At 56.7% G+C, this 115,343-nt stretch carries 97 protein-coding genes, 3 pseudogenes and 1 CRISPR repeat array (2 of these 101 cut by a window edge); of the genes and pseudogenes, 35 read left to right on the forward strand and 65 right to left on the reverse strand.

Annotated elements, in window-relative coordinates:
• The 12 genes from kdsB to AB8804_RS05095 all read right to left on the reverse strand — a co-directional run.
• Window positions 1-281 carry the beginning of a 3-deoxy-manno-octulosonate cytidylyltransferase gene (kdsB, locus tag AB8804_RS05040; protein WP_371183706.1) on the reverse strand. The gene continues 466 nt to the left of window position 1, outside the view, so the window shows 281 of its 747 coding nt (coding positions 1-281); the start codon lies at window positions 279-281; its stop codon lies off the left edge, out of view.
• On the reverse strand, window positions 278-460 hold the full coding sequence (gene ycaR / locus AB8804_RS05045; protein WP_151712522.1) for a protein YcaR: 183 nt from the start codon (window positions 458-460) through the stop codon (window positions 278-280). Before ycaR ends, kdsB begins: the two co-directional genes overlap by 4 nt.
• A 45-nt stretch (window positions 461-505) precedes the next feature.
• On the reverse strand, window positions 506-1,735 hold the full coding sequence (locus tag AB8804_RS05050) for a winged helix-turn-helix domain-containing protein (RefSeq protein WP_371183709.1): 1,230 nt from the start codon (window positions 1,733-1,735) through the stop codon (window positions 506-508).
• 44 nt (window positions 1,736-1,779) lie between these two features.
• Window positions 1,780-2,757: a tetraacyldisaccharide 4'-kinase gene (lpxK, locus tag AB8804_RS05055; RefSeq protein ID WP_371183712.1), complete on the reverse strand. Its 978-nt coding sequence runs from the start codon at window positions 2,755-2,757 to the stop codon at window positions 1,780-1,782.
• A complete protein-coding gene (gene msbA / locus AB8804_RS05060; protein ID WP_371183714.1) occupies window positions 2,754-4,502 on the reverse strand; it encodes a lipid A ABC transporter ATP-binding protein/permease MsbA in 1,749 nt (582 codons plus the stop codon). The genes lpxK and msbA overlap by 4 nt, the downstream gene beginning before the upstream one ends.
• A gap of 36 nt (window positions 4,503-4,538) precedes the next feature.
• Window positions 4,539-6,803 (reverse strand): ComEC family protein, encoded by a 2,265-nt coding sequence (locus AB8804_RS05065; protein WP_371183716.1) that lies wholly within the window; start codon window positions 6,801-6,803, stop codon window positions 4,539-4,541.
• 201 nt (window positions 6,804-7,004) lie between these two features.
• Entirely contained in the window at window positions 7,005-7,292 is a 288-nt protein-coding gene (gene ihfB, locus AB8804_RS05070) for an integration host factor subunit beta (protein ID WP_014069584.1), read from the reverse strand.
• Window positions 7,293-7,460: 168 nt separating this feature from the next.
• Window positions 7,461-9,134, reverse strand: a complete 1,674-nt coding sequence (rpsA, locus tag AB8804_RS05075; protein ID WP_371183719.1) for a 30S ribosomal protein S1 — start codon at window positions 9,132-9,134, stop codon at window positions 7,461-7,463.
• 112 nt (window positions 9,135-9,246) lie between these two features.
• Complete coding sequence (gene cmk / locus AB8804_RS05080) at window positions 9,247-9,930, reverse strand: (d)CMP kinase (protein WP_371183721.1); 684 nt, start codon at window positions 9,928-9,930, stop codon at window positions 9,247-9,249.
• 185 nt (window positions 9,931-10,115) lie between these two features.
• The gene (aroA, locus tag AB8804_RS05085) at window positions 10,116-11,399 is read right to left on the reverse strand and encodes a 3-phosphoshikimate 1-carboxyvinyltransferase (RefSeq protein WP_371183723.1); all 1,284 of its coding nucleotides are present in this window, start codon (window positions 11,397-11,399) and stop codon (window positions 10,116-10,118) included.
• Between the two features lie 69 nt (window positions 11,400-11,468).
• The gene (gene serC / locus AB8804_RS05090) at window positions 11,469-12,557 is read right to left on the reverse strand and encodes a 3-phosphoserine/phosphohydroxythreonine transaminase (protein WP_371183725.1); all 1,089 of its coding nucleotides are present in this window, start codon (window positions 12,555-12,557) and stop codon (window positions 11,469-11,471) included.
• Between the two features lie 162 nt (window positions 12,558-12,719).
• The gene (locus AB8804_RS05095) at window positions 12,720-13,412 is read right to left on the reverse strand and encodes a DUF421 domain-containing protein (protein ID WP_371183727.1); all 693 of its coding nucleotides are present in this window, start codon (window positions 13,410-13,412) and stop codon (window positions 12,720-12,722) included.
• 127 nt (window positions 13,413-13,539) lie between these two features.
• On the opposite strand from AB8804_RS05095, the gene ycaO reads away from it, so the two are divergent.
• The 4 genes from ycaO to pflA all read left to right on the forward strand — a co-directional run bounded on the left by ycaO (window position 13,540) and on the right by pflA (window position 19,841).
• The gene (gene ycaO, locus AB8804_RS05100; protein ID WP_371183729.1) at window positions 13,540-15,300 is read left to right on the forward strand and encodes a 30S ribosomal protein S12 methylthiotransferase accessory factor YcaO; all 1,761 of its coding nucleotides are present in this window, start codon (window positions 13,540-13,542) and stop codon (window positions 15,298-15,300) included.
• Between the two features lie 406 nt (window positions 15,301-15,706).
• Window positions 15,707-16,564 (forward strand): formate transporter FocA, encoded by an 858-nt coding sequence (gene focA, locus AB8804_RS05105; RefSeq protein ID WP_371183731.1) that lies wholly within the window; start codon window positions 15,707-15,709, stop codon window positions 16,562-16,564.
• Window positions 16,565-16,615: 51 nt separating this feature from the next.
• Entirely contained in the window at window positions 16,616-18,898 is a 2,283-nt protein-coding gene (pflB, locus tag AB8804_RS05110; RefSeq protein WP_006174442.1) for a formate C-acetyltransferase, read from the forward strand.
• A 202-nt stretch (window positions 18,899-19,100) separates the two neighbouring features.
• The gene (gene pflA, locus AB8804_RS05115) at window positions 19,101-19,841 is read left to right on the forward strand and encodes a pyruvate formate lyase 1-activating protein (protein ID WP_014883212.1); all 741 of its coding nucleotides are present in this window, start codon (window positions 19,101-19,103) and stop codon (window positions 19,839-19,841) included.
• Window positions 19,842-19,876: 35 nt separating this feature from the next.
• Here the strand turns inward: pflA and AB8804_RS05120 are convergent, their stop codons facing one another.
• The 9 genes from AB8804_RS05120 to lrp form a co-directional block, all read right to left on the reverse strand.
• Window positions 19,877-21,025 (reverse strand): MFS transporter, encoded by a 1,149-nt coding sequence (locus AB8804_RS05120; RefSeq protein ID WP_371183734.1) that lies wholly within the window; start codon window positions 21,023-21,025, stop codon window positions 19,877-19,879.
• A 275-nt stretch (window positions 21,026-21,300) separates the two neighbouring features.
• The gene (locus AB8804_RS05125) at window positions 21,301-22,164 is read right to left on the reverse strand and encodes a dimethyl sulfoxide reductase anchor subunit family protein (RefSeq protein WP_371183735.1); all 864 of its coding nucleotides are present in this window, start codon (window positions 22,162-22,164) and stop codon (window positions 21,301-21,303) included.
• A 1-nt stretch (window position 22,165) separates the two neighbouring features.
• Window positions 22,166-22,783, reverse strand: coding sequence for a DMSO/selenate family reductase complex B subunit (locus AB8804_RS05130; RefSeq protein ID WP_371183737.1), 618 nt, complete (start codon window positions 22,781-22,783; stop codon window positions 22,166-22,168).
• A 10-nt stretch (window positions 22,784-22,793) separates the two neighbouring features.
• On the reverse strand, window positions 22,794-25,235 hold the full coding sequence (gene dmsA / locus AB8804_RS05135; protein ID WP_371183739.1) for a dimethylsulfoxide reductase subunit A: 2,442 nt from the start codon (window positions 25,233-25,235) through the stop codon (window positions 22,794-22,796).
• A gap of 211 nt (window positions 25,236-25,446) precedes the next feature.
• On the reverse strand, window positions 25,447-26,739 hold the full coding sequence (gene serS / locus AB8804_RS05140; protein WP_371183741.1) for a serine--tRNA ligase: 1,293 nt from the start codon (window positions 26,737-26,739) through the stop codon (window positions 25,447-25,449).
• 91 nt (window positions 26,740-26,830) lie between these two features.
• Window positions 26,831-28,174, reverse strand: a complete 1,344-nt coding sequence (gene rarA, locus AB8804_RS05145; protein ID WP_371183744.1) for a replication-associated recombination protein RarA — start codon at window positions 28,172-28,174, stop codon at window positions 26,831-26,833.
• 9 nt (window positions 28,175-28,183) lie between these two features.
• Window positions 28,184-28,795 (reverse strand): outer membrane lipoprotein chaperone LolA, encoded by a 612-nt coding sequence (lolA, locus tag AB8804_RS05150; protein WP_297118753.1) that lies wholly within the window; start codon window positions 28,793-28,795, stop codon window positions 28,184-28,186.
• Window positions 28,796-28,924: 129 nt separating this feature from the next.
• Window positions 28,925-32,629 carry a DNA translocase FtsK gene (ftsK, locus tag AB8804_RS05155; protein WP_371183747.1) on the reverse strand — a complete coding sequence of 1,235 codons (3,705 nt, stop codon included), beginning with the start codon at window positions 32,627-32,629 and terminating at the stop codon, window positions 28,925-28,927.
• A gap of 135 nt (window positions 32,630-32,764) precedes the next feature.
• Window positions 32,765-33,259 carry a leucine-responsive transcriptional regulator Lrp gene (gene lrp / locus AB8804_RS05160; protein ID WP_002439523.1) on the reverse strand — a complete coding sequence of 165 codons (495 nt, stop codon included), beginning with the start codon at window positions 33,257-33,259 and terminating at the stop codon, window positions 32,765-32,767.
• Between the two features lie 543 nt (window positions 33,260-33,802).
• Here lrp and trxB point away from each other — a divergent pair.
• The 5 genes from trxB to infA all read left to right on the forward strand — a co-directional run bounded on the left by trxB (window position 33,803) and on the right by infA (window position 39,627).
• Entirely contained in the window at window positions 33,803-34,771 is a 969-nt protein-coding gene (gene trxB / locus AB8804_RS05165) for a thioredoxin-disulfide reductase (RefSeq protein ID WP_371183758.1), read from the forward strand.
• Window positions 34,772-34,885: 114 nt separating this feature from the next.
• Window positions 34,886-36,652 (forward strand): cysteine/glutathione ABC transporter permease/ATP-binding protein CydD, encoded by a 1,767-nt coding sequence (gene cydD, locus AB8804_RS05170; RefSeq protein ID WP_371183761.1) that lies wholly within the window; start codon window positions 34,886-34,888, stop codon window positions 36,650-36,652.
• Window positions 36,652-38,373: a cysteine/glutathione ABC transporter ATP-binding protein/permease CydC gene (cydC, locus tag AB8804_RS05175; protein WP_371183763.1), complete on the forward strand. Its 1,722-nt coding sequence runs from the start codon at window positions 36,652-36,654 to the stop codon at window positions 38,371-38,373. The genes cydD and cydC overlap by 1 nt, the downstream gene beginning before the upstream one ends.
• A gap of 46 nt (window positions 38,374-38,419) precedes the next feature.
• On the forward strand, window positions 38,420-39,124 hold the full coding sequence (aat, locus tag AB8804_RS05180; protein WP_371183765.1) for a leucyl/phenylalanyl-tRNA--protein transferase: 705 nt from the start codon (window positions 38,420-38,422) through the stop codon (window positions 39,122-39,124).
• Between the two features lie 284 nt (window positions 39,125-39,408).
• The gene (gene infA / locus AB8804_RS05185; RefSeq protein ID WP_002211347.1) at window positions 39,409-39,627 is read left to right on the forward strand and encodes a translation initiation factor IF-1; all 219 of its coding nucleotides are present in this window, start codon (window positions 39,409-39,411) and stop codon (window positions 39,625-39,627) included.
• Window positions 39,628-39,747: 120 nt separating this feature from the next.
• Here infA and cas6f read toward each other — a convergent pair whose 3' ends face one another.
• The 9 genes from cas6f to clpS all read right to left on the reverse strand — a co-directional run bounded on the left by cas6f (window position 39,748) and on the right by clpS (window position 52,184).
• Window positions 39,748-40,302 carry a type I-F CRISPR-associated endoribonuclease Cas6/Csy4 gene (gene cas6f, locus AB8804_RS05190; RefSeq protein ID WP_371183829.1) on the reverse strand — a complete coding sequence of 185 codons (555 nt, stop codon included), beginning with the start codon at window positions 40,300-40,302 and terminating at the stop codon, window positions 39,748-39,750.
• 9 nt (window positions 40,303-40,311) lie between these two features.
• Window positions 40,312-41,313: a type I-F CRISPR-associated protein Csy3 gene (gene csy3, locus AB8804_RS05195; RefSeq protein WP_371183832.1), complete on the reverse strand. Its 1,002-nt coding sequence runs from the start codon at window positions 41,311-41,313 to the stop codon at window positions 40,312-40,314.
• 16 nt (window positions 41,314-41,329) lie between these two features.
• Window positions 41,330-42,262 (reverse strand): type I-F CRISPR-associated protein Csy2, encoded by a 933-nt coding sequence (csy2, locus tag AB8804_RS05200; protein WP_371183834.1) that lies wholly within the window; start codon window positions 42,260-42,262, stop codon window positions 41,330-41,332.
• Window positions 42,259-43,566, reverse strand: coding sequence for a type I-F CRISPR-associated protein Csy1 (csy1, locus tag AB8804_RS05205; protein WP_371183836.1), 1,308 nt, complete (start codon window positions 43,564-43,566; stop codon window positions 42,259-42,261). The genes csy2 and csy1 overlap by 4 nt, the downstream gene beginning before the upstream one ends.
• 15 nt (window positions 43,567-43,581) lie before the next feature.
• Complete coding sequence (gene cas3f, locus AB8804_RS05210) at window positions 43,582-46,818, reverse strand: type I-F CRISPR-associated helicase Cas3f (RefSeq protein ID WP_371183838.1); 3,237 nt, start codon at window positions 46,816-46,818, stop codon at window positions 43,582-43,584.
• The gene (cas1f, locus tag AB8804_RS05215) at window positions 46,815-47,798 is read right to left on the reverse strand and encodes a type I-F CRISPR-associated endonuclease Cas1f (RefSeq protein ID WP_371183840.1); all 984 of its coding nucleotides are present in this window, start codon (window positions 47,796-47,798) and stop codon (window positions 46,815-46,817) included. The genes cas3f and cas1f overlap by 4 nt, the downstream gene beginning before the upstream one ends.
• Before the next feature lie 389 nt (window positions 47,799-48,187).
• A CRISPR array of direct repeats spans window positions 48,188-48,636; the repeat unit is 28 nt; unit sequence TTTCTAAGCTGCCTGTACGGCAGTGAAC.
• A 173-nt stretch (window positions 48,637-48,809) separates the two neighbouring features.
• Complete coding sequence (locus AB8804_RS05220) at window positions 48,810-49,244, reverse strand: hypothetical protein (protein WP_371183842.1); 435 nt, start codon at window positions 49,242-49,244, stop codon at window positions 48,810-48,812.
• Window positions 49,245-49,556: 312 nt separating this feature from the next.
• Window positions 49,557-51,836, reverse strand: a complete 2,280-nt coding sequence (gene clpA, locus AB8804_RS05225) for an ATP-dependent Clp protease ATP-binding subunit ClpA (protein ID WP_371183844.1) — start codon at window positions 51,834-51,836, stop codon at window positions 49,557-49,559.
• Between the two features lie 27 nt (window positions 51,837-51,863).
• Window positions 51,864-52,184 (reverse strand): ATP-dependent Clp protease adapter ClpS, encoded by a 321-nt coding sequence (gene clpS / locus AB8804_RS05230; protein WP_006174393.1) that lies wholly within the window; start codon window positions 52,182-52,184, stop codon window positions 51,864-51,866.
• Between the two features lie 267 nt (window positions 52,185-52,451).
• Between clpS and cspD the strand changes: the two genes are divergently transcribed.
• Window positions 52,452-52,685, forward strand: a complete 234-nt coding sequence (cspD, locus tag AB8804_RS05235; protein WP_371183849.1) for a cold shock-like protein CspD — start codon at window positions 52,452-52,454, stop codon at window positions 52,683-52,685.
• A gap of 70 nt (window positions 52,686-52,755) precedes the next feature.
• On the opposite strand, the gene macB is transcribed toward cspD, so the two are convergent.
• The 3 genes from macB to AB8804_RS05250 all read right to left on the reverse strand — a co-directional run bounded on the left by macB (window position 52,756) and on the right by AB8804_RS05250 (window position 57,543).
• Window positions 52,756-54,696 carry a macrolide ABC transporter ATP-binding protein/permease MacB gene (gene macB, locus AB8804_RS05240; RefSeq protein ID WP_371183852.1) on the reverse strand — a complete coding sequence of 647 codons (1,941 nt, stop codon included), beginning with the start codon at window positions 54,694-54,696 and terminating at the stop codon, window positions 52,756-52,758.
• A complete protein-coding gene (macA, locus tag AB8804_RS05245; RefSeq protein ID WP_371183854.1) occupies window positions 54,693-55,808 on the reverse strand; it encodes a macrolide transporter subunit MacA in 1,116 nt (371 codons plus the stop codon). Before macA ends, macB begins: the two co-directional genes overlap by 4 nt.
• A 76-nt stretch (window positions 55,809-55,884) precedes the next feature.
• On the reverse strand, window positions 55,885-57,543 hold the full coding sequence (locus tag AB8804_RS05250) for an ATP-dependent endonuclease (protein ID WP_371183857.1): 1,659 nt from the start codon (window positions 57,541-57,543) through the stop codon (window positions 55,885-55,887).
• Between the two features lie 374 nt (window positions 57,544-57,917).
• Between AB8804_RS05250 and aqpZ the strand changes: the two genes are divergently transcribed.
• The 8 genes from aqpZ (at window position 57,918) to AB8804_RS05290 (ending at window position 68,252) form a co-directional block, all read left to right on the forward strand.
• Window positions 57,918-58,613 carry an aquaporin Z gene (aqpZ, locus tag AB8804_RS05255; RefSeq protein WP_371183859.1) on the forward strand — a complete coding sequence of 232 codons (696 nt, stop codon included), beginning with the start codon at window positions 57,918-57,920 and terminating at the stop codon, window positions 58,611-58,613.
• Between the two features lie 177 nt (window positions 58,614-58,790).
• Complete coding sequence (locus AB8804_RS05260) at window positions 58,791-59,690, forward strand: lysine exporter LysO family protein (RefSeq protein ID WP_371183861.1); 900 nt, start codon at window positions 58,791-58,793, stop codon at window positions 59,688-59,690.
• A 144-nt stretch (window positions 59,691-59,834) separates the two neighbouring features.
• The gene (gene hcp, locus AB8804_RS05265) at window positions 59,835-61,487 is read left to right on the forward strand and encodes a hydroxylamine reductase (RefSeq protein WP_371183863.1); all 1,653 of its coding nucleotides are present in this window, start codon (window positions 59,835-59,837) and stop codon (window positions 61,485-61,487) included.
• A gap of 9 nt (window positions 61,488-61,496) precedes the next feature.
• On the forward strand, window positions 61,497-62,465 hold the full coding sequence (hcr, locus tag AB8804_RS05270) for an NADH oxidoreductase (RefSeq protein ID WP_371183865.1): 969 nt from the start codon (window positions 61,497-61,499) through the stop codon (window positions 62,463-62,465).
• Window positions 62,466-62,936: 471 nt separating this feature from the next.
• Window positions 62,937-64,655 (forward strand): ubiquinone-dependent pyruvate dehydrogenase, encoded by a 1,719-nt coding sequence (poxB, locus tag AB8804_RS05275; RefSeq protein ID WP_371183867.1) that lies wholly within the window; start codon window positions 62,937-62,939, stop codon window positions 64,653-64,655.
• 38 nt (window positions 64,656-64,693) lie between these two features.
• Entirely contained in the window at window positions 64,694-65,695 is a 1,002-nt protein-coding gene (ltaE, locus tag AB8804_RS05280) for a low-specificity L-threonine aldolase (RefSeq protein ID WP_371183870.1), read from the forward strand.
• Window positions 65,696-65,709: 14 nt separating this feature from the next.
• Window positions 65,710-67,137 (forward strand): DUF2867 domain-containing protein, encoded by a 1,428-nt coding sequence (locus AB8804_RS05285; RefSeq protein ID WP_371183872.1) that lies wholly within the window; start codon window positions 65,710-65,712, stop codon window positions 67,135-67,137.
• A gap of 101 nt (window positions 67,138-67,238) precedes the next feature.
• On the forward strand, window positions 67,239-68,252 hold the full coding sequence (locus tag AB8804_RS05290) for an NAD-dependent epimerase/dehydratase family protein (protein WP_371183875.1): 1,014 nt from the start codon (window positions 67,239-67,241) through the stop codon (window positions 68,250-68,252).
• Window positions 68,253-68,370: 118 nt separating this feature from the next.
• Here the strand turns inward: AB8804_RS05290 and AB8804_RS05295 are convergent, their stop codons facing one another.
• The 15 genes from AB8804_RS05295 to gspC all read right to left on the reverse strand — a co-directional run bounded on the left by AB8804_RS05295 (window position 68,371) and on the right by gspC (window position 84,707).
• Window positions 68,371-70,203 carry a glycoside hydrolase family 19 protein gene (locus tag AB8804_RS05295; protein WP_371183877.1) on the reverse strand — a complete coding sequence of 611 codons (1,833 nt, stop codon included), beginning with the start codon at window positions 70,201-70,203 and terminating at the stop codon, window positions 68,371-68,373.
• A gap of 139 nt (window positions 70,204-70,342) precedes the next feature.
• A complete protein-coding gene (iagB, locus tag AB8804_RS05300) occupies window positions 70,343-70,789 on the reverse strand; it encodes a type III secretion system invasion protein IagB (RefSeq protein WP_371183879.1) in 447 nt (148 codons plus the stop codon).
• A 134-nt stretch (window positions 70,790-70,923) separates the two neighbouring features.
• Window positions 70,924-73,668, reverse strand: a complete 2,745-nt coding sequence (locus AB8804_RS05305) for a glycosyl hydrolase family 18 protein (protein WP_371183881.1) — start codon at window positions 73,666-73,668, stop codon at window positions 70,924-70,926.
• Between the two features lie 256 nt (window positions 73,669-73,924).
• Complete coding sequence (locus tag AB8804_RS05310; protein ID WP_371183883.1) at window positions 73,925-74,722, reverse strand: A24 family peptidase; 798 nt, start codon at window positions 74,720-74,722, stop codon at window positions 73,925-73,927.
• Window positions 74,719-75,204: a type II secretion system protein GspM gene (gspM, locus tag AB8804_RS05315; protein WP_371183885.1), complete on the reverse strand. Its 486-nt coding sequence runs from the start codon at window positions 75,202-75,204 to the stop codon at window positions 74,719-74,721. The genes AB8804_RS05310 and gspM overlap by 4 nt, the downstream gene beginning before the upstream one ends.
• Window positions 75,201-76,340 carry a type II secretion system protein GspL gene (gene gspL, locus AB8804_RS05320; RefSeq protein WP_371183888.1) on the reverse strand — a complete coding sequence of 380 codons (1,140 nt, stop codon included), beginning with the start codon at window positions 76,338-76,340 and terminating at the stop codon, window positions 75,201-75,203. Before gspL ends, gspM begins: the two co-directional genes overlap by 4 nt.
• Window positions 76,341-76,355: 15 nt before the next feature.
• Window positions 76,356-77,366, reverse strand: coding sequence for a type II secretion system minor pseudopilin GspK (gene gspK / locus AB8804_RS05325; protein WP_371183890.1), 1,011 nt, complete (start codon window positions 77,364-77,366; stop codon window positions 76,356-76,358).
• Window positions 77,363-78,022 carry a type II secretion system minor pseudopilin GspJ gene (gene gspJ / locus AB8804_RS05330; protein WP_371183892.1) on the reverse strand — a complete coding sequence of 220 codons (660 nt, stop codon included), beginning with the start codon at window positions 78,020-78,022 and terminating at the stop codon, window positions 77,363-77,365. Before gspJ ends, gspK begins: the two co-directional genes overlap by 4 nt.
• Window positions 78,019-78,399: a type II secretion system minor pseudopilin GspI gene (gene gspI, locus AB8804_RS05335; protein WP_371183894.1), complete on the reverse strand. Its 381-nt coding sequence runs from the start codon at window positions 78,397-78,399 to the stop codon at window positions 78,019-78,021. Before gspI ends, gspJ begins: the two co-directional genes overlap by 4 nt.
• The gene (gspH, locus tag AB8804_RS05340; protein ID WP_371183896.1) at window positions 78,392-78,877 is read right to left on the reverse strand and encodes a type II secretion system minor pseudopilin GspH; all 486 of its coding nucleotides are present in this window, start codon (window positions 78,875-78,877) and stop codon (window positions 78,392-78,394) included. Before gspH ends, gspI begins: the two co-directional genes overlap by 8 nt.
• Window positions 78,877-79,326 carry a type II secretion system major pseudopilin GspG gene (gene gspG, locus AB8804_RS05345; protein WP_371183898.1) on the reverse strand — a complete coding sequence of 150 codons (450 nt, stop codon included), beginning with the start codon at window positions 79,324-79,326 and terminating at the stop codon, window positions 78,877-78,879. Before gspG ends, gspH begins: the two co-directional genes overlap by 1 nt.
• Window positions 79,327-79,329: 3 nt before the next feature.
• Window positions 79,330-80,538, reverse strand: coding sequence for a type II secretion system inner membrane protein GspF (gene gspF, locus AB8804_RS05350; protein ID WP_371183900.1), 1,209 nt, complete (start codon window positions 80,536-80,538; stop codon window positions 79,330-79,332).
• On the reverse strand, window positions 80,538-82,016 hold the full coding sequence (gspE, locus tag AB8804_RS05355; RefSeq protein WP_371183902.1) for a type II secretion system ATPase GspE: 1,479 nt from the start codon (window positions 82,014-82,016) through the stop codon (window positions 80,538-80,540). The genes gspF and gspE overlap by 1 nt, the downstream gene beginning before the upstream one ends.
• 14 nt (window positions 82,017-82,030) lie before the next feature.
• Complete coding sequence (gene gspD, locus AB8804_RS05360) at window positions 82,031-83,962, reverse strand: type II secretion system secretin GspD (RefSeq protein WP_371183905.1); 1,932 nt, start codon at window positions 83,960-83,962, stop codon at window positions 82,031-82,033.
• Window positions 83,963-83,975: 13 nt separating this feature from the next.
• Window positions 83,976-84,707 (reverse strand): type II secretion system protein GspC, encoded by a 732-nt coding sequence (gene gspC, locus AB8804_RS05365; protein WP_371184096.1) that lies wholly within the window; start codon window positions 84,705-84,707, stop codon window positions 83,976-83,978.
• Window positions 84,708-85,006: 299 nt separating this feature from the next.
• Here gspC and AB8804_RS05370 point away from each other — a divergent pair, with 299 nt between their 5' ends.
• On the forward strand, window positions 85,007-86,584 hold the full coding sequence (locus AB8804_RS05370; RefSeq protein WP_371183907.1) for a peptidoglycan-binding protein: 1,578 nt from the start codon (window positions 85,007-85,009) through the stop codon (window positions 86,582-86,584).
• Window positions 86,584-87,219, forward strand: coding sequence for a hypothetical protein (locus tag AB8804_RS05375; protein ID WP_371183909.1), 636 nt, complete (start codon window positions 86,584-86,586; stop codon window positions 87,217-87,219). Before AB8804_RS05370 ends, AB8804_RS05375 begins: the two co-directional genes overlap by 1 nt.
• On the opposite strand, the gene AB8804_RS05380 is transcribed toward AB8804_RS05375, so the two are convergent.
• The 3 genes from AB8804_RS05380 to AB8804_RS05390 form a co-directional block, all read right to left on the reverse strand.
• Entirely contained in the window at window positions 87,216-87,839 is a 624-nt protein-coding gene (locus AB8804_RS05380; protein WP_371183911.1) for a helix-turn-helix domain-containing protein, read from the reverse strand. The genes AB8804_RS05375 and AB8804_RS05380 overlap by 4 nt on opposite strands.
• Window positions 87,840-88,106: 267 nt before the next feature.
• Window positions 88,107-88,937 carry an N-acetylmuramoyl-L-alanine amidase gene (locus AB8804_RS05385; RefSeq protein ID WP_371183913.1) on the reverse strand — a complete coding sequence of 277 codons (831 nt, stop codon included), beginning with the start codon at window positions 88,935-88,937 and terminating at the stop codon, window positions 88,107-88,109.
• Complete coding sequence (locus tag AB8804_RS05390; RefSeq protein WP_006174327.1) at window positions 88,934-89,257, reverse strand: heavy metal-binding domain-containing protein; 324 nt, start codon at window positions 89,255-89,257, stop codon at window positions 88,934-88,936. Before AB8804_RS05390 ends, AB8804_RS05385 begins: the two co-directional genes overlap by 4 nt.
• Window positions 89,258-89,354: 97 nt before the next feature.
• Here AB8804_RS05390 and AB8804_RS05395 point away from each other — a divergent pair, with 97 nt between their 5' ends.
• The 6 genes from AB8804_RS05395 (at window position 89,355) to artJ (ending at window position 93,875) form a co-directional block, all read left to right on the forward strand.
• Window positions 89,355-89,870, forward strand: a complete 516-nt coding sequence (locus tag AB8804_RS05395) for a lipoprotein (RefSeq protein ID WP_371183918.1) — start codon at window positions 89,355-89,357, stop codon at window positions 89,868-89,870.
• 224 nt (window positions 89,871-90,094) lie between these two features.
• A complete protein-coding gene (gene artP / locus AB8804_RS05400; RefSeq protein WP_112012251.1) occupies window positions 90,095-90,823 on the forward strand; it encodes an arginine ABC transporter ATP-binding protein ArtP in 729 nt (242 codons plus the stop codon).
• A 20-nt stretch (window positions 90,824-90,843) separates the two neighbouring features.
• A complete protein-coding gene (gene artI / locus AB8804_RS05405; RefSeq protein WP_112012250.1) occupies window positions 90,844-91,575 on the forward strand; it encodes an arginine ABC transporter substrate-binding protein ArtI in 732 nt (243 codons plus the stop codon).
• A gap of 6 nt (window positions 91,576-91,581) precedes the next feature.
• Complete coding sequence (gene artQ, locus AB8804_RS05410; protein WP_371183921.1) at window positions 91,582-92,298, forward strand: arginine ABC transporter permease ArtQ; 717 nt, start codon at window positions 91,582-91,584, stop codon at window positions 92,296-92,298.
• The gene (gene artM / locus AB8804_RS05415; RefSeq protein WP_371183923.1) at window positions 92,298-92,966 is read left to right on the forward strand and encodes an arginine ABC transporter permease ArtM; all 669 of its coding nucleotides are present in this window, start codon (window positions 92,298-92,300) and stop codon (window positions 92,964-92,966) included. Before artQ ends, artM begins: the two co-directional genes overlap by 1 nt.
• A gap of 177 nt (window positions 92,967-93,143) precedes the next feature.
• The gene (gene artJ / locus AB8804_RS05420; protein ID WP_371183925.1) at window positions 93,144-93,875 is read left to right on the forward strand and encodes an arginine ABC transporter substrate-binding protein ArtJ; all 732 of its coding nucleotides are present in this window, start codon (window positions 93,144-93,146) and stop codon (window positions 93,873-93,875) included.
• Between the two features lie 90 nt (window positions 93,876-93,965).
• On the opposite strand, the gene AB8804_RS05425 is transcribed toward artJ, so the two are convergent.
• The 11 genes from AB8804_RS05425 to nfsA all read right to left on the reverse strand — a co-directional run bounded on the left by AB8804_RS05425 (window position 93,966) and on the right by nfsA (window position 104,682).
• Window positions 93,966-95,435 (reverse strand): sensor histidine kinase, encoded by a 1,470-nt coding sequence (locus tag AB8804_RS05425; RefSeq protein ID WP_371184097.1) that lies wholly within the window; start codon window positions 95,433-95,435, stop codon window positions 93,966-93,968.
• On the reverse strand, window positions 95,419-96,126 hold the full coding sequence (locus AB8804_RS05430; protein WP_371183928.1) for a response regulator transcription factor: 708 nt from the start codon (window positions 96,124-96,126) through the stop codon (window positions 95,419-95,421). The genes AB8804_RS05425 and AB8804_RS05430 overlap by 17 nt, the downstream gene beginning before the upstream one ends.
• 104 nt (window positions 96,127-96,230) lie before the next feature.
• Window positions 96,231-97,370, reverse strand: coding sequence for a 23S rRNA (uracil(747)-C(5))-methyltransferase RlmC (gene rlmC / locus AB8804_RS05435; protein ID WP_371183931.1), 1,140 nt, complete (start codon window positions 97,368-97,370; stop codon window positions 96,231-96,233).
• A 45-nt stretch (window positions 97,371-97,415) separates the two neighbouring features.
• A complete protein-coding gene (locus tag AB8804_RS05440) occupies window positions 97,416-97,922 on the reverse strand; it encodes a YbjO family protein (RefSeq protein WP_371183933.1) in 507 nt (168 codons plus the stop codon).
• 31 nt (window positions 97,923-97,953) lie between these two features.
• Window positions 97,954-98,799, reverse strand: a complete 846-nt coding sequence (potI, locus tag AB8804_RS05445; protein ID WP_112012243.1) for a putrescine ABC transporter permease PotI — start codon at window positions 98,797-98,799, stop codon at window positions 97,954-97,956.
• The gene (gene potH / locus AB8804_RS05450) at window positions 98,796-99,749 is read right to left on the reverse strand and encodes a putrescine ABC transporter permease PotH (protein WP_371183936.1); all 954 of its coding nucleotides are present in this window, start codon (window positions 99,747-99,749) and stop codon (window positions 98,796-98,798) included. The genes potI and potH overlap by 4 nt, the downstream gene beginning before the upstream one ends.
• Before the next feature lie 9 nt (window positions 99,750-99,758).
• The gene (potG, locus tag AB8804_RS05455; protein ID WP_371183938.1) at window positions 99,759-100,892 is read right to left on the reverse strand and encodes a putrescine ABC transporter ATP-binding subunit PotG; all 1,134 of its coding nucleotides are present in this window, start codon (window positions 100,890-100,892) and stop codon (window positions 99,759-99,761) included.
• Window positions 100,893-100,990: 98 nt separating this feature from the next.
• Window positions 100,991-102,103: a spermidine/putrescine ABC transporter substrate-binding protein PotF gene (gene potF / locus AB8804_RS05460; protein WP_112012240.1), complete on the reverse strand. Its 1,113-nt coding sequence runs from the start codon at window positions 102,101-102,103 to the stop codon at window positions 100,991-100,993.
• Window positions 102,104-102,453: 350 nt separating this feature from the next.
• Window positions 102,454-102,930 carry a YbjN domain-containing protein gene (locus tag AB8804_RS05465; RefSeq protein WP_371183941.1) on the reverse strand — a complete coding sequence of 159 codons (477 nt, stop codon included), beginning with the start codon at window positions 102,928-102,930 and terminating at the stop codon, window positions 102,454-102,456.
• 63 nt (window positions 102,931-102,993) lie between these two features.
• Window positions 102,994-103,896, reverse strand: a complete 903-nt coding sequence (gene rimK, locus AB8804_RS05470; protein WP_371183942.1) for a 30S ribosomal protein S6--L-glutamate ligase — start codon at window positions 103,894-103,896, stop codon at window positions 102,994-102,996.
• 63 nt (window positions 103,897-103,959) lie between these two features.
• The gene (gene nfsA, locus AB8804_RS05475; protein ID WP_371183944.1) at window positions 103,960-104,682 is read right to left on the reverse strand and encodes a nitroreductase NfsA; all 723 of its coding nucleotides are present in this window, start codon (window positions 104,680-104,682) and stop codon (window positions 103,960-103,962) included.
• A 185-nt stretch (window positions 104,683-104,867) separates the two neighbouring features.
• Between nfsA and AB8804_RS05480 the strand changes: the two genes are divergently transcribed.
• A complete protein-coding gene (locus AB8804_RS05480; protein ID WP_014069504.1) occupies window positions 104,868-105,137 on the forward strand; it encodes a GrxA family glutaredoxin in 270 nt (89 codons plus the stop codon).
• A gap of 42 nt (window positions 105,138-105,179) precedes the next feature.
• Here the strand turns inward: AB8804_RS05480 and ybjM are convergent, their stop codons facing one another.
• A complete protein-coding gene (gene ybjM / locus AB8804_RS05485; protein WP_371183947.1) occupies window positions 105,180-105,551 on the reverse strand; it encodes an inner membrane protein YbjM in 372 nt (123 codons plus the stop codon).
• A gap of 273 nt (window positions 105,552-105,824) precedes the next feature.
• Between ybjM and AB8804_RS05490 the strand changes: the two genes are divergently transcribed.
• Both AB8804_RS05490 and AB8804_RS05495 read left to right on the forward strand, forming a co-directional pair.
• Complete coding sequence (locus AB8804_RS05490; protein ID WP_371183949.1) at window positions 105,825-107,510, forward strand: aspartate:alanine antiporter; 1,686 nt, start codon at window positions 105,825-105,827, stop codon at window positions 107,508-107,510.
• A 189-nt stretch (window positions 107,511-107,699) separates the two neighbouring features.
• Window positions 107,700-108,470, forward strand: a pseudogene (locus AB8804_RS05495) (phage portal protein); the annotation flags it as partial.
• An 89-nt stretch (window positions 108,471-108,559) separates the two neighbouring features.
• Here AB8804_RS05495 and AB8804_RS05500 read toward each other — a convergent pair.
• Window positions 108,560-109,714 carry an RES family NAD+ phosphorylase gene (locus AB8804_RS05500; protein WP_371183951.1) on the reverse strand — a complete coding sequence of 385 codons (1,155 nt, stop codon included), beginning with the start codon at window positions 109,712-109,714 and terminating at the stop codon, window positions 108,560-108,562.
• Between the two features lie 608 nt (window positions 109,715-110,322).
• A pseudogene (locus AB8804_RS05505) lies at window positions 110,323-110,400 on the reverse strand (hypothetical protein); the annotation flags it as partial.
• Between the two features lie 169 nt (window positions 110,401-110,569).
• On the opposite strand from AB8804_RS05505, the gene AB8804_RS05510 reads away from it, so the two are divergent.
• The 6 genes and pseudogenes from AB8804_RS05510 to AB8804_RS05535 form a co-directional block, all read left to right on the forward strand.
• The gene (locus tag AB8804_RS05510; RefSeq protein WP_371183953.1) at window positions 110,570-110,881 is read left to right on the forward strand and encodes a helix-turn-helix transcriptional regulator; all 312 of its coding nucleotides are present in this window, start codon (window positions 110,570-110,572) and stop codon (window positions 110,879-110,881) included.
• Between the two features lie 296 nt (window positions 110,882-111,177).
• On the forward strand, window positions 111,178-113,166 hold the full coding sequence (locus AB8804_RS05515) for an AAA family ATPase (RefSeq protein WP_371183955.1): 1,989 nt from the start codon (window positions 111,178-111,180) through the stop codon (window positions 113,164-113,166).
• Between the two features lie 81 nt (window positions 113,167-113,247).
• A pseudogene (locus tag AB8804_RS05520) lies at window positions 113,248-114,272 on the forward strand (site-specific integrase).
• A 49-nt stretch (window positions 114,273-114,321) separates the two neighbouring features.
• Window positions 114,322-114,591 (forward strand): hypothetical protein, encoded by a 270-nt coding sequence (locus AB8804_RS05525; RefSeq protein ID WP_064358382.1) that lies wholly within the window; start codon window positions 114,322-114,324, stop codon window positions 114,589-114,591.
• Between the two features lie 231 nt (window positions 114,592-114,822).
• Window positions 114,823-115,143: a metalloregulator ArsR/SmtB family transcription factor gene (locus AB8804_RS05530; protein ID WP_371183958.1), complete on the forward strand. Its 321-nt coding sequence runs from the start codon at window positions 114,823-114,825 to the stop codon at window positions 115,141-115,143.
• 41 nt (window positions 115,144-115,184) lie between these two features.
• A protein-coding gene (locus AB8804_RS05535; protein WP_371183960.1) for an arsenic transporter crosses the window boundary here: on the forward strand, window positions 115,185-115,343 show its beginning. 1,131 nt of this gene lie beyond the right edge of the window; the window shows 159 of its 1,290 coding nt (coding positions 1-159); its start codon is at window positions 115,185-115,187; its stop codon lies beyond the right edge, outside the window.

The following is a 115,343-nucleotide window of genomic DNA, read 5'->3' on the forward strand; positions in this document are numbered from 1 at the left end:
ATGACCGTATCGTCGCTAAATCCGCATTTTTCGACGACCTCAGCCAGACGCTCCGTGCCGGACTGGTGATCGGCGCGGGTCATGCACACCTCACCGCCCGCCGCTTCCACCGCGCGCGCCACGTCCGGATGATCGGTGGCAACGATAACGCGATCGGCACCCGATTCGCGCGCGCGCTCAAGCACATGCACAATCATCGGCTTGCCGTTAATGTCCACCAGCGGCTTGCCCGGCAGGCGGGTAGACGCATAGCGCGCAGGAATAATGACGACAAAACTCATGGCTTGCTCTCTTCTGCGGCCAGGGAGCGGGCTTCGTTTTCCAGCAGGACCGGAATACCGTCGCGCAGCGGGAATGCCAGGCTGTCGAGCTTGCAAATCAGCTCCTGTTTGTCCTGGCTGTAGTAGAGTTTGCCGTTGCACACCGGGCAGGCAATAATTTCAAGTAAACGGTGATCCATAGTTCCTCCGTATGGGTAATCGCTAAAGCTTACCACATTCTTTTTTCAGGCAGTGCCTGTTTCCCAGCCACTCAGGCAGGTGGTGAATAGCCCTTCGGGCAGGCGCGACAGCGTGACCTCACGAGCCCCCTGCCAGCGTGCAAATTCGCTTATTGCGCTGAACAACCCTTTCTCCAGCGTCGCGGTCACTTTTACCCCCTCCTCAAGCCAGAGTGCGATAACTTCGAGCACGCCCGTTTTACGGTGCATCTTGGCATCCATGCGCCCAACGAGGCGGCCCTTATGCAGCAGAGGCAGGACAAAATAGCCGTACTGACGCTTTGGCGCAGGGGTATAGCACTCCAGCCGGTAGGTGAAATCAAATAGCTGTTCGGCGCGCTTTCTGTCCCAGACCACCGGGTCGAACGGCGATAGCACCGCACTGTGGGTAGCCTGAAGTTTTCCCGCTTCAGCCTGCGGCAGCAGTGGAAACAGATCCGCGTGCAGCCACATTTCACCCAACGTCTCCACCATCACGGGCATAGCCTTGTGCTCGCGCTGCCACGCGTCCAGCAGCGGCACGAGCGCAGGCTGCCGCAGGCGGTAGTAATCCGCCAGCCACTGCGGGCGAAAAATACCCAGACTCCGGGCGCTGTTCTCCAGCATGAGGGCTTCTGCCGCCGGCTGGGTCAGCAGGTGCAGCCGATCGTCCCAGTGCGGCATAACGCGATGCGTGAGGTCGTAGACGCGCTGAAAGTTACGCCGCTCGACCACCATCACCTTGCCAGAGGTAAATAAACCCTCAAGATGGCGCTTGTGCGGCTTCCATTCCCACCATCCGCTGCTCCCCTTTCGCGGATGCTCAAAGTCAGCGGAGCGCACCGGACCGTTTTCCTCAATGTGGGCGATAAGCTGGTCAATTTCAGCGGCGTGCTCGTGCATCCACTCCTGGCGATACTTCCAGCCCATCTTGTCCGGGGAGAGCATGCGGTGGCGAACAAGCGCGAAATCGCTGCGCGGGAGGAAGCAGGCTTCATGCGCCCAGTACTCCATGAGCTCGCCCTTGCTGAGCGCGTTATCCAGCCACTGCGGCGAGTAATCGCCCAGGCGGCTAAACAGCACCAGATAGGGGCTGCGAGCGACGATATTAATGGTGTCGATTTGCAGCAGCGACATGCGCTGGATGGTCGGGAGAATATCGGTGGGTTTTGCGCCTCTGCGGGGCTTTTGAAGCAGCCCCTGCGCAGCAAGGTGCAAATGACGTGCGGCCTGGAGAGAGAGTTGCGGTAAAGACATGCGTTTTCCTGTCAGTCAAAGCTCCGTCAGAACCGCATATGCCGTTAATGCACCAGCGCTATGAGTTCGTTGAGCAATTGTTCCGGCTGCTCGCCGCTGAGGTCAGCGTCAACCGGCAGATACCACCAGTGTGATTGTGCGAAGGCGCGACATTTTACCGCGTCTTTTTCGGTCATGATTAACGTCTGACCGGGTGCCGTAAATCCATTAACCTGTTCCGGCGTCAGCGCCTGATGATCGGCCAACGGAATGCGTTTTTCAAGGCTGGCACCGCACTGCTCAAGCGTCGTAAAGAAACGCGGTGGATGGCCTATTCCGGCCATCGCCACCAGGGACGGCAGCTGTGAAACCTCCCGACGCTCGCCGGTGACCAGGTTCACCGCTCGTCCCGGCCGCAGCAGCATGGCGATCTCGTTTGGCTTTGCCACGCCGCCGTTTACGATTACCGCATCAACGGTTTTCAGGCGTGACGCCCGCTCGCGCATCGGGCCGGCGGGTAACCACCAGCCGTTGCCAAAGCGGCGCACGCCGTCAATGACCACGATTTCTTTATCCCGCGCCAGCGCGTAATGCTGCAGGCCATCGTCAGTGATAATGATTTGCACGGCGTGTTCGGCCAAAAGCGCCTGAACGGCCTCGCTGCGTACCGGCGAGACCGCCACCGGCGCTCCCGTGCGCTGATAAATCAGCACCGGCTCGTCCCCGGCTTCGTCAGGGGTAGTTTGCGGGGTCAACAGCAGCGGATAGCGTGCCGCTTTGCCCCCGTAGCCACGGGACACCACGCCTGGGCGGATCCCCCGCTTCTGGAGCTGCTCGACCAGCCAGATGACAACCGGCGTTTTACCGTTGCCACCCGCCGTGAGGTTGCCCACTACCACCACGGGCACCGCCGCGCGCCAGGCGCGTTTCAGCCCCAGACGGTATAGCAGCCGAATGGCGCCACTCACCAGGCCATACAGCCAGGAGAGCGGCAGTAGCAGCAGCCACAGAGGAGACTCCCCTGCCCAGATGCGTGCAATCATTCGCCGAACTGCATCTTGTGAAGCTGAGCGTAGACGCCGCGGTGGGCCAGCAGGTCCGCGTGGCTTCCGCGTTCGACAATCACGCCATCTTCAACCACAACGATTTCATCCGCCTGCTCGATAGTGGACAGACGGTGCGCAATCACCAGCGACGTGCGGTTCTTTTGCAGCTCGTCCAGCGCGGACTGAATGGCGCGTTCGGATTCGGTATCCAGCGCCGAGGTGGCTTCATCAAGAATGAGAATTGGGCTATCGCGAAGCAGCGCGCGGGCAATGGCGATACGCTGGCGCTGGCCGCCGGAGAGCAGCACGCCGTTCTCGCCAATAACCGTATCCAGGCCGTTATCCATTTTGTTGATAAAGTCCATCGCGTAGGCCATGCGCGCGGCATTCTCGATCTGCTCGCGGCTGTACTCTTCCGTACGCGCGTAGGCGATGTTGTTGGCGACCGTATCGTTAAACAGGTGCACGTTCTGAGAGACCAGCGCAACCTGGTTACGCAGCGACTGCAGGGTGTACTCCCGCAGGTCGTGGCCATCCAGCAGAATTTCGCCTTCGTCGATATCGTAGAAACGCGTGATCAGGCTGGCAATCGTTGATTTACCGGAACCCGAGCGCCCCACCAGCGCAACGGTTTTACCCGCGGGAATGGCGAGGTCGATCTTGCGCAGCGCCGGCGCTTCGCGGCCCGGGTAGGTAAAGGTTACGTTGCGGAACTCAAGATCCCCTTTCGCACGCGTAATCTCGCGCTGGCCTTCGTCTTTCTCCTGCTCGGAGTCCAGAATGCTGAACAGCGTCTGGCACGCCGCCATCCCGCGCTGGAACTGCGCGTTGACGTTGGTCAGGGATTTCAGCGGACGCATAAGCGCAATCATCGATGAGAAGACGACGGTAATGGTACCCGCAGTGAGGGTTTCCATGACGCTCGGGAAGCTGGCGGCGTAGAGCACGAAAGCCAGCGCCAGAGAGGCAATCAGCTGGATGATCGGGTCGGAGATTGAAGACGCCGAAACCATCTTCATGCCCTGCAGGCGCATTTTGTTGCTGACCTTATCAAAGCGCGAGGTCTCAACCTCCTGGCCGCCGAAAATAAGCACTTCTTTGTGCCCTTTCAGCATCTGCTCGGCGCTGGTCGTCACCTGTCCCATCGTGTTCTGCATATTCTTACTGATATTGCGGAAACGTTTAGACACCACGCGGATCGCGATAGAGACAATTGGCGCTAACACGATAAGGATAATCGACAGCTGCCAGCTGTAGTAGAACATCATGATAAACAAGCCGATGATCGAGGCGCCTTCGCGCACCACGGTAATCAACGCGCTGGACGACGACGACGCGACCTGCTCTGAATCATAGGTAATGCGCGACAGCAGCGTCCCGGTGGACTGCTTGTCAAAGAACGCAACCGGCATGCCCATCATGTGGCTAAACAGCCGACGACGCATGGTCATGACCACTTTTCCCGACACCCAGGAGATGCAGTAGCTGGAGATATAGCTGGTGATACCGCGCAGGATCATCAGTCCAATAACCACCAGAGGCATCCAAAGCAGCACTGAGCGATCCGTTTTACCAAAACCGTCATCAAGTAACGGTTTAAGAAGCGATAACATAAACGTATCGCTGGCTGCGTTGAGGATTAACGCTACGCCCGCCACGATCAAGCCTGCTTTAAAAGGTGCAATCATCGGCCAGAGTCGGCGGAACGTTTGCCACGTGGAGAGATCTTTGTCGTTATGCATTCAAAAAACCAGCATTTGTTGAAATAGCCGCATATTCTACCCGTTATCGACGGGCGCGCCAAACCACTGATGATACCAACGCGGTAAAAATTGATCGCGTAAGCGGCGAATTTGCCAGCCCTGTCGCGAAAACGTCACCGAGATTTGCCCACTCTGTGGCGTATCGAACCATGCGTAGCCCTCCTTTTTATAGCGTTTCACGACGCGTGATGACGGAAATCGCCAGGCGTTATATCGCGCTGCGGAAGCCAGCGCCAGGCTACCGCCAGCGCGCTGAATCAGCGGCGGCGAAGAAGAGGTATTGCTGCCATGGTGCGGCACCTGGATAAGTGTAGACGTAAGATATTGCCAATGGTGGCTTAGCATCGCCCGTTCAGCCTGCGCTTCAATATCGCCGGTCAGTAGCACGCTGTGCCGCCCGTCGTCGACCTTTACCACGCATGAGCGGTTGTTCCCCTGCTGTCGATAATCCGCCGGAGGCCAGTGCACCGTGAATGTCAGGCCCTGCCACTCCCAGCGCTCGCCGCGAAAGCAGGGCTGATGCCCGGCTCTCTTCAGCGGGCTTTTAATCCATATCGCTGGCCAGGCGGCGCGCAGCGATGCCAGCCCGCCGATATGATCGGCATGTTCGTGACTCACGATGACCCCTTCCGGCGTTAAGCGATGCCAGCGCAGCCAGGGAATAATGATTTGCTGCGCGCTGTCCCCGCCCGGCCACGCAAGTCCCGTATCGTAAAGTATCGCCTGCCCGTTCCGCTCGATGACCATCGCAAGCCCCTGCCCCACGTCAAGCATGTGTAGCGTCCAGCTGTCATCCTTCTTCTCTCGCCAAAGCGGGAACAGGAGCACGGCGCTCAGCGCGAGACAAAGGGCAGGAACGGTATGCCATGAACGCAAACGCCATCCCATCACCAGCAGCCATGGCGCAACGGCGAGCAACTGCCAGCGCTCGTCTACGTTCATCCAGCCGTTTGGCAGCTGCTGCAAGAGCCAGAACAGAACGGCCAGAGATTTATCAGCCGCCCACCAGACTGCCAGTTCGAGGGTCACCAGTGGAAAAAGATGCAGCAGCATGCCGGCCAAAATCAGCGGCACCGAGATAAACGTCACCAGCGGGACCGCAAAGAGATTAGCCACCAGCGAAGAAAGGCTGATGCCATGAAAGAGAGAGACCTGCAGGGGCAACAGCAGGCACAGCATGCCCAGCTGTAAATGCAGCAGGTTTATCACCGGTTTTACGACTCGAGGTAAACGCCAGGCCGGGAGCGGTAGCCATTGATACCAGAATATCAGGGCGGCCACCGCGAAAGCGGAAAGCATCAGGCTTTGAGAGAGGATCGCCAGCGGATCGACGAACAGTATCGCCGCCACGCAGCATGACCAGACCTGCCAGGGAGACCACTGCCTGCCGCTCATCCTTAATAGCGCAAGCACGATAAGCCCAACCGCCGTGCGAAGCGCCGGGGGCTGTAACCCGGTCAGCCAGGCGTAAAAGAGGGCAAAAACGGTGCCGGCAATAAGCGGCAGCCGCCAGTCGATCCAACGACACGGAAGCAGAAACTGTAACCCTCGCGCAAGCAGCCACACGATGGATGCCGCAAGCGCGATATGCAGCCCTGATATCGCCATCAGATGGAGCGTTCCTGTTTCACGCATCAGTGTTTTTACGTCAGCTGAAACGGCCAGGCGCTCCCCCATCCCCAGCCCCAACATCACGCTCCCCCATGGGTAAGGCGAAAGCGTTGACGTCAGCGAGCTAAGGTACTGAGAGCGAAGGCTACAGGACGCATCGATGGCTTCTGCATGCGTAAAGCGCCCCGTCAGGGGCTGGTGCTGAGCCAGCGCTGCGCGCTGCGAATCGTAGCCGCCGTCGTTTAGCTGACCGTGTACGGCCCGCAGGCGCACCGTCATTGCCCAACGCTGCCCGGCGCAGGCTGGCTGCGGCAGGTAGTTGCCGTACAGGACGATCTCGGTTTTACCGAACCACGAAGCGTGGTCAAGGCTGACAATGCGTCCTTTGTGCGTGGTTGCGCCATCGGTCTCGGTGATGACCACCTCAACATGCTGCGGCCCTTTGGTAAGGTGCTCCGTTGGCCAGACCACCTCCCGCGCGGCCAGTATTCCCCAGGCGAAAAAAAGTAGACCCAGCTGCACATAGCGCAACCTGCGGAAGGGGAAAAATGTCAGCACAAAGGCGAGCGCAATCAGGGTCCATATCGTCGGCATATCAGGCAGAGACGGCAGCCACAGCAACGGGATAATGGACAAAATCAGACAAACGCTTACGGCAGCAATACTCATTAGACCTCCCTGTTTTGGGAAGTGTGAAGGTTGTGCCGTGAAATGTCAGAGTGAATAGAACGGTTTTACGAGAAGCGCTGGCAGAAATATAGCCGCTTACAGCAACGGACAATCTCAACTGCGAGATGGCTTCCAATACGGAACGCCGGACACAAAAAAAGCACCCGCAGGTGCTTTTCTTTTGGTAACCAAGTCAGAGACTCAGTTGCCGTAAATATTGGCGCGATCGCGCAGCTCTTTACCCGGCTTAAAGTGTGGAACGTATTTACCTTCCAGCTCGACTTTATCGCCAGTCTTCGGGTTACGCCCGGTGCGTGGAGCACGATAGTGCAAAGAAAAACTACCGAAACCGCGGATTTCAATGCGCTCGCCCTGGGCAAGAGTGGTGGCCATATGCTCCAGCATCTCTTTTACAGCATCTTCCACGGCTTTTGCCGGGACATGCGGCTGCTGACTGGCAAGTCTTTCAATCAATTCTGACTTGGTCATGATTCCTCCGGTTCCTTTCAAACCAATTAGCTTGATAGCTCATTAAACAAGGGCGGCCGTAGCCGCCCTTTGTTATTGATTACAGGACGAATCCTGCAATCTGTCAAGTCCGCTTCTTACCCTAATCACTGTAAATGCGTTACAGCTCAAAGGAAGCCAGAACTTGAATTACTCGCCTTTAGCTGCTTTGAAAGCTTCAGCCATTGCGTTGTTAGAGAAGTTTGCATCTTCCTGTTTGTTAACAGTTGCGATTGCATCTTTCTCATCAGCTTCGTCTTTAGCACGAACAGACAGGCTGATTGCGCGGTTCTTACGGTCAACACCGGTGAACTTCGCTTCAACGTCGTCGCCAACGCTCAGAACCAGAGTGGCATCTTCAACGCGGTCACGTGAAGCTTCGGAAGCGCGCAGGTAACCTTCAACGCCGTCAGCCAGTTCTACGGTTGCGCCTTTAGCGTCAACTGCAGTCACTTTACCGTTTACGATTGCGCCTTTCTTGTTCAGTGCAACCCAGTTGTTGAACGGATCTTCTGCGAGCTGTTTAACGCCCAGGGAGATACGCTCACGCTCTGCGTCAACCTGCAGAACAACTGCAGCGATTTCGTCGCCTTTTTTGTATTCACGAACTGCTTCTTCGCCTGCAACGTTCCAGGAGATGTCAGACAGGTGAACCAGGCCATCGATGCCGCCGTCCAGGCCGATGAAGATACCGAAGTCAGTGATAGACTTGATTTTACCTTCAACACGGTCGCCCTTGTTGTGGGTTTCCGCGAACTGCTGCCATGGGTTGTTTTTGCACTGCTTCAGGCCCAGGGAGATACGACGACGTTCTTCGTCGATATCCAGAACCATCACTTCCACTACATCACCAACGTTAACAACTTTGGATGGGTGGATGTTTTTGTTGGTCCAGTCCATTTCGGAAACGTGCACCAGACCTTCAACGCCTTCTTCGATTTCAACGAAGCAGCCGTAGTCAGTCAGGTTGGTAACGCGACCAGTCAGTTTAGTACCTTCTGGGTAACGCTTAGCGATAGCTACCCATGGATCTTCGCCCAGCTGTTTCAGGCCGAGGGATACACGAGTACGCTCGCGGTCGAACTTCAGCACTTTAACAGTGATTTCGTCGCCCACGTTCACGATTTCGCTTGGGTGCTTAACGCGTTTCCACGCCATGTCGGTGATGTGCAGCAGGCCATCAACGCCGCCCAGGTCAACGAATGCGCCGTAGTCAGTGAGGTTCTTAACGATACCTTTGACTTCCATGCCTTCCTGCAGGTTTTCCAGCAGCTGATCGCGTTCTGCGCTGTTTTCGGATTCGATAACGGCACGACGGGATACAACAACGTTGTTACGCTTCTGGTCCAGCTTGATTACTTTGAACTCAAGCTCTTTGCCTTCCAGGTGCAGGGTGTCACGAACTGGACGAACGTCTACCAGTGAACCTGGCAGGAACGCACGAATACCGTTCAGCTCAACAGTGAAGCCACCTTTAACTTTGCCGTTGATAACACCGACCACAGTTTCAGCTTCTTCGTAAGCTTTTTCCAGCGTGATCCAAGCTTCGTGACGCTTAGCTTTTTCACGGGACAGCAGGGTTTCGCCGAAGCCGTCTTCTACTGCGTCCAGCGCAACGTCAACTTCGTCACCGACCTGAATTTCCAGCTCGCCGGCTGCGTTTTTGAACTGCTCTGCAGGAATTGCAGATTCAGATTTCAGACCCGCATCAACCAGGACTACGTCTTTGTCGATAGAGACAACAACGCCACGAACGATGGAACCCGGACGGGTTTCGATTGTTTTTAAAGATTCTTCAAATAGTTGAGCAAAAGATTCAGTCATGTTTAATCTTCAGAGTTAGATTTAACGTCCACCTGGCTTCATGCCGGATGGGGTTGTTTCACATACCCGCTCACAATCCATTGCAGCGGGGGTACTACTAATTCTGTCGCGATTACGCGAGTGCCAATTTCTGGCGCGCATATTGTAGCGCTTTTTCAATCACTTGCTCAATAGTTAAACTGGTTGAATCCAGAACTAATGCATCTTCTGCAGGAACAAGTGGAGCGACGGCGCGGTTACGATCGCGGTCATCGCGCTCTTTTATCTCGGACAAAAGGCGATCAAAGTTAACACTAAACCCCTTTTCCTGCAACTGAAGCATACGTCGCTGCGCGCGTTCTTCCGAAGAGGCGTCGAGGAAAATTTTCACGGGTGCATCAGGGAAGACCACGGTACCCATATCACGCCCGTCGGCGATCAGTCCCGGCGCTTCGCGGAACGCGCGCTGGCGGCGTAAAAGCGCCTCGCGAACGCGCGGGAAGGCGGCGACCTGAGAGGCGGCATTAGCCACTTCCTGAGTGCGGATTTCACCGCTGACGTCTTCTCCTTCCAGAATCACTTCAAGGTTACCATCGGTTGAGACAAAACGTACATCCAGATGCGCAGCCAGCGGTACCAGCGCGTCTTCAGAGGCGACATCCACATGGTGATGCAGCGCTGCCAGAGCCAGCACGCGATAGATTGCTCCCGAATCTAAGAGATGCCATTGCAGTGCTTCTGCCATCGCTTTGCACAAGGTCCCTTTCCCTGCGCCACTTGGCCCATCAATGGTGATTACCGGGGCAACTGCCGTCATCGTTTTCTCCTTAATAAAGGCATACCGTTAACATGAACGCCGCGCATTATACGCGCCAACGGTCGCAACTGTTACCTTTGCGTGCAAAATACGGAATGAATGAAGCTGAGTGTAGAAGAAACGGGCGGAGGTCAACGTCAGGAAGCGTAAGGAAATGCCGCATCGGGCGATGCGGCAACGCGTTGTCAGGCCAGGGTGCTAATGCGCGCCAGCTGTTTGAAGTAGTCCGGGAAGGTTTTTGCCGTGCATTTCGGATCGAGGATCGTCACCGGCGTATCGGACAGCGCCACCAGCGAGAAGCACATCGCCATACGGTGGTCGTTATAGGTGCCGATTTCGGCAAACTGCAGTTTTGCCGGAGGCGTGATGCGAATGTAGTCTTCGCCCTCTTCCACTTCTGCACCCACTTTGCGCAGCTCGGTCGCCATCGCGAACAGGCGATCAGTTTCTTTTACCCGCCAGTTGTAGATGTTGCGCAGCGTGGTGGTGCCTTTGGCAAACAGCGCCGCTGTGGCAATGGTCATCGCCGCGTCCGGGATGTGGTTCATATCCATATCAACGGCGTTCAGGTCACCGCGCGTGCACGAGATGAAGTCCTCGCCCCAGGTCACCACCGCGCCCATTTTCTCCAGCACGTCCGCAAAGCGGATATCGCCCTGCACGCTGTTGCGGCCAATGCCGGTCACTTTTACAGTACCGCCTTTAATTGCGCCTGCCGCGAGGAAGTAGGATGCCGAAGAGGCATCACCTTCAACGAGATAATTGCCCGGAGACTGGTACTGCTGCGCGCCGCGCACCACGAAGCGCTGATAAGACTGGTTGTCCACCTCAACGCCAAACGTTTTCATCAGGTGCAGCGTGATATCAATGTACGGCTTAGAGACCAGATCGCCCTTGATGGCGATAACGGTATCCTGCGGAGCCAGCGGTGCCGTCATCAGCAGCGCGGTCAGGAACTGGCTGGAGACGCTGCCGTCAACCTCAACGCTGCCGCCGGTGAAGCCGCCGCGCAGGCGCAGCGGTGGATAATTTTCCTGCTCGAGATAGTCAATCTGCGCGCCGCCCTGACGCAGGGCGTCCACCAGATGGCCGATCGGCCGCTCTTTCATGCGCGGCTCGCCGGTCAGCACAACGTTGCTGGTGCCGAGACAGAGCGCCGCCGCCAGCGGGCGCATTGCCGTTCCGGCATTCCCCAGAAACAGCTCACGTTCTTCAGCCGAGCGCAGCGCGCCGCCGTTGCCGATCACTTCACAACGGGTGCGATCGTCAGACAGCGTGTAGTGAACGCCTAACGCTTTCAGCGCATTGAGCATATGGCGCACGTCATCGCTGTCCAGAAGATTGGTGAGGACGGTGGTGCCATTTGCCAGCGCAGCCAGCAGCAGCGCGCGGTTCGAGACGCTTTTTGAACCGGGCAGGTTGATGGTGCCGTCTACGCGCGCGATAGGGTGTAACGTCAGGGATTCCATGAAACTTAACTCTCAACTCGACATAATAAAAACCCCGCAGCAGAGCCGCGGGGGTGAAAAACGGCGAAATTAACCGTGACGACGTTCGAAGTCGACCATGAAGTCGGTTAGCGCCTTGACGCCTTCCAGCGGCATCGCGTTATAAATGGAGGCGCGCATGCCGCCCACCACGCGGTGGCCCTTCAGCGCGTGCAGGCCAGCGGCGAACGACTCTTCAAGGAACACCTTGTCCAGATTGCTGTCTGCCAGCTGGAACGGCACGTTCATGCGGGAGCGGTTAGCTTTTGCGACGTCGTTGCGGTAGAAGTCGCTCTTATCAATCACGCCGTACAGCAGCTCGGCTTTTTGCTGATTGATCTTGTCCATCTGCGCGACGCCGCCCTGTTGCTTCAGCCATTTGAAGACCAGGCCGGAGAGATACCAGGCAAACGTCGGCGGGGTGTTGAACATCGAGTCGTTGTCGTTCAGCACGCTAAAATCCAGGATCGACGGGCAGGATTGATGCGCCTTGCCCAGCAGATCTTCACGTACGATAACGATAGTCAGGCCTGCGGGGCCGATATTTTTCTGCGCGCCCGCGTAAATCGCGCCGTAACGGCTGACGTCCAGCGGCGCGGATAAGATGGTTGAGGAGAAATCCGCGGTCACAATCACGTCTTCGCCAAAGTTTGGCTCTTCGTGAATCGCAATGCCGTCAATAGTTTCGTTCGGACAGTAGTGGAGATACGCCGCGTCGCGGGAAAGCAGCCATTCACTCATCGGCTTCACGGCGCGCAGGCCGTCAACGGTCACTTTGGCATCAATAACGTTTGGCGTGCAGTATTTGTGCGCTTCTTTGACCGCGCTCGCCGCCCAGTAGCCCGCATCAACGTAGTCGGCGGTGGTTTTGTCGCCCAGCAGGTTTAGCGGAATACCCGAAAACTGACCGCGCCCGCCGCCGTGGCAGAACAATACTTTGTAGTTCGAGGGGATGTTCAGCAGATCGCGAAAATCCTTTTCTGCCTCTTCCGCCACCTGGATAAACTCTTTTCCTCGGTGGCTAATTTCCATTACCGACGTACCCAGACCGTTCCAGTCACACAGCTCCTGCTGAGCCTGTTTAAGCACGTCGGCCGGTAACATCGCCGGGCCTGAACTGAAATTAAAAACTTGAGCCATTTCCCCTCACCACGCTAAAAGCAATAAGTTATCACTGTGGCTATCGGTTTTATCATCCAGCGACACGCGCCGCAATGGCTAAAACGGATGGTCGGGAAAATGTGTCCCTCGTCACACAATACAATCTGCCACCGGTACGCGACAAAACCGACAAAAAGGCTGTCAGGCGAGCCGTTTGGCCCGGCTAACCTTCGTCCATTCCGGATTCGCGCAGCGAGGACACAATTGACGATCGCCAGCCTTCATGGGAACGACATGGCTACATCTTACACAGGCATACTCTTCATTTTCCGGCACCACGCGAAAGCGCTCCACCAGCATGTCGGGCAAAATGCAGAGGCCGGGCTTAACCTCGTCATCGGCATAGTAGTAGACGCTGATTTGTCCGTTCGTTTCCATAATGGCCAGCCGCACCTGCCCCAGCTGCTCGACGCTGTTAAGCCGCAGCTCCATGAAGAACTCGAACTCCGTCATGTTGGCACCTTTGACTTTCTCCCACGCCAGCTGCCCGTCTTCGACGATAACGACCGGCTTACCTTCAAGCAGATCCTCCAGCTTTTCACTCTTAGACATCAGCCACATCACCAGGCGATACAGCAGCGCCAGCGAAACGAAGACGATGAAAACGGGTACCATCGGCACGTCGTCATAAAAGGCAACGTCCCCTGCCGCGGAGCCCAGCGTCAGAATGATGAGAACTTCAAAAAGCGACATCTGGCGCACGCCGCGCCGCCCGGTGATTTTGAGAAACAGAAAAACCAGTACGAAGGTATATAAACTTCGTAGCGCGACTTCCCCTAAAAACTCGGGCGGAACTTTATCAAACGCCATCCGCTGGAGATCGAATGCTTTCATTTTTTTACGCCTTAACAGTAGGTTACCTGCCATAAGCATAGCTCAGGCATTTATTTTCGCCGAAGATAGCACCCGTCACGCAAAACCCGTATCATTGCGCGCTTTACGTACGATAAAAGTGAACGCCATGACTCAAACGTTTATCCCCGGCAAAGACGCCGCTCTGGAAGATTCCATCGCTCGCTTCCAGCAAAAACTGACCGACCTGGGCTTTAATATCGAAGAAGCCTCCTGGCTGAACCCGGTGCCTCACGTCTGGTCCGTGCATATTCGCGACAAAGAGTGCGCGCTGTGCTTTACCAACGGCAAAGGTGCAACCAAAAAAGCCGCGCTGGCCTCCGCGCTGGGTGAGTATTTTGAGCGTCTCTCCACCAACTATTTCTTCGCCGATTTCTGGCTGGGCGAAACTATCGCCAACGGCCCGTTCGTCCACTATCCCAATGAAAAATGGTTCCCGCTGAGCGAAGACGACGCGCTGCCAGAGGGCATTCTGGACGCTCGCCTGCGCGCGTTTTACGATCCGGAAAACGAGCTCACCGCCAGCATGCTGATCGACCTGCAGTCCGGTAATGAGGATCGCGGCATCTGCGCCCTGCCGTTCACCCGCCAGTCCGACGAACAGACGGTTTACATTCCGATGAACATCGTCGGTAACCTTTATGTGTCTAACGGCATGTCTGCCGGTAACACCCGCAACGAAGCGCGCGTTCAGGGGTTGTCTGAAGTTTTCGAACGTCATATCAAAAACCGCATTATTGCCGAGTCCATCAGCCTGCCTGAAATTCCAGCTGACGTGCTGGCGCGCTATCCGGGCGTGGTGGAATCCATCGCTAAGCTGGAAGCAGAAGGTTTCCCAATCTTCGCGTACGACGGTTCTCTGGGCGGCAAATATCCGGTTATCTGCGTGGTACTGTTTAACCCGGCTAACGGAACCTGCTTCGCCTCCTTCGGCGCTCACCCGGACTTTGGCGTAGCACTCGAGCGTACCGTCACCGAACTGCTTCAGGGCCGCAGCCTGAAGGATCTCGACGTGTTTACCCCGCCGACCTTTGACGATGAAGAAGTGGCCGAGCATACCAACCTCGAGACCCACTTCATTGATTCCAGCGGTTTGATCTCCTGGGATATGTTCAAGCAGGATGCGGACTACCCGTTTGTGGACTGGAGCTTTGCGGGCACCACGGAAGAAGAGTTCGCCACGCTGATGGCAATCTTCGACGCGGAAGATCAGGAAGTCTACATCGCAGACTATGAGCATCTGGGCGTTTACGCCTGCCGTATTATCGTGCCGGGCATGTCCGACATCTATCCAGCGGAAGATCTGTGGCTGGCGAACAACAGCATGGGCGCGCACCTGCGCGAAACGCTGCTGGCCCTGCCGGGCAGCGAATGGGAAAAAGAAGATTACCTGAACCTGATCGCCCAGCTGGATGAAGAAGGCCACGATGACTTTACCCGCGTGCGCGAGCTGCTGGGCCTGGCCACCGGGAAAGACAACGGCTGGTGCACCCTGCGCATCGGTGAACTTAAAGCGATGCTGGCGCTGGCGGGCGGCGATCTGGATCAGGCTCTGGCCTGGACGGAGTGGACGATGGAATTTAACCAGTCGGTCTTCTCGGCGGAACGCACCAATTACTATCGCTGCCTGCAGACTCTGCTGCTGCTCTCGCAGGAAGAAGATCGTCAGCCGCTGCAATACCTCAACGCCTTTGTGCGGATGTACGGTGCAGAGGCGGTTGAAGCGGCCAGCGCGGCGCTGAGCGGTGAAGAACCGTTCTACGGCCTGCAGGCGGTTGATAGCGATCTGACGGCGTTCCCTGCGCACCAGTCGCTGCTGAAAGCCTATGAGAAGCTGCAGAAAGCAAAAGCCGCTTACTGGTCAAAATAAGCGCACATAACATTACCAACAGTAGGCGAATTCTCTCGCCTGGGCTATATTACGGGGCAATTTCATTGCCCCTTTTTTATATTTTTTCAGCAATGACAATTGAATGTAATATTGAAGTTAAATTAAGGTAAATATAAACATACTTGCCTGTGCTTTACTGTTACTTTTTATGGTAAATACTCCATTTTAATTAACTGTTTTAAGGGAGGCTGAACGAAATAATTCAACTCTTTTCATAACTTTTAAAATTTATTTTTATTCGGATAATCAAAAACTTACTCCGCTTTTGCTGTAAAACCATACACATAGCGGGCCTATAAGCCAGGCGAGATATGATCTATATCAATTTCTCTTCTATAATGCTTTGTTAGTATCTCGTCGCCGACTTAATAAAGAGAGAGTTAGTGTGAAAGCTGACAACCCTTTTGATCTTTTACTCCCAGCTGCAATGGCCAAAGTGGCCGAAGAAGCGGGTGTCTATAAAGCAACGAAACATCCGATGACCACGTTCTTCCTGGCGATTACCGCTGGTGTGTTCATCTCCATTGCTTTTGTCTTCTACATCACCGCCACCACTGGCACAGCCGACATGCCTTTCGGCATCGCTAAGCTGATTGGTGGTATCTGCTTCTCACTGGGTTTGATTCTTTGCGTCATCTGCGGTGCTGACCTCTTTACCTCAACGGTATTGATTGTGGTCGCAAAAGCCAGCGGAAGAATCACCTGGGGCCAGCTGGCACGCAACTGGTTCAACGTCTACGTGGGTAACCTCGTTGGCTGTCTGCTCTTTGTTCTGTTGATGTGGCTCTCTGGCGAGTATATGACCGCCAACGGCGGCTGGGGGCTTAACGTCCTGCAAACCGCTGACCACAAAATGCACCATACGTTTATCGAAGCCGTTGCTCTCGGCATCCTCGCAAACCTGATGGTCTGCCTGGCGGTCTGGATGAGCTACTCGGGTCGTAGCCTGATGGACAAAGCCATGATTATGGTTCTGCCGGTTGCGATGTTTGTTGCCAGCGGCTTCGAGCACAGTATCGCGAATATGTTTATGATCCCAATGGGGATTGTTATCCGCAACTTTGCGAGCCCGGAGTTCTGGACTGCAGTTGGTTCAACCCCGGAAAGTTTCTCTCACCTGACTATCATGAATTTCATTACTGATAACCTGATCCCCGTCACTATCGGGAACATTATCGGTGGGGGTCTGTTAGTTGGGTTGACATACTGGGTCATTTACCTGCGTGGCGACAATCATCATTAATGGTTGTCTCAGGCAGTAAATAAAAAATCCACTTAAGAAGGTAGGTGTTACATGTCCGAGCTTAATGAAAAGTTAGCCACAGCCTGGGAAGGTTTTACTAAAGGTGACTGGCAGAATGAAGTCAACGTCCGTGACTTTATTCAGAAAAACTATACCCCGTATGAAGGTGACGAGTCCTTCCTGGCTGGCGCAACTGACGCAACCACCAAGCTGTGGGACAGCGTAATGGAAGGCGTTAAACTGGAAAACCGCACTCACGCGCCAGTTGATTTCGATACTTCCGTTGCTTCCACCATCACTTCTCACGATGCTGGCTACATCAACAAAGCCCTCGAGAAAATCGTTGGTCTGCAGACTGAAGCTCCACTGAAACGCGCAATCATTCCGTTCGGTGGCATCAAAATGGTTGAAGGTTCATGCAAAGCGTACAATCGCGAGCTGGACCCAATGCTGAAAAAAATCTTCACCGAATACCGCAAAACCCACAACCAGGGCGTATTCGATGTTTACACCAAAGACATTCTGAACTGCCGTAAATCTGGCGTTCTGACCGGTCTGCCAGATGCGTATGGCCGTGGCCGTATCATCGGTGACTACCGTCGCGTTGCGCTGTACGGTATCGACTTCCTGATGAAAGACAAGTACGCGCAGTTTGTTTCCCTGCAGTCCGATCTGGAAAACGGCGTAAACCTGGAAGCGACTATCCGTCTGCGTGAAGAGATTGCTGAACAGCACCGTGCGCTGGGTCAGATCAAAGAGATGGCGGCGAAATATGGCTGCGATATCTCTGGTCCGGCTACCAACGCTCAGGAAGCTATCCAGTGGACCTACTTCGGCTACCTGGCCGCTGTTAAGTCTCAGAACGGTGCAGCAATGTCCTTCGGTCGCGTATCCACCTTCCTGGATGCTTACATCGAACGTGATATCAAAGCAGGCAAAATCACCGAGCAAGACGCACAGGAAATGATTGACCACCTGGTCATGAAACTGCGTATGGTTCGCTTCCTGCGTACCCCAGAATACGATGAGCTGTTCTCCGGTGACCCAATCTGGGCAACTGAATCTATCGGCGGTATGGGCGTTGACGGCCGTACTCTGGTAACCAAAAACAGCTTCCGCTTCCTGAATACCCTGTACACCATGGGTCCTTCTCCGGAGCCGAACATCACCGTTCTGTGGTCTGAAAAACTGCCTCTGAACTTCAAGAAATTCGCCGCTAAAGTGTCCATCGACACCTCTTCTCTGCAGTACGAGAACGATGACCTGATGCGTCCGGACTTCAACAACGACGATTACGCTATCGCTTGCTGCGTAAGCCCAATGGTTGTTGGTAAACAAATGCAGTTCTTCGGTGCGCGTGCAAACCTGGCGAAAACCATGCTGTACGCTATCAACGGCGGCGTTGATGAAAAACTGAAAATGCAGGTTGGTCCTAAGTCTGAGCCAATCAAAGGCGACGTGCTGAACTATGACGAAGTCATGGAACGTATGGATCACTTCATGGACTGGCTGGCGAAACAGTACGTCACTGCGCTGAACGTTATCCACTACATGCACGACAAGTACAGCTACGAAGCCTCTCTGATGGCGCTGCACGACCGTGACGTTGTTCGCACCATGGCGTGTGGTATCGCAGGTCTGTCCGTTGCTGCTGACTCCCTGTCTGCAATCAAATATGCGAAAGTTAAACCCATTCGTGACGAAGACGGCCTGGCCGTAGACTTCGAAATCGAAGGCGAATATCCGCAGTTTGGTAACAACGATTCTCGCGTTGATGACATGGCGGTTGACCTGGTAGAACGTTTCATGAAGAAAATTCAGAAACTCACTACCTACCGTAACGCTATCCCGACTCAGTCTGTTCTGACCATCACCTCTAACGTTGTGTATGGTAAGAAAACTGGTAATACCCCAGACGGTCGTCGCGCTGGCGCGCCATTCGGACCAGGTGCTAACCCAATGCACGGTCGTGATCAGAAAGGTGCTGTTGCCTCTCTGACCTCCGTGGCTAAACTGCCGTTTGCTTACGCGAAAGATGGTATCTCCTATACCTTCTCCATCGTGCCAAACGCGCTGGGTAAAGACGACGAAGTGCGTAAAACTAACCTCGCGGGTCTGATGGATGGTTACTTCCACCACGAAGCGTCCATCGAAGGTGGTCAGCACCTGAACGTGAACGTAATGAACCGTGAAATGCTGCTTGATGCGATGGAACACCCTGAGAAATATCCTCAGCTGACCATCCGCGTATCTGGCTACGCAGTACGTTTTAACTCCCTGACTAAAGAACAGCAGCAGGACGTTATCACCCGTACTTTCACTCAGTCCATGTAAGTGGATTTGACTGAAATCACGCGTTAAAAAGCGTACAATAAAGGCTCCACGCAAGTGGGGCCTTTTTAGCACCTTCTCCTTTTCAGTCTCTTTTGGCCGCTATCTATACTCATTGGATAGCAGCCAAAACAGACTTAACACAGCCGGTTTGAGCTGTGCATACTCAGGTCCCGGACGGGCCGAATCTGGAGATATCACCGCAATGTCAACTATTGGTCGTATTCACTCCTTTGAATCCTGTGGCACCGTCGATGGCCCGGGCATTCGTTTCATCACCTTCTTCCAGGGCTGCCTGATGCGCTGCCTTTACTGTCACAACCGCGATACCTGGGACACCCACGGCGGCAAAGAAGTGACCGTTGAAGATTTAATGAAAGAAGTGGTGACCTATCGCCACTTTATGAACGCGTCCGGCGGCGGCGTGACCGCGTCCGGCGGTGAGGCCATTCTTCAGGCAGAGTTCGTGCGCGACTGGTTCCGCGCCTGCCGTAAAGAAGGCATTCACACCTGCCTCGATACCAACGGTTTTGTGCGTCGCTACGATCCGGTTATTGATGAACTTCTGGAAGTGACCGATCTGGTGATGCTCGATCTGAAACAGATGAACGATGAGATCCACCAGAACCTGGTTGGCGTCTCCAACCACCGCACGCTGGAGTTCGCGAAATACATTGCCGACAAAGGTATCAAAACCTGGATCCGCTACGTCGTCGTGCCGGGCTGGTCAGATGATGATGACTCTGCCCACCGCCTGGGCGAATTTACCCGTGATATGGGCAACGTCGAGAAAATAGAGCTTCTGCCCTACCACGAGCTGGGTAAACACAAATGGGTGGCGATGGGCGAAGAATATAAGCTTGATGGCGTTAAGCCGCCGAAGAAAGAGACCATGGAGCGCGTAAAAGGCATTCTTGAACAGTACGGTCACAAGGTGATGTACTAAAGAAAAATCCCGGCGATAAGGCCGGGATTTTTGTATCAGGCATGGGCAACCGGCGTTGGATGCTCGCCCGCTTTTCGCAGCAGCATCAGGAGATAAATAAACGCCACGCTGGCAATCATGATAAACAGCAGATTGTCTGAATAATTCTGCATCAGCATCGCGGTAAAGGTCGGACCTAACAGGCTGCCGATGGTGTAGCTCAGCAGCAGCGCCTGGTTCATCGCCACCAGCTGATGGTGTTCGACTTTCTCGCAGGCCCAGGCCATCGCAACCGGATAGAGCGTAAAGCCCGCCGCCCCCAGGATAAACAGCGCGGGTGCCATCGCGGCGTTACTGAGCATCGCCAGGCATCCCATGATCACCACAAAGACCTGCACGCGCAGCACCAGCAGACGACCAAAGCGATCGGCCAGGCGACCAATCGGCCACTGACCGACGATACCCGCACTCACCATCACCGCCATCCAGAAGCCAATACCGGAATCGCTGACGCCCTGATGGTTAAGATAAAGCGGCATCAGGCCGTAGAGTGAACCCAGCACGATGCCGGAAATGATGCAGCCATTTACGCCGAGGCGCGCCTGGCGCAGCCTGAGCATTGGCCAGACGTGCGTCGCTTCCTGATGCTCGCTGTTCTGGTTAACAATGCGGGTAAACAGCAGCGGCAGGATCGCTGCCAGCACCATGCCGGTGACCCACGGCAGGACGCTCATCAGATCGGTGGGTAATTTGCTGACCATCAGCTGGCCCAGCACGGTGCCGATGTAGTAGACCATCATGTAGGCCGCCAGCAGGCGACCGCGGTTGCGGGAGGTGCCGCTGCACATCAGCGCGCTTTCGACCACCACCCAGATCATCGCGCAGCCAACGCCCGCGATAAAGCGCCAGACCATCCAGCTCCAGAAGCCCACCATCAGACCCAGCCCGGCGCAACCCGCGGCGAAAATCAGGGATGCCAGATAATAGCTGCGGTTAAACCCGAAACGCTTAATCAGGCTTCCCGTGACCAAAGTCCCGAGCAGGTTTCCGGTAAAAAAGGATGAGCTAACCATACCCACCTGCCAGGTCGGTAAGTTTTCATGGGCGAGCCACAGCGGAACGAGCGTGTTTAACACCGCGATCGCCAGGGTCAGCAGAAGCAGGCCACAGAGCAAAAGAAGCACTGGCCGGGTATAGGTGGTCATGGATTAAAAACCGTGAGGAAGTTCAGATTTCGTGCGCATCATGCCACCGGCAAAAACAAAGTCAATCCACCGCTTCAGGCGGCTCGCACAATATGCGCCTCGTCGATTTAAAAAATTAATCCTGTTAATGCGCCCCCTGCCACCCATAATAATTATGTATCTGTTTTTATTATTTTATGGCGGAAATCACAGCCAGATGACAGTCGAAAAATTTCATGATTCAAAAAAAGAAAAGCCGGGCGTTAAGGCCCGGCTTTATATAGCAAAAATAGATATTAGCTGGCGATGGCCATGCCAACGGTCATATGCAGACCATAGAACACGCCGCGCCCGATCAGCTCACCGGCCAATACCAGCACAAACGCCAGCGACAGCAAAGGCAGCGCGGGCTGATAGCCCTTAAGCTGCGGCGCGATCCAGCACGCCAGCGCAGCCGCCAGAAGCACGACGCGCCAGGCCATCAGCGAACCGTAATCCGGCACCAGAGCGGAGGCCTGCTGAATGGAGCTGTGGATCGTAGCCAGCTCTGCGCCCTGCATCAGCGCAACAACAGCGCTAACGACCAGCGCCAGCAGCGATACCGCCGGAAGCAAACGCATTGCCCAGCCGTCCACTCCCGCCACGCGCAGCAGCAGGAAGCCGAGCAGCGGCCCGCCGATAAACATCGTCAGGAAGAAGCTCATCGGCGTCCAGACGCTGTACCAGGTTGGCACCGTATCGATGGTGTTATAAACCCGCACCATCATCCACACGAACACCACGCCCAGAACCATCGTGACGATAAGCCACAGGCTGCGCAATCCTGAAGGCAGCTTCTTCAGCGCAGCCAGCAGCCAGCCGAGACCGCCGACGGCGAAGAAGATCGCCCCGCTGGCAATCTCGTTGCTGAGCGACGAGGCCCCGACGCGGTTCAGCGAGTTAAACGCGCGCATCGGCGAGCCGAGGTGCAGCGTAGAGGCGATAAACCCAATTCCCATCAGCACCCACAGGCCAAACATGCTCAGCACCAGACGCTGCTGCTGGCTGGCGGAGAGGTTACCTTTTAACAGCGCCAGCGCGAGGACAATAAACCCGCCCGCCACGCACTGCCCAAAGACCGTGAAGATCATCAGCGGCCATTCATGCCATCCACTTCCCATCTCACACCTCCTTCGGGTTAGCCAGGTAGCCGGTGGTGTCACCCGTCGGACGGCTATTGGCGTTAGGTTTAATCACAATGCTTGGCTTCGTGAAGTGCGCGGACGGCAGCGGCGCAACCGCCGCCAGCTGGCCGTGCTTTTGACGCAGCTCTTCGATCGGGCCGAAGTCCAGCGCGCGCAGCGGGCAGGACTCCACGCAGATCGGCTTTTTGCCGTCGGCGACGCGGGTATGGCAGCCGTCGCACTTGGTCATATGGCCTTTGGCGGCGTTGTACTGCGGCGCGCCGTACGGGCAGGCCATGTGGCAGTAGCGGCAGCCGATGCAGACGTCCTCGTTTACCACCACAAAACCATCTTCACGCTTGTGCATCGCACCGCTCGGACAGACCTTGGTGCAGGCCGGGTCTTCGCAGTGGTTGCAGGCAATCGACAGGTAATAGGCAAACACGTTCTGCTGCCAGACGCCGTTGTCCTCCTGCCAGTCGCCGCCCGCGTATTCGTAGATACGGCGGAAGCTGACGTCCGGTGTGAGGTCTTTGTAATCCTTGCAGGCCAGCTCGCAGGTTTTGCACCCGGTGCAGCGGCTGGAATCAATAAAAAATCCATACTGGGTAGTCATTCGTTATTCCTCACGCCTTCTCAACCTGAACCAGGTTACTGTGGGACGGGTTGCCTTTCGCCAGCGGCGACGGGCGCTGCGTGGTCAACACGTTAATACAGCCCGCCTGATCGACCCGGTTTGCATCCGGGTTGTACCAGGCGCCCTCCCCAAGGGCAACAACCCCCGGCAGGATACGCGGCGTGACTTTCGCCTCGATGTGCACTTCCCCACGGCTGTTGAAGATGCGGATACGGTCACCGTTGGCGATCCCGCGCTTCTGCGCGTCTACCGGGTTGATCCACATCTCCTGGCGGCAGGCGGCCTTCAGTACGTCGACGTTGCCGTAGGTAGAGTGCGTGCGTGCCTTGTAGTGGAAGCCCGTCAGCTGAAGCGGATAGTCTTTGCTCTGCGGATCGTCGTAGTTTTCAAAGCCCGCGCTGTAGACCGGAAGCGGATCGATAACGTCACCTTTTTCCAGCTCCCACGTCGCCGCAATCTCTGCCAGCTGCGCCGAGTAGATTTCAATTTTGCCGGACGGCGTGGTCAGCGGGTTCGCAACCGGGTCCTCACGGAACGCTTTGTACGCCACGTGGTGCCCTTCCGGATCGCGCTGTTTGAACATCCCGGCCTTGCGGAATTCATCAAACGGCAGCAGCTCAGGAATCGCTTTGCGGGACTGTTCATACAGATGGCGCATCCAGCCTTCCTGGGTACGGCCTTCGGTGAACTTCTCCGCAACGCCCATCCGCTTCGCAATCTGCGTCGTCATCTCATAGATGGTTTTGCATTCGAAGCGCGGCTTGATTGCCTGGTCGGCAAAAATGACGTAGGACATGTTGCCGCAGGAGGCGTCCAGAGCGAAGTCCATCTGCTCTGAAGCGGTGCAGTCCGGCAGCAGGATATCGGCGTATTTGGCTGACGAGGTCATGTGGCAGTCAATCACGACGATCATCTCGCACTTCTTGTCGTCCTGGAGGATCTCATGGGTGCGGTTGATCTGTGAATGCTGGTTAATCAGGCAGTTCCCGGCATAGTTCCAGATCATCTTGATCGGCACGTCCAGCTTATCTTTACCGCGCACGCCGTCGCGGGTGGCGGTCATTTCCGGGCCGCGCTCGATGGCGTCGGTCCACATGAACATGGAGATGCTGGTCTGCACCGGGTTGTCCAGCGTCGGCATACGTTCGAACGGCAGAGAATACGAGCCTTCGCGCGCGCCCGAGTTGCCGCCGTGGATGCCCACGTTGCCGGTCAGGATCGCCAGCATGGAGATGGCGCGGGACACCAGCTCGCCGTTTGCGTGACGCTGCGGGCCCCAGCCCTGCGAGATGAACGCCGGTTTAGCGCCCGCAATCTCGCGCGCCAGCTTAACGATGCGCGCCTGCGGAATACCGGTAATGGCAGATGCCCATTCAGGCGTCTTGGCAATACCGTCACTGCCCTGCCCCAGAATATAAGCCTTGTAGTGCCCGTTGGCCGGAGCGCCTTCCGGCAGCGTTTTTTCGTCGTAGCCGACGCAGTATTTATCGAGGAAAGGCTGGTCGACGAGGTTTTCGTTAATCATCACCCACGCCAGCGCGGAGATCAGCGCCGCATCGGTTCCGGGACGAATCGGGATCCACTCGTCTTCGCGTCCTGCACCGGTATCGGTGTAGCGCGGATCGATGATGATCATTTTGGCGTTAGATTTTTCGCGAGCCTGCTCGACGTAATAGGTCACGCCGCCGCCGCTCATGCGCGTTTCGCCAGGGTTGTTGCCGAACAACACAACAAGCTGGCTGTTTTCGATATCGGACGGGCTGTTGCCGTCGGCCCAGCCGCCGTAGGTGTAGTTGAGCCCTGCCGCAATCTGCGCGGTGGAGTAATCACCGTAGTGATTCAGATAGCCGCCGCAGCAGTTCATCAGGCGAGCAATCAGGGTTTTTCCCGGCGGCCAGGAGCGGGTCAGCGTGCCGCCCAGCGTACCCGTACCGTAGTTCAGGTAGATAGACTCGTTGCCGTAGTCCTTAATCAGGCGCTGCATATTGCTGGCGATAATATCGTACGCCTCGTCCCAGCTGATGCGCTCGAACTTGCCTTCGCCGCGCTTGCCCACGCGCTTCATCGGATACTTCAGACGGTCCGGATTGTAGACGCGACGGCGCATGGAGCGCCCGCGCAGGCAGGCACGAACCTGATGTAACCCTTCGTAGTTATCGTCCCCGGTATTGTCGGTTTCAACGTACTTAATCTCACCGTCCACCACGTGCATACGCAGCGGGCAGCGGCTGCCGCAGTTAACGGTGCAGGCGCTCCAGACTACATTTTCAGCGGCCGTGGGGGCGATGGCCTCCGCAGCCGACGCCATGCGTGAAAAAGGCAATGAGAATGCGCTGCTGGCTACCGCCAGGCCGCCAATCGCGGTCGTTTTCACGAGCCCGCGACGGCTCACCTCAGCGGCCAGTAACGCATCAGGCGCGTTAATTTTCATATAGACTCACTTTGATTGCTCACAGAGAAATAATCAGACGGCGTACACCGCTATATAGTTATTTGTATAACGAATTGTTTCGTTCACAATATATCGTGCTAATTATGTGTAAAGGAGTATTACTACTTTGGAGGGAGGGGTTATTGCTTCGCATCAAATCCGGGGCATAAAAAAAGCGCCCGAAGGCGCTTTTTTAAGGTTAGGCAAAATCTCAACCGATATATTGCAGACCTTTCATATAAGGACGCAGCACTTCAGGGATTTCGATACGGCCGTCAGCCTGCTGATAGTTTTCCAGCACGGCAACCAGCGTACGGCCCACGGCCAGACCGGAACCGTTCAGGGTATGTACCAGACGGGTTTTCTTGTCAGACTTGCTGCGGCAGCGTGCCTGCATGCGGCGCGCCTGGAAATCCCAGACGTTTGAGCAAGAAGAAATTTCACGGTAAGTGTTCTGCGCAGGAACCCAGACTTCCAGGTCGAAGGTTTTGCAGGCACCAAAGCCCATGTCACCGGTACACAGCGCCATGCGGCGGTACGGCAGACCCAGCAGCTCCAGCACTTTTTCCGCGTGGCCGGTCATCTCTTCCAGCGCATCCATAGAGTCTTCCGGACGCACAATCTGAACCATTTCGACTTTATCGAACTGGTGCATGCGGATCAGGCCGCGGGTATCGCGACCGTACGATCCTGCTTCTGAACGGAAGCACGGAGAGTGCGCCGTCAGCTTGATTGGCAGTTCGTCTTCGTCGATGATTTCATCGCGCACGAGGTTGGTCAGCGGCACTTCCGCAGTTGGGATCAGCGCGTAGTTGCTGCTATCCGCTTCTTCGTCCAGCGGACGGGTATGGAACAGATCGCCTGCAAATTTAGGCAGCTGGCCCGTGCCGTACAGCGTATCGTGGTTCACCAGATACGGAACGTAGGTTTCGCTATAGCCGTGCTGCTCGGTGTGCAGGTCCAGCATGAACTGCGCCAGCGCGCGGTGCAGGTGCGCAATCTGACCTTTCATCACCACGAAGCGAGAACCGGTCAGCTTAACGGCGGCGGCAAAGTCCAGCCCGGCGTGCATTTCACCCAGCGTTACGTGATCGCGAACCTCGAAGTCGAACTCGCGAGGCGTGCCCCAGCGCTTCACTTCAACGTTGTCGTTTTCGTCTTTACCGACGGGTACGCTGTCATCAGGAATGTTCGGGATAGCCAGTGCAATATCGCGGATTTCAGCCTGAAGCACGTCCAGTTCCGCTTTAGCCTGATCCAGCTCTTCGCCAAGTTTGTTCACTTCCAGGCGTAATGGCTCGATATCTTCCCCGCGCGCTTTCGCCTGGCCAATGGATTTCGATCGAGAGTTACGCTCTGCCTGCAGATTTTCAGTTTGTACCTGCAGAACTTTACGACGCTCTTCAAGAGCGCGCAGCTTATCTACGTCCAGCTTATAGCCCCGGCGTGCCAGTTTTTCAGCGACTGCGTCTGGCTCGTTACGCAGCAGATTGGGATCGAGCATGCTTATCCTGTGCTTATCGAATTAAAAGAGGAAATGTGACCACAGCCTGCGGTCACAGGGATACTACGCCAACATTACCGCAACGATAGCGCTAACGGTAGCGTTTTATAGGGCTATTTTGATCCTGTCCGGTGAGCCAGGCGAGCTTTTCGCCAATCTTACCTTCAAGACCTCTGCTGGTGGGATGATAATAGCGCGTTTGTGCCATTTCCTGCGGGAAATACTCTTCCCCGGCGGCGTAGGCGTTGGGTTCGTCATGGGCATAGCGATACTCTTGCCCATAGCCCATCTCTTTCATCAGCTTGGTCGGCGCGTTGCGCAGATGAACCGGCACGTCGTAGTCCGGGCGTTCACGCGCGTCGGACATGGCCGCTTTGAACGCGGTATAGACAGCGTTACTTTTCGGCGCGCACGCCAGATAGACAATCGCCTGCGCAATCGCACGCTCGCCCTCGGCCGGGCCGACGCGGGTAAAGCAGTCCCATGCTGAAATCGCGACCTGCATGGCACGCGGATCGGCATTGCCCACATCTTCCGAAGCGATAGCCAGCAGGCGGCGCGCAACGTACAGCGGATCGCCTCCTGCCGTGATGATCCGGGCATACCAGTAGAGCGCCGCATCCGGCGCGCTGCCGCGCACGGACTTGTGCAGGGCCGAAATCAGATCGTAAAAACGGTCGCCCTTGTTATCAAACCGCGCGCTGCGCTCGCCCGCAATTTCGGTCAGCAGCTCGGGTTTCAGCACGCGCTTTCCGGCGTCGTCGACTTCGGCCATATCGGCCATCATCTCCAGCGTGTTGAGCGCCCGACGCGCGTCGCCGTTAACCAGTTCGGCAATCGCGCGGCGTGTGTCGTCCGGCAGCACGATATCCTGACCGCCGTAGCCGCGCGCTTTATCCTCCATCGCCTGGGTGAGCACCTTTTCGATGTCCTCGGTGGTCAGCGATTTCAGCAGGTAAACGCGCGCGCGGGAAAGCAGCGCCGAGTTCAGTTCAAAGGAGGGGTTTTCAGTGGTGGCACCGATGAAGAAAATCGTACCGTCTTCGATATGCGGCAGAAAAGCGTCCTGCTGGCTTTTGTTGAAGCGGTGAACTTCATCGACAAACAGGATGGTGCGGCGCCCCGCGTTACGGTTTTGCCGAGCGCGCTCAATGGCTTCGCGGATCTCTTTCACGCCAGACGTGACCGCAGAAATACGCTCGACGTCCGCATTGGCATAGCGGGCAATCACTTCCGCCAGGGTCGTTTTACCGGTGCCCGGCGGCCCCCAGAGGATCATCGAGTGCAGATGCCCGGCCTCAATGGCGCGCGGCAAAGGCTTACCCGCAGCCAGCAGGTGCTGCTGGCCGATATACTGCGCTAAATTTTCTGGCCGCATGCGGGCGGCCAGAGGTTGAAACGCGTTATCTGAAAAATCGAGCGAAAGGTTGCTCACTCACGCCTCTTACTTACGTTGGTCGTCCACCGTTACGCCCTGCGGCGGGGTAAAGGTGAATTTCGATGCGTCGACAGCGCCGTTTTGCTGGGACTTGAGCTGATAGCTGCTGCGCTGGTCGTCCTGCTCAACCGCACCGAACTGATTAATCGTACCGTTGCTGCTCACGTTAATGGTGAACTGCTTCAGGTTGCCGTTGCTGCCTTTTGGCGTCAGAACAAACTCATCGCCGTTTTGCTTGATGTTGTACTGCTGCCAGTCGCTCGTCTGGTTACGGGCAATCAACATAAACGGCGTATTGCTGGTGGCGTCTTTCAGCCAGGTCGCGGTCGCTTGCTCAACGAACGGGTTGAAGAACCACAGGGTTTTGCCGTCAGACACCAGAATGCTTTCATCCGGCTGGGTCATGTGCCAGTTAAACAGATTCGGACGTTTAACCCACAGATCCCCCTGTCCTTCCTGCACCGCATTGCCGCTGCCGTCCGTCACCTTTTGCGTGAAGCTGGCGTGGAAGCTGCTCACCTTATCCAGTCGGCTTTTAAGGTCGCTGGCGGCATCCGCCCAGACGCTGCTGGCAACAAAGCTGGTGAGTAATGCACAGGCGATTGCGATTTTTTTCATTGTTATTCCTTAAAATACGTCATCCCGATATGGGGGTTTCCGTGTTCTATTCTGGACCTGCCCGAAGGCAGGCGACAGAAGAAAATGCCTAATTTTTACTGATTTACCCTTCTTTGCAATACCGGGCAATCACTCAAACGGCGGCGGAGCCAGCACCTCACGGTTACCGTTATGCCCCTGCTCGCTCACGATACCCTGGGCTTCCATCTGCTCGATGATGCGCGCCGCGCGGTTGTAGCCAATGCGGAACTGGCGCTGCACGCCCGAGATAGAGGCTTTACGCTTCTCGGTCACGAAGTTAACCGCCTGGTCGAATAAAGGATCGAGCTCTTCTCCGCCGTCAAAACCACCGCCGCCGCCTTCACTTTCGGTATCGTTGGTGATACCGTCAACGTACTGCGGACGCCCGCGCGCCTTCCAGTCCTGGACCACCGCATGAACTTCCTCATCACGAACGAACGCGCCGTGCACGCGAACTGGCGACGTTGAGTTCGGGCCGGAATAGAGCATATCACCCATCCCCAGCAGCGATTCCGCGCCGCCCTGGTCGAGAATGGTGCGGGAGTCAATTTTGCTCGATACGGTAAACGCAATTCGCGTCGGGATGTTCGCCTTGATAAGACCGGTAATGACGTCCACCGACGGACGCTGCGTTGCCAGTACGAGGTGAATACCGGCCGCACGCGCTTTCTGCGCCAGACGGGCGATCAGCTCTTCCACTTTCTTACCGACGGTCATCATCAGGTCGGCAAATTCATCCACCAGCACCACGATGTAAGGCAGTTTTTCCAGCACCGGATGCTGGGCATCCATGCTGTCACCCGGCTTCCAGTACGGATCGGGGATTGGGCGGCCCATGCGCACGGCTTCGGCGATTTTCTCGTTATAACCGGCAAGGTTACGCACGCCCAGCGCCGACATCAGCTTGTAGCGACGCTCCATTTCGTTGACGCTCCAGCGCAGGGCGTTGGCCGCGTCCTTCATGTCGGTCACGACTTCCGTCAGCAGGTGTGGAATACCTTCGTAGACCGACAGCTCAAGCATTTTCGGGTCGATCATGATGAAGCGCACGTCTTCTGGCTGCGCTTTGTACAGCATGCTCAGGATCATGGCGTTTACGCCGACTGACTTACCGGAGCCGGTTGTACCGGCGACCAGCAGGTGCGGCATCTTCGCCAGATCGGCAACCACCGGATCGCCTGCGATATCTTTACCCAACACCACGGTCAGCGGAGACGGGTTGTCGCGGAACTTGGTGTTATCCAGCACTTCGCGCAGGTAAACCGTTTGGCGCTTCTTGTTCGGCAGCTCGAGGCCAACGTACGGCTTGCCAGGAATAACCTCTACCACACGCACGGCAACGGTCGACAATGAGCGCGCCAGATCGCGAGACAGGTTAGAAATACGCGCAGCTTTTACGCCAGGCGCAAGGTTCAGCTCAAAGCGGGTGATAACCGGGCCAGGCGAGTAGTTCACCACGTCCGCCTTGATGCGGAAATCAGCCAGACGCGCTTCAACCAGGCGCGCCATCTGTTCCAGCGCAAAGGTATCTACCGGCTCAACTTCAGACGGCGGAGGCGTAAGCAGGTCCAGCGACGGCAGCGGTGTGCTCGGGCGCTGGAGCGGACGGCTATCGCCGTTACGCATCAGCAGCGGGTGAATAAGGCTTTCCTGCTGCGGCGGCGCGGGCTGCTGGAACTGCGGCGGCTGTGGAGGCTGCTGCGGCTGCGCATACGTCTGCTGAGCGGGCTGCGGTGCATAGGCTTGCTGGGCAGGCTGCTGCGGCTGAGCGTAAGCCTGCGGCGCAGGTGCAGGCTGCTGGCGCACGGGCTCAGCCTCCGGCATTACGCTCGGCGTGAACAGCGGTTCGCTTGGGCCATCGTCCACCAGATCTTTCATCGGTGAAAATTCAAAATCCGACAGTGAGAACGGATTTGCGCCAGCGGGCTGTTCGCCGGAATAGCGCTGCTGCTGGGTTGCCGCAAACTGACGCGCGAGTTCTGCTTCTGCCGCATCGTCTTCATCTTCCTGAACCTGCGCGTCGTGCTGGTACTCTTCGCCATAGCGCTGATGCTGCTGAGCGGCGAACTGGCGCGCCAGCTCGTCCTGCTGCATTTCATCTGTATCGTCTTCGTATTCAGGCTCGCGCGCTTTTTCTTCCGCCATGCGCTGGGAAGGCAGCTTGATGCCGTAGGAGGCCAGCTCGCGGCGGGTTGGCACGCGAACGCGGTTTGGACGCGGCAGCTGAGGACCAATCCCCTCTTTCACCTGAGAACGTGGCGCTCCCCCTGCTGCGAGGCTAAAGACCGGCGCAGACGCGGCGGCTGCGGCCGTCGCCTGCTTCACGCCCTCGGCAACCGGCGCAACGGCAGGCGTTGGGTCAACGGAAGGAATAACAGCAGCAGGCGCGGGTGCAACCGGCTCCTGAACGGGTTCAGGCACGGGCTGATACCAGGCCGCAAGCTGCTCGCGCTCGCGGGCGCGTCGCTCTTCAACTTCTTCAAAGTAGTACATCGGTGGACGAGACGGCTTCACCTCTTCCACTGGCTCAGGCTCAACGACAGGCTGCGCCGGTTCTGGCTGTTGTTCAGGCACATATTCCTGATACGGCTGCGCGACCGGCTGCTGATAAGGCTCTGGCTCGTACACCGGTTCCGGCTGGTAGGGCTGCTGCCACTGTTCATGCTGGACAGGGGCATAACTTGCCGGTTCTGGTGCAATGGTCGGCTCCGGCGTATGCACGCCTGGCGCAGTTTGCCAGTCGACCTGCGGCTGCTGCACCACCGATTCCGGGGCAGGGACGGGCGCTGACGGTATGATGGCTTCAGCCGGGGCGGCATAAGCCTGCGCCGCGGTGGTCGCAGCCGCCGCTGCCGCTACGGGTTCAGCGACGGAGTGGCCGTTTAACAGCGGATCGTATTCATCGTAATCCCCCGGCATAGCGCGGTTGCCCGAGAACAGTACGTCATCAGGATCGACCGGCGCGCCTGCCGCGCGATATTCAACCTGCTCATCTTCATCCATGCGCTTGCCGGAGAAGAGTGCGGCGTCGGTTTTACGCCCAAGCGGGTTAGCAAATTTTTCAGCTACGCGTTTGCGACGCGCGAGCGCACCGCGCAAGATGCGCGCGCGACGCGATTCACGGTGCTCAACGGACGCATCGTCATCTTCATACTCATCCTCGTACTCTTCTTCGTCTACCCACGTGTCGTCCCGGCGGGTACGGTTGCTCGCAAACGTCAGGAGCGTGAGGATAAAACTGCCGATCTTTTCGGCAATACTGACCCATGACCAGCCGGTGAAAAGCGTCAGGCCCGCGGCCCAAATGCAGAGCAGCGCCAGGGTTCCGCCGCTGCTGTGCAGCATCGGCTGCAGTGCGGTGCTCAGCAGGCTGCCGATGACGCCACCGGAGGCAAAATACCAGATATCATCAGCGTTAATGGCCGCCAGCCCGCAGGAGGTCAGAATCAACGCCAGCGCGCCGATCAGGCGCAGCGAAACCGCGAAATAATCGATGTAGTCGTCATTCTGCCGATGGCGCCAGGCAAACCAGCATCCGCCGATGATGATGATCGGAAGGGTGTAGGCCATCACGCCAAAAATGAAAAAGAGAGTATCCGCAAGCCAGGCGCCGGGCATGCCGCCCAGATTATGGATAGGCTCATGCCATGCGGTTTGTGACCAGCTTGGATCGGAAGGGTTGAAACTGAGTAAGGCTGCCATCAGCCAGACGGCAAAAAGGGCAACAACGATCAGCAACGCCTCGAGGAGACGACGCCCGCTGCTTAGCTTAGATAATGTGACTTCTTTGTCTTCAGTGTATTCCTGGCTCAAGAAAGGCTCTCCAGGTATCAGGCATATCCTGCCTGTTTGCTAAAACGGACAACAGCGCCGGGTATCCCCGGCACTGTTGCTGTATGGATTAACAGGAGTGTAATCAAACTACACTGATTTTGCACCTGTTCCGTGTTAGCGCGTCTTAATTACCAGACGATTGCTCTGTTTGACCTCTTCCATCACCACGTAAGTACGGGTGTCATTTACGCCCGGCAGACGCAGCAAGGTTTCACCCAGCAGCTTACGATAGGCGGACATGTCCGGCACACGCGTTTTCAGAAGGTAGTCGAAATCGCCCGAAACCAAATGACACTCTTGAATTTCTTCAAGTTTCTGCACAGCGGAGTTAAATTGCTCAAACACATCCGGCGCACCACGATTCAGAGTAATCTCAACAAATACCAGAAGTGAGGCATCCAGATAATGCGGGTTCAGCAGAGCCGTATAGCCCTGAATAAAACCCTGTCTTTCCAGTCGGCGCACACGCTCGAGGCACGGCGTCGGGGAAAGTCCCACACGTTTTGAAAGCTCGACGTTGGAAATACGCCCATCCTTTTGCAATTCATTAAGAATGTTACGATCGATACGGTCGAGATCTTTGCCAGGGCGCTTCTTGCTATCTACCATTATTATTGTCTCTCTGTATTCCTTCCCTACTCCTGCCTGGACCCTGTGCACATCACTGTTCAGAGCCTGTCCCCGTCATTTTTCACATTGCCTGTTTATGTTTTAGACGCAATGCGGACTCGGGTTCTGTGGTAAGAAGACCGCTGCACTAAAGCCGTCACCGACATCACGAATGGCGTCTGTCCACGCCATGCGTAGATTTCATTGACACGGTAAAAATGCCATTTACGTGCATGCTTATGCGGCATGCGCGTAATGCGGTATTTTTTCTTCCTTGAATGTTTTCGCAAAAGCGCAGGGGATTGTCAAAGCAAAACATCGATTTTTAGTACAACATGCCGGATATTCATTACGGCCGGGGATTAATCCTCATTTTATTGCCTTATAAACGACCGGTTTCCAGTAGAAAGCGTTATGTTATAGCGCCTGATTCATCGACGCAGACTATTGCACACATTGATATCAAAATTGCTGTGCTCTTTTTTTACGCCCGCAAATTCCCTACAATCCTGCCAACTGTCTGCCAACAACAATGGGGATCTCATGGGCACGGCCAAACACAGTAAGCTGCTAATCCTTGGTTCTGGACCTGCGGGATATACCGCGGCGGTCTATGCTGCACGCGCTAACCTGCAACCGGTATTAATTACCGGCATGGAAAAAGGCGGTCAGCTGACCACCACCACCGAAGTGGAAAACTGGCCAGGCGACCCGAACGACCTGACCGGGCCGCTGCTGATGGAGCGTATGCACGAGCATGCGGCGAAGTTCGACACCGAAATTCTGTTCGATCACATTAATAAAGTGGACCTCCAGAATCGTCCGTTCCGCCTGACGGGCGACAGCGGCGAGTACACCTGCGACGCGCTGATTATTGCTACCGGCGCCTCTGCCCGCTATCTGGGCCTGCCTTCCGAAGAAGCGTTTAAAGGCCGCGGCGTCTCTGCGTGCGCCACCTGCGACGGATTCTTCTATCGCAACCAGAAGGTCGCGGTAATCGGCGGCGGCAATACCGCCGTGGAAGAAGCGTTGTACCTGGCGAACATCGCCTCTGAAGTGCACCTGATCCACCGCCGCGAGACCTTCCGCGCGGAGAAAATTCTGATCAAACGCCTGATGGATAAAGTGGCAAGCGGCAACATCGTGCTGCACACCAACCGCACCCTTGAAGAGGTCACGGGCGATCAGATGGGCGTCTCTGGCCTGCGCCTTCGCGATACCCAAAACACCGACAGCGTGGAAACGCTGGACGTCGCGGGCCTGTTCGTCGCCATTGGCCACAGCCCTAACACCGCCATCTTTGACGGCCAGCTTGATCTGGAAAACGGCTACATTAAGGTGCAGTCCGGCATTCACGGCAATGCGACCCAGACCAGCATCCCGGGCGTTTTCGCTGCGGGCGACGTCATGGACCATATCTACCGCCAGGCGATCACCTCTGCCGGTACCGGCTGCATGGCCGCGCTTGACGCGGAACGCTACCTCGACGGACTGGCCGAGCAAGGTAAATAATCTTTACAAGTCAGTAACAAACGTAAATAAAGGCGACGATAAGTCGCCTTTGTTGTCTCTGCGTTGTAACATTGCGCTGCCCAATTTCTAATAACGTCACCTGCAAAGTACGCAATGGAAAAGACCCGTCAACAAGAGCTAACACGCTGGCTTAAACAGCAAAGCGTTATTTCCCGCCGCTGGCTGAACATCTCCCGCCTTTTGGGGCTGATCGGCGGCCTGTTGATTGTTGCCCAGGCATGGCTGCTGGCCCGCATTCTTCACCTCATGATCATGGAGAACATTCCCCGCGAGGCGCTCCTGCTGCCGTTTGTCATCCTGGTGCTGGTCTTTATTTTGCGCGCCTGGGTGGTCTGGCTGCGCGAGCGGGTCGGCTTTCACGCCGGGCAGCATATCCGCTACGAGATACGCCGTAAGGTGCTCGACCGCCTTCAGGAGGCCGGTCCAGCCTGGATTCAGGGTAAACCCGCCGGAAGCTGGGCAACGCTGATCCTTGAACAAATCGACGACATGCACGACTACTACGCGCGCTATCTCCCGCAGATGGCGCTGGCGGCGTGCGTGCCGCTGCTCATTGTGATTACGATTTTCCCTGTCAACTGGGTCGCCGCGCTGATTTTGCTGAGCACCGCCCCCCTCATTCCGATGTTTATGGCGATGGTTGGCATGGGCGCGGCAGACGCTAACCGCCGAAACTTCCTGGCGCTGGGCCGCCTGAGCGGTCACTTCCTCGATCGCCTCCGCGGGATGGAAACGCTGCGTATTTTTGGCCGCGGTGAAGCAGAAACCGAAAACATCCGCCGCGCGTCGCAGGATTTCCGCCAGCGCACCATGGAAGTGCTGCGCCTGGCGTTTCTGTCGTCCGGCGTGCTCGAGTTTTTCACCTCGCTGTCCATCGCCCTGGTCGCGGTCTACTTCGGCTTTTCCTATCTGGGCGCGCTGGACTTCGGCCACTACGGTACGGCGGTGACGCTGTCTGCCGGTTTCCTGGCGCTGATCCTGGCTCCGGAGTTTTTCCAGCCGCTTCGCGATCTCGGCACCTTCTATCATGCTAAGGCCCAGGCCGTGGGCGCAGCCGATAGCCTGAAAACCTTTATGGAGACGCCGCTGGCGCATCCTGAACGCGGTGACGTTACGCTGAATGCAAATGACGCTGTCGCCATTGAGGCGCGTGATTTCTCGGTCCTGTCGCCGGAAGGAAAAGTGCTTGCCGGTCCGCTCAACTTTAGCCTGCCTGCCGGGCAGCGCGTGGTGGTGGTCGGCACCAGCGGGTCCGGCAAAAGCTCGCTGATGAATGCCCTCTCGGGCTTCATGGCCTACACCGGCTCCCTGCAGGTGAATCAGACGGAGCTGAGCGACCTCGATCCAGACGCCTGGCGCAGGCAGCTAAGCTGGGTGGGACAGAACCCGCAGCTTCCCGCGTCGACGCTTCGGGAAAACGTGCTTCTGGCGCGCCCGGACGCCAGCGATGACGAGCTCAGGTCGGTGCTTGACCGCGCCTGGGTCAGCGAGTTTCTGCCGCTGCTTCCACAGGGCGTCGATACCGTCGTCGGCGATCAGTCCGCCGGTTTATCCGTCGGCCAGGCGCAGCGCGTTGCGGTGGCTCGCGCCCTGCTCAACCCGTGTCAGCTGATGCTGCTGGATGAACCCGCGGCCAGCCTCGACGCGCACAGCGAGCGGCGCGTTATGGACGCGCTCAACGCGGCCTCGCGGCAGCAAACGACGCTGATGGTCTCCCACCAGCTGGAAGGACTTGCCGACTGGGATCGGATCTGGGTAATGGAAAACGGTCAAATCGTCGAGCAAGGCGACTATGCCTCGCTTGCTGCCGCGCAGGGGCCGTTTGCCGCCCTGCTGGCGAATCGTCAGGAGGATATCTGATGCGCGCTCTGTTACCGTATCTGGCGCTGTACAAGCGTCACAAGTGGATGCTAACGCTGGGGATTGTGCTCGCCATCGTGACCCTGCTGGCGAGCATCGGGCTGCTGACGCTTTCCGGCTGGTTCTTGTCCGCCTCTGCCGTCGCGGGCTTTGCGGGGCTGTACAGCTTTAACTATATGCTCCCCGCAGCGGGCGTGCGCGGCACCGCGATTACCCGCACCGCCGGGCGCTACTTCGAGCGTCTGGTCAGCCACGATGCAACCTTCCGCGTGCTGCAGCACCTGCGGATTTACACCTTCAGCAAGCTGCTCCCCCTCTCCCCTGCCGGGCTGGCGCGCTTTCGTCAGGGCGAATTGCTCAACCGCGTGGTGGCGGATGTCGACACGCTGGATCATCTTTACCTGCGGGTGATCTCCCCGCTGATGGGCGCGTTCGTGGTCATCGTCGTGGTTACGCTGGGGCTTTGCGCGCTGGATGTCACCCTCGCGCTAACGCTCGGCGGTATCATGCTGCTTACGCTTATCGCCCTGCCGCCGCTGTTTTATCGCGCAGGGAAATCTGCCGGAGAGAACCTGACTCGCCTTCGCGGAGAGTACCGGCAGCAGCTGACCTCGTGGCTTCAGGGCCAGGCCGAGCTGACCATCTTCGGCGCCAGCAGGCGCTATCGCGCTCAGATGGAAAACACCGAGCTGAACTGGCATGAAGCCCAGCGCCGCCAGTCTGAGCTAACCGCATTATCCCAGGCGCTGATGCTGCTGATCGGCGGCATTGCCGTCGTGGCTATGCTGTGGATGGCCTCCGGCGGCGTTGGCCGTCACGCCCAGCCGGGGCCGCTTATCGCCCTCTTCGTCTTCTGCGCGCTGGCCGCATTTGAAGCGCTGGCTCCCGTGACCGGCGCGTTTCAGCATCTGGGTCAGGTGATTGCCTCAGCCCTGCGCATTACGCAGATTGCGGAACAAGAGCCGGAAGTGACGTTTTCCGCTGCGCAAACGCCTGTACCGGAGCAGGTGGCGCTCACCCTGAGCGGGGTCACCTTCGCCTACGGTCCGCAGGCGCAGAACGCGCTGGAAGATATCGACCTCTCCGTAAGCGCTGGCCAGCGCGTCGCCATCCTGGGCCGCACCGGCTGCGGAAAATCAACGCTTCTGCAGCTGCTGACCCGCGCGTGGGACCCGCAGCGCGGCGAGATCCGCGTTAACGGAACGGCATTAGCCGATTTCAGCGAAGACGCGCTGCGCAAAACCGTCAGCGTCGTGCCGCAGCGCGTGCACCTTTTCAGCGCCACGCTGCGCGACAACCTGCTGCTGGCCGCGCCGGAGGCGTCTGACGACCAGCTTCGCGCGATGCTGGAACAGGTCGGCCTGCACAAGCTTCTGGAAGACGACGGATTAAACAGCTGGCTCGGGGAAGGCGGTCGTCAGCTTTCCGGCGGCGAGCTGCGCCGTCTGGCGATTGCCCGCGCGCTGCTGCATAACGGCCCGCTGATGCTGCTGGATGAGCCTACCGAAGGACTTGATGCCACCACCGAAAGCCAAATCCTTGAGCTGCTGGCGAGCGTGACGTCCGGGAAAACGGTGCTGATGGTCACCCACCGCCTGCGCGGCCTGGTGAATTTCGATCAAATAATTGTGATGGACAACGGGCACATTATTGAGCAAGGTAATCATTCTGAATTGATGGCAAAACAGGGCCGCTACTATCAGTTTAAACAGCGTCTGTAAGCTATATTTGAACCGATCCCAACTCGCGTAGTGGAGTTTCGCCGTCATGCGCCTGGTCCAGCTCTCTCGTCATAATATTGCGTTCCCCTCCCCTGAGGGGGCGCTTCGTGAGCCCAACGGGCTGCTGGCGCTGGGCGGCGATCTTAGCCCAGCGCGGCTATTAATGGCCTATCAGCACGGAATTTTCCCATGGTATTCCCCCGGCGATCCTATTTTATGGTGGTCACCCGATCCGCGCGCGGTGCTGTGGCCGACGGCGTTTCACCTCAGCCGCAGCATGAAGCGGTTTCATGCAAAATCGCCCTATCGCGTGACCCTCAACCATGCGTTTAGCCAGGTTATCGAAGGCTGCGCCAGCGACCGGCATGAAGGCACCTGGATCACCCGCGAGATCGTTATTGCCTACGAGCGTTTGCACGAGCTTGGCTATGCGCATTCGATAGAGGTATGGGATAAGCATGAGCTGGTGGGCGGCATGTATGGCGTAGCCCAGGGGACCTTGTTCTGCGGCGAATCGATGTTCTCCCGCGCCGTGAACGCGTCCAAAACCGCGCTGCTGGTGTTCTGCAAAGAGTTTTCCGAACGCGGCGGCCAGCTGCTGGATTGCCAGGTCCTGAATGAGCATACCGCGTCGCTCGGCGCCGTTGAAATTTCACGCCGCGGCTACATCGAGCATCTGGACCGCTATCGTCATGAGACGCTTGCGCACGATTTTTGGATCCCACGTACGCTCTTTATGCCCAAAGCCTAAATGTTTTCCGCACATTTTTTATGAGGGTGTTATAATTACGCCGCAGAGTAGCTTCTGCCTGTTGCCCCGCCGCCGTTTGGGACCCCCGCTTCAGATAACGTCCTGACGTTTATCCTGTCGTCTCCCCTTTACGAATGCGCTTCCTGTTCGGTTGTACCGTGACGCTTGGGCAATGCGCTGAAACTGTTTTGCTGCGTTTTAATCGCGCAATTCTTTACTTAATTGATGAATTTCGGCATTATCTTGCCGGTTCAAAACTTGGTAGTGATACCCCAGAGGATTAGATGGCCAAAGAAGACAATATTGAAATGCAGGGTACCGTACTTGATACGTTGCCTAACACCATGTTTCGCGTAGAGCTGGAAAACGGTCACGTGGTAACTGCGCACATCTCCGGTAAAATGCGCAAAAACTATATCCGCATTTTAACGGGCGACAAAGTGACTGTTGAACTGACCCCGTACGACCTGAGCAAAGGCCGCATTGTCTTCCGTAGTCGCTAATTGTTTTCGCCTGTAAAGGCAGATGAATATATAAAAAGGCCGGTTATCCCGGCCTTTTTTGTTATTTCCAGTTCCAGACTTTTTCCGGCGCAATTAATAAGCGTTTTCCAAATGCGCAGGTCAAAACCACGGCACGGTAGCCGTCGCGCTTAATCCATAGCTTGAAAACGTGCCCTCCACGGGTTCAGAAAGCGCGTCACCGTGGCGAATAAATAGCCGAAATGGCTGCCCGGTCGACAGGCTGCGCATATTGAGCCACGGTAAATCCGTGTGCTGTGCGTCCATTGCCGGCGCGCGAGCCTGCGCCTCCGCTTCGCTCAACCAGCCTTTTTTTACCGAACGCCGTAATAACCGCAGCGGGCTGCTCTTAACCTGGACGCGGCTGACGCTGCGCCAGCACTGAACGTTCGGAACCGCCAGCACCTTCGTGGAACCACAATAGTCGCTCAGCCCTTTTCGCCAGCTCGTTGCGTCCAGCTCCCTTAGCGCCTGCTCGCAGCCGTGAAGACGCAGGCATGCGCCGGGCTTGACGCCGTGAAGGGGAAAGCTGACGCCGATATCGCCCTTTCCCCTTGCCCCCAGCGCACGATGCAGTTTGGCGAACAGTGCCGCCATCAGCACCTCTTCGCTAAATTCCGGATCGGGCAGGACGCGGATTTCAAGGTAGTGATCCATAACGGCTCCTTATTCACCTTTCTCGCCAAACACGCCGCCGCGGATCAGCACCGCCATGACGTAATGCTGCTGCTCTTTTTCGGGAATTTGGCCTTTCGTCACCCAGTTATCCAGCAGGGTGTAGAAATCCATTTTCTCTTTCGGCTGACGGCACGCCACGCCGCGGCTGGTCACAGAGCCATACGGCTCCACGGCAATCGCGCCCAGTTCGTCAACGCGTGGATGCCACGTATCAATGGTTCTGACCGCGTTGCCGATCTTCTGCGAGTGCATTCCCGCCACGTTATCCACATGATAAAGCAGGCGGCTCTTGGTGCTGTTGCTGTCGAGCACCAGCTCCTGCGACGGGAACACCTCCTGCCCTTTGCCCAGCAGCACCTTAGCGCTGACCTCCAGCAGGACGAAGCTTTCACCGCGCAGCCCTTTCTCGATTTCCTGCAAAAGCGCGTTTAGCGCCTTGTCCTGCGCGGTGAACGCCCGCAGCGGATAGTCGTGCGCGTTAAACGTCCAGGCGTCGTCCCCCTTCTTCACGGTAATTTCAATTTTTTCTGCACCGACGCGGTTGCGCCACAGGAAGCGACCGTTCGCCAGGTTAGTGGCATAGCGGTGCGCCAGCGCGCCAAAGCCGTGCTCACTGATATAGCCGTCAATAACCTGCTGCAGCGCATCCTGATAGGCCCGATCGTTACACACCGACGGCGTGGAAAGGTTGCCGAGCACGCGCAGGGTAAATCTCACCTGAAGGGTATCGGCCTCTGGCGGCAGCGCCGCCACGTCCACGCGCTGCAGGTTGGCTTTCTGGATTTCGGCATCAAGCTTCGTTGGGTCGTTGACGAGCGCATTTTTGAGCCTGTTGGAAATCGTTCCGCGCACCGCCTTTTCCTGAAGCCGGATCGGCTGCCAGCCGGTCCCTTGCCAGTTACCCGCATACATCACCGCGTCTGACGCTGCCAGCTTGCGTTCGAATGCCAGTACAGAAGCCGTTTTAACGGCAGTTGGAGCCTTTGCCATGTAGTAGTCCTTTTTATCAATGTGGTTTCGCTGCCTGCGGCGCGCTGGCGCCCTGACAGTAGTAGCCGGTTTCAGTGGTGCGGTAGCGCCAGAAAATATCCTCCAGCGACGAAATGCGATGCAGCCCGCACCACTCGCCCACGCCGTACACCGCTTCGGTAAAAGCAAACGGCGTCTGGTCGTCTCGGGCGTTTGCCACCGCGCCGGAGGCGTAGAGTTCAGAAATGCGCTGATATCCCGTCATCAGCGGAACCAGATAGCCCGGCCGCGGTTTTGGCACGCGCTGCCACGCTGCCGAATCGCCCTCCTGGAGGTTCTCGTCTTCGGGCGTCTCCGCCTGGAACTTCAGGGCGGCAAAATCAAGCCAGGCGTCCAGCATCGTGACCTGCGGGTTATCTGCAAGCAGGCTATGCAGATGTTCCTCAAGCCAGGCGCTGCGATCGCGCAGGACAAAGCCCGGCGTCAGCTGCCATTTCAGGTAGGCCAGCTTTTCTTCCGTCGTCGGCTTATCCATCACCGCGATATCTTTAATACTGACAATAATGCCGCCCGCCATGCGCAGCGTTGGGCAACGCCCTTTCAGGAACGCCGCCAGCGCCTGCTGCCCGTACTCGCCGTTAACGATTTCTCCGCGGCACTCCAGCAGCAGGGAGACGGTCATATGCATTCGCCCCTCTTCGTTGAAGGAGGCGGTTTTGCCCTCGCGGGTCAGCGGGTTGCGCGTCAGGGCAAACTGGTAGTCGCGGCCAGACGTATGCGCGTGGAGCTGATGCGCGTGGCTCACTACGGCGCAGCCGTTCAGCGTCAGCCCGTGCGTTTGCGTCAGAATGCGCGACAGCGCGTGGGTGAAGCCTAAAAAGTGGGTGATCGCTGGAAACCCCCACGTGATGCCCGCAATGGCGTTGGCGTTTTCAACGCGCACGTGGCGCAAAAGGATCAGCGTGCTCATTTCAGCGCCTCCCGGAGCATTTTTTCCGTTTCACGCAGGCTGGTGCGCAGCCTTTGGCGCGTCTCCCATTCCCGTTTTTCTTCCGCACCGACGTCGGGTAAATCTTTACGCAAGCGGGCGTTCAGCCATATCGAAAAATCAGCGGCGACGGCTTCCTGCCAGTCGTCGTTGTTCCGGGCCTTGCGAAATGCCTCATCGCTTTTGGTTCGCCACGGATCGAGCCAGAGCTGCTGGTGAGTTTTCAGCGTCGGACAATTGAGCGTCCAGCTTTGCCATTCTTCACGCTGAAGTTCAGACACCACGACAAACAGCAGATCGATAAGCTCGTCGATGTACTCATCGCGCGCTTCACGGATGTGCCGATTGTTGTAGTTCTTCGATCGCGTAAGCAGCGAGATGATCCGCTGCACCGCCGTACCTGCCCGCCGGTCAAACTGGCCTCCAGCCGTAAACACCGAGCGCAAACTTACCGGGGGGTTATCCGCACGCTTCCACTGCGGAGGCTGCGCCGAAAGCAGCCAGACCCGCCCGCCGCGCACGCTGTTGAGATAGGAGATATTCTGCGGCTTGGTCCCGCCGAAATGCATTTCAGCGCTTTCAGGAAAGAGCACAAGCGGCTGCGGATGCCAGGTTTTCTCGCGCCGCGCTTTGCGGATGGCGTTAACCTCATCGCCAAAACGAAACGCGAGCATCTTCTGGTGGTAAGCGTGAACCAGCGACGTGGCAAAGAGCGGGCTCAGGAGGTGGTAATCATCACCCACCGGGAAATAGTTCTGCTTTGCCAGCTTGTGCGAAGCGGGCTCACCGAGCTCGAGCGCGCGGGAAAAACCGACAACCCATTCATCAAGCTGAGCCGCATCGTCCGTGAAGGCCGCAAGCGGACTACGATCGCCCCGTTTGAGGCATGCGAGGAGCGAATCCCCTTTAACGCGCGTTTGCAGCAGCTTTGCAACGTCCAGCGCCGCGGCGTTCCCCACGGCATCGGGGTCTATATCGTCCAATGTCGCGCTGCTGAGATAGCCTTCTTTCTGCGTCGTTTCACTGTACAGGCTGCTGCTTTTAGAATCCCCGTGCGTGAACTTCGCCGCATGGGTAACCAGGCTAATCTGCCCGGCTCGTCTTGCGGCATCGGTGAGCCACGCTCGCGGCTCATAGCGAAGCTCAAGCTCCCTGCGTTCAGATGCCAGCGCTACGCGATCCGCCGCGTCGCGCTTTGCCGCTTCTTTATCAAACGCTTCCAGCTTGGCCCGCCGTCGTCCGGCAATATATTCAGCAATAAAAGCGGCCAGTGCTTCTACAGACATAACTGCTCCTGAAATTTAGTGATAATCCCTGAAAACACCCAAAATCGGGTGATATCGCCACTGCGCTATTGCATCTTCCTCCCCCGCCCTGACCGTCACTTCCCCATATCGCCTTGAGACGTCTTTCAGCTCCATCTGCTTTACATCGGCCAGCCCCAGCAAAATCTTTTGATAGTCCACGACAAACCACGGCTCCACGCCGTCGGCCAGGGTTATCTCGTGGCGTACAAACCGCCCCGCCTCTTTCAGAACGCCGTTGTCCTGCATCAGACAAAACGCCGGCTCGTCGTCATCCTCTTTCATACTCAGAAAAAACGACTCCTGCGGTGCGGACTGGCGAAACGGCGTGCGCCTTTGCAGCTCGCCGTACCAGGCGATCGGCAGCGTCCACCAGTGGGCGGCAATGGCTTCGTTGCGGTCAGCGGCTTCCAGCAGCGCGGCGCGCAGCCGGGCGTGTTCCTGTGCGGCAAAGGCGTTATCCGCTGTTGCGTCGGCAATCCGCGGCGCGGCGTTAATGGCGCGGTATGCCGACGCGGGCAGCAGCGTCTGCAAATCATGATCGCTAAACGCGAGCTTTTCCGTCTCGAAACCCGGCCTGCAGTACGCAACGCGCTCCCCGCGCAGCGCCTTAATATTGCGGTTCAAAATCACCAGGTTTTCAGCCTTCGGCACGATCTGGCGATGTCGCTGAATGCGCCCGGCGAACTGGATCAGCGAGCGCATGGAGCTGGGTTCGATAATCCCCCAGTCGGCGCAAAAATCGCGGCCCACCTCTAAAACGGACGTGCCAAGCACCACAAACAAATGGTGTTGAAAGGAAGATTTCAGCGCCTGTTTCACCTCCGGGAGCTGCCAGATGCCGTCCGGATCGTGGCGCGTAAAGGCGCCGTCGAGACGCGCTTCAATATGCGAACGCACCGCCAGCGGATGCCGCCCGTAATAGACGCAGTAGTGAATGCAGGTATTTTCCGGCGCGGGCATTGCCATCAGCGCCTGCGCCACGGCGACCAGCGGGTTGATGTTTGCCAGCCGTATCAGGCCAAACGAAACCGTTTTGCCGCTTGCGTGTGCGCTGTGATGATCGCGGTGAAGCTCTGGCATCTGCTGATACAGCGTTTTCGCGACTGCGGTAATCACCGCCTGCGCGTCGGTCGATTGAGGTTCGACGCGGGCAAGCTTTCCCCTGCGCAGAACGGGCTGCTGAGGGAGCTGTTTTAGCCGCCGGGCCACAAACTGCGCGTGCGCCAGACGGAACGCCCCGCCTTCGGCAACGTCCTCGGACCGCGCGCCGTATTCATCAAACCAGGCGCAGCAAATATTGACGGGTCTGTTCGGCTCGCCGCAGGCCTGCTGATACGCTTCTCTCCCCGCCCGATACGCCTCGAACAGGGCCTGCGTCAGCGCGGGCGGCAGCGTTGCCGAAGAGAGCAGCACGCGTGAGCCAAGCATTCCCGCCCAGTTCACCAGCCGGGACAGCGCGTGCAGATCGTCAATATCAAAATCATCCGGCTCGTCCAGCACCAGGTCGCTGGTCATCAGGCGCAGCATGGCGGGGATCTGCCTGCCGCCGCGAATGCCCTCGGTGGCGGGCATCAAATGGTCGACGGTCGTCACCAGCACCGGCGCGCTCACCAGCCGGTTAAGCGCGGGCTCGGAAGAGAGCCACTGCTGTGCGATGCCATGACTCACGCTGCCCTCATAGTGAACGTACTGATGGCTGGCGAAAAACGCCTCGTCGCTGGCGCTGTTGTTATCGTGTCGATCCTGCCCTTTTGCGTACAGCTCGCGCACGGCGGCTGAGCCGGTGACCACGGCAAGCGTGTCCTCATCCAGCCCCAGCCGTTCGCGCAGCGCCTGGCCGGTTTGCAGCGTCAGGGTGCGCAGGCCGAGCGCGACGCTGAAGCGGCAGCCTTCACGCTCATCCGCCAGGGCATACATAATGCGGGCGTTGGCGAAGGTTTTGCCGCAGCCGGTAGACGCCATGTTGATACCAAAAAATCCCTGCCCGGCGCTCCGCTCGCGCAGGGCAGACGCTACGTCCCAGGCCTTGTTCTGCCACTGAAACCGTTCGCCCTTTGCCCGTTCGCGAAAGGTTTTATGCCGCGCAATCGCGGGCAACGAGCGCCGCAGCCAGGGCAGCGAGCGCCCCAGCAGCAGGGCGTGGTGCGCTACGCCGACGCTGTGTTCATCCAGCTTTTGTTTTAGCTGAGCGGTCGCGCGGTAGCTGTTGGCCCATACGCCGAGGTCCTCTTGCTGCCACTCGACGCGCGGGGGTTGAGAAGAGTAAAAATGATCGGCCAGCATCAGAGAAAGCCGGGCCAGGTGCGCGGTAAACAGGTTGTCCAGCGTGCCGTAGTGGCGTAACGACGCGGCGTTGCGGGCGCGTTTGCCAATCTGTCGGGCCTTTTCACGCCAGGTCGCGCTTCGCAGCGGCGTGCCGCAGGGGAACGTCCAGACGCTTTTTAGCTCTGCTGCCTTCCACGGGTGCTTTTCATTATTCTGATGATTGAGCGCGTTCCAGTGGACGTTCAGCTGACGGTCAAGCCAGCCGTCACAGTACTCGAGGCTGGGTCTCGACTGCAGAGACTGCGGCAGCCGATGATGGGACACGATCAGCCATGCCACCGTTCTCGCCAGCGGCGGCAATCCCTTTAGCGGGCTGCCGTCTATAAGCTGCGGCTCTTTGAGCATTGCTTTCAGCATTCGCTCTTCATCGGCGAGGGACAGGCGCTCTAAAGAGGCGAGCCACTGCTCGTCGGTCTGCCCTGCAGCAAATCCCTGAAACAGCCGGGCGGAGATCCATTCATGCCGGTAAGGCTGGTAATTGTGTTTACTTTGCTTCATCAAGGTTTGCTGGAAGCACTTCCCCGCTTTGCCGAAATCGTGAAACAGCCCGGCGATGGCGGCCAGCAGCGCGATGCTTTCCGCGCCGTGCCAGCGGTGTTCGGCCTCGTTTTTCAACACGTTTGCCGTCGTGCGGTTTGTCGGCACGCGCCCCTGGGCATTAAAGCGACGCAGGTTGCCTACGATCCACAGCAGCTCCGTCTCGCCGCTTTTTTTAATCCAGTGGCACGCCACCGCGGTATTACGCCGCGCGTGTTTACGCAGTAATTTCCGCAGCGTATTGACGCCATCAAGAGTAATTGCGGTTTGCCAGGCCGCATCGCCGGTGCGCTCGGCAAACTGGTCAATAATCTGGCAGCTGATTTCGCGGGCACGTTTCGTGCAGCGGGAGATAATCAGGATATTCATTCCGCGACGCCCGCGAGCGTGCTGGCTGTTTCCTGGAGGGCGGCGATCATCACGTCCAGCGCGTCGGCCTGTTGAAAGGCATTGATGCAGCGCTGGCGGAACTGCTGGCTATCTTCCCCCGCCATTGCGACGATAAACGCCTGCGGCATGACCAGCGCATCTTTGACCAGATCGGCAAGATCGAAGACCAGCCCGCCCCGCCGGGTTTTGCCGTGCATCACCGCCAGGCCGTGCGGGATCCCCGTCACCCACGCGGCCACCGCCGCCAGCCCGTAGGCCAGATAGTTGCCCTGATCGAGAAAGCGGTTAGCCATGTCGACGCCGCCGCCGCGTTTGGCACGGCTAAAGTCGCCGTAGCCGACCGCCAGGCTGGCCTGCTTATAAAGGGATTTGGTGAGAAGCGCTTCTTTGAGCATCAGCGAGGTATGGCCAGCAGCGTCAGACATGCTTTCCCGCGCGAGTGTCAGAGACTCACGTAGCCGGGTTTTATCCGGATGAAACCCCGGCTCGCGCTGCATTTTCGCCCCCAGCCAGTGTTTCTCTATTTGCTGAAGCCGAACCATTTGAAACTGCTTTGCCGCCTGCAGCCGTTTTTCCTCATCGAACCAAAATGAGACCCAGTTCTGAAGATAGGCCGTGGGCCGATATTCGCTTTGCGGGCATAGCCAGGAGACGTCAATATCCACTTCATTAGCCGAATAAAGCGGCGTGCCGTCCGTGCCGCAAAAACCGACCATCACCCCCGCGCGCGCAAATTCCCGCATTGCCATTTGGGTCACGGACGTCCCCATTCCCAGCATCACGGCGGTGGTATTTGCAATCGGGATATTCCAGTAAAATGATTCTTTACCTTCCTGAGTGACATATTCCACCCGACCGCCGTTAACCTGGATACGGCATTTTTCCAGGTAATAGATATTCGCGCGCTTAGAATGAAGAATCGTTTTAAGGTCTGAAGGCGTAATAGTTGGTTGGGACATAGAATATATCAGTTAACGTATCGATGATGATTATGGTATCGATGATTTGTATGAAGGGAATGTGATCCAATTCAAACAAAAAGCTATTGCGAGACATCAAACACACATTAACTGTTTAATTTTATTACCAATTATTATCAATAAATATTGCTCGCAAGAATATTATTCAGGCGAGCCATGCACATTTCAATTTAATGAAATATATATCCACATCGATAGATAATATATTCTGGTAAGTTTTTCTTCATTTCCTATTACTACGTTACTTAATATGCGGGATTATATTATCAGAAGCTTTAATTCTCTTTTTTAGTAGGTGAGCCGTAAATAAATATACATAGGGTACGGCATTGAACGTGGTGCGCGTGACCTTGAGTGGGCCGACGACGTTTCTGAGCTGCCTATACGGCAGTGAACATTTTGTCTGTCCCTCATATTCTCACGCAATCTTTCTAAGCTGCCTGTACGGCAGTGAACTCTCCCTGGCGGGTGGGCGGCGCTACGGTGGCTTTCTAAGCTGCATGTACGGCAGTGAACAATAGCGCCACGGCAGGGGCGCTTAGCTATTGTTTCTAAGCTGCCTGTACGGCAGTGAACATTTAGGGTTTGATTCGGCGATGCGCCCGTGATTTTCTAAGCTGCCTGTACGGCAGTGAACACGGGCGATTATGTTCGCTCCGTCCTGCACATTTTCTAAGCTGCCTGTACGGCAGTGAACTTCCAGAATAATGCGTCGGCAGTGAATCAAACTTTCTAAGCTGCCTGTACGGCAGTGAACCCGGAAACGGGCGGCGACGACCACATCAGGATTTTCTAAGCTGCCTGTACGGCAGTGAACTGAAACAAAACAACAATACCCTATTGTTCCAAAAGAAAAAATCAACTTTCTTAGTCTGAACCCTTTTTTCCAGCCATCATTTTCATCATCGATAAATCAATGCGTTGCATAGGCATCCGAAGAAAGGGTTCTGCGATTAAGCGTCAGTTTGCGTACTGACGAACTGCGTCACGTCAGGGAATAAGATGTACAACCGTGCTTTGGCTGCGAGGCACAACCATGTCATCGGCCATCGAGTGCGTAATGTCATGCAGCAGGCCCGTCAGATGCGGGAGCATGTCGCGGTCAAAATGCGAGATCAGCAGGACGTGGTTGAGCGCGCGGCAGTAATCGCACTTAGCTTCGGTTTCCTCCAGCAGCCACGCCTTTTGCTGCGGCTGCTCGTCTTCAAATTCCACGACGCGAAAATCGCTCATCGATTCGTCAAGCCCTTGCTTAACTTCATCCAGATAGGCACCGAGGCAGCGGCATACGGGTTGCGTTTGCGGCAGAGAATTGCAGTCCAGCAGAATTTCGACCAGCAGCTTACAGCGCTCGACAAGAACGGGGAGATCGGGTTTGAGGGAGAGTTCGGTGTACAGTTGCGCGAAGCTATTAGTAGCAGTCATATGTGATCCTTTATGCACGTAAGATTGTCTGTGCACACACTTGCAGGACGCCAATCCCGACACCTGATTTTGCAGGTGCGCCGCCATTTTATTACTGTGAATTTATCCAGCAACCGACTTCGAAAGAAACTGGAAAGCGCCTCGCAAAATTCCCCTGCGAGCTGATGCCCTCACCCCAACCCTCTCCCTGAATGGAGAGGGAGTATTCTGTGCCAGGCTGTTATTTGTAGGGAACCCTCAGCCCACGGGAAGAGGAAGAATAGCGGGCATAAAAAAGCCGGGTTAAAAACCCGGCTTTTGAACTAAAACAACTTAATGCGCCGCTTCCGGCTTGTGCTTCGCCGCACTCTGGAAGTCGTACGTCAGCTCGTTCTTCGCCTGGTCCAGCGCCACGGTCACCTGGCCGCCGTCCACCAGCGAGCCAAACAGCAGCTCGTTCGCCAGCGGTTTCTTCAGGTTGTCCTGAATCACGCGCGCCATCGGACGGGCGCCCATCGCACGGTCGTAGCCTTTCTCGGCCAGCCAGTTGCGGGCCTCCTGGCTGACTTCCAGCGACACGCCTTTCTGATCCAGCTGAACCTGCAGCTCGACGATGAACTTGTCCACCACCTGATGGATCACCTCGGTAGACAGGTGATCGAACCAGATAATGTTGTCCAGACGGTTGCGGAACTCCGGCGTGAAGATCTTCTTGATCTCCTCCATCGCATCGGTGCTGTTATCCTGGTGGATCAGGCCGATGGATTTACGCTCGGTTTCACGCACCCCGGCGTTGGTGGTCATCACCAGCACCACGTTGCGGAAGTCCGCCTTGCGCCCGTTGTTGTCGGTCAGCGTCCCGTTGTCCATCACCTGCAGCAGGATATTGAACACGTCCGGGTGCGCCTTCTCGATTTCATCGAGCAGCAGAACCGCGTGCGGATGCTTGATCACCGCGTCGGTGAGCAGGCCGCCCTGGTCAAAGCCCACGTAGCCCGGAGGCGCACCAATCAGGCGGCTGACGGTGTGGCGCTCCATGTACTCGGACATATCAAAGCGCAGCAGCTCAATGCCCAGCGCTTTAGAGAGCTGCACCGTGACCTCGGTTTTCCCGACGCCGGTTGGGCCCGCGAACAGGAAGGAACCGACAGGCTTGTGGTCATGCCCCAGCCCGGCGCGCGCCATCTTGATCGCTTCGGTTAAGGCCTCAATGGCCTTATCCTGACCAAACACCAGCATCTTCAGGCGATTGCCGAGGGTGCGCAGCGTGTCGCGGTCGCTCTGAGAAACGCTCTTCTCAGGAATGCGCGCGATGCGGGCCACCACGGACTCGATATCCGCCACGTTAACCGTTTTCTTACGCTTGCTGGCCGGCATCAGGCGCGCACGCGCCCCCGCTTCATCGATGACGTCAATGGCCTTATCCGGCAGGTGACGGTCGTTGATGTATTTCACCGCCAGCTCCACCGCCGCACGCACCGCTTTCGCGGTATAACGCACGTCGTGGTGCGCTTCGTACTTGGTTTTCAGGCCGTTGATGATCTGCACCGTTTCGTCAACCGACGGCTCGGTGACGTCGATTTTCTGGAAGCGACGCGCCAGCGCGCGGTCTTTCTCAAAAATGTTGCTGAACTCCTGGTAGGTCGTGGAGCCCATCACGCGGATCTTGCCGCTGGAGAGCAGCGGTTTGATCAGGTTAGCGGCATCCACCTGGCCGCCGGACGCCGCGCCCGCACCGATGATGGTGTGGATCTCATCGATAAACAGAATGCTGTTGGTGTCCTGCTCCAGCTGTTTCAGCAATGCCTTGAAGCGTTTTTCAAAATCGCCGCGGTATTTGGTGCCCGCCAGCAGCGAGCCGATGTCCAGCGAGTAGATGGTGCAGTCGGCAATCACTTCCGGCACGTCGCCCTGCACGATGCGCCAGGCCAGCCCTTCCGCAATCGCGGTTTTACCCACGCCGGATTCCCCCACCAGCAGCGGGTTGTTCTTACGGCGGCGGCAGAGTACCTGGATCGCACGCTCCAGCTCTTTATCGCGGCCGATCAGCGGGTCGATACCGCCTACGCGAGCAAGCTGGTTAAGATTGGTGGTGAAGTTTTCCATACGATCCTCCCCGCCTGCCTGCTCTTCGCTGTTGTTGATCTGACTGCTGGAATCCGAGGCCTGGTTCGGCTCGTCTTTCCGCGTTCCGTGAGAAATAAAGTTCACCACGTCGAGTCGGCTGACTTCGTGCTTGCGCAGCAGGTAGGCCGCCTGGGACTCCTGCTCGCTGAAGATCGCCACCAGCACGTTCGCGCCGGTCACTTCGCTACGCCCGGAAGACTGGACGTGGAATACCGCGCGCTGCAGCACGCGCTGGAAGCTGAGCGTCGGCTGGGTGTCGCGCTCTTCTTCACTGGCAGGCAGCACCGGTGTGGTTTGTTCGATGAAGGCTTCGAGTTCCTGACGTAGCGCGACCAGGTCCACGGAGCAGGCTTCCAGCGCTTCGCGGGCGGACGGGTTGCTAAGCAGTGCGAGCAGTAAATGCTCGACGGTCATAAACTCATGTCGGTGCTCACGCGCTCTGGCGAAAGCCATGTTTAAACTGAGTTCCAGTTCTTGATTGAGCATAGGCACCTCCCCCAATTTTATGCCTTATCAGGCCTTTTCCAGCGTACACAGCAACGGATGCTCGTTCTCCCTCGCATAATCGTTCACCATCGCTACTTTGGTTTCCGCCACTTCTGCCGTAAATATGCCGCAGATGGCTTTGCCTCGATAATGAACGGTAAGCATCAGTTGCGTTGCACGTTCTACATCATAAGAAAAGAACTTTTGTAGCACGTCAATAACAAATTCCATTGGCGTGTAGTCATCGTTCATTAACATAACTTTATACATAGATGGCGGTTTTAGCGCGTCGCGCACTTTGTCTTCCGCCAGCTGGTCAAAATCCAGCCAGTCGTTGGTCTTACCCATGATGCATCATCTTCTTGAATCTACCTCAGATGTTAGATAACAATCATCTATTACTGTCATCCGCGATGTCTGTCACAAACTGTTGCAATAGCGTTAACTGCTTCAAATTTTGGTTGATTATTGTCCCAACTCCAGCGCCAAACGCTTGACGGCTTCTTTCGTTTATCTAAATTGTACAATCGTGAGTTGGCGAGGTTTTGTACAGCCTCCACTCCACCACCGGTTCATTCCATCTTAATTTATAAGATTTACGAAGGAAGTCGAAGCATGGAAATGGGTACTGTTAAGTGGTTCAACAACGCCAAAGGGTTTGGGTTCATCTGCCCTGAAGGCGGCGGCGAGGATATCTTCGCTCACTATTCCACCATTCAGATGGATGGTTACAGGACGCTCAAAGCCGGGCAGTCCGTACAGTTCGACGTACACCAGGGGCCAAAGGGCAATCACGCCAGTCTTATCGTCCCCATTATTGAAGCAGAAGCGGTCGCAACGGTCGCGTAGCGCTCTGTTTAATTGTGTACACCCCGCAGGCAAAATGCCAGCCCGATCGGCTGGCATTTTTATTTTCGGGTTATTCCCGCGCCAGCGCGTCTACCGGATCAAGCCGCGCGGCGTTGCGTGCCGGGAGCCAGCCAAACAAAATGCCGGTAAAGGTCGAACACAAAAAGGCGGTGAGGATCGCCACCGGCGAGAAGCCAATCTCCCAACCCGGTAAAAAGAGCTGAAGCGCGAAGGCAATCATCATCGACAGCGCAATGCCCATCGCGCCGCCCACCAGGCACACCAGCACCGCCTCAATCAAAAACTGCTGCAGCACGTCGCTGGCGCGGGCACCTACCGCCATGCGGATGCCGATTTCCCGCGTGCGCTCCGTCACCGACACCAGCATGATATTCATCACCCCGATGCCGCCAACGACCAGCGAAATCACCGCCACCAGCGTCAGGAACAGCTGTAGAGTACGTGTGGTCTTTTCCGCCGTTTTCAAGAGGCCGTCCATGTTCCAGGTGAAGAAATCCTTCTTCCCGTGGCGCAGCGTCAGCAGGCGCTCAAGCTGCTGCTCGGCGAGCGTGCTGTCGTAGCCTTCCTTCACGCGAACGGTGATCGAGTTCAGCCACGACTGCCCCATAATGCGCCCCGAGATGGTGGAATACGGCAGCCAGACGCGCAGAATTTTGCTGCTGCCAAACATCGACTGCTTCTCTTCCGCCACGCCGATGACCGTCGCAGGCATGTTCCCGACCAGAATCACTTCCCCCACCACGTTGGTTTTGTTCGGGAAAAGCTGCCTGCGCGAGTTATCGTCCAGCACAACCACCTGCGCCCTGCCCGCCAGCTGCTCGGCGTTGAAGGTCGCGCCCTGGCTGAATGTCATGCCGTAAACGTTGAAATAGTCCCCGCTGACGCCGTTCGCGCTTGCCGCCACGTCGATGTTGCCGTAGCGCAGGCGCAGGTTTTGCGACACCGCGGGCGTGGCCGAGTTGACCCACGGCTGCCGCTGAATGGCCGCCAGGTCGTCATATTTCAGGGCCTGCTGGTACTGCGGTTCGTCGTCCCCGAAGTCTTTACCGGGGTAGACGTCAATCGTGTTGGTGCCGATGGCGCGAATATCCGCCAGCACCAGCTGTTTTGCCGCGTCGCCGACCACAACAATCGACACCACCGAGGCGATGCCGATGATGATGCCAAGCATGGTCAGCAGCGTGCGCATCTTGTTGGCCGCCATCGCCAGCCAGGCCATGGTGAGCGCCTCGCGAAAACCGCTGGAGAACTGGCTCCAGCCGGTGGACACCGGCAGCGGCTCTTTCGGTGCCGCCGCCCGGGACGCGCGCGGCGGCGGGTTGCTGACCAGCTCGCCGTCGTGGATCTCGATGATGCGCTCCGCCTGCGCCGCTACCTGCGGATCGTGGGTCACGATAATGACCGTATGCCCCTGATCGCGCAGCTGGTGGAGGATCGCCATCACCTCTTCACCCGAATGGCTGTCGAGCGCCCCGGTCGGTTCATCGGCGAGGATCACCTGCCCGCCGTTCATCAGCGCGCGGGCGATACTCACGCGCTGCTGCTGGCCGCCGGAAAGCTGCGACGGCTGATATTCTACGCGCTCGGCCAGACCAAGGCGCGTCAGCAGCGCCTTCGCGCGCTCGAGGCGCTTTTTGCGCTCCACGCCCGCGTACACCGCCGGGACCTCAACGTTCTGCGCCGCGCTCAGGTGCGAAAGCAGATGGTAGCGCTGAAAGATAAACCCGAAGTGCTCGCGGCGCAGCTTCGCCAGCGCGTCGCCGTCCAGCGTAGAGACGTCCGTCCCCGCCACGCGGTAGGTGCCGCTGGTCGGTTTATCCAGGCAGCCGAGGATATTCATCAGCGTCGATTTACCGGAGCCGGACGCCCCGACAATCGCCACCATTTCACCGGCCTCCACGCGCAGGGAGATCCCCTTCAGAACCTCCACCGGCCCGTCGCCGGAAGGATAGCTGCGGCGAATGTCGTTTAGCTCAAGCAGCGCCGTCATTTAGCCGCTCCGGGCAGGCTTTCGCTGGTGACGACCTCTTCGCCCTCTTCCAGCCCTTTCACCACCACCACGTCGGTGTCGTTGCGCTCGCCAATGGTCACCTCGCGCTCGCGGGTTTCGCCGTTGCGCAGCACTTTGACCTTATAGCGGCTGTCGCCGGCGGATTCGCCCAGCGCGGAGAGCGGGATGGTCAGGACGTTTTTCACGCCGGTCAGCTGGATGTGGACCTGGGCGGTCATGTCCAGACGCAGCACGCCTTTCGGGTTCGGAACCTCAAAGCGAGCGTAATAGAAGATGGCGTCATTGACCTTCTCCGGCGTCGGCAGGATATCCTTAAGCACGCCCTCGTAGCGGGTTTGCGGATCGCCGAGCACCGTGAACCAGGCCTTTTGCCCCGGCTTGAGGTGAATAACGTCGGCCTCGGACACCTGCGCCTTGACCAGCATGGTGCTCATGTCGGCGAGGGTCAGGATGTTCGGCGCCTGCTGCGCCGCAATCACCGTTTGCCCCTGGAGGGTGGTGATTTGGGTTACTTCTCCCGCCATTGGCGCAACGATTTTGGTGTAGTCGAGGTTGGTTTTCGCCGTATCCAGCGAGGCCTGATTGCGCTTGATTTGTGCATCGATGGTGCCAATCTGCGCCTGCTTGACCGCAACTTCCGTCGCGGCGGTGTCCAGATCCTGACGGGAAATGGCCTGCGTTTTTGCCAGCGCCTGCTGGCGGCTCAGCGTCACCTGCGCAAGGCGGCTCTCCGCCTGCGCCTGGCTGCGCTGCGCGCGCAGCTCCATCAGCGTCGCTTCCACTTCGCGGATCTGGTTTTCGGCCTGCTCGGGGTCGATCACGCCGAGCAGCTGGCCTTTATCCACCTTGTCGCCAATCTCAACCGACAGCGTTTTCAGCTGGCCGCTCACCTGCGCGCCCACGTCAACCTTGCGCAGCGCGTCGAGCTTGCCCGTCGCCAGCACGTTTTGCTGCAGCTCGCCGGGGCGAACAATCAGCGTCTGGTACTGGGGCACGGGCGCGTTCAGCACCTGCCATAGCCAATACCCGCCAATCAAAACCACCACTGCCAGCAGCAGGAAGAGCTTCCCGCGTTTTCCCTTAAGGTTCATAAATATTCCAAATAATTGTTCTGGCTATCATCGACGTTGATTCTATCTGAAGCGCGGGTTGCAGACAAAGCGAGCGCTAGTCGGCCCGTCCGCGCGCCAGCCAGAGCACGCGGGAGAACATCTTGCGCAGCAGCGTCGGAACGGACTCCACGCCGCGCCTGCCCGCCTCTGCCGCGACTTCGATCGCCAGGTCCGGCTTCGACGAACGGTGGATCGCCTTGGCAATCACCCGGCGGATGTTCATCGGCACGTCGACCGGCACCATCGCGATGCGGTGGAACACGTCGTCAAACCCCTGGCGATACATAAAGTGCTCCATGTCCATGGCGGGCAGCACGGTCAAATGATCGCGCTCTTCATCCCGGTCGTTGCTCAGCAGGCTGCGCACGGTGGAGGCGTACTTCTTGCCCGCCTCGTCGCCATCCACCAGCACGTGCCACTCGATGCCCATCCGACGGGCAAACTTGATCAGCGGCTTGAGCCCCGACTGGGCAAATTCGATCACCTTAATCCCTTCCGCGTCAAAATGGTGGCCGCACTGGCGCGCCAGCTCGTTGATGACCCAGGTTTCCGTTTCGCCCTCCACCAGCAGCCAGCAGCGCGCAAACAGCGACGAGGCGCGATTGAAGCGAATGTGAAACGCGATGCGCCGCCCGTCTTCGGCGCTTAGCCCGCCCGGCCCCAGGCGGTAGGCCGACACGCGCGAGGACTCGCGCACCAGACGGCAAACGTACTCCACCGGCGTCAGCGAGAGCAGCTCGCCGGAGTTGGTGGTGGTGATGCGCTGCAGCGGCAGCAGGTTGAGCAGATGCCAGGCGACGGAGAGCATGATCGGATGCAGGCGCGTTTCGGGGTCTTCCACCAGCAGCAGCGGCCGCGCGTCGGGGTCGAGGCGGACGGTGCCCTTGGCCTGCAGCAGCGTGGAGAACAGGCCCAGCAGGATCACCCGGTGCGTGCGGCCGCCGGGGCGGTCAATCATGCGGTTAATAATGTCGAGATAGCGCCAGCTGCGCTGCTCGTCGTGCGAGCGGCGGCGCATCAGGCGGTGGCGGGACTGCGACGTGCCCTGTTCGGAGAAGTAGTGCTCCAGCAGCTGCACCATGGCGGAAAGCCCCTGGCGGATCTGCCCGTCGCTGAGGTTCTGCGGCCGGGAAACCAGCTCGCGCGCCAGAAAATCAAGCTCGCGGGCGGTCACCTCCACGTCCGGCATATTCGGTACGGTGCCGTTGCGGATGCGGCGCATAAAGCGCGCGTCGCGCAGGCGCAGGACCGGCATCAGCCGGATCAGGTGACGGGCAAGTTCGTCAATGCTCTCCAGCGCAATCGGGTTGCCCTTCTCGTCGAGAAACTCGCGCAGGGTGAGAACGCTGTCGTTTTCCGCCATCTCGCCTTCCAGGCGGTAGAAAATACGATGATAGCCGTCGTCGCACGGCACCCAGCACGGGGACATCGGGCGAAAGCGGCGAACGCGATGGCGGCCAGGCTCGGACTCCCGGAAGGTCAGAATAATGTGCAGGTGCTTTTCGCGCCCGGCGACGTCCCCCGGCGGAAACCAGAAGTCGTCATGCGCGAAGTGGTAAAGGTCATCCTCCGGCGACAGGAGCAGGGTTAGCGCGTCCAGCAGGCTCGACTTGCCCCAGGCATTCTCCCCTATCAGGACATTATTTTGCTCAAGTTGCAGCGACAGGCGGTTTATACCGCGAAACCCGACAATCTCAACACGTTCGAGAAGCATAAATCCCCCGCAAAATGAACACTTTTTCCTTCAAGTTATCAGCAGTATAGCGGCACCGCGCCCGGCAGGACATCCCCGCACGCGCCGATTATTTAACGCGGGGCGATAAAATTCAGATTCTCCCTACACGGTTTCGTTTGAAATAATGCTAACGGAGCAAGATACTACCGCTCCGAAATTGGTCTATGCTTTTTTTACCGCCCGTTCGAACAACGAACGACATCACATTGCCTAAAATCAAATTTATTGAATTTATTTAACTGGCGAAGGGATGTTAATGGTTTCTAAAATATTGGCTCTTTGAGTCGTCATCCCTTTATGACGATATAGGCCGTGCGCTTTAACGCGTGCGGAAGTTTATTTTTGAGGTGGTTATGTTTAGAAAATTAGCGGCAGAATGTTTTGGTACATTCTGGCTGGTGTTTGGTGGTTGCGGTAGCGCGGTTCTCGCGGCGGCATTTCCGGAATTAGGTATTGGATTTGTTGGCGTCGCGCTGGCCTTTGGCCTGACGGTATTAACCATGGCATTTGCCGTGGGGCATATTTCCGGCGGTCATTTCAACCCGGCGGTGACTTTAGGTCTGTGGGCCGGCGGTCGTTTTCCGGCAAAAGAGGTGATTGGCTATATTATTGCCCAGGTAATTGGCGGCATTATTGCCGCAGCGGTGCTGTACGTTATTGCCAGCGGTAAAGCAGGCTTTGACGCTGCCGCCAGCGGCTTTGCCTCCAACGGCTACGGCGAGCACTCACCGGGCGGGTACTCCATGCTGTCTGCCATTGTGATTGAAATCGTGCTCACCGCGGGCTTCCTGCTGGTGATCCACGGCGCAACCGACAGGCACGCTCCCGCGGGCTTCGCGCCGATTGCGATTGGCCTGGCGTTGACGCTGATCCACCTGATCGCTATCCCGGTGACCAATACTTCCGTCAACCCGGCGCGCAGCACCGCGGTCGCCATTTTCCAGGGCGGCTGGGCGCTGCAGCAGCTGTGGCTGTTCTGGGTGATGCCCATCGTCGGCGGTATTCTGGGCGGCGTGCTGTACCGCACCCTGCTGGAAAAACGCGACTAATTAAGTGCGGCCTGTACGTCGGGTGGCGCTAACGCTTACCCGGCCTACATAATGGGCACTTTGTAGGCCGGGTCAGGCGTAGCCGCCACCCGGCTTTTTTTTTGTCGCTTTACTGGGCAGCCTTTATTGGGTAGTGTCTCTGGCGCTTAACAGATACTCAAAAAGGAACGGCTGTTCATGTTTTCGGGACTCCTCATTATTCTTCTGCCCCTGATCGTGGGCTACCTTATTCCTCTGCGGCGCGAATCGGCATTAAGGCTGATAAACCGTTTTCTTAGCTGGATTGTCTACGTAATTCTTTTCTTTATGGGAATAAGCCTGGCCTTCCTCGATAACCTGTCAGCCAATTTACTTTCTATCCTTCATTATTCAGCCGTTACCGTTGTGGTTATTTTGCTGTGCAATATTGCCGCACTTTTTTGGCTCGAACGGTCTATTCCGTGGAAAAATCATCACCATCAGGAAAAGCTTCCGTCGCGCATTGCCATGGCGCTGGAGTCAATAAAACTGTGCGGCGTGGTGGTGCTCGGCTTTCTGCTCGGGCTAACCGGATGGACATTTTTACAGCACGCCACCCAGGCCAGCGAATATACCCTGATCTTCCTGCTGTTCCTGATCGGCATCCAGCTGCGCAATAACGGCATGACGTTAAGACAGATTGTCCTCAACCGCCGTGGCACGATCGTCGCGGTGGTTGTGGTCGCCAGCTCGCTGATTGGCGGCGTAATAAACGCCTTCATTCTCGACCTGCCGCTCAAAACGGGCCTTGCGATGGCGTCCGGCTTCGGCTGGTACTCCCTTTCCGGGATCCTGCTCACCGAATCTTTTGGCCCGGTCATCGGCAGCGCCGCCTTCTTCAACGACCTGGCGCGCGAGCTGGTCGCCATTATGCTGATCCCGGGCCTGGTGCGCCCTAGCCGCTCCACGGCGCTGGGCCTGTGCGGTGCCACCTCGATGGACTTCACCCTGCCCGTTTTACAACGCTCCGGCGGCATTGAGATGGTGCCTGCCGCCATCGTCCACGGCTTTATTCTGAGCCTGCTGGTCCCCATTTTGATGGCGTTTTTCTCAGCCTGATACCTCTCTGGCGGTAGCGCTCCTGCCGCCAAAATTGCGCTAAATCAATCTCCCTCTCTTTTGTAGCAGAAAGCCCTTTTCTCCGTTCCGGCACAGGCATAATCTTAAACATGTATCTCAAATATAACTTTAACAGGTGTGATTATGTTTTGTGTGCAATGTGAACAAACCATCCGTACCCCGGCAGGCAACGGCTGCTCCTACGCGCAGGGAATGTGCGGCAAAACCGCAGAAACCTCAGACCTGCAGGATCTGCTGATCGCGGCGCTGCAGGGGCTGTCCGCATGGGCGTTTAAAGCCCGCGAATACGGGATTGTCGACCACTACGTCGACAGCTTTGCGCCGCGCGCCTTTTTCTCCACGCTGACCAACGTCAACTTTGACTCTCCGCGCATCGTCGGGTACGCCCGCGAAGCGATTGCCCTGCGCGAAGCGCTGAAGGCGCAGTGCCTGAGCGCGGATGCCAACGCCGCGGTGGATAACCCGATGGCCGGGCTTCAGCTGGTCAGCGACGACCTCGGCGAGCTGCAGCGCCAGGCGGCAGAATTTACCCCCAATAAGGACAAAGCGGCGATTGGCGAGAACATTCTCGGCCTGCGCCTGCTCTGCCTGTACGGCCTGAAGGGCGCCGCGGCCTATATGGAACACGCGCACGTTCTCGGCCAGTACGACAACGATATTTACGCGCAGTATCACAAAATCATGGCGTGGCTGGGCACGTGGCCTGCCGACATGAACGCGCTGCTCGAGTGCTCCATGGAAATCGGCCAGATGAACTTCCGCGTGATGAGCATTCTCGACGCCGGTGAAACCAGCACCTACGGCCACCCAACGCCAACGCAGGTCAACGTGAAGGCGACCGAAGGCAAATGCATCCTGATTTCCGGTCACGACCTGAAGGATCTCTATAACCTGCTGAAGCAGACCGAAGGCACCGGCGTGAACGTCTACACCCACGGTGAAATGCTGCCCGCGCACGGCTACCCGGAGCTGCGTAAATTCAAACATCTGATCGGCAACTACGGCAGCGGCTGGCAGAACCAGCAGGTGGAGTTCGCCCGCTTCCCGGGCCCGATCGTGATGACCTCTAACTGCATCATCGACCCAACCGTCGGCGCGTACGACGACCGCATCTGGACGCGCAGCATCGTCGGCTGGCCGGGCGTGAGCCACCTCGAAGGCGACGATTTCGGCCCGGTGATCGCCCAGGCGCAGCAGATGGCGGGCTTCCCGTACAGCGAAATTCCGCACCTCATCACCGTCGGCTTTGGCCGCGAAACCCTGCTGGGCGCGGCGGACTCCCTGATTGACCTGGTGAGCCGCGAAAAGCTGCGCCACATCTTCCTGATCGGCGGCTGCGACGGCGCGCGCGGCGAGCGTAACTACTTCACCGATTTCGCCACCCGCGTGCCGGAAGACTGCCTGATCCTGACGCTGGCGTGCGGCAAATACCGCTTCAACAAGCTGGACTTCGGCGACATTGAAGGGCTGCCGCGCCTGGTGGATGCCGGACAGTGTAACGACGCCTACTCCGCGATTATCCTGGCGGTGACGCTGGCGGAAAAACTGGGCTGCGGCGTGAACGACCTGCCGCTGTCGCTGGTGCTCTCCTGGTTCGAGCAAAAAGCCATTGTCATCCTGCTGACCCTGCTCTCTCTGGGCGTGACCAACATCGTGACCGGCCCAACCGCACCGGGCTTCCTGACGCCGGACCTGCTGGCCGTGCTGAACGAAAAATTTGGCCTGCGTTCGGTAACGAACGTGGAAGACGACATGAAACAGCTGCTGAGCGCGTAAGGAGCCCTAATGACCATGCCAACCTCACAGTGCCCGTGGCGGATGCAGGTTCATCACGTCCATCAGGAGACGCCGGACGTCTGGACGCTCTCGCTGCTGTGCCATGACTACTATCCGTACCGCGCGGGCCAGTTCGCGCTGGTCAGCGTGCGCAACGCTGCGGACACCCTGCGCGCCTACACGATCTCCTCAACGCCGGGCGTGAGCGAGTACATTACCCTCACCGTGCGCCGCATCGATGACGGCGAAGGCTCCCAGTGGCTGACGCGCGACGTGAAGCGCGGAGACTATATCTGGCTTTCCGACGCGCAGGGCGAGTTCACCTGCGACGATAAGGCGGAAGATAAGTTCCTGCTGCTGGCGGCGGGCTGCGGCGTGACGCCGATTATGTCAATGCGCCGCTGGCTGGCGAAAAACCGCCCGCAGGCCGACGTGCAGGTGATTTTCAGCGTGCGTTCACCGCAGGACGTGATTTTTGCCGACGAGTGGCGCAACTACCCGGTAACGCTGGTGGCGGAAAACAATGCCACCCACGGTTTTGTGCCGGGCCGCTTAAGCCGCGAGCTGCTGCAAAGCGTGCCGGACATTGCTTCCCGCACCGTGATGACCTGCGGCCCGGCGCCGTACATGGACATTGTGGAAAAAGAGGTGAAGGCGCTGGGCGTAACGCGCTTCTATAAGGAGCAGTTCTTCACCCCGGTGGCGGAAGCGGCGACCAGCGGCATCAGGTTCACGAAGCTGCAGCCTGCGCAAACCTTCTTTGGCCGCGTGGGTACCACGCTGCTTGAGGCGCTGGAGAGCAACAAGGTGCCGGTCGTCGCCGCCTGCCGCGCGGGCGTGTGCGGCTGCTGCAAAACGAAGGTGGTGTCTGGGGACTATACCGTCAGCAGCACCATGACGCTGACGGAGGCGGAAATCGCCGAAGGCTACGTGCTGGCCTGCTCGTGCCATCCGCAGGGCGACCTGGTTCTGGCGTAACCCGCCAGCGCAAACCAAAAGCCCGGTAAGCGATATCGCTCCCGGGCTTTTTTAGGTTCTGCGCCCGATCGGTCTAACGCTGCCTGTGCGGCAGTCTGGTTGTTATCGAGGCCATAGATTCGATTATTTACTAAGCTGCCTGCGCGGCAGTGGCGTTCTGAGGAATCCCCAAATTTCTAAGCTGCCTGTCCGGCAGTGAACGCAGGGATATGTGAAAGGGCCGTCCCCGTGAGTTTCTAAGCTGCCTGTCCGGCAGTGAACTGCACCAATCTACGCTTATCCCTTTGTAAAATAAATACAACACGCTCAATTTTGCTATTACCCCCTTTTTTCAGCGCCCTTTACCCCCTTTTTAAAAATCAACGCATTACTCATCACGCTAAAAAAAAGGATGAGCGCATCTTCTGGCGGGCAAGACGCGCTGTTTCTTCTAAGCTTGTAAGCGATATCACAAAAAGGAGATGGACACCCATGAAACAAACCGTGGCTGCATATATTGCAAAAACCCTCGACCAGGCGGGCGTTAAGCGCATCTGGGGCGTAACCGGCGACTCCCTGAACGGGTTGAGCGATAGCCTCAATAAAATGAACACCATCGAATGGATGCCCACGCGCCATGAAGAGGTCGCCGCGTTTGCCGCAGGCGCGGAAGCGCAGCTGACGGGCGAGCTGGCCGTTTGCGCCGGGTCGTGCGGGCCGGGCAACCTGCACCTGATTAACGGCCTGTTCGATTGTCACCGCAACCACGTTCCGGTGCTGGCGATTGCCGCCCACATCCCCTCTTCCGAAATCGGTAGCGGCTATTTTCAGGAGACGCATCCTCAGGAGCTGTTCCGTGAATGCAGCCACTACTGCGAGCTGGTCTCCTCGCCGGAGCAGATCCCCCAGGTGCTGGCGATCGCCATGCGCAAGGCGGTGCTTAACCGCGGCGTCTCGGTGGTGGTTCTGCCGGGCGACGTGGCGCTGAAGGCCGCGCCGGAAAGCGCCAGCAGCCACTGGTATCCCGCGCCGCTGCCGGTGGTGACGCCAGCCGAAGAGGAGCTGAGAAAGCTCGCCCAGCTGCTGCGCTACTCGAGCAATATCGCCCTGATGTGCGGCAGCGGCTGCGCGGGAGCGCACAAGGAGCTACTGGCGATTGCGGGCAAACTGAAAGCACCGATCGTCCACGCCCTGCGCGGCAAAGAGCACGTTGAGTATGATAACCCGTTCGACGTCGGCATGACCGGGCTGATCGGCTTCTCCAGCGGCTTCCACACCATGATGAACGCCGACACGCTGGTGCTGCTCGGCACCCAGTTCCCATACCGCGCCTTCTACCCGACCGACGCTAAAATCATCCAGATCGACATCAATCCCGGCAGCATCGGCGCGCACAGCAAGGTCGATATGGCGCTGATAGGCGATATCAAAGCCACCCTCGCCGCGCTGCTGCCGCATCTGGAAGAAAAAACCGACCGCAAGTTCCTCGATAAGGCGCTCAGCGACTACCGCGACGCGCGCAAAAGCCTGGACGATCTCGCTAAGCCGAGCGACAAGGCGATTCACCCGCAGTATCTGGCGCAGCAGATCAGCCATTTTGCCGACGACGACGCCATCTTCACCTGCGATGTGGGCACGCCAACCGTCTGGGCGGCACGCTATCTGAAGATGAACGGCAGGCGCCGCCTGCTCGGTTCGTTCAACCACGGCTCAATGGCTAACGCCATGCCGCAGGCGCTGGGCGCGAAGGCCACCGCGCCGGATCGTCAGGTGGTGGCGATGTGCGGCGACGGCGGGTTTAGCATGCTAATGGGCGATTTCCTGTCGGTGGTGCAGATGAAGCTGCCGCTTAAAATCGTGGTCTTTAACAACAGCGTGCTGGGCTTCGTGGCGATGGAGATGAAGGCCGGAGGCTACCTGACGGACGGCACCGACCTGCACGACACCAACTTCGCCCGCATCGCCGAAGCGTGCGGCATCACCGGCATCCGCGTCGAGAAGGCCTCGGAGGTCGACGAGGCGCTGCAGCGCGCGTTCTCCATCGACGGCCCGGTGCTGGTGGACGTGGTGGTTGCCAAGGACGAGCTGGCCATTCCGCCGCAGATCAAGCTGGAGCAGGCCAAAGGCTTCAGCCTCTACATGCTGCGCGCCATTATCAGCGGACGCGGCGACGAGGTGATGGAACTGGCAAAAACCAACTGGCTCAGGTAAAACATCTGGCATTGCCTTTTTAAACATAAGGACTTGCCATGATTGATTTACGCAGCGATACCGTAACCCGACCCACGCGCGCCATGCTCGATGAGATGATGGCCGCCCCGGTCGGGGACGACGTGTACGGCGACGACCCGACGGTCAACGAACTTCAGCGCTTCGCGGCGGAGCTGGGCGGCAAAGAGGCCGCCCTGTTCCTGCCAACAGGCACGCAGGCCAACCTGGTCGCGCTGCTCAGCCACTGCGAGCGCGGTGAAGAGTACATCGTCGGCCAGGGCGCGCATAACTACCTGTACGAAGCCGGCGGCGCGGCGGTGCTCGGCAGCATTCAGCCGCAGCCGATTGACGCCGCAGCGGACGGCTCCCTGCCGCTGGATAAGGTCGCGGCGAAAATCAAAGCCGACGATATTCACTTCGCCCGCACCAAATTGCTGAGCCTCGAAAACACCCACAACGGCAAGGTGCTGCCGCGCGAGTACCTGAAAGCGGCGTGGGACTTTACCCGCGAGCGCGGGCTAGGCCTGCACGTTGACGGCGCGCGCATCTTCAACGCGGTGGTGGAATACGGCTGCGAGCTGAAGGAGATCACGCAATATTGCGACTCGTTCACCATATGCCTCTCCAAAGGGCTGGGCACGCCCGTCGGCTCGCTGCTGGTCGGCAACGCTGACTACATCAAGCGCGCCAACCGCTGGCGTAAAATGACCGGCGGCGGCATGCGCCAGGCCGGTATTCTGGCGGCGGCGGGCCTTTATGCGCTGAAAAACAACGTGGCGCGCCTCAAGGACGATCACGACAACGCCGCGTGGATGGCCGCGCAGCTGCGCGAGATCGGCGCGGACGTGATGCGTCACGACACCAACATGCTGTTCGTGCGCGTGGGCGACGAAAATGCCGCCGCGCTGGGCGAGTTCATGAAGGCGCGCGGCGTGCTGATCAACGCCTCTCCGGTAGTGCGCCTGGTAATGCATCTTGACGTCAGCCGCGAGCAGTTGGCGGACGTGGTGAAGCACTGGCAGGCGTTCTTACAGCGTTAATAAAGGAGAGCAACGTGGCGCAACGGATCCTGGTGCTGGGTGCCAGCGGGTATATCGGTCAGCATCTGACCTCGGCGCTCGGCCAGCAGGGGCATCAGGTGCTGGCCGTGGCGCGCAGCACGGAACGGCTGCAAAAGCAGCAGCTGCCCGGCGTCACCTGCCATAACGTCGATTTGAACTGGCCGAAGGCGCTGCCCGCGCTGCTCGAAGGCGTTGATACGCTTTATTACCTGGTTCACAGCATGGGCGAAGGCGGCGACTTTATCGCCCACGAGCGCCAGGTGGCGATGAACGTGCGCGACGCGCTGCTGCAGACGCCGGTGAAGCAGGTGATTTTCCTCAGCTCGCTGCAGGCGCCCGAGCACGAGCAGTCGGACCACCTGCGCGCGCGCCAGCTCACCGGCGACACCCTGCGCAGCGCCAACATCCCCGTTACCGAGCTGCGGGCGGGGATCATCGTCGGCGCAGGCTCGGCCGCGTTCGAAGTGATGCGCGACATGGTTTACAACCTGCCGGTGCTCACCCCGCCGCGCTGGGTGCGTTCGCGCACCACGCCGATCGCGCTGGAGAATCTGCTGCATTACCTGGTGGAGCTGCTTAACCATCCCGCAGCCCAGCACCGCGTGCTGGAAGCGGCAGGTCCGGAGGTGCTGAGCTACCAGCAGCAGTTCGAACATTTTATGCGGGTCAGCGGCCGCCATCGGCTGCTGGTGCCCGTCCCCTTCCCGACCCGCTGGATCTCGGTATGGTTTTTAAACGTCATCACCTCCGTGCCGCCGACCACGGCGAAAGCGCTGATCCAGGGGCTTAAGCACGATCTGCTGGCGGACGACCGCGAGCTGCGCGCGCTGATCCCGCAGGATTTGATCCGCTTCGACGACGCGGTGCGCAACACGCTGAAGGAAGAGGAAAAGCTGGTGAACTCCAGCGACTGGGGCTACGACGCCCAGGCCTTTGCCCGCTGGCGGCCCGAGTACGGCTACTACCCTAAACAGGCGGGCTGCACGGTGAAAACCGAGGCGAGCCTGGCGTCGCTGTGGGAGGTGATCAACCAGATCGGCGGCAAGGAGCGCTACTTCTTCGGCAATATTCTCTGGCAAACGCGCGGCGCGATGGACCTGCTTGTCGGCCACCGGCTGGCGAAAGGCCGCCCTGCTCATCCCTATTTAAAGGTTGGCGATACGGTCGACAGCTGGAAGGTGATTATCGTTGAGCCGGAAAAACAGCTGGCGCTGCTGTTCGGCATGAAGGCGCCCGGCCTCGGGCGGCTTTGCTTTACGCTGAAAGACAAAGGCGACCACCGCGAGCTGGACGTTCGGGCGTGGTGGCATCCGCACGGCATGCCCGGCCTGTTCTACTGGCTGTTTATGATCCCGGCGCACCTGTTTATCTTCCGCGGCATGGCAAAACGCATTGCGCGGCTGGCAGAACAAAAGCATTAAAATATCTAATTAAAACTCTTATTCTTTCACCTTTCCCATTGCATAGTCGCGTAATTCACGGAAGAATGCGCACGAAATTCTTTTCAACACAGTGGACAGTTATGAAGGTACTGGTTACCGGTGCGACCAGCGGCTTAGGCCGAAACGCGGTCGAGTTTCTGCGCAACAATGGCATCAGCGTCAGGGCAACCGGTCGCAACGAGGCGATGGGCAAGCTGCTGCAAAAAATGGGCGCGGAATTTGTCCACGCGGATCTGACGGAGCTGGTCTCCTCTCAGGCTAAGGTGATGCTCGCCGGTATCGACACGCTGTGGCACTGCTCCAGTTTCACCTCGCCGTGGGGCACGCAGGAAGCCTTCGATCTCGCCAACGTGCGCGCAACGCGTCGTCTGGGCGAATGGGCCGTTGCCTGGGGCGTGCGTAACTTCATCCATATCTCTTCCCCGTCGCTCTATTTTGACTATCACCACCACCGCGATATTCAGGAAGATTTCCGTCCGGCGCGCTTTGCCTGCGAATTTGCCCGCAGCAAGGCCGCCAGCGAAGAGGTCATTGACCTGCTGGCGCAGTCTAACCCGCATACCCGCTTTACGGTGCTGCGCCCGCAGAGCCTGTTTGGGCCGCACGATAAGGTGTTTATCCCGCGCCTGGCGCAGATGATGCACCACTACGGCAGCGTGCTGCTGCCGCGCGGCGGCGACGCGCTGGTGGATATGACCTACTACGAAAACGCGGTTCACGCGATGTGGCTGGCAAGCCAGCCGGACTGCGAAAAGCGGGTCTCCGGTCGCGCGTATAACATCACCAACGGCGAGTCGTGCACGCTGAGCAGCATCGTCCAGAGGCTGATTGACGAGCTGCAGATCCAGTGCCGCATTCGCTCCGTTCCCTACCCGATGCTGGACATGATCGCCCGCAGCATGGAGCGCTTTGGCAGCAAATCCGCCAAAGAGCCCGCGCTGACGCACTACGGCGTTTCGAAGCTGAACTTTGATTTTACGCTGGATATTTCTCGCGCGCAGAACGAGCTGGGGTATAAGCCGGTGGTGACGCTGGATGAGGGGATTGTCCGCACGGCGGCGTGGTTACGCGATCACGGGAAACTGCACCGCTAGCCTGGTGCCCGACCTACCACTGCACCTTACGGTCCCCTCGCCCCTTTGGGGAGAGGGTTAGGGTGAGGGGGAAAAGTACACAAACAAAAACGGCAACCTTTCGGTTGCCGTTTTGCTATTACAGAGCGGTCCAGGCATCAGCCCATGCCAGACCTGCGCCTGGTTCATAGTATGCCGGGGCGTTGTTACACCAGCCGCTGTACGGGAACGGTTTGCACTGGAACAGTTTACCGTGGTTGTTCACGATATCACCTGCGTTGTACTTGTTGTTCGCGCTCCACGCGGCGTAAGAGCCGGAAGCACCGTCATCTTTGGATGGCGTCGCTGCTTTAGCTTTCACGTTCAGCAGGTACGTGGTGGTGCTGCTCAGCTCGCCGTCGCTGACGGTCAGGCTAACTTCGATCTGCTGAGCCGTTGCGGACTCTGGCGCAGTGAAGGTCACAACCGCTTTGTCCTGGCCGGTCACCGTGGTGCCGTCCTGAGAACGCCAGGTGTAGGTCAGCTGGTTGCCGTCCTGGTCGGTAGAACCTTCCGCGCTCAGGGAAACCTGCGCACCGGCTTCAACCGCACCGATTGGACCGGCGATCTGCGCCACTGGCGCATGGTTAACCACGGCCGGCGTTTCGTCCGGAACTGGCGTGACAGGCGTCTCGTCAGGCTTTGGCGTTACTGGCGTTTCGTCTGGCTTCGGCGTTACCGGGGTTTCGTCAGGCGTTACGGCAGAACCGTCGTCGTTGATGATGTTAACGTTGTAGAATTTCTTCACGCAGTTAGTGTAATCACCCTCTTTGAACGCGCTGAACGGCGTCTGGTAGCCCACCAGCTGGCAAGAGTAGGTCTTACCGTCTGGCGTATCCGCGCTCCATCCCCAGTCCTGTTCCCAGTAGATCTTCAGCGCGCCAGCGCCGCCTTCGTCGAACTGCTTCATGTTGGCGCAGCCCAGCACTTCGTTCGCTGGAACCGGCACTTTCAGGTAGTTAGCAAATTCTTTGTAGTACTTGATGCGGTTCTGAGACTGTGCAATCTCAGTTGGGCCGCCGCACTCAACGCCGCCGTTGATGATCTGGGTGGTCACGCCGAAGCCCGGGACCAGACCGTTCGCTTTATCGCGATCGTTTGGCTGCCAGGTGCCGTCGATAACCTGCAGCATGCTTGGTTTTGGCGGCTGTGGATACGCGAAGAAGAAGATCGCGGATGCCAGGTTCAGCCAGGTGTCAGCCACCAGCTCAGGCTTGTCGAGCAGGGTGCGAACGGTGCCAAACATCGCTTCGGAGAACGGACCGTAGTTGTAGTTGTAGGAGAGCTGCTTCGCGCCGCGACCAAAGTAGCTGACGAAGTCGCCGTCTTTATCTTTACCGCAAGGCCAGGTCTGACCCTGCCAGATTTCCGGGTTACATTCGCCGTTATAGCCGCCCTTCTGGCCTTCGGTCCAGCCCATTTCACGGACGTGAACCAGCGCCTGACGCCATTCGGCTTCCGGACGCCAGCTTTCGTGGCCGCCGGTTTCCTGCGCAAAGTGGGCAAACATGGTTGCCAGCTCTTTACGGCAGATCGCGTCGCTGTCGCGTCCGTCGTTATAGGTCTTACACAGCGCCGGGAACTTGCCCACGGCCTTCAGGAAGTTGCTGTAGGTATAAGAAGCTGCGCGCATCGGGAACAGATATTCCCAGTCGCTCTCCTTCACGATACCTTCAACGCGCTTCACGTTGTCCGGATTCGCCGCGCGGCCTGGCTCGATCAGCTCAACCTGCTCGTTATCCAGCGTGCGAATGGTATCCTTCACGGAAGCCATCAGCGGGAAGCTCGTCAGTTCCTTCTCTTTTTTCGCCAGATCGCTGGCTTTCATGGTGTACGGTTCGCTGCTGGTCGCCTGCAGCGAAGCAGCCTGAGCCATGAATGGAGCAACGCATGCCCCTGCAACGAGTAAGCTCAGAAGAGTCCTTTTGTTCATCTCAAATAATCCTGTTTTTAAGCAACAATGGTTAATGCAAACACGGCTTATGTATTAGTCCATTAATAAATAAACCTGAGCGTGCGGTTCTTTTCACTTTCTGAAGAACACTGAACGGTATTCTTCAAAAAACAAAAAATTAATATACATATGCGTTACGCTGTTTTATTTCCTGATATTTACGCCACACCTTGTGGGCATATTGCATTCGCTGCGGATAATTCTCTTTTTTCAAACCGGCGTTATACGCCCCTACCGCTTCCCAGTTATAGCCATACACTTTAATCATGTTCGAGAGTATGGATGCGCCAACCATGATGGAGGTGCAGGGTTCGACAATAAGACGGCGCTCATCAATGCCGCGGCGCTGTAACTCAACAAAATGGGTGCTGTTAATTTGCATCAATCCTACATCGTGCGAACCGTCACGGTTCCAGCCAACGGCTCTGGGGTTCATTCCCGATTCCACTTTAGCGATGGCAAATAATAAATACGGGTCGACGTGATAATAATGCGCCGCTTTATCCCAACAATTTGCGAATACGCTCTGGCTGACTAACAGTAATAATAAAATCATGCGTTTCATTTATGCACCTGCTTACGTTATATCCCATCCTCTCTTTGCGCACGTCACTGTTAATTTGAGAATTGACCACACCCGAAGCGGGGTGTGGTCAAATGCTGCGGGCGAATATTACGCCCGCAACGTTGGTTCAGAAGTTATTTGCAGTCCGCAGACGCGCCTTCTTTCACCCATACATCGCTGTTAGCCGGGTTATCACCGCGGGTCCACCATTTCGCACGGTATACGGAACCGTTGTAGGTGGTGGTGTCACCGCCGTTGTAAACCACGTCAGAGCGCCAGTTCATTTTCACCTGGCTTACCAGTTCCCATGCGTCCGCATCGAAGCCCGGCTTGTTGCCCTGAGTCCAGTATTTCGCTTTCCAGACCAGGTTATCGGAGCTTACGGTGTCGCCGTTGTTGTAAACCTTGTTGGCGTCCCATGCAGCGTATTTGCTGGCATTGGCGTCTACTGGTTTGTCACAGCTGCCGGTTGCAGAGCCTTCGTCAGATGGCTGAGTGCCTTCATCGGATGGGTTGGTGCCTTCGTCAGAAGGGTTAGTCCCTTCGTCAGACGGGTTGGTGCCTTCGTCAGATGGATTGGTATCTTCGTCTGCCGGAGCCGGAGCCGCTTTAGGCGACACGGAAACCTGCACGTCGGACTGCACGCTGGTTTTACCGTCAGAAACGATAACGCTCAGGGTGTAGCTGGAGTCAGAGCTTACGTCTGGCGCGGTGATGTTAACGCTAGAGGTATTCGTACCGGTCGCGTGCATATCCGCTGGAACGCTCCAGGAGTAGGTCAGCGCATCGCCATCCGGATCCGCAGCCTGTGCGTTCAGGGTGTAGCTCTGGCCTGCTTCAAGGGAAACAGCGTCGATTTTGTTAACGACAGGCGCCTGGTTCGCTTTTGGCGCTTTGTTCAGAACCTGTACGTCTACGGAGTTGCTCAGACCTTTCGCATCCGTCACGGTCAGGCGGAACGCCAGCGTCTGGTTGCTGGTGACCGCAGCCACGTTGAAGGTCGCTTTGGCCTTGGTGCTGTTCGCCAGGGTCACGGTTGGGCCAGAAATCTGGGTCCATTTGTAGGTCAGCGCATCGCCGTCCTGGTCGCTGGAGGCAGAGCCGTCCAGGGTTACCGCTGCCGGACCAGTTACCGTCTGGTCAACCGCAGTGGCGACCGGCGCATGGTTAGTGGCAACAGGATCAACCGGAGTTGAACCGCCGAGCAGGCTTTCGTTCATCGCGTTCAGGATGTCGCCGTTATCGGAGTCGATAGACCAGGAGAACAGGCCGCCCAGGTTTTTCGCCATCACGTACTTGCCTTTCGCGGCAGTAGAGCGGGCGTCTTCATAGGTGATCAGGTCACCGGTAGACTTGTTGAATACATACGGTGCTTCTGCTGCCGCATCATATTTGTATTCCCAGCCCGGCTTGCCTTTGTATTCGTTAACGATCTGACGATAGTCAACAACGCCCGGTTCCCAGGTCCCTTTCACCATGCCGGTTGCCGTGCCGGTGAACGGGTTGTCGCCGGTGTAACCGTGAACGCCAGTCCAGCCGCGGCCGTACATGCCTGCACCCACAACGATTTTGCCCGGCTGTACGCCCTGAGCGAGCAGCGCGTCAACGCCGTTTTCGGTGGTGTAGTTGGTGTCTGGCTTCCACTCAGCGCCGCGCAGCGCCGCCTGGTGACCCAGATCGGTGTTGCTCCAGCCGCCGTAGAAGTCGTAGCTCATCAGGAAGATGTGGTCCATGTACTGCTGGGCAGTGGTGTAGTCCACGTCTTCAATTTTGTCTTTGCCTGCGCCGATGGCGCTGGTCAGTTCGTAAGAACGACCGGTTTCAGCAGACAGCTCGTTCAGCATCGCGCGCAGGTCGTGCATCAGCGCGGTGTAGGTCGCTTTGTCCTGCTGCGGGTTGCCGAGGTTTTCGCTCACGCCGCCGCCGCCAGGGAATTCCCAGTCGATGTCTACGCCGTCGAAGAATTTCCAGGTTTTCAGGAAATCTTTAACAGAGGAGACGAAGCGTGCGCGGATCGCGGTATCGCCCATGTGGAAGAACGGGTCAGACAGGGTCCAGCCGCCGATAGAAGGCAGAATTTTCAGGTCAGGGTGGGCTTTTTTCAGCGCCATCAGCTGGCCGAAGTTACCTTTGTACGGGTCGTCCCAGTTAGAGACGCCGGACTGTGGTTTTTGCAGCGCAGCCCACGGGTCGTGGATTGCCACGGTGAAATCAGGGCGGCCTTCACAGTCGCGCTGAAGCACGGAGAAGCTGTTGCCGCCTTCAACGGTTTTCAGGCCGTCGTTGATGCCGTCGCCGCCGCAGATTGGAATGAAGCCGTACAGAATGTGGTTCAGGTTAGCGGCAGGGATTTTATCTACCGGGAAGTTACGGCCGTATACGCCCCACTCCGGGAAATAGGCGGCAACCACTTTATCAGTGTGCTTGCTGAAGGATTTGTTGTTTTCCTGCATCGCTGCGTTCAGCGGCAGCAGGTGGCTACCGTCGGTATCAGCAACGATGATCAGCTTGCTCGCGCTCTTGGTGCAGCCGCTGGCGTTACACAGTTCAACCTGCTCCTGATAACGACCGCCTTTTTTCACTTTAAAGCTTGCAGAGCCGGACGCGCTGCCCGCGCCGCTCCAGACGGTCTGACCATCGAGGAGCACTTTTGCTGAAGTTGGCGCATCGCCGCTCCAGACGTTCCACTCAACTTTGACGTCAGCGCCATCGTGCACTTTAACGAGGCTGTTATAGTCCTGAGCTGCCTGATCCACTTCAACAATAGCGAACTTGTCGTTGCCGCTGCTGATTGAAGGCGTACCCGGTGCCGCTGCGAATGCAGAGCTGGATGCTGCTGCCACAAAGAGCGCCAGATATTTAGGCTTCATAAATTTCATTCTTATTTCCTGATAAATTTATTTGAAAATATGTTACCCATGTTTTCCTTTAAAACATGGAATGTAAATCGCACTGTCAGTATTTAAACGACGTGATATTGCAAAACTAAAACCTGAGATGACGCGCTTCATTCCTCCATAAAAAGATACAAGCACAAAGTCCTTATTGCCTATATCCCTTACGATACACTGGAGCTCAAAGGGATTCCTTCCCTTTCCTCGCCGAAAAAATTTTTAAAAAAACTTGACCGTAAAATTAAATCTGAATAACGAGTAGCTGACTAATGAATACCGCTATTCCAGCAAAAGAGAGGTACGGTCCGAAAGAGATTACGAGGTTATTTTTATCTGATTTAGTCATCAGGAAATAACCCAAAATACCGCTGAGCGCGGCAATCAGCACGATAGACGGCAGCGCCTGCCAGCCGCACCAGGCGCCCAGCGCCGCCAGCAGCTTAAAATCACCGTAGCCCAGCCCCTCGCGGCCGGTCGCCAGGCGGAATCCCCAGTACAGCAGCCATAGCGACAGATATCCCGCCACCGCGCCGCACAGCGCGTCGCGCAGCGGCAGGCTGCCGGAAAAAGCATGGATCAGCAGCCCGGCCCACAGGAGCGGCTGCGTGAGGCAATCGGGCAGCAGCAGGTGCTGGCGGTCAATCAAGGTCAGCGGCAGCAGGAAGGCCGCCATCAGCCACAGCGCGCACAGCGCCTGGATATCGGCAATGCACCATGCCGAAACGGCAAAAAAGAGCGCCGTCGCGCATTCGATTAAAAATAACCGCAGCGGAATGGCCGTATGGCAGTGGCTGCAGCGCCCGCGCAGCGCCAGCCAGCTGACGAGCGGGATATTTTCCCACGCCTTCAGCGAATGCCCGCAGGCGGGGCAGTGCGAGCCGGGAAAGAGAAGGTTCGTGCGGCTCTCTTCGTCCATCACCATCGCCGGAACGCGGTCTGCAACCAGCCCCAGAAAGCTGCCGACGATCGCCCCCAGCACGCCGCTCATTGCGCTGAATCCCGCCGGGCAGCTCTCCCGCACCAGCATTAGCGTATTCATGCCACTTTTTTCCAGGTGAGCTGAATATCGGCCTTCACGTCGCTGAGGTGGTCTACGGGCGTGAGGTTCATTTTCTCTAAGCGAATGCCGGAGGTAAGGTTCATTTCACGCAGCCAGTTTTTCAGCTCATACACGTTAATACGGTTGACCACAAAGGCCAGCGTCTGGCCGTCCTGACGGATATCCGTGAGCGAAATATTAATTTCGTGCGCGCTGTTTTCCACCACGCTTCTCGGGTTATCGGTTTTCACCTGTAATACCGGAAGATGATTTTTATCAATTTCGGCCCTCATCCAGCTCAGGGTTTCGTTCTGTTTTTTCAATGTCAACTGACTTTCTTTAATCATATTATCCAAAGGTATAATCCCCCCATAATAAATGGCCGCACAGCACATGGCGGCTATGCCTGCTTTTAATATTGTTTTTTCCCGGGTGCTGTAATTTTGATAACGTGATGTTAATTGTGCGATTCGCGCTTTCATTTATATTTCCCTGAGATCATGGCGGTATACGGTGCGCTGTTGGAAACAGGCTGTAGCGTAAAATCAAAATTCTCGCTGGCCTTCTGAATAAACGTCTGCAGCGCCTGCGGGTTTTGCGCGCTGACGCTGAGCGACAGCGTATTGTTCGCATAGTCGTATTCGACCAGGTTGACTTCCATCGCCGGAACGGCCTGCTTCGCGCCTTCCAGCGCCTCAAGCTGCAGGAAGACGCCCTTGCTCTGCTTTTTCACGCTCTGGCCAAAGTGATATTTGATGTTGGTCTGGTGACGCATGCTGGGGAAGTGATGCTGGTAGACCTGCATAATCTCCTCCTGCATCTGGTTCTCCTGCTGCACCAGCATCCACGCCATGGCGACGCGCGGGCCCAGCAGCAGGCCCAGCGAAAGCAGCCCCGCCGCGGCGATAGCGGCCTTCATCCGTTTTGCGCTGCCGTGAGACGCCTTGGCGCTAAAGGCACCGTGCAGCAGGTTGACGCGACAGCGCGCCCACTGCGGCTGGATCAGCGCCAGCGGGTGTTCCCACGCCAGGCGCTCATCTACCTCAACCCCGGCGGGAGCCTCACCGTAGCAGGCCACCTCGCCCTCGCCCGCCTTCGGCATCAGCAGCGGCAGCAGGGCCGCCTCCACCTCGCAGGCCACGTGGGGAGAGAGGCGCAGCCAGTAGTTGTCCTCCAGCGCGACGATCGTGCTGCCGCCCGCGGCAACCGGCAGCAGCCAGGCGTCGGGCAGCGCCTGAACGATCTTCAGCCCGGCCTCCTGAAAACGGTCCAGCCAGCCGCGCAGGCGATCGGCATCTACCGCCACCGCGTCAACCTCGGCCCCTTTTTTATTGAGCACCGTCCAGTGAAGGTTATCCACCTCGCCGATCAGCGTCTCTTCCGCCATCCACGAGAATGCCGTGGCCTGCGACGCCATTTTTTTCGGCAGCGTAAAATGGCGGAAAACCATTTCCCCCGCCGGCAGCAGCAGGCAGACGCGCGTGGCTAAGGGATGCTGAGCAAGCGTATCCAGCGCCTCGCGGCCCTCACCCGTGATGACCTCCTGACTGCCGGATTCACACCACATTATCTTTCCGTCCTCGCGACTGTCGGGACGAACAAAAAGCACCTGTTTCATAGCGTTCAACTTGTGTTATTCAATCATTCGGTAACGACGTTGCCACGTCACAATTTCACCGGCTTCGTTATTCACCTGAAGCTGGCTCACCACGCGAAGCGTTAACTCATCGGTATTCCCGGTGTAGCTGACGCGAAAATATCGGCTGTTGATGGCGAGGAACTCGGCCACCTGGGGTAAATCATCCTTCAGCTGCGGGAAGGTCTGCTCCAGCGCTTTGCTGAACGTTTCCATATTTTCCCAGCCCGCTTCCGGGCGCGATTCAATCAGCCGCGCCGCGTCGTCTGCGGTGAGCTTGCCCGGGAACATCGCCGCCAGAATGGCCGCCTGCTCCGGCTTCAGGGTGTTCACATCGACCTTGCTTGCCGAATCCGGCAGCGCGCACAGCATACGGCTCACCTTCGGGTACGCCGCCGCCGGGAAGGCGGGCAGCAGCTTTATCTCAGAGATGGCGCGCATCATCTGGTTCGCGGGCTGACGCGCCGGCACCAGGCCCGCCCAGGCGTCGCTCTCAGCCCCTTCTTTAATGGTGGTGGCGTCTCCGTCCAGGTAGTCCACCAGCTGGAGGTAAATCTCTTCCGCCGCGGCGTGGCTGACGCCGCTGTCGGTGAGGATCTGCTCAACAATCTGCTCCCTGCGCGGCTTTTGCGGCACGGCGGTTTCCGCCTGCCCCTGCGCGGCTTTTTCAGCTGCCAGCAGGTTGTTCACGTTAAAGCAGTCCTGCGCGTCCTCAACCTGGCCGACCACCGTGTAGTCGTCGCCCTGCGTCTCCAGCGGCTGATGCCACGCCCCTTCCGGGTCGAGCGCCTTGCTTTCGCCGCTGGCGTCTTCCTGCAGGCGATCCTTAATCACCTTCTCCTGGGCCTGCATCGCCCAGCGCAGCTGCTGCTGGCTGACCTGATAGTGCGTTTTTTGCAGGTTGCGGCAGAACTGCTGGCTGATTTTGGCGGCCAGCGCCGACATCATCACCAGCAGGATCAGCACCACCAGCAGGGCAACGCCTTTTTGTTTGCGTAATGCGTTCATGGTTTCACGTCCGGCACGGGCTGCGGGGCGGGCGCGGCTTCCGGTGAAGGCGCGGCCTCCGCCGCCGGGGCTGGCGCAGCATCCGCCGCGGCCGCCTCCGGCAGATCGCCCGGCGTGGTAAATACCCAGCGCCACGTATCGCCGTTGTTCATGTTCAGCGTCAGCTCCACGCCGTCCGGCTGGTGCGCGGAATCTGCCCAGCTTTTCAACCAGCCCTTGCGGTAGAAGCGCCAGCTAAGGGATTTCACCTCGTTCACGATCGGCACGTCTTCGGGCTTGACGTCGGCGGGGCCGTCGATTGCCGGCCAGACGTCACGGTACAGACGCCCTTCCTCCAGCCGCCAGCGCACGCGCTCGAGCTGCACGGTTCCGCTCACGCCGTTCAGCGTGGTCAGCTCAACGCTATCGCCGTCCTGACGAAACAGATCCGGCTCGTTGCGCGGCGCGCGCGGCTGGAGCTGAAAGAAATCACGCTCCATCAGGCTCCAGGCGCGCTGCACCTGGTTGAGCTTTGCCGCACTGGCGTCGGTTGCCGAGCTGGTCCGCATGGCCCCGTCCAGAATTTGCCAGGCCAGGGTGCTGATCACGGCAAAAATGGTCAGCGCAATCATGATCTCCAGCAGGGTAAACCCGCGCTGGCGCTGCGTTTTTTTCACTTGAGCTCTCCCGGCGGAATAATCTGCAGGGCAATCGCGGGCTGGCTATCGTCGCCTTCGGCGTAGACGCGGATCGCGTTCGCCCAGCGGTTATCCGCCGTTTTCACCCGCTGCTTGCGCCAGTTCCAGCTGCGCCCGCCCATGATTTCCGTCCCCTGCTGTTCCGCATCGGGGAAATCGCTTTTCGTCAGCTGCGCCTCGGCCAGCTGGTTTTCCGCCACCCAGCTCGCCTGCAGCGTTTCGGCCAGGCCGTGGGTAAAGCGGACGTTCAGGGAGACGGAGTTCATCAGCGCCAGCGCCGCGGTGGAGAAGATCACCAGCGCGACCATCACCTCCAGCAGCGTCATCCCTTTTTGCTTTGCCTTGCCGTTAGTCATCGTTTTCTACCGATACCGGCGCCGCCCCTTGCGACACCACGCGAAAATGGTGCTGCTTGTCGTGGCTTTGCAGGGTAAGCGTAAACCGGCCAATCTCACCGTCAGGCAAAAACAGCACCTGCGGCTCGCTGTCCACCGTGGCGGCCAGGCGCTGAGGCGACAGCGAAACGTACATGTCGGGCGGGAAATCGCCTTTCGTCGTAATACGTCCGGCGGATAATGGCACCCAGCGGCGTTCACCCTGCTTATCTTCCAGGGTCACCAGCTGATAGTGATCGGTGGTGATTACCAGCCCGACGATATTTCCGTCCATTACCGCGCGGTCAGAGCCATAATCAACGAGTGCTTTTAATTGCTGGCCAAATATATCCGCACCGCTGCGTGAAGGTATGGTTGACACCACCATCATGGCGCAGCTGGCAAATATCACCAGGGCCAGAATAATTTCCAGCAACGTAAAGCCGCGTTGTTTTTTCATTATTTCTCTTTTTTATCCAGAGACCAGTTGGTAATGTCGTCGGCGGTATTCGCTTCGCCATCCGGGCCTGCGGAAAATACGTCGACTGCACCGTGTTCACCCGGGCTCACCATCAGGTAATCGCTGCCCCACGGGTCCTGCGGCAGGCGGCGAATATAGCCGTCGGCGCGGTAGCCGTTCGGGATTGGCGCGATTTCTGGCTTCGTGACCAGCGCCTGCAGGCCCTGCTCGGTGGTTGGATAGCGGTGGTTGTCCAGCTTATACATATCCAGCGAGCCTTCGAGCGCGACAATATCGCTGGTCGCTTTTTGCGAGTCGGCTTTTTCTTTATTCCCCATTAAGTTGGGCACGACCATACTGGCCAATACGCCGAGAATAACAATGACCACCATTAATTCGAGCAAAGTGAAGCCCGCCTGGCGAGCCAGGTTTTTACGTTTTAAAGCCATGATTTAACCTACCATATTATTAAGTTGCAGAAGCGGTTGTAATATTGACAGGACGATGAATAAAACAATCGTCGCCATACTCACCACCAGCGCCGGTTCAAATACCGACAGCGTTAACGTGATTCGATGTTGTAAAGCCGATTCCTGGTTTTCCGCCGCGCGGTCCATTAAATTGCCTAATTCCCCGCTCTCTTCGCCGGAGGCAATCATGTACAGCATGGTGGGCGGAAACAGTTTCGCCTGATCCAGCGCGGCATAGAGTGAAGCCCCCTGGCGCACGGTATCCGCCGCCTGCTCGAGCACCTGTCGGGCGTAAAGGTTTTCGATACCGTCCATTGCGATATACATCCCCTCCAGCAGCGGCACGCTGCTCGCCTGAAGAATGCTCAGCGTGCGGATATAGCGGGCGCTGTTGATGGCGCACACCAGCTTTTTAATCGGCGAGCCGTTGACCAGCCAGCTGTTCCACTTGAAGCGGTTTTTGGCGCTCTTAAGCCAGGCCTTAAAGCCGACGAAACCGCCGCCCAGTGCGCCGACGATGTAAATGCCGTAGGCCTGGAGGAAGTCGCTCACCGCGATCAGCGTGCGGGTAGTGATCGGCAGCTGCTGCTTCATGTGGGTGAACTGTTCGATCACCTGCGGCACCACCGCCACCAGCAGGATGCTGATCACCGCGATGGCCACCACCGTCAGGGTGATCGGATAGACCATCGCCTGCGTCAGCTTGCTTTTCATCTTCTGGCGCTGCTCGTTGTACTCCGCCAGCTTTTCCAGCACGTCGCCCAGGTGACCGGTTTTTTCCCCGGCCATCACCAGCGTGCAGTAGAGCTTGTCGAAGGTGCGCGGGAACTGGCTAAACGCGTCAAACAGCGTATGGCCTTCCACCACCTTTTCGCGGATCTCCACCACCATCGCCGCGAGCTTTTTATCTTCCGTCTGCTTCGAGATCGCCTTTAGCGCGCTTTCGAGCGGCAGCGCCGCGTTGACCAGCGTCGACAGCTGGCGGGTAAACATCGACAGGACCGGCGTCGAGAGCTTCACGCCCGTCTTCGCCTTGCCGGCCTCCGCCTTTTCGCGGGTTTCAGTGATGCTGACCGGCATCAGCTTTTGCTCACGCAGCCACTGGCGCACCTGCTTTTGCCCTTCGGCCTGCTGGGTACCGCGGCGGGTTTTCCCCGCCGCGTCCGTCGCCGTCCACGCGTAGAGGGCCATTACTCATCCCCCCCGCGTTCCGCGGTCACGCGCATCACCTCTTCCAGCGACGTGATGCCGGAAATCACCTTCAGCAGCCCGTTTTCGCGCAGGCTGTAGGCCTGCTTAAACAGCTGCGTTTCGATGGACATTTCGTCTTTATCTTCGTGAATGGCGCGGCGCATGGCGGTATCCACCACCAGAAACTCGTGGATGCCCGCGCGGCCCTGATAGCCGCTCTGACGGCAGTGTTCGCACCCTACCGCGCGATAAATCGCTTTTGGCTGCTTATCCATAAAGCTGAACAGCGCCTTTTCATTGTCGTCCAGCGGACTGGTGGTTCGGCAGTGGGTACACAGCCGACGCACCAGACGCTGGGCAATGACGCCAAGTAGCGATGAACCGATCAAAAACGACTCCAGCCCCATGTCGCGCAGACGCGTAATGGCACCCGCCGCACTGTTGGTGTGCAGCGTAGACATGACCAGGTGACCGGTGAGCGACGCCTGCACCGCGATTTGCGCGGTTTCACCGTCACGAATTTCCCCGATCATCACCACGTCCGGGTCCTGGCGCAGGATCGCGCGCAGCCCGCGGGCAAAGGTCATGTCCACGCGCGGGTTGACCTGCGTCTGCCCCACCCCTTCCAGCTCATACTCAATCGGATCTTCGACGGTCAGAATATTGCGTTCATGGCCGTTCAGCGCCGACAGAATGGCGTACAGAGTGGTACTTTTACCGGAGCCAGTCGGCCCGGTGACCAGGATAATGCCGTGCGGGCGGTCAATCAGCCCCTTGAGCTTGTCCAGCTCTTCATCAATCAGCCCAAGCTTGTTGATATCCGGCTTGAGGTTAGATTTGTCCAGCAGACGCATTACCACGCGCTCGCCGTACTGCGACGGAATGGTCGACACGCGCACGTCGATCGCCTTGCGGCCAATGCGCAGCGAAATGCGGCCATCCTGCGGCAGGCGCTTTTCGGCGATGTCGAGCTTCGACATGACCTTAATGCGCGAGACCAGCAGCGGCGCGAGCTTGCGCGCGGGCTGAAGCACCGGGCGCAGCACGCCGTCAACGCGAAAGCGGATGCTCAGCGTGCGTTCGAACGTTTCGATGTGAATATCCGACGCGCCGTCCTTTACCGCCTCGCCGAGGATGGCGTTGATCAGACGGATGACCGGCGAGTTTTCGTCGTTTTCCAGCAGATCCTCGTTGTCGGGGATCTCCTCGGTCAGCGCCATCAAATCGATATCGGCGTCCATATCGTCCACCATCTGCTGGGAGACGCCGCTGTTCTGCTGCCAGATTTTGGTCAGCATCTCCTCAAACGCTTCCGCGCTGAGGATGACGGGCACGAAGGCCCGCCCCAGCACCCGGCGCATTTCCAGCAGGGCGAACGCTGGCGTATCGTCCCGGACAAAGACCTCGTCGTTGTAAAACAAGATGCCGTTGTCCTTTGCATAGCTGCTGCTACACAGCGTTCTGCTCAGTTCATCCACGTTGCACCTCCGCCTTACTCTTTGAACGGATTGCGGGAAGCCGCGTGGGTTGATTTCACGGGCGTCACGCTGCTGTTCTTATCGACCGGGAAGGCGGGCAGCACCGGGCTGTCGCTGTTTTCAACGATCCCAAGCTTCTTCTCCTCCATCCGCTGCTGCTGGCGCGCGCGGATCTGATCGTATTTCTCTTTCGATGCCGCGCTGTAGTTGTCGTCATCGCGCAGCACCGTGGTATGGATAAAGACCATCAGGTTGCGTTTAGAGGTGTCCTCTGAGGTGTAGCGGAACAGCTGGCCCACCAGCGGAATGTCGCCCAGCAGCGGCACTTTCGACACCGACTGCTTGGTCACGTTTTCCATCAGGCCGCCGAGCACCACCGTCTGGCCGCTGTGGACCATCACTTCGTTATTGATGGTGCGCGTGTTGAAGGTCGGGCCGAGGCTCGCATCTTCCGTGGCGCTGTTGTCCACGCTGGACACTTCCTGCTCGATCTTCAGGTGGATCATGTCGCCATCGTTAATCTGCGGCACGATCTTAAGCTTGGTACCGACGGTTTTACGCTCAACGGAGTTGAAGACGTTATCGCCGCTGGTGGTCTGGGAGCCGGACAGCACGGGCACATCCTGACCGACGTTGAACGATGCTTCTTTGTTATCCAGCGTGACCACGCTTGGCGTAGAGAGAATGTCGTTCTTGGCGCCGGTAGAGAGCGCCGTCAGCAGCGCGCCGAAGTCACCGTTAAAGAAGCCGGTGGCCAGGCCGGTGAAGCTTGCGCCCTTCATGGTGCCGTTTTTAATCTGGCTGATCGGCAGCCCGGTCGAGCCGAACTGCACGCCGCCGTGCTTGCCGGTCCACTGCACGCCGAGATCGAGGCCGCTGCCGTCCTGAACTTCAGCAATGATGGCTTCCACCAGCACCTGCGGACGGCGAATGTCCAGCTTGTCGATCACCTTCTCCAGCGAGTTCATCACGTTAGGCTGCGCGGTGATCACCAGTGAGTTGGTTGATTCATCGGCGGTAATGTTCAGGTCGGTAGACGCTGTCGCCGTTTTGCTCTTCGGCGCCCCGGCCTTGTCCTTCAGCTGCTCGCCGATGCCGGTCAACACCGGAACGACTTTGGTGGCGCTGGCGTATTTGAGGTAGAACACGCGGGTATTCCCCTCGTTGTTCTGCTCGCGATCCAGCTGGCCGATCAGGGAGCGGGTGCGCGCACGCGCGTCTTCCGAGCCGCTGATCACCAGGCTGTTGGTTTCGTCGTCCGCGACCACCTTGGTGGCCAGCTGCGGCGCGTTTTGCCCCTTTTGCTCTTCGTTGTTGAGGTTGTTCAACATGTCGGAGAGCCCTTTAGCGGAGGCGTAGCGCAGCGGCACGATTTCGCGGCGCTGAACGCCGTCCTTATCGACGCGCTGCACCAGATCCACCAGGCGGTTCACCACCGAGGCTTTGCCGGTTAACAGCAGCACGTTGGACGGCTCGAAGTGCACCACGTTACCGATCCCGGTGGCATCGTTGAGCTGGCGCAGCAGCGGAGCAAGCTCGCGCACCGGCACGTTTTCCATGCGCACGACGCGGGTGATGATCTCATCCCCTTTGCCCGGGTTTTTGCTGTCTGCCACCGGCGCACCGGCGGTGCGGGCCACGCTTGAGCGCACCACTTTGACCATGCCGTTATCCATCGGGATCACCGACAGGCCGTACAGGTCCAGCACGCTCAGGAAGAACTGGTAATATTCGTCTTCCGTCAGCACGTTATAGGTTCTGACCGATACCGTGCCCTGAACGGAAGGATCGACCAGAATGGTTTTATTAAGGTTACGCCCGACGGTATCGATAAATTCACGAATGTCGGTATTTTTAAAGCTGGCGCTAAAGTTGGCTGCAAGCAGCGAACCGGAATATAACGACAATGCGGTCAGCGCCACGCACGCCCAAGGAAATTTCTTCATGTCTGTACACTTGTTAATTGTTTAGAACATTGACCCGAATATTTTCAAGGTGAGCGTGACGTCTTACGACGACCTCCGCTTCTTTCATTTTTGACCAGCTGGCAATAATATTTTTTGCCTCAGCTTCTTTGGTCATATCGACAGAATTAACTTTTACCGCCACGTCGCCTTTTTTTAGCCCTGAATGGCTAAAGAAAGCGGAGGCATTCCTTGGGTTTATGTTGTAGCCTTCCAGCTGGCCCTTTTCGATTAACGGTTTTAACACCAGATAATCATTCAGATGCAGGCTGTCAGCGCCCGCGTCTTTCGTCGATTTGGTTACCGGGCCGCTGTCAACGCCGCCCTTAAAGTAGTCAGGTTTCTTTAATGCCAGGACCTGCGTCGCCCCTTCATAATTCACCACCACGTTATCCTGATTAATTTCAGCAATATACGCGTCGTTGAAGCCCGTCAGGTTTTCCCCTTCACGGTAGCTTTTCTGGCCCGATGGCGTCTTGATGACGGCGAAGGAGAGCCAGGATTCATCGCTGCTGACAATGCCTTCAATCTCGGCGGAAAGCGGCGCTTTTGCCGCGGCGGCTGCCGCATCCTGACGGACGGCGGCATTAAACAGGGTAAACGCGTTTTCTTGCTGGCGTTTAATTTGCGGTTTAACGTTCGCAAGCGCCCGCTGGGGAGATTGTTTTTTATAATCCTTAAAGATGACGTATCCCTGGTGACCGCAGAACAATAGCGTCACAAACATAATACAGGGCATTATCAACCTGGAAAGAAATGAGAACCTCATTTTCATCTGGCCTTTAGCAAAGCGAAAAAAAGCAGCGTTATGCTGCGCCAATATGTGAAGTAGATAGTAAGTATCCGGCTGTAAATCGACCACTTGCTTCGCCACTAACTTTAATAAAGAAAAGTATTGACCCAATAAATACGTGATGTTAGACGGCGGGGACAGGTTATTTTTACCCTGATTGCAAATTGACCATCAGCGCCCCTTACCTTACTTTTTCGCCCTAATGCTATTCATGTAAAGAGACGGTAAGTCGTATGTATCAGAGTCATTTTCATTTCCAGAATCCGCCGTTCAAAAAGGTCACTCGCGCCTCGGGTGATTTTTTTGTGCCTTATCATCAGGACGTTTTTAACCTGCTGAAAGAAAAGACGCAGCAGGCGGGTATTACAGGACTCTTTTGCAACGATGCGCCGCTGCTGGGACAGTTCAGCGATGCGCTGAAGGCCCACGGCCGCAACGTCCTCGCGATTAACGCCTTTCCAAAATTGAGCGCCAGTAGCCTGCTGTACAAGCTCAATCCAGGCACCAAAGAGAGTAAGAATCGTATTCACGCCGTGGATGCGGTACTGCGCCAGTGGCAGGAAGAGCCTGCTTCCCGCAAGGCGAAAGGTAAAGTGCTGGTCATTACCCACATGGAAGCAATGAAAGAGAGCTGCCATGAGGTGCTGGCCATGCTGCTGACCCGCGCGCAGGAGCTGGAGCTTCATCTATCCATCATCCTGATGGGTGCCGCCGCTCAGGAAGCCGAACTGATGCAGCGCGCCGGACTGAAGGGGTATGCCCATACCCACCACGCGCTGCGCGCCCTGACCTACCGCGAAACCCTGAGCTACGTTCAGGCGCAGTGCGAGGAGCACGGCTGCGAAAGCGCGCCGCTGGCACCGGTCCGCGTGCGCAAAATGCACTCGCTGACCAAGGGGAACATCTCCAAATTTAACGAGCTGGCGCACCTTGCCCTGCTCGCCGCCTGGACCGAACGCGCCCCGGCAGTAAGCCCTCGACACCTGCGCCTGGCCGCGGGCGAAATTCTCCCGGCAAAAAAACACGGTAAGCGCCTGGCAACCGTGGGACTGTTTGCCTCGGTGCTTTTCGCCGCCTGCGGCTGGTATCAAACGTCATTCATTAGCGCCAGACTGCCCGTCGCGCTGCCGATCCCTGCCAGCTGGAAACAGCCCAAGCCGCAGGTTCAGGCCCCGGTTGTTCCGGTTATTGATAACGAAATGGTCAACCAGCCGGATGCGATGCACCAGCTCTACCTGATGTGGGGTTACGATGCCTCCGCCAACGACGCGCTGTGTCAGAACGCGGCGAAGGTTAACCTGATGTGCAGACAGGGAACGGCGTCGCTGGCCGAGCTGGGGAAAGAGGGTTATCCGTGGATCGGTGAGATCACCACCGGCAACCACCTTAACTATGCCGTTGTCGCCCGCGTGGGGGATAACACCCTGGATCTGCTGATGAACGGTAAAACCTGGCAGGTGAGCCGCAGCTGGTACAACCAACACGCCACCGGCAACTACACGCTGCTGCACCGCCTGACGCCGGAGGGCAAAGACGCCATCAGCGCGGCCAGCGACGGAAAAGATCTTACCTGGCTCGATCGTCAGCTCAGCCTGGCGCTGGCGCTGCCGGAAACCCACGCGCAGGCGTGGACCGCCGAGCTGATGAAGCGCACCCGCACGTTCCAGCAGAAAATGGATCTGCACGTGGACGGTATTCCGGGTAAAGATACCCTGATGCAGCTGATGCGCGAAACCCATACCACGCCGAGCGTGCTGATTCAGGCACCTCAGGCCCCAGCGAGCGCAATAACCCAAGAGAAACACCTATAATGTCTACGATCTGTCTCGCTGCCCAGCGCAGCTACGAGACCGGGGAAGCGGTGTGGTTTTCCTATCGCTTTCCCAGTCTGAAAAAGGTCTTCGGCAACACGTTTTTGTGGATGCTGGGGATAGCCGCCATGATTGTGGCCGGGCTTTACGCCCACGTTTACTGGAACCTGCGCCACCCCGCGCCGGAACCGGTAAAGGTGAGCACGGCAAAACCGGAAACGTCGCTTTCCGATATGCACTACGTGTACGTGAGCAAACCGTTCCCGCACCCGCAGCCAAAACCGATTCCGGTGCACGAAGACGTTCCGCCGATGCAGGATATGCCAATTAACGGCGATGACGCTGACTGGCAGCAGGCGCCCGACGGCAACCTGGACGCGCCGCACGATACGTCGCGCGATACGCTACCCGGAACGGAAGAACATGAAGCATCCGCATTAGGGGCGGACGATGGCGGCGCGTCATTAAAGACGCTGTTTATGCAGGCGCTGAAAGAACAAGAGCAAGATTATTCTCAAGGAAAAATACCTGCACCACCGACAGATGAAACGCAGGGAAATTTACAGACGAAAGAAGAACAGCAGAATTTAACGAAGACCCCTTTGAATGAAAAGGGGCCCGGTGGGAGTCATTAATATTTTTCAGGCAGGTTGGTGAGATTAATGAGACGGCCTTTTTCAACAACAATGTACTGGCCTTTCTTTAAATCAGACAGGATTTTAATAATGGTGCTACGCGCGAGGTTGGTGTATTCCTGAATGTAATCATAAACGTTAATATCGCGCTGGTGATGAACAATGAGTTCGTTAATTTCTAATAAAAATTCGCGCACCACGGAATATGCGCTGCGGGCAACGAGAACATCGTCACGCTTGCTGAGCATGCAGATGTACCATGAGAGCACCCGGGTGAGCTCAGGCCAAAGGCCTTTTTCCGACAGAAGACGCGTAAACTCTTCTTTGTCGATGGAGCGAACCACCGTGTTAGAGCGGACCAGGCCGTACATATGTGACGCGTTGTAGAAGATGGATGAGAGACCGAAAATACACTGGCCGTTCAGCGTGAACATGCAAAGCTCATCGGACTCGCGACGGAATTCAACTTCGCCGCTAACGATAATATGAATTTTATCAGAATCAGAAGTCGATATTTTTTGCCATTTTTTTAACGTTTTTTCTTCGTAGCCGGACGTTGCAGAAATAATGGCTTCCATTTCTTGTTGCGGACGTAATTTTTTACCGTAGATGCTTAACATTGTTATACCCGTTTAAGATGTAATTTAAGATTATCTGCGGCCACGGATAAAACCATGACCGCGAATGTATTCCTGATGAACACGTAAATAAAATAAATAAGTAATACTTAATGATTATATTTTTCTGTTATTAGTTAGCAGGCTATGTGTCTATATTAATCGCGGGTAATTTTAAGTCAATTAACTAAAAGTTAAATGAGATTGTACTTAAGATTAATCTCACTTAAAGAGAGAGAATTCAGCCCTTTCGGAGGCAATCCCGAAGGATTACCCCTGTCCGTATTTCTCAAGAAGGGCTTCGGCAATGGCCAGCGTCTCGACGTCCGCAGCGCCGTTCCACAGCTGCGGGCGGAAATGCATCTGGAACGCCATGATGACCCTTTTGAGCTGCTCCGGCGTGCCGCCGTCGGGCACCTCGTAGCCGTAGCGGGCCAGCAGGTCGAGCACCGCTTTCTGCTCAACTGCCTGAAAGCGCGGCCGACCGTTCATGTAAAACGCCACCCGGTCCGGATCGGGCCATGCGCCAATGCCCTGCCCGTACAGCGCTTCCCACGGGAACAGCGGGCCGGGATCGTCTTTACGCTGCGGGGCGATGTCCGCGTGCGCGACCACGTTTTCGGGCCTGATGTCGTAGCGCGCGATAATGTCTTTGGCGAGCGGGATCAGGGCGCTAATCTGCGCGGGCTCGAACGGCGCAAAGCGCTTCTGCCCGTCAACCTTCTGCCAGCCGCGGTTTTCAAGCTCAATGCCGACCGACGTATCGTTAATGCGGTTCGTCCCGCGCCAGAAGCTGATTCCCGCGTGCCATGCCAGCTCGCTTTCCGGCACAAGCTGCCAGATGCGCGGCTTGCCGTCAGGCGCTGGCGGCCTGGCGGGGATCAGATAGTGGGAGCTGACGTTTTTATCGGTGAGGGTGGCAAGCGAGGTGTCAAAATCATCGGCGGTATAGTGGATGACCAGCACCTTTATACGCGGGTAGGCCGCCTGCGCCTGATGGCGGGTATCCAGCTCGTAGGCACCTTTATCAACAATGCCCTTTTCCGTGGCGCATCCTGCCAGCATTATCGCCAGCAGGAAGGTGGCAAGCGAACGCTTCATCGGCGGGTTTTCACCGCCGTGCCGCTGACGCTTACCATCAGCATGCTGGCGTCTTTACCGACCGTTTCATAATCGATATCAATCCCGACGACCGCGTCCGCGCCGAGCGCTTTGGCCTGTTCACCGAGCTCCTTAAAGGCGATTTCGCGCGCTTTACGCAGCTCTTTCTCATACGCGCCGGAACGCCCGCCGACGATATCGCGGATGCCGGCAAAAAAGTCGCGGAAGATGTTGGCGCCGAGAATCGCTTCGCCGGTGACGACGCCGCAGTATTCGGTTATCGGCTGCCCTTCAAGCGTGGGGGTGGTTGAAAACTGCATATTTTTTCTCCTTCTTTAGCGTTCAATGCCTTAGCAACAGCATTATCGGTTCGTTACGCTATGATTGAAAGGATAGTTAATAAATAAGGAAATCAACATGCGCTACTCTGCTTTAACGCTTTTAGTGCCATGCGCGCTGTTGCTCAGCGCGTGCACCACGGTCACGCCCGCCTTTAACGATATCGGCACCCGCAGCGGCCCCTGCATAGACGGCGGCCCGGACGCCGTGGCGCAGCAGTTCTACGATTATCGCATTCAGCATCGCGGTAACGATCTCACCGCCCTGCGCCCTTACCTGAGCGATGGTCTGGCAAAACTGCTGAACGACGCCGCGCGCGATCCGCAGCATAACGCGCTGCTTAAGTCCGATCCGTTCTCCAGCCGCACCACGCCGCCGGACAGCGCTGAAGTCGCCAGCGCGTCGACCATTCCGAACACCGATGCCCGCAACATCCCCCTGCGCGTGAAGCTGACCCAGGGCAGCCAGACCTGGCAGGATGAGGTGCTGATGATCCGCGAAGGCCAGTGCTGGGCGGTAGACGACGTGCGGTACATCGGCGGCAGCGTACACGCCCCGGCGGGCACGCTTCGCCAGTCGATTGAGAACCGCTAAATCCCAGCCGTAAAATAGTTAACCTCGTAAAATGTCGGCATTTGTTGTGGAATGCCGACATTTATTCTCGCCCGCAATGCCCTTCCCTATTTTGTGCTATGTTTAGATCATAATACGGGTTATATTTAACTTTTAACGCAGAAATATTGCATAACTATTCTGTCAACGGTACTATCTGCGGCCTCAATTGCTATAGATTGCCTGGATGAGTAAAGACTGCCCCGATGAGTATTAAACTAAACGGCATTAACTGCTTCTACGGCGCACACCAGGCGCTGTTTGACATCACGCTGAACTGCCCGGAAGGCGAAACGCTGGTTTTGCTTGGCCCAAGCGGCGCGGGAAAAAGCTCTCTTTTGCGTGTTCTTAATCTGCTTGAAATGCCGCGTTCCGGCACGCTGGCGATCGCAGGTAATCATTTCGACTTTGCCAAAACGCCTTCCGATAAGGCGATTCGCGAACTGCGTCAAAACGTTGGCATGGTTTTCCAGCAGTACAATCTTTGGCCGCACCTGACGGTGCTGCAAAACCTGATTGAAGCTCCCTGCCGCGTGCTCGGCCTGAGCAAAGACCAGGCGATGGCCCGCGCCGAGAAGCTGCTTGAGCGCCTGCGCCTTAAGCCGTACAGCGACCGCTATCCGCTGCACCTTTCCGGCGGTCAGCAGCAGCGCGTGGCCATTGCCCGCGCGCTGATGATGGAGCCTGCGGTGCTTCTGTTCGACGAGCCGACCGCCGCGCTGGACCCGGAAATTACCGCCCAAATCGTGAGCATTATCCGCGAGCTGGCGGAAACCAACATTACTCAGGTCATTGTGACCCACGAAGTGGAAGTGGCGCGTAAAACCGCCAGCCGCGTGGTGTACATGGAAAACGGGTATATCGTTGAGCAAGGTGACGCGAGCTGCTTTAGCAACCCGCAAACCGACGCCTTCAAAAACTACTTATCTCACTGATGTGTTAGGGAAAAATGATAATGAAAAAAGTATTGATTGCCGCGCTGCTCGCAAGCGTCAGCCTTTCCGCTACCGCAGCTCAGACCATTCGCTTCGCCACCGAAGCGTCTTACCCTCCGTTTGAATCCATTGATGCCAATAATAAGATCGTTGGCTTTGATGTGGACCTGGCGAACGCGCTGTGCAAAGAGATTGATGCAACCTGCACGTTCAGCAACCAGGCGTTTGACAGCCTGATCCCAAGCCTGAAGTTCCGCCGCATCGACGCGGTGATGGCCGGCATGGACATCACGCCGGAGCGTGAAAAGCAGGTTCTGTTCAGCACCCCTTACTATGACAACTCCGCGCTGTTCATCGGTCAGAAAGGCAAATTCACCGCCATTGACCAGCTGAAGGGCAAAAAAGTCGGCGTGCAGAACGGCACCACGCATCAGAAATTCATCATGGATAAACATCCGGAAATCACCACCGTGCCTTACGACAGCTACCAGAACGCGAAGCTGGATCTGCAGAACGGCCGTATCGACGGCGTGTTTGGCGATACCGCGGTGGTAACCGAATGGCTGAAGGCGAACGACAAGCTGGCTCCGGTCGGCGACAAAGTGACCGATAAAGCCTACTTCGGCACCGGCCTGGGCATCGCGGTTCGTCAGGGCAACACCGAGCTGCAGCAGAAATTTAACGCTGCGCTGGAAAAAGTGAAGAAAGACGGCACCTACGAAACCATCTACAAAAAATGGTTCCAGAAGTAATTCCTGATGAATGAAATTTTTCCTTTAGCAAGCGCCGCCGGGATGACCGTCGGCCTTGCCGTTTGCGCACTGATTATCGGCCTCGCGCTGGCGATGTTCTTTGCGGTCTGGGAGTCGGTAAAATGGCGCCCAATCGCATGGCTCGGCTCGGCGCTGGTCACGGTGCTGCGTGGGCTACCGGAGATTCTGGTGGTCCTGTTTATCTATTTCGGCTCCTCGCAGCTGCTGTTAACGCTGTCGGACGGCTTCACGATCAATCTGGGTTTTGCGCAGATCCCGGTGCAGATGCAGATTGAAAACTTCGACGTCAGCCCGTTCCTGTGCGGCGTGATTGCGCTCTCCCTGCTCTACTCGGCCTACGCCTCGCAAACCCTGCGCGGCGCGCTGAAAGCCGTACCGCAGGGCCAGTGGGAGTCCGGCCAGGCGCTGGGGCTGTCGAAAGCGGCGATCTTCTTCCGCCTGGTGATGCCGCAGATGTGGCGTCACGCGCTGCCGGGGCTGGGCAACCAGTGGCTGGTGCTGCTGAAAGATACCGCGCTGGTGAGCTTAATCAGCGTGAACGATTTAATGCTGCAGACCAAAAGTATCGCCACCCGCACCCAGGAGCCGTTTACCTGGTACATCGTGGCGGCGGCTATCTACCTGGCGATCACGTTGCTGAGTCAGTACATCCTTAAGCGGATTGACCTGCGCGCAACGCGTTTTGAACGGAGACCGGGCTGATGCTTGAATACTTACCGGAGCTCATGAAAGGGCTGCACACCAGCCTGACGCTGACCGTGGCGTCCATCGTTGTGGCGCTGATCCTGGCGCTGATTTTCACCATCATCCTGACGCTGAAAACGCCGGTGCTGGTGTGGATCGTGCGCGCCTACATCACCCTGTTTACCGGCACGCCGCTGCTGGTGCAGATCTTCCTGATTTACTACGGCCCGGGCCAGTTTCCGTCGCTGCAGGAGTATCCGGTTGTCTGGCACCTGCTCTCCGAGCCGTGGCTGTGCGCCCTGATTGCGCTCTCGCTGAACAGCGCGGCCTATACCACCCAGTTGTTCTACGGCGCGATCCGTGCGATCCCGGAAGGCCAGTGGCAGTCCTGCGGCGCGCTGGGCATGAGCAAGAAAGACACGCTGGCGATCCTGCTGCCGTATGCCTTTAAGCGCGCGCTCTCGTCCTATTCCAACGAGGTGGTGCTGGTGTTCAAGAGTACCTCCCTGGCCTACACCATCACGCTGATGGAAGTGATGGGCCACGGGCAGCTGCTGTACGGACGCACCTACGACGTGATGGTGTTCGGCGCGGCGGGCCTGGTTTACCTGGTGGTTAACGGGCTGCTGACGCTGATGATGCGTTTAATCGAGCGTAAGGCGCTGGCGTTTGAGCGCAGATCCTAGGCCGGGTAAGCGCAGCGCCACCCGGCAAGAATTGCATAAACGTGATTAAGCAATGCGGATAACTTTTTGGTTATCCGCTTTTTTTTGTCACTAATACAATATTTAATCATTTTTATTGCATATAAATTCAATTACTGGCATTGTTTTACCATAAGACTTACAGACGGGAGTATGACAATGAAAAAGTTAGTTTTGGCTGCATTACTGGCAACCTTCGCCGCTGGCGCATCCGCCGCGGATAAAATTAGTTTCGGCGTGTCCGCCACCTATCCGCCGTTCGAATCGCTGGACGCCAGCAACCAGATCGTCGGGTTTGATATCGACCTGGCGAAAGCGCTGTGTAAGCAGATGCAGGCCGACTGCACCTTTACCAACCACGCGTTTGACAGCCTGATCCCGTCCCTGAAATTCAAGAAATACGATGCGGTGATTTCCGGCATGGACATCACGCCTGAGCGCAGCAAGCAGGTGGCCTTCACCGACCCGTACTACGCCAACTCGGCGGTGGTGATTGCGAAGAAAGGCACGTATAAGTCCTTTGACGAGCTGAAGGGCAAACGCATCGGCATGGAAAACGGCACCACGCACCAGAAATACCTGCAGGACAAGCATCCTGAAGTGAAAACCGTGGCCTACGACAGCTACCAGAACGCGATTATCGACCTGAAGAATGGCCGTATCGACGGCGTGTTTGGCGATACCGCCGTGGTGAACGAGTGGCTGAAAACCAACCCGCAGCTGGGTACGGCGACCGAGAAGGTGACCGATCCGCAGTACTTCGGCACGGGCCTGGGGATTGCCGTTCGTCCGGATAACAAAGCGCTGCTGGAAAAACTGAACGGCGCGCTGAAGGCGATTAAGGCCGACGGCACGTACCAGAAAATCAGCGAGCAGTGGTTCCCGCAGTAATGTTTTTTGCCGGGTGGCGGCTTCGCCTTGCCCGGCCTACGGGGGTGGTAGTCTGTAGGCCGGGTAAGCGCAGCGCCACCCGGCAATTTCTCACAGCGGTACAAAGAACCTGAACCGGGCCCCGCTCACCGACTCCATCAGCCGTATTCCGCCGCCGTGTAGCTCCAGCATCCGCTTCACAATCAGCAGCCCAAGCCCGCCGCGGTTCTCTCGCGACGCCTGCGTATTCAGCGCCGAAGGCCGCTGAAACAGTTCGTCGCGCAGGGCATCGTCTACGCCCGCTCCGCTGTCCCTCACCTCCACCTGGATCCGCTCGTTCTCCTGCCACACCGCCAGGCGGATCTCCCCGCCCGCGGGAGTATGGCGAATGGCGTTGTCCAGCAGGTTGGTCACCACCCGCTCAATCATCGACACGTCGGCGTTCACCAGCGGCAGCGGCCCCGGCACGTCGATGTGCAGATTCACCTCGCGCGTGCGCGCCGCCAGCTCAAACTTCTGCGCAACGTCCGAAATCAGCTCGGCCATGGCAAAGCGCTCGCGCTGCGGCCGGATGCCGCCGTGCTCAAGGCGCGCCAGCTCGAACAGCTGCTGCGACAGGTGGCGCACCTTTTGCCCCTGGCGCAGCGCGGTGGCGAGATACTGCTGGTGCTCCTGCGCGGTGAGGGTCGCGGATTTGAGCGACAGCGTTTCCAGATACCCCAGCAGGGAGGTCAGCGGCGTGCGCAGGTCGTGCGAAATATTGGCGATAAACTCCCGGCGCTGGCGATCGCTATCGGCCAGCCGATCCCACTGGGAGGTGATTTTGCGCGCCAGCTCAACAAAGCTGTTGCGCAGCAGCACCACTTCATCACGGCTTGCGGGCTCCAGCGGCTCCGCCGCCAGCTGCCTGATGGTGCTGATGCTGTCCTGGTCCAGCCCCGCGACGTCGCGCGTGAGGCGGTTGACCGGGCGCGTCACCCAGAACCACACCAGCAGCCCGGCCAGCAGGCTAAAGGTGGCCACCAGCAGCAGCGACCACAGCGCGGTGCGCCAGAGCGCGTCGTGCCAGGCCATCTCCGACAGCGCGTTAAACTCTTCCCCCTGCAGGATGATGTACAGATAGCCGCGCAGCGCGCCGTCCTGACGCAGCGGCGTGACGCTAAACACCTTCTGGTTCTCGCTGCGCGGATCGTCGCCGTAGACCGGCATGGCGGCGCCGCTCAGGAACGCCTGCAGCGGCCTGAGATCGATTTTTTGCCGCTTCACGTGGCCCGGCGGCGCGGCGTCGGCCAGCACGTCCCCGTCCGGGGAGATGACGTACAGCTCGACGCTGGGATTAAAGGTCATCAGGCGGTCAAACAGCGGCTTCAGCGCGGTGCGGTCAACGCCGCCCTGCGCGTTGAGAATGGCTTCGCGCTGCACGATTTGCTGCGCCAGCCCGCCAGAAAGCCGCTGTACCGTGGCGTTGCCGTACTGGGTGCTGCTGTAGAGCTGCACGGCGCAGGCAACGCTGGCGCAAATCAGCAGCAGCAGGATGAACAGCAGCGTCAGGCGCTGGCTCAGGCTAAATCGCCCCATCAGGCTTAACCTCCGCAAATTTATACCCTTTACCCCACACGGTGCGGATGATCTCCGGCTCGGCGGCATCTTTTTCAATCTTGATCCGCAGGCGGTTGATGTGGGTGTTTACCGTGTGCTCGTAGCCTTCGTGCTGATAGCCCCACACCTGCTCGAGCAGCGCCAGGCGCGAAAAGACGTCGCCGGGGTTTCGGGCAAAGAAGTAGAGCAGTTCAAACTCGCGCGGGGTGAGGTCGACGTCCTGTCCGTGCAGGCGCACGCTGCGCGCCAGCGGGTCGATCGTCAGGCCGTGGGCGTGGATTTGCCCTGCGGGCTGCGCCTGCCCCATCGCCTGCTGGCGGCGGAACAGCGCCTTGATGCGGGCAATCAGCTCCTGCACCGAGAACGGTTTCGCCAGATAATCATCGGCCCCGGTCTCCAGCCCGGTAATGCGGTCCGTTTCGCTGCTGCGGGCGCTGATGATGATGATCGGCAGGTAGCGGGTCATCTGGCGAATGCGGCGGCAAATCTCCAGGCCGTCAACGTGCGGGAGCATAAGGTCGAGGATCACCGCATCCCACGGCTGCGCGTCCAGGCAGCGTAGCGCCCTGGCTCCGTCCGGCTCGTGGGTAATGGCGTAGCCTTCATCTTCTAAGTTGAGACGCAGAAGCGCCGCGATATCGTGGTCGTCTTCCACCAGCAGGATCTGCTTCATCGTTAAGCCTTAATCAGTTCTTCTGGCTTAAGCTTACCTGATTTCGCAGGGATGAAGAGTTCACATTTTGTTGAACATTGTGCGGGGTTCGTGCCGCGTGGCGGCTACGCCTTACCCGGCCTACGGGTTAACAACGTCAGCACTTCATAATGGGCGGTGTGCGGGAACATATCGAAAAGCTGCACGCGTTCAATGCGGTAGCCCGGCAGGTGGGCGATGTCTTTTGCCATCGTCTGGGCGTTGCAGCTGGAGTAGATAATGTGCTCAGGCGCCATCTGGCTGAGGTAGTCGCACAGCGCCTTGCCGATGCCGCGGCGCGGCGGGTTCACCAGCACCAGCTCCGGCACGTTGCCCTGCCCGGTGGCGAAGCGGGTGGAATCCAGCGCCTGGAAATGCAGATTCGTCAGCCCCAGCTCGGCGGCGGACTGCTTCGCGCAGGCGATCGCTTCGGGGGAGATCTCAATCCCGGTCAGCTGCATCTCCGGGGTGGCGCAGTGCAGGCCAAAGCCGCCCACGCCGCAGAACAGATCCCACATGTGGTGAATTTGTAACGCGCGCACCCAGTCGCGGGCGGTGGCGTACAGGGCGCTGGCGACGGTCGGGTTCGTCTGGAAGAAGCTCTGCGGGCGGATCCACAGCGGCACGCCGTTGAAGCTTTCCGCCAGCGCGTGCTGATCGGTAAAGAAAATTTCTTGCTCGCCTTCCATGATCGCCATATGCACCGGCTGAATGTTGGCGGTGATCACCCTGAGCTGCGGAAGCTGCGCCTGCAGCCACGGCAGCGCCGCGCGCAGCTGCTCCAGCTTGGTCTCCGAGCGCAGCACAAAGCGCAGCATCATGCCGCCGTCGATCTGGCTTTCGGTCAGCAGCAGGTACTTCAGCTCCCCGCGCCTGCGGGCGACGCTATAGGGCGTTAACCCGGCGCGGGCAATGAAGGGCTTCAGCGCCGCAAACACCGGCGCGAAGGAATCAGGATACAGCGGGCACGCGGTGAGATCTTCCGGCGTGCCGTCGCGGTGCAGCATGCCCAACAGCGGCTTTTCAACGCTGCCGCTGACCACCATTTTGGCCTTATTACGAAAGCCCTGCTCCGGCCCGCTGACGGGTGCGCACCACTCGCCCACCGCGTGCTCTGCCAGCAGCTGCTGCAGATCGGTCATTTTGGCGGAGAGCTGTTGGGAAACCGGCTGTTCTATCCACTGACAGGAGCGGCAGCGACCGGCGTCAAAGAGTGCGCACTGCATATTAAGACCTTAAGGATCACGGGGGCTGCGATTATATACGTTATTTTATTGCAGGCGAAAGAATCTCCGGCTGGACGCCGGAAGATAAAGCAGGCACAGGACCAGCATGTCCGGAAGCTTCTGCATCACCAGCGAATGGAAAATCTCGCGCTTAGACCCGCCCGCAATGCTGAACAGCTCAGGATAGCCGTAACCCAGCGACGCGGCCCACAGATAGCTGGCCGCCGTCACCTGCGTCAGCAGGTAGACCCAGCGCGCCCAGCTGCGCCCTTTCACCAGCGAGAACGCGCAGTAGATCTCGATAAACACCAGCACCAGGCTGCTCATAAAGACCAGCGTCAGGTTCCACGTCTGCACGCTGCGGTGGATAAATTCGCCAATGCCGCGCGCGCCCAGCGTGTTCAGAATCATCAGCACGTCCAGGCAGCGGATCATAATAATGGCGAGCGCCGCCACCTGCACCAGCGCAGGAACGTTCGGACGGGCGTGCGAATAATGTGTTTTCTTAAAGAATCCCAATGTTTTACTTCCCTGAAAACAGCACCGCGTCATGCGCAGCGCTTCACTGGAAATTTTAAATGCTTCAGCCGCGTCTTGCACGCTGGATATCGCGCACGCGCTGTTTTTCCGCGCGCGCCATCAGGTACCAGGCGATAAATCCGACAATTCCGACCACGCCGAGGATAATCGACGCCAGGGCGTTAATCTCCGGGTTCACGCCCATGCGCACGCTGGAGAAGACCAGCATCGGCAGCGTGGTGGCCCCCGGGCCGGAGACGAAGCTGGCGATGACCAGATCGTCCAGCGACAGGGTAAACGCCAGCAGCCAGCCGGAGATCACCGCGGGCATAATCATCGGCAGCGTGATGACGAAAAAGACCTTCAGCGGCGTGGCGCCCAGATCCATCGCCGCCTCCTCAATGGAGCGGTCCAGCTCGCGCAGCCGCGAGGCGATCACCACCGCCACGTAGGCGGTACAAAAGGTGACGTGCGCCAGCCAGATGGTCAGCATGCCGCGATCTGCCGGCCAGCCGATGGCGTGGGCCAGCGCGACGAACAGCAGCAGCAGCGACAGGCCGGTGATGACGTCCGGCATGACCAGCGGCGCGGTAATCATAAACGCAAAGCCCGTCGAGCCGCGAAAGCGCCCGAAGCGCACCATCACCAGCGCGGCGATGGTGCCCAGCACGCAGGCCATGGTCGCGGCCAGCGCCGCGATCGTCAGGCTCAGCCCCACCGCGCTCATCATAGCGTCGTCGTGAAACAGCTCGCTGTACCAGCGCGTGGACCAGCCCGCCCAGACGGTTACCAGCTTCGAGCTGTTGAACGAGTAGATCACCAGCATCAGCATCGGCGCATACAGGAAGGTGAAGCCAATCACCAGGATCAGGATCCGCCACGGCGAGCGGACGACCGGTAGGTTGTTCATCCGCGATCCCCCATCTGCTTCTGCTGGTGCTTGTGGAACCACATGATCGGCACGATCAGCAGCAGGAGCATCACGATCGCCACCGCCGAGGCCACCGGCCAGTCGCGGTTGTTGAAGAACTCCTGCCACAGCACGCGGCCAATCATGATGCTGTCCGGGCCGCCGAGCAGCTCGGGGATCACAAACTCCCCCACCGCCGGGATAAATACCAGCATCGACCCGGCAATAATCCCGCCTTTGGTCAGCGGGACGATCACGCTAAAGAAGGTCTTCAGCGGCCGCGCCCCCAGATCCAGCGACGCCTCCACCAGCGAGTAGTCGATGCGCGTCAGTGCGGTGTAGATCGGCAGCACCATAAACGGCAGGTAGGCGTAAACGATCCCGATATAGACCGCGAGATTGGTGTGCAGGATGGTCAGCGGCTGATCGATAACCCCCAGCCACAGCAGAAAGTTGTTGAGGATGCCGTTGTTTTTCAGGATCCCCATCCACGCGTACACGCGGATCAGAAACGAGGTCCACGACGGCAGGATCACCAGCAGCAGCAGAATGTTGCGCGTCGACGGCTTACTGTGCGCCACCGCCCACGCCAGCGGATAGCCCATCAGCAGGCAGCAGATCGTCGAGATCGCCGCCACCTGCAGCGACTGTAGATAGGCTTCGAAATAGAGCGGATCGTCCGTCAGCTGGAGGAAATTGCCCAGGTTCAGCGTCAGCGTGAGCTGCCCGTCGGCCCAGTCCAGCAGGTTGGTGTACGGCGGGATCGCCCGCGCCATTTCCGCCAGGCTGATCTTGAAGACGATCAGGAACGGCAGCAGGAACAGCAGGATCAGCCAGACGTACGGCATGGCGATCACCAGCTTGCGCCCGTGCGCCATCTTCATCCGCGCCAGCCAAGGCGCAAATCCGCCCGGCCTGTGAACGCGGGACGGTGGTTCAAATGTACTCATGGCCGCTCCTTATACCGTCAGCACGACGCAGCTGTCCGCGTCCCAGCACAGGCGCACTTCGTCGCCCCAGGTCGGCTGGCCCTTGCGGAAACGATGTTCATTCTGCAGCTGCGCGCTGAGCATTTGCCCGCTGTTCAGGCGAACGTGGTAGATGGAAAGATCGCCCAGATAGGCGATGTGCGCCACCTCCCCGACGGCAAAGTTGTAGCCGTCGGCGGGCGGCTCTTCGCAGAGCATGATTTTTTCCGGGCGCAGCGCGACGTATACCGGCACGTTGTCGACGACGGAGTTATCAGGGTCAACCTTCAGCGGATGCACCAGCCCCGGCGACTCAATCACCAGGCCGTCGTCCTGACGCGCTTTGAGCAGCCCTTCGAAGACGTTGACCGAGCCGATAAACTCCGCGCTGTAGCGGGTGGTCGGATGCTCGTAAATCTCTTCCGGCTCGCCGATCTGCACGAACTTGCCGCGGTTCATGATCGCGATGCGCCCGGCCATGGTCATCGCCTCTTCCTGATCGTGAGTGACCATTACGCAGGTCACGCCCACGCGTTCGAGGATATCGACCACTTCCAGCTGCATGCGGTCGCGCAGCTTTTTATCCAGCGCCCCCATCGGCTCGTCGAGCAGCAGCAGCTTGGGGCGCTTGGCGAGGCTGCGGGCCAGCGCCACGCGCTGACGCTGGCCGCCGGAGAGCTGGTGCGGCTTGCGCTTCGCGAACTCCTGCATGTGCACCAGGCTCAGCATCTCCGCCACGCGGGCGGTAATTTCGGCTTTCGGCAGCTTGTCCTGCTTCAGGCCGAACGCAATATTCTGCTCCACGGTCATGTGCGGGAAAAGCGCGTAGGACTGGAACATCATGTTGATCGGGCGCTGGTACGGCGGCACGCTGGAGAGATCGACCCCGTCGAGCACGATCTGCCCGGCGGTCGGCTGTTCAAAACCGGCCAGCATGCGCAGCAGGGTCGATTTGCCGCAGCCGGACGCGCCGAGCAGGGCAAAAATTTCGCCCTTGTAGATGGTCAGGCTGACGTCGTCCACGGCGTGCTGGCCGTCGAAGGATTTGGTGAGGTTACGAATTTCAAGCAGCGGGGTTAGCGCTTTACGGACCTTCGCCTGCGGGCGGTGAGTTGCATCGTTCACGGGGTGTTCTCCGGCAGAGATCAAATCATGGTGCAGGCGCACCAGAACGGTGCGCCTGTTGCCGGGGGCGCTTGGCTTGCCCGGCCTACGACAAGGGATTATTTACCGCTCTTCACCTTGGTCCACGCGCGGGTGCGCACGCGGTCAATTTTTGGGTCCTGCACTTTAAGGGTAAAGAGCTTGGCAAACACGTCCGCAGGCGGATAGATAGCCGGGTTGTTACGAATCTCTTCGCTGACCAGCGGCACGGAGGCCTTGTTGCCGTTGGCGTAATAGACGTGGTCGCTGATGTGGGCGATCACCTCCGGGCGCATCAGGTAGTTGAGGAACTGATAGGCTTCATCTTTGTTTTTCGCATCGGCCGGCATCGCGAAGACGTCGAAGAAGGCCAGCGCCCCCTCTTTCGGAATGAAGTAGGAGACGTTCACGCCGTTCTTGGCCTCTTTCGCGCGGTTTGCCGCCTGCCAGACGTCGCCCGCCCAGCCGATGGCGACGCAGATATCGCCGTTAGCCAGATCGTTGATGTACTGGGACGAGTGGAAGTAGCGAATGTTTGGACGCAGCTTGAGCAGCAGGTCGGTTGCCGGGCCGGTGTAATCATCGGCCTTGCTGCTGTTCGGATCTTTGCCTAAGTAGTTGAGCACGGTGGCGAAAATCTCTTCCGGCGCGTCCAGGAAGGAGACGCCGCAGCTTTTCAGCTTCGCCAGGTTTTCCGGCTTGAGCACCACGTCCCAGCTGTCCAGCTTCACGTCCGGCCCCAGCGCCGCTTTCACTTTGTCGACGTTAAAGCCGATGCCGGTGGTCGCCCAGAGATAAGGCATCGCGTATTTGTTGTCCGGATCGTGCTTCGCCACCAGCTTCAGCACCTCCGGATCGAGGTTTTTCCAGTTCGGTAATTTGCTCTTATCCAGCGGCTGGAACACCCCCGCCGTCAGCTGGCGCTCAAGGAAGCTTGCGGAGGGGACGACCAGGTCAAAGCCGGTGCTGCCCGCCATCAGCTTGCCTTCCAGCACTTCGTTGGAATCAAAGACGTCATAGACGACCTTAATGCCGGTCTCCTTCTCGAAGTTTGCGACGGTGTCCGGCGCAATATAGTCAGACCAGTTGTAGACGTGGAGCGTTTTTTGTTCCGCAGCGAGCGTGCCGGCAGAGACGGCCATCAGCGCACCCGCAACCAGACCCGATACCCATTTTTTATTCAAGGCGATCATATCGTTATTCCTTCTGAAAGCTCGTTAACATTCGAGCTAAAACTGTGCACGCTGAAGGTATGCAAGAATCATGCATACTTTGTCGCTCTGACCGAAAAGAAAACGCGGATGTTCCCGGCAGAAATCGCTCGCTTTTTTAAGCATCGCAAGAATAACTGTAGCCCGTGTCTGCGCCTATAGCCCAGACGAAAAAACGCCTTTTATCAATTTTTTTATGCAGATTAAGTCTATGTGATAAGCCGAAATGGCCCGCGGGGAGGTGAAAAATTCTTTAAAGAAAGGTTAACGGCAGCAGAAAAGAGCGGATTATGCAGCCGCCGTGGCAGCGACTGCGCGGAAATCAAACCGGCTTAGTGAAGAAAATTGGGCGACGCATCGCTATTCTCCGCGTCATCCTCGGCGCTATACAGCAGATGATGCGCATTCGCTTCCATCATCACCATCGAAATCTGCTCCTCGCTCATGTGCATGAACGCGGAAAACTGCTTAAACGACAGCCCGGCCCCCGACAGCAGCGACTGGCACACCACCAGCTTAGGCAGATTATCATCCTGAATGTCGAGGAAGGCCTTCACCGTCAAGGAGCTGGCGTTGATTGCAGAGAGATCGGAAGCCAGCGCCAGCAGCGCGGACGGTTTCACCTCGGCCAGCGCAGAAAAAAGGATCACGTCGTTAATCAGATCGATTTTGGCATCAAAAATGCCGTCGAAATTTTGCATATGAGGCAGATGCAGCGCCTGACAGGAGTCGCATTCAAAGAAGGTGATTCCTGCATCATCAAGCCATTGACGTAACGTATCCAGGGTTGGAACTACCTGTAAATCCATCGCTGTGCAGCCTCTTTAATAAAATCCGTCCATACCTTACGCAAAAAGCGCGCGATAATCTATTTACCCGCCCGTTTTCAGGCAAAAACCGGGCGTCGCGTGACGTTCGATCCATGAGATCATTTTACCTGCAATATCGACGCCCGTCGTTTTTTCTACGCCCTCCAGCCCCGGGGAGGCGTTGACTTCCATCACCAGCGGCCCGCGATCCGCGCGCAGGAGATCGACCCCCGCCACGTCGAGCCCGAGCGTTTGCGCCGCTTTTACCGCCATGTCGCGCTCGCGCTCGCTGATTGTGGCGATGCGGGCCACGCCGCCGCGGTGCAAATTAGAGCGGAAATCGCCCTCTTTCGCCTGGCGCTCGATGGCGGCCACCACGTCATTGCCGACCACGAAGCAGCGTATATCGCAGCCTTTGGCCTCTTCAATATATTCCTGCACCAGAATGTGCGCATTAAGGCCGCGAAACGCATCGATTACGCTTTCGGCCGCCTGCCGGGTTTCGGCCAGCACCACGCCGATCCCCTGCGTCCCTTCGACCAGCTTGATGACCAGCGGCGCGCCGCCCACCATGTCCACCAGATCGCTGGTATCGTCCGGCGAATGGGCAATGCCGGTGACGGGCAGGTCGATACCCTGCCGGGCGAGAAGCTGCAGCGAGCGCAGCTTGTCGCGCGCGCGGGAAATGGCGACCGATTCATTGAGCGGATAGCTGCCGAGCATCTCAAACTGGCGCAGCGCGGCCATGCCGTAATAGGTATTCTGGGAGCCAATGCGCGGGATCACCGCGTCGAAACGGGGGAGCTGGCGGCCCTTATAGTGAATGGAGGACGCGGCGGGATCGATGTTCATATAGCAGGACATCGGGTCGAGGATCTCAACCTGGTGACCGCGCTTCGCCGCCGCTTCCCGCAGGCGTTTGCATGAATAGAGCGTTCCATCCCGGGACAAAATGGCTATTTTCACCCTGCACCTCTCTGAAGACATGGAAAAAGCCCGCATATCATACACGAGGCGCAGGAGGAATGACTATCGCGTTGCCCAGCCCTGCTTGTGCAGATACTCAAGAATAAACGGGCGGTTCTCCTTGATGATGGTGCGGCGGATGTGGTCGCTCCAGGTGTCGCGGCGGTTGTTGCTGTCGCGCGTTAGGTAGTAGTTCGCCAGCTCGTCGTCGTACTGCGCCAGCACTTCCTGATCCACGGGCTGATAGGTGTTTTCATGCACCAGCATCGCCGCCGGGATGCGCGGCTTGAGGTCCGGCTTATCCGCCGGCCAGCCGAGGCACAGGCCAAACAGCGGAAGCACGTGTTTCGGCAGCTTCAGCAGCTCGGTCACGCTTTCGATATTGTTACGCAGCCCGCCGATGTAAACGCCGCCCAGGCCTAGCGATTCCGCCGCCGTGAAGGCGTTTTGCGCCATCAGCGCGGTGTCGACCACGCCCAGCAGCAGCTGTTCCGCGAGGCCCAGTTCGGCTTCCGGGCAAATCTGCAGGTGACGGTTGAAATCCGCGCAGAACACCCAGAACTCGGCCGCCTGCGCGACGTGCTTTTGCCCGCCCGTCAGCGTCACCAGCTGCTCGCGCATCGCCGGGTCGGTGATGCGGATGATAGAGCTGCACTGGAGGAAGCTGGAGCTGGAGGTCCCTCTCGCGCTGTCGATTATCGCTTTACGCTGGTCCTCTGTAATCGGTTCGTCCGTAAAATGGCGAATGGAGCGGTGGGAACGTAGCAGGTCAATGGTTGGCGTCATCTTGTCTCTCTTGGTCCTTCGTTACACATATGCCAGCCAGTATAGGCAATGCTGCGCGCCGTGTAATTGGCGAAACATAGCCTCACCGTATCAAAGTGACAGGTGAAACCTTCTTTCCATTGCGGTGGGTTATCGTGCACACTACGGGCTATTCGCCGTCAGGCTTGTATTTCGAGGAGAGAGAAATGTTTGCAGTAATTTTTGGTCGTCCAGGATGCCCTTACTGTGTGCGCGCTAAAGAGCTGGCTGAGAAGCTGACCGAAGAGCGTGATGACTTCAACTTCCGCTATGTGGATATCCACGCCGAAGGCATCAGCAAAGCCGATCTGGAAAAAACCGTGGGTAAACCGGTTGAAACCGTACCGCAGATTTTCCTCGATCAGAAACACATTGGCGGCTGCACTGACTTTGAAGCCTACGCCAAAGAAAATCTGGGCCTGTTCGCCGCGCAGTAAATTCGGTTGTAAATGAAGAGACGCCCTCGACCGAGGGCGTTTTTATTTGTGCCGATGCCTGTGCAGCAGGCTGCGAACAAACAAAAAGCACAGCGCGCCCAGCGCACACCAGAACACGCCGCTCAACAGCCACGCCAGCTCCTGCCAGAGCGAGCGCGACGTCACAAACACCAGGCGCAGCAACAGCAAACAGAGCGGGGCCGCCAGTATCGCGCCAAGTAAAGGTTTAACGACTTCACCGCCTCGTGAAAGAAAGCTGGCTGCCGCACCCGGAAGGGTAAAAAAGAGCAGGCCCAGCTCGGGATGACCGGAAGCCCGAAACGCCCCTTTTACGTTAAAGGCTAACGACACGCACACGGCGATGAACAGCAAAAAGCAGCTGACCACCCCCGCCCAGTTACGCGTAATGTTCAAACTATCCTCCTGACTTTTCTCTATCAATTACACCTTCGTCCGATGGACGCCCAGTCAGATAAAGCATGTGGCAATCCGTGCCTGAACTCGCACAGGGTTGTGCGATAATAAGTAGCTGTAGATAGCTAATACGATTAAACTAACCGCTTGCTATTGTTTTAGAGAATTGAGTGATGCATCAGGGAAAGATCGCGCACGCCCCTGACGTTCAAAACAGTAGCCCAAATAGCCTCTTCATTCAACAACTTACTGGTAAACAAGAAGTTAGCCTCCGTGAATATAAACGTCGCAGACTTGTTAAATGGGAATTACATCCTGTTATTATTTGTGGTACTGGCACTGGGCCTTTGTCTGGGCAAATTGCGCCTGGGTTCAGTTCAACTTGGTAATTCCATTGGCGTTTTAGTCGTCTCCTTATTATTAGGTCAGCAGCATTTCAGCATTAACACGGACGCGCTCAACCTGGGCTTCATGCTGTTTATTTTTTGCGTGGGCGTAGAGGCCGGGCCGAACTTTTTCTCCATTTTCTTCCGCGACGGCAAAAACTACCTGATGCTGGCGCTGGTGATGGTGGGCAGCGCGCTGCTGATGGCGCTCGGGCTGGGCAAGCTGTTCGGATGGGATATCGGCCTGACCGCCGGTATGCTGGCGGGCTCGATGACCTCAACGCCGGTGCTGGTGGGCGCGGGCGACACCCTGCGCCATTCCGGCATGGCGGGCGCACAGCTTTCCAGCGCGCTCGACAACCTGAGCCTGGGCTATGCCCTGACCTACCTGATCGGGCTGGTCAGCCTGATCGTGGGCGCGCGCTATCTGCCGAAACTGCAGCACCAGGATCTGCAGACCAGCGCCCAGCAGATTGCGCGCGAGCGCGGTCTGGACACCGACACCAAGCGAAAAGTCTATCTTCCGGTCATCCGCGCCTATCGCGTCGGGCCAGAGCTGGTTGCCTGGGCCGACGGTAAAAACCTGCGCGAGCTGGGGATTTACCGCCAGACGGGCTGCTACATCGAACGCATCCGACGCAACGGCATTCTGGCGAACCCGGACGGCGATGCGGTACTGCAGATGGGCGACGATATTGCCCTGGTGGGCTATCCGGACGCCCACGCGCGCCTCGACCCGAGCTTCCGCAACGGTAAAGAGGTCTTCGACCGCGATCTGCTCGATATGCGCATCGTCACCGAAGAGATTGTGGTGAAGAACCACAACGCGGTGGGCCGCCGCCTGGCGCAGCTCAAGCTGACCGACCACGGCTGCTTCCTGAACCGCGTCATTCGCAGCCAGATTGAAATGCCAATCGACGATAACATCGTCCTCAACAAGGGCGATGTGCTGCAGGTGAGCGGCGACACGCGGCGCGTGAAAACCGTTGCCGACCGTATCGGCTTTATCTCCATCCACAGCCAGGTGACCGACCTGCTGGCCTTCTGCGCCTTCTTTATTGTGGGCCTGATGATCGGGATGATTACCTTCCAGTTCAGCAACTTCAGCTTTGGCATCGGCAACGCCGCCGGGCTGCTGTTTGCCGGCATCATGCTCGGCTTCCTGCGCGCGAACCACCCGACTTTCGGCTACATCCCGCAGGGCGCGCTAAACATGGTGAAAGAGTTTGGCCTGATGGTCTTTATGGCCGGGGTTGGCCTGAGCGCGGGCAGCGGCATCGGCAGCAGCCTTGGCGACGTGGGTTGGCAGATGCTGGTATCTGGCCTTATCGTCAGCCTGGTACCGGTGGTGATCTGCTTCCTGTTTGGCGCCTACGTGCTGCGCATGAACCGCGCCCTGCTCTTCGGCGCGATGATGGGTGCCCGCACCTGCGCACCGGCAATGGAGATCATCAGCGACACCGCGCGCAGCAACATCCCTGCTCTGGGCTATGCGGGCACCTACGCGATCGCCAACGTGCTCCTTACCCTGGCCGGTACGCTCATCATCATCATCTGGCCAGGTCTCGGATAAGTCTTAAGTTTGCGCATTGACGAAAAAATTTTCGCGATGCGCAGAACTTTTTACGCAGGGGGCAGTCATAACTAGTGCCACTGCTTTTCTTTGATGTCCCCAATTTGTGGAGCCCATCAACCCCGCCGTTTTGGTTCAAGGTTGATGGGTTTTTTGTTGCCTGAAATCCAAGACCTTTTCAATCAGCCACATAGCTCACGGATTGCCGTTAAGCGTAACATCCTGACCAGCAAGTTTACTCCGCACCCGCTACTGAGCCAGCAGGCTTTCAGCCGCTTTGTGCAGTACTATCTGGTGTTTGGTAACGCCAACCTGGAGAAACCGACGAACCGGCTCGGCGGCATTCTGTCGCTGGAGTCATCGCTTGCAAAATACACCCGCCGCGGGATCGATCTTGACACCTACTGGTTTGTGCAATATGGCATGACCATGCAGCCCCACGAGTTCACCAAAGGCGGTATCTTTCACCTGATGGAGCCGGACCTGATCCAGGAAATTTACGGCCTGCCGGAATACCAGTCCGCCATCCCGTCCGCCCTGCTGAACGAGTCCGCCATCCTGTTCCGCCGGAAGTATTACATTAACGGCAGCCATGCAGGGTTCATCATGTACATGACCGACGCGCCGCAGAACCAGTAGGACGTGAACAACATCCGTCAGGCTATGAAAAGCGCCAAAGGGCCGGGCAACTTCCGCAACCTGTTTATGTACTCACCTAACGGTAAAAAGGACGGAATTCAGAACATCTCGCTGTCAGAGGTGGCGTCTAAAGATGAGTTTCTGAATATCAAGAACGTGAGCCGGGACGGCATGATGGCGGCTCACCGCGTTCCGCCGCAGATGATGGGGATCATGCCGAGTAATGTTGGGGGATTTGGGGATGTGGAAAAGGCTGCTAATGTGTTTATGCGAAATGAACTCATTCCATTACAGAAAAGAATGGTCGAAATTAACAATTGACTCGGAGATAAAATAATAAAATTTGACTCATACTCATTAGGTTAACATCACAAAATTAGCTCCACAAGAAATTGCGGAGCCACATTTATCTACTCAACTTCAGTATAATAAACTTCCCACTGATCATTCATCCCTACTATTTGTTTTTCTTCGTATGTATATTGTACTTTATCAATTTCTATTACCATTGAACTACCCTCAATAAATTCCATGTCATTAGGGTTAAATACAACTAAATTCTTCCCTTCACCAACAGTGCTTGAAAACTGTATGCCATCGTATCCCTCCTTTCTTATGCAGTCAGATATGAGTTGAGAAATACTATACCTTCCCTCTAAAGAGGGTGGTGTAGCGGTGTTAAAAACACCCGCCATTTTAGCATAAGGAATCATTCTCAATAAAGTATCTTCATTTTCGATAAAGTCTAATAAATTTGGATATGAAAAATCGAACACTTTTAAAGCTCGTGATACGCTAAATTTACCTAAAGAAACTACATCTGTAGGATGCGGTCTAACCTCAGCGACTGCGGTATAGCTATCAGTAGCGCAATATAAGTATGAAACCCCTACCCTATTAGCTCTACCTGCAGTAGCTTTAAGAGGAGGAACAGAACCTATTTCTTTATTTTTGTATGGAACGAATATTTTCTTACCTTCACGGTTAAAATTTTCATGAACTTTTTTATAACCAGCAGTCCCTACGCGAGCACGATAAACTACAGAACTACCCTCAATTATTTTGACAAAAGAATTCCCATAATCTTTAATGATATCCCTTAATTCATCTTCAAACTCATGGTAATTTACCTCAGCAAGTTTCTTAGATAATTTATCTATAAATGGATGATATGAGTTAATAATTGACATAAACGGCATATTCATTATGCCATCTTGGGCATGCCCTGAGTGTATATCAATCTCACCTGGAGTTGTAAACCCCATACCCCATATTTCACTATCAAGATCAGTAAACTCTCCCGTTTGACTTTGGATATCCTTGCAAAATATATAATCATCCGCTAATAAAAAACTTGTAAAATAGTCACCACCGATATGTGTATTATAGAGAGCTTCATCAAAGTTATAACGTAGGATTGCTTTTAGCAAATTTCGAGCTTCTATCGAATCAGTATCTAGGCATTTTGTAACAGCATTACAAAAAACACAAATGTTGTTTTCAGTTTGCAGACGAACATGATTTTTTACGTTTGGTTCGACGATATGGTTTTCGCAGATAAACATCTGTCTTTCCTAGGATAGGTTTTGAAAAGTTAATTATTGCCGTTTTGAAATAAATGCGCAATCGTATCCCCGCCACACCTGCCCGCTTTGTGTAGTGGTTTTCATGCAGGTGCATGACAGGCCGGAAAGCGCGCCAGTTCTGGCGGCCCCGACCCGTAGCGATCCTTTTTGGATCATGCGAATCCATGCACCATAGACATGCACTGCGTTCTCAATCTGCTGGATGCCATATGGGAGAGAGTTTCCCATGGTGTGGAATCACTAATGCGTACTCTCATCCTGCCCTACTCAATATTCATTCAGCCTGGTAACCAGATCGCTTGTCAGCTCCGACAGCCACGAGATCGCAACCTCCTTGTCGTCATCGCTACAATCTTAGCTGGCGACCAGCCGGGCCATAAGTTCTATCCTCTGCAGTGCAAGTGACTCCATGAACAAATCGTTCACTACTCCCTCCTAAAATTACTGTTTATATATAAAGTGCATCATATGATTTAAAACTGAAATAGTTTTTTCTCAGCTAACTCTTTGATTAACAGATATGCTATTTCTCTGAGCTGTCAGTACCATTGACGCCATTTGTCATCCTCCTGTAGGCACTGATTCCGTTAGAACAGGCGCAGCCCGGCTCCAGATGGCAGGCTGCCGCCACGCGGAAGCACATCCACTTCCGTTTCACTGGCGTCAGTCCAGTCAGCTCGCTATAACTTTCGATTGTGACGTGCGGCTTATTCAGATTGATTGTAATCTTAGAGGTCATAATGCAACATCTCCTATTGGCTTGTGGTAAGCCGGAAGTAATCGAGACAAATCCCCAAATGGGAACGGAATTGATACCAGGATCGCATAAGAGATATGCCAACATCAAAGTACCCAAATGAGATCAAAATATTTCCTAATCATGGTGGTAAGGGTCAGATTGAGCGATTGGTTGAGGAATATGGTTTTACAATAAGTAAGGCCCTCGCTAACCACTTAGAAGTGACAAAAAGCACATTGGCCAACAGATACATGCGAGATTTCTTCTCCGCAGATTGGTTAATTCAGCGTGCGCTTGAAACCGGGATATCTCTACGTTGGCTGACTACTTCAGAAGGCCCGAAGCATATAGATACAAAGCAGAAACCATCACGTTTACTAAAGAGAGAATCCGTGATGGGAGTATAATGTAAAGTGGTTGTTTACATTTGATTCATCTCTACTGGCAGATATAGTAGATGGAAAATCGGCGATCAAATCAAAAAATATTATTTATTTTTAAATCTAAATATAGCCGATATTGACGATGGTATGTGGATGATTTAAATCGATGGGATATACTCAATAAGAGAAGGTGTAAGATTATCCAACAATTGTATAATGTTGGATGCTAAAACAAAAAATAGAATATTACATCAAAAATGTTATAATTCTTGCAAAGGTGATAAAGACCTGTAAATAAATATTAATCAAGGAATAATTAAATGATTGTTGGTGTAATTTTAAGAAATTTTAAAAATTTTAGAAATCAGCATTACGTTCCGCTTACAGTGAACGATCGGTCATCATGGATGATCGGGGAAAATGGTGTTGGCAAAAGCTCCATACTACAAGCAATAGATATTGTCCTCAACAGAACAGATATTAACCGACTTGATATAAATAACGATGCTCGCAGCCAAGGTTTCGAAACTCGAGAGCCATTTATCGTTCCAATTTACCTTATACGTAAGGACCGATTGAGAAATAGCTCTTCTATATACAAGTTTTTTGAGATAATAAGTAACGCTACTTGGCAATTAGAAACTGAAGATTTCAATTCGATGCAGCGCACACTGGCTGAAAAATTTGTATCACATAGAAACTCATTAACATCATACTATTCTGACTCTGATTATTTTCTTATACCATTAGGAATCATAAAAGATAAGGCGAATGAAATTCCACGACCTTATATGTCAATATTTGAGTCTATCGAAGACTATCGTTCTGAGATAGAAGAGTTAACTCCTGAAAACAGCTCATCCAACGTACAAAAGAACTTTTTCAGAAGTACATTAGCTAAGCTTCTAGATCATATAAAAGATACATTTAACTATATATATTTACCTGCAGAAATAACCATACCAGAATACTCAAAAATAGAAAGCGATCTGTTACAATCGCTGTTAGGAGAGAATTTACAACAAAGAATAAGCAAAATTATCAAAAAAGAAGATATCAATGAAATTAACCAACACCTTCATGATTTTGTTGATCAACTTTCTCAAAAACTCGATGGGCGCTATCATTTTAAACGACCAACTCAGCGACAAAACTCTTTCACGCAGCGTCATATGATTTCTAAGATCATTGAATCTTATTTCAGTGACAAGGTTTTACATTACATTGATAACGTAAGTAGAGATACCCCAATCTACAATCTCAGTTCAGGTGAAAAAAGGAAAGCTTTGCTAGATTTAGCTATTGGATTTTTAAAAGATAACCCCCAAAAAACACAACAAACCACCATTTTAGCTGTAGATGAGCCAGAACTGTCTCTGCATGCATCTTCATGCTTCACGCAATTTGAGAAAATTAGAAAGATTAGCGAATTAGGCATCCAAACAATTTGTACTACACATTGGTATGGCTTTTTGCCTGCGGCAATGACTGGTAGCGCGACATATATCTCGCCGAATCAAACCTTTATAAAATGTATAAACCTTGAGTATTATCGTGATGAAATTTCAGCCTTGGTTAAGGAATCACAAGGTTCTTACTTAGATACGCTTGAGGTAAAGAGTAATCATGATCTAATTCAGTCTATTATAACATCCATCACCTCATCGAATAACTACAACTGGATTTTATGTGAAGGCCGTACTGATAAAAAATACATTGATGCACACTTAACACTTGAAGATCGAGAGTGCGAAAACTTAATTGTGCTTAGTGTCGGAGGATCTTTCGCACTGAAGGATATTTATACTTACTTAGTACTAGCTTTGAAGGATCGAAAACCGGCTATAAAAGGCAAAGTTTTTTGCCTTTTAGACACCGATCATGCATATGATAAATTTGAAGCTCTAGACAGCATCCCCCAAGTGAGAATAAGAAGATTATTGCTTAGTGAGGATTTAAGTAATATTAACTTACTTAAGACTACTGATAATAGGGTGTCTCCTCCAACAGAGATTGAAGATGCACTTCATGGGCTAAACTTCTATGAAACATTATACCGTCTTTATCATAATGGAGAAGAGAGATTCTCATTTATCGAAAACATGGAGACGCTTTCATCTGAAGTTTCTGGGGGCATACTAGACCTAACCACAAGACAAAAACAGATTATAAAAAAATATTTTAATGAACCAGGTAATAAAAATATTTTTTGTGAGACCTATATAGAAGCACTTTATGATATTGACGAAGACGAAATTCCCTCGTTAGGATGGTTAAAAGAAATAATTAATTTTTTCGATAGCAAGTAAATGTTTGTTATTTGAAATTGATAAATTGTCCACTGGTCAAACCTACAGTTAAACTTAGCCCTCAGAAATGAGGGTTTTTTTATGGCAGTACGAAAACTCGATACAAAAAAATGGATTTTTGAATGCCATCCGCCGGGCTTCGTGTGGGTAAACGGTTCGCCACCAAAGGCGAAGCACTGGTTTTTGAGCGTCACACGATGGATGAGACAGATGCTAAGCCCTGGCTGGGTGAATCAGTAGACCGTCGAACTCTGAAAGACGTCGTTGAACTCTGGTTCAAACTGCACGGCAAACCCCTGACCGCTGGCGAGCATGTTTACGACAAGTTGGTCCTAATGGTCGATGCACTCGGAAACCCTCTTGCTAACGATCTCAGTTTCAAATTGTTCGCGCATTACCGCGATAAACGCCTGACGGATGAAATCTAATTTAGCGAGAAGTGGAAGAAAGGTGCCAGCCCGGTAACTATCAATCTGGAGCAAAGCTATCTGAGCAGCGTATTCAGCGAACTGGCCCGCCTTGGAGAATGGACAGCACCAAACCCGCTGGAGAACATGCGTAAATTCACCATTGCCGAGAAAGAAATGGCCTGGCTGACGCATGAACAGATCACCGAGCTTCTTTTTGACTGCCAACGCCAAAGCGCCCTGCTCGCTCTGGTGGTTAAAATTTGCCTTAGTACCGGCGCACGCTGGCGCGAAGCGGTGAACCTCACACGCTCTCAGGTACACAAAGTACCGAATCACATTTATCAGAACCATAGGCAAGAAGAACCGAAGTAATTCAATCAGCAAAGAACTGCACGAGGAAATCATTGCCCTAGACGGTTTCAAGTTCTTTAAGGATTGCTACTTCAAGTTTTTGTCTGTGATGGACAAATTCTCCATTGTGCTTCCTCGCGGCCAGCTTACCCACCTCCTGCGCCACACATTTGCAGCACACTTTATGATGTCCTTGCCCTCCTGAAAACCCTCGGCCACCACGACATAGAAATGACCATGCGCTATGCCCTCCTCGCGCCCAATCCTCTGGAAACGGCCCTACGCTTTAATCCCCTGGCAACCATGGGTCAAACATCCTTAGATGCAGTTCATGTGCGCGCCTGACATTCGCGGAGTATCATTAGGATGGTCTTGATTATCAGGGAGATTGATTATGAATGAGTTACAGAAACAGGGCTTAGAACTTCGTACTAAAGCTAAAGAATTAGCTCTTGCTGCTTTGGCAAAGCATCCTGATGGACGCATAAATGGTAAAGGCGTTAAGCAAGCAGAAGTATTTCGTCTCTGCGGTCTGGACTGGGGAGATTACCCTAAAGCCCCAAGTACACAGCAACAATACTGGGCAGTAGCCCTTCTCCGCGAACTTGAGTCAGAGGGAATGGTGGAGCAAGTCGAGGAGAAAGGCCCCTGGCGTTTAAAGTAAGTCACGATGAACTAAGTGGCGACAAAGTGGCGGTTGCGGTTGGCATTGCCCCTTAATCGCCACCCCTTACCACCTACCTAACTTATTGATTATCTTGCAACTCATTGTTTTCACTAACCCATTCACATAAATGGTTTTTTTGTTGCCTGAAATTCCCCTCAGCTTTCCCTCTATGCAACCAAACACATATGATTTACCATATATGTAACCCATCTAATCTCGAGATATCCAATGCACCATCCGCTTCATCTTTTCAAAACGCTTTCTGATGAAACCCGTTTAGCCATCGTCATGCTGCTTCGCGAAGCCGGAGAACTGTGCGTTTGCGATATTTGTTCTGCCACAAAGGAAGCGCAGCCCAAAGTCTCAAGGCATATGGCCATACTGCGTGAGTCAGGCCTCGTCATCGATCGCCGGGAAGGGAAATGGATCTATTACCGCCTTTCCCCCATCATGCCCGCGTGGGCGGCAGCGAATATCGACAGCGCCTGGAACTGCCTGCGTGAAGAGATTCGATCAAAGCTCAAAACCCTCCAGCGCGGTACGTGCTAAACCACAAATACATTCACTTAAACAGATATAACGGAGCCATCATGTTTCTGGCAGGTGCTATTTTTCTCTTCACGCTGATTCTGGTTATCTGGCAGCCCCGGGGGCTCAACATCGGCTGGAGCGCCGCCATCGGGGCCGCGCTGGCGCTGGCCTTCGGAGTCATTGAGCTTAACGATATTCCGCTAGTCTGGAATATCATC

This window comes from Enterobacter sp. KBR-315C3_2022 (assembly GCF_041399425.1).
Taxonomy (GTDB): Bacteria; Pseudomonadota; Gammaproteobacteria; order Enterobacterales; family Enterobacteriaceae; genus Enterobacter.

What these genes read in the sequence shown, in the direction of transcription:
- ycaR (WP_151712522.1), bottom strand. Translation starts at nt 460, where the DNA reads ATGGATCACCGTTTACTTGAAATTATTGCCTGCCCGGTGTGCAACGGC.
- AB8804_RS05050 (WP_371183709.1), bottom strand. Translation starts at nt 1,735, where the DNA reads ATGTCTTTACCGCAACTCTCTCTCCAGGCCGCACGTCATTTGCACCTT.
- lpxK (WP_371183712.1), bottom strand. Translation starts at nt 2,757, where the DNA reads ATGATTGCACGCATCTGGGCAGGGGAGTCTCCTCTGTGGCTGCTGCTA.
- msbA (WP_371183714.1), bottom strand. Translation starts at nt 4,502, where the DNA reads ATGCATAACGACAAAGATCTCTCCACGTGGCAAACGTTCCGCCGACTC.
- AB8804_RS05065 (WP_371183716.1), bottom strand. Translation starts at nt 6,803, where the DNA reads ATGAGTATTGCTGCCGTAAGCGTTTGTCTGATTTTGTCCATTATCCCG.
- ihfB (WP_014069584.1), bottom strand. Translation starts at nt 7,292, where the DNA reads ATGACCAAGTCAGAATTGATTGAAAGACTTGCCAGTCAGCAGCCGCAT.
- rpsA (WP_371183719.1), bottom strand. Translation starts at nt 9,134, where the DNA reads ATGACTGAATCTTTTGCTCAACTATTTGAAGAATCTTTAAAAACAATC.
- cmk (WP_371183721.1), bottom strand. Translation starts at nt 9,930, where the DNA reads ATGACGGCAGTTGCCCCGGTAATCACCATTGATGGGCCAAGTGGCGCA.
- aroA (WP_371183723.1), bottom strand. Translation starts at nt 11,399, where the DNA reads ATGGAATCCCTGACGTTACACCCTATCGCGCGCGTAGACGGCACCATC.
- serC (WP_371183725.1), bottom strand. Translation starts at nt 12,557, where the DNA reads ATGGCTCAAGTTTTTAATTTCAGTTCAGGCCCGGCGATGTTACCGGCC.
- AB8804_RS05095 (WP_371183727.1), bottom strand. Translation starts at nt 13,412, where the DNA reads ATGAAAGCATTCGATCTCCAGCGGATGGCGTTTGATAAAGTTCCGCCC.
- ycaO (WP_371183729.1), top strand. Translation starts at nt 13,540, where the DNA reads ATGACTCAAACGTTTATCCCCGGCAAAGACGCCGCTCTGGAAGATTCC.
- pflB (WP_006174442.1), top strand. Translation starts at nt 16,616, where the DNA reads ATGTCCGAGCTTAATGAAAAGTTAGCCACAGCCTGGGAAGGTTTTACT.
- pflA (WP_014883212.1), top strand. Translation starts at nt 19,101, where the DNA reads ATGTCAACTATTGGTCGTATTCACTCCTTTGAATCCTGTGGCACCGTC.
- AB8804_RS05120 (WP_371183734.1), bottom strand. Translation starts at nt 21,025, where the DNA reads ATGACCACCTATACCCGGCCAGTGCTTCTTTTGCTCTGTGGCCTGCTT.
- AB8804_RS05125 (WP_371183735.1), bottom strand. Translation starts at nt 22,164, where the DNA reads ATGGGAAGTGGATGGCATGAATGGCCGCTGATGATCTTCACGGTCTTT.
- AB8804_RS05130 (WP_371183737.1), bottom strand. Translation starts at nt 22,783, where the DNA reads ATGACTACCCAGTATGGATTTTTTATTGATTCCAGCCGCTGCACCGGG.
- dmsA (WP_371183739.1), bottom strand. Translation starts at nt 25,235, where the DNA reads ATGAAAATTAACGCGCCTGATGCGTTACTGGCCGCTGAGGTGAGCCGT.
- serS (WP_371183741.1), bottom strand. Translation starts at nt 26,739, where the DNA reads ATGCTCGATCCCAATCTGCTGCGTAACGAGCCAGACGCAGTCGCTGAA.
- lolA (WP_297118753.1), bottom strand. Translation starts at nt 28,795, where the DNA reads ATGAAAAAAATCGCAATCGCCTGTGCATTACTCACCAGCTTTGTTGCC.
- lrp (WP_002439523.1), bottom strand. Translation starts at nt 33,259, where the DNA reads ATGGTAGATAGCAAGAAGCGCCCTGGCAAAGATCTCGACCGTATCGAT.
- trxB (WP_371183758.1), top strand. Translation starts at nt 33,803, where the DNA reads ATGGGCACGGCCAAACACAGTAAGCTGCTAATCCTTGGTTCTGGACCT.
- cydD (WP_371183761.1), top strand. Translation starts at nt 34,886, where the DNA reads ATGGAAAAGACCCGTCAACAAGAGCTAACACGCTGGCTTAAACAGCAA.
- cydC (WP_371183763.1), top strand. Translation starts at nt 36,652, where the DNA reads ATGCGCGCTCTGTTACCGTATCTGGCGCTGTACAAGCGTCACAAGTGG.
- aat (WP_371183765.1), top strand. Translation starts at nt 38,420, where the DNA reads ATGCGCCTGGTCCAGCTCTCTCGTCATAATATTGCGTTCCCCTCCCCT.
- infA (WP_002211347.1), top strand. Translation starts at nt 39,409, where the DNA reads ATGGCCAAAGAAGACAATATTGAAATGCAGGGTACCGTACTTGATACG.
- cas6f (WP_371183829.1), bottom strand. Translation starts at nt 40,302, where the DNA reads ATGGATCACTACCTTGAAATCCGCGTCCTGCCCGATCCGGAATTTAGC.
- csy3 (WP_371183832.1), bottom strand. Translation starts at nt 41,313, where the DNA reads ATGGCAAAGGCTCCAACTGCCGTTAAAACGGCTTCTGTACTGGCATTC.
- csy2 (WP_371183834.1), bottom strand. Translation starts at nt 42,262, where the DNA reads ATGAGCACGCTGATCCTTTTGCGCCACGTGCGCGTTGAAAACGCCAAC.
- csy1 (WP_371183836.1), bottom strand. Translation starts at nt 43,566, where the DNA reads ATGTCTGTAGAAGCACTGGCCGCTTTTATTGCTGAATATATTGCCGGA.
- cas3f (WP_371183838.1), bottom strand. Translation starts at nt 46,818, where the DNA reads ATGAATATCCTGATTATCTCCCGCTGCACGAAACGTGCCCGCGAAATC.
- cas1f (WP_371183840.1), bottom strand. Translation starts at nt 47,798, where the DNA reads ATGTCCCAACCAACTATTACGCCTTCAGACCTTAAAACGATTCTTCAT.
- AB8804_RS05220 (WP_371183842.1), bottom strand. Translation starts at nt 49,244, where the DNA reads ATGACTGCTACTAATAGCTTCGCGCAACTGTACACCGAACTCTCCCTC.
- clpA (WP_371183844.1), bottom strand. Translation starts at nt 51,836, where the DNA reads ATGCTCAATCAAGAACTGGAACTCAGTTTAAACATGGCTTTCGCCAGA.
- clpS (WP_006174393.1), bottom strand. Translation starts at nt 52,184, where the DNA reads ATGGGTAAGACCAACGACTGGCTGGATTTTGACCAGCTGGCGGAAGAC.
- cspD (WP_371183849.1), top strand. Translation starts at nt 52,452, where the DNA reads ATGGAAATGGGTACTGTTAAGTGGTTCAACAACGCCAAAGGGTTTGGG.
- macB (WP_371183852.1), bottom strand. Translation starts at nt 54,696, where the DNA reads ATGACGGCGCTGCTTGAGCTAAACGACATTCGCCGCAGCTATCCTTCC.
- macA (WP_371183854.1), bottom strand. Translation starts at nt 55,808, where the DNA reads ATGAACCTTAAGGGAAAACGCGGGAAGCTCTTCCTGCTGCTGGCAGTG.
- AB8804_RS05250 (WP_371183857.1), bottom strand. Translation starts at nt 57,543, where the DNA reads ATGCTTCTCGAACGTGTTGAGATTGTCGGGTTTCGCGGTATAAACCGC.
- aqpZ (WP_371183859.1), top strand. Translation starts at nt 57,918, where the DNA reads ATGTTTAGAAAATTAGCGGCAGAATGTTTTGGTACATTCTGGCTGGTG.
- AB8804_RS05260 (WP_371183861.1), top strand. Translation starts at nt 58,791, where the DNA reads ATGTTTTCGGGACTCCTCATTATTCTTCTGCCCCTGATCGTGGGCTAC.
- hcp (WP_371183863.1), top strand. Translation starts at nt 59,835, where the DNA reads ATGTTTTGTGTGCAATGTGAACAAACCATCCGTACCCCGGCAGGCAAC.
- hcr (WP_371183865.1), top strand. Translation starts at nt 61,497, where the DNA reads ATGACCATGCCAACCTCACAGTGCCCGTGGCGGATGCAGGTTCATCAC.
- poxB (WP_371183867.1), top strand. Translation starts at nt 62,937, where the DNA reads ATGAAACAAACCGTGGCTGCATATATTGCAAAAACCCTCGACCAGGCG.
- ltaE (WP_371183870.1), top strand. Translation starts at nt 64,694, where the DNA reads ATGATTGATTTACGCAGCGATACCGTAACCCGACCCACGCGCGCCATG.
- AB8804_RS05290 (WP_371183875.1), top strand. Translation starts at nt 67,239, where the DNA reads ATGAAGGTACTGGTTACCGGTGCGACCAGCGGCTTAGGCCGAAACGCG.
- AB8804_RS05295 (WP_371183877.1), bottom strand. Translation starts at nt 70,203, where the DNA reads ATGAACAAAAGGACTCTTCTGAGCTTACTCGTTGCAGGGGCATGCGTT.
- iagB (WP_371183879.1), bottom strand. Translation starts at nt 70,789, where the DNA reads ATGAAACGCATGATTTTATTATTACTGTTAGTCAGCCAGAGCGTATTC.
- AB8804_RS05305 (WP_371183881.1), bottom strand. Translation starts at nt 73,668, where the DNA reads ATGAAATTTATGAAGCCTAAATATCTGGCGCTCTTTGTGGCAGCAGCA.
- AB8804_RS05310 (WP_371183883.1), bottom strand. Translation starts at nt 74,722, where the DNA reads ATGAATACGCTAATGCTGGTGCGGGAGAGCTGCCCGGCGGGATTCAGC.
- gspM (WP_371183885.1), bottom strand. Translation starts at nt 75,204, where the DNA reads ATGAAAGCGCGAATCGCACAATTAACATCACGTTATCAAAATTACAGC.
- gspL (WP_371183888.1), bottom strand. Translation starts at nt 76,340, where the DNA reads ATGAAACAGGTGCTTTTTGTTCGTCCCGACAGTCGCGAGGACGGAAAG.
- gspK (WP_371183890.1), bottom strand. Translation starts at nt 77,366, where the DNA reads ATGAACGCATTACGCAAACAAAAAGGCGTTGCCCTGCTGGTGGTGCTG.
- gspI (WP_371183894.1), bottom strand. Translation starts at nt 78,399, where the DNA reads ATGACTAACGGCAAGGCAAAGCAAAAAGGGATGACGCTGCTGGAGGTG.
- gspH (WP_371183896.1), bottom strand. Translation starts at nt 78,877, where the DNA reads ATGAAAAAACAACGCGGCTTTACGTTGCTGGAAATTATTCTGGCCCTG.
- gspG (WP_371183898.1), bottom strand. Translation starts at nt 79,326, where the DNA reads ATGGCTTTAAAACGTAAAAACCTGGCTCGCCAGGCGGGCTTCACTTTG.
- gspF (WP_371183900.1), bottom strand. Translation starts at nt 80,538, where the DNA reads ATGGCCCTCTACGCGTGGACGGCGACGGACGCGGCGGGGAAAACCCGC.
- gspD (WP_371183905.1), bottom strand. Translation starts at nt 83,962, where the DNA reads ATGAAGAAATTTCCTTGGGCGTGCGTGGCGCTGACCGCATTGTCGTTA.
- gspC (WP_371184096.1), bottom strand. Translation starts at nt 84,707, where the DNA reads ATGTTTGTGACGCTATTGTTCTGCGGTCACCAGGGATACGTCATCTTT.
- AB8804_RS05370 (WP_371183907.1), top strand. Translation starts at nt 85,007, where the DNA reads ATGTATCAGAGTCATTTTCATTTCCAGAATCCGCCGTTCAAAAAGGTC.
- AB8804_RS05375 (WP_371183909.1), top strand. Translation starts at nt 86,584, where the DNA reads ATGTCTACGATCTGTCTCGCTGCCCAGCGCAGCTACGAGACCGGGGAA.
- AB8804_RS05380 (WP_371183911.1), bottom strand. Translation starts at nt 87,839, where the DNA reads ATGTTAAGCATCTACGGTAAAAAATTACGTCCGCAACAAGAAATGGAA.
- AB8804_RS05385 (WP_371183913.1), bottom strand. Translation starts at nt 88,937, where the DNA reads ATGAAGCGTTCGCTTGCCACCTTCCTGCTGGCGATAATGCTGGCAGGA.
- AB8804_RS05390 (WP_006174327.1), bottom strand. Translation starts at nt 89,257, where the DNA reads ATGCAGTTTTCAACCACCCCCACGCTTGAAGGGCAGCCGATAACCGAA.
- AB8804_RS05395 (WP_371183918.1), top strand. Translation starts at nt 89,355, where the DNA reads ATGCGCTACTCTGCTTTAACGCTTTTAGTGCCATGCGCGCTGTTGCTC.
- artP (WP_112012251.1), top strand. Translation starts at nt 90,095, where the DNA reads ATGAGTATTAAACTAAACGGCATTAACTGCTTCTACGGCGCACACCAG.
- artI (WP_112012250.1), top strand. Translation starts at nt 90,844, where the DNA reads ATGAAAAAAGTATTGATTGCCGCGCTGCTCGCAAGCGTCAGCCTTTCC.
- artQ (WP_371183921.1), top strand. Translation starts at nt 91,582, where the DNA reads ATGAATGAAATTTTTCCTTTAGCAAGCGCCGCCGGGATGACCGTCGGC.
- artM (WP_371183923.1), top strand. Translation starts at nt 92,298, where the DNA reads ATGCTTGAATACTTACCGGAGCTCATGAAAGGGCTGCACACCAGCCTG.
- artJ (WP_371183925.1), top strand. Translation starts at nt 93,144, where the DNA reads ATGAAAAAGTTAGTTTTGGCTGCATTACTGGCAACCTTCGCCGCTGGC.
- AB8804_RS05430 (WP_371183928.1), bottom strand. Translation starts at nt 96,126, where the DNA reads ATGAAGCAGATCCTGCTGGTGGAAGACGACCACGATATCGCGGCGCTT.
- rlmC (WP_371183931.1), bottom strand. Translation starts at nt 97,370, where the DNA reads ATGCAGTGCGCACTCTTTGACGCCGGTCGCTGCCGCTCCTGTCAGTGG.
- AB8804_RS05440 (WP_371183933.1), bottom strand. Translation starts at nt 97,922, where the DNA reads ATGACGCGGTGCTGTTTTCAGGGAAGTAAAACATTGGGATTCTTTAAG.
- potI (WP_112012243.1), bottom strand. Translation starts at nt 98,799, where the DNA reads ATGAACAACCTACCGGTCGTCCGCTCGCCGTGGCGGATCCTGATCCTG.
- potH (WP_371183936.1), bottom strand. Translation starts at nt 99,749, where the DNA reads ATGAGTACATTTGAACCACCGTCCCGCGTTCACAGGCCGGGCGGATTT.
- potF (WP_112012240.1), bottom strand. Translation starts at nt 102,103, where the DNA reads ATGATCGCCTTGAATAAAAAATGGGTATCGGGTCTGGTTGCGGGTGCG.
- AB8804_RS05465 (WP_371183941.1), bottom strand. Translation starts at nt 102,930, where the DNA reads ATGGATTTACAGGTAGTTCCAACCCTGGATACGTTACGTCAATGGCTT.
- nfsA (WP_371183944.1), bottom strand. Translation starts at nt 104,682, where the DNA reads ATGACGCCAACCATTGACCTGCTACGTTCCCACCGCTCCATTCGCCAT.
- AB8804_RS05480 (WP_014069504.1), top strand. Translation starts at nt 104,868, where the DNA reads ATGTTTGCAGTAATTTTTGGTCGTCCAGGATGCCCTTACTGTGTGCGC.
- AB8804_RS05500 (WP_371183951.1), bottom strand. Translation starts at nt 109,714, where the DNA reads ATGTTTATCTGCGAAAACCATATCGTCGAACCAAACGTAAAAAATCAT.
- AB8804_RS05510 (WP_371183953.1), top strand. Translation starts at nt 110,570, where the DNA reads ATGCCAACATCAAAGTACCCAAATGAGATCAAAATATTTCCTAATCAT.
- AB8804_RS05515 (WP_371183955.1), top strand. Translation starts at nt 111,178, where the DNA reads ATGATTGTTGGTGTAATTTTAAGAAATTTTAAAAATTTTAGAAATCAG.
- AB8804_RS05525 (WP_064358382.1), top strand. Translation starts at nt 114,322, where the DNA reads ATGAATGAGTTACAGAAACAGGGCTTAGAACTTCGTACTAAAGCTAAA.
- AB8804_RS05530 (WP_371183958.1), top strand. Translation starts at nt 114,823, where the DNA reads ATGCACCATCCGCTTCATCTTTTCAAAACGCTTTCTGATGAAACCCGT.